Origin of the sequence: Micromonospora olivasterospora, assembly GCF_007830265.1 — a bacterium.
GTDB lineage: Bacteria > Actinomycetota > Actinomycetes > Mycobacteriales > Micromonosporaceae > Micromonospora > Micromonospora olivasterospora.
Map to the genome: position 1 here is coordinate 2,811,970 of NZ_VLKE01000001.1, position 112,797 is coordinate 2,924,766.

The following is a 112,797-nucleotide window of genomic DNA, read 5'->3' on the forward strand; positions in this document are numbered from 1 at the left end:
CCCGGGCCTTCTCTGCTGTGTCCACGGCCACACAGGTTACCCAACCCGCCCGGGCCCCCGCGCCGGACCGGCCAGGGCCGGCGCGGGGGTGGGCTCAGAGCCGGGGGTCGACGGGCTCGGACTCGCAGGCCAGGATCGCGAAGACCAGCTCGTGGCGGCGCCAGAGCGGCGCGTCCGCCGCCAGCGCGTCCAGGGCGGCCAGCCCCAGGGCGTGCTCCCGCAGCGCCAGCCCCCGCTTGCGGCCGAGCGACCGTCGGCGCAGCGCGGCGAGCTGCTCCGGCTCGGTGTACCCCGGCCCGTAGATGATCCGCAGGTACTCCCGGCCCCGGCACTTGATCCCGGGCTGGAGCAGGGAGCCCCTCGGCGACCTGGCCGCCAGCCCGGCGTACGGCTTGACGACCATGCCCTCCCCGCCGGCGGCGGTGAGCGCCAGCCACCAGTCGGTGGCGGCGGCCTCGGCCGAGGGGTCGGCCAGGTCGACGACCTGCCGGCGGGTGGCGGTGAAGAATCCCGGGTCCGCCGCCCGCAGCCGGTCGGCCAGGTCGAGGTGCCAGCCGTGGTCCCGGTCGGCGTGACTGCCCCCCGCGCCCGCGAGCACCGCAAACGGGGCGAGGGTCACCCCGCGCAGCCCGTCGGTCGGCCCCACGTACGCCCGGTACGCCGCCGAGTACGCCTCGACGTCCGCGCGCCGCCCGGCCATCCGCTCCCGCAGGCCGGCCACCGGCAGGCCCCGGCCCGCCGCCGCGTCGAGCGTGGCGAGCGCCGCCGGCAGGGCGGCCCGCCCCGCCGCGCCGACGCTCGCGTACTGCTCGCGGATCAGCCCGCCCGCCTTCGCCGACCAGGGCAGCAGCTCGCAGTCGAGCAGCAGCCAGTCGGTGTCCAGCTCGGCCCACAGCCCTGCCGCGGTGACCGCCGCGCGGACCCGGGCCAGCAGTTCGTCGTCCAACGGCGGGCCGAAGAACGGCCGGCCCGTGCGGGTGTGCACCGCGCCGCCGCCGAACCTCCCGCCGGCCTCGTCGCGCTCGACCAGCACCACCGCCCGCGAGCCCATGTGCTTCTCCTCGCAGACCACCCGGTCGACGCCCGCCGCCCGGTAGTCGGCGAACGCCTGCGCCGGGTGCTCCAGGAACCCGTCGACGGTCGACGTCGAGCAGGGCGCCATCGTCGGCGGCAGCCAGACCAGCCGGGCCGGGTCGACGGCGAAGCGGCTCATCACCTCCAGCGCGGCGGCCGCGTTCTCGGCCGGCACGGTCAGCTTCCCGTACGCGTGCTCGACGTGCCGGCGCCCCGTGACGTCGCCCAGGTCCAGCACCGCGTCCGGGCGGGCCGGTGCCGACGCGACGAGCGGCCGGGCCGGGGCGTACCACTCCTTGACCGCCGGAACGGACACCAGCTCCCGCTCCGGGTAGCGCAGCGCCGTCAGCCGCCCGCCGAAGACGCAGCCGGTGTCGACGCAGATCGTGTTGTTCACCCACTCCGGCTCCGGCGTGGGCGTGTGCCCGTACACGACCATCGCGGAGCCGCGGTAGTCGCGCGCCCACGGGTAGCGCACCGGCAGGCCGTACTCGTCTGTCTCGCCCGTCGTCTCCCCGTACAGCGCGAACGACCGGACCCGTCCCGACGCGCGGCCGTGGTACTCCTCCTTCAGCCCGGCGTGCGCGACGACCAGCCGGCCGCCGTCGAGGACGAAGTGGCTGACCAGGCCGTCGACGAACGCGGCCACCTCCGCCACGAACTCCGCCGGCTCCGCCTCCAGCTGGGCCATCGTCTCGGCCAGGCCGTGGGTGAGCCGCACGTCCCGGCCCCGCAGCCTGCGCAGCAGCTTCTGCTCGTGGTTGCCCGGCACGCAGATCGCGTGGCCGGCCGCCACCATGCCCATCACCAGGCGGAGCACCCCGGGCGAGTCCGGGCCGCGGTCCACCAGGTCACCCACGAAGACGGCGGTACGACCAGCCGGGTGCACCGCGTCCACCGGGCGGCCCGCGTCGTCGCGGCGCAGCGACCAGCCCAGCCGCAGCAGCAGCGCCTCCAGTTCCTCGCGGCAGCCGTGCACGTCCCCGACGACGTCGAACGGCCCGGTCAGCTCGCGTCGGTCGTTGAACAGCCGCTCGTACCGGACCTCGGCGGCGTCGATCTCCTCGACGCCGCGCAGCACGTGCACCTTGCGGAAGCCCTCCCGGGCCAGCAGCCCGTACGACCGCCGCAGGTCCCGCTGCATCCGGGCGAGCACCTGCCGGCCGTGGGTGCGGTCGGCCCGGCCCTGCGTCCGCTCCCAGGCCAGCGCCTCCGGCACGTCGAGCACGATCGCCACCGGCAGGACGTCGTGCTCCCGGGCCACCCGCACCAGCCCGGCCCGGGCGTGCGGCTGGAGGTTGGTGGCGTCCACGACGGTGAGCCGGCCCCGCCGCAGCCGCAGCCCGGCGACGTGGTGCAGCGCGTCGAAGGCGTCCGAGGAGGCCGACTGGTCGTTCTCGTCGTCGGAGACCATCGCCCGGAAGACGTCGGAGGAGAGCACCTGGCTCGGCGCGAAGTGCCGCCGGGCGAAGGTGGACTTGCCGCAGCCGGAGACCCCGACCAGCGCCACCAGGGCCAGCTCGGGGATGTCGAGGGTGGTCATCGAATCGGCTCCTCCTTCCGGATCGTCGTTGTCTCCGTGCTGGTCAGCACCGCCAGCTGGGTCGGGCTGCCCACCTCGGGGTCGTCGTCGCCGACGCCCCGGATCTCCGCCGTGTAGCCGTACGCCGCGCCGACCCGGTCGACCCAGGCGGCGAACTCGGCCCGGGTCCACTCGAAGCGGTGGTCGGCGTGCCGGAACCGGCCCGCCCCCAGCCCCTCGTAGCGGACGTTGAACTCGGCGTTCGGCGTGGTCACGACCACCGTGGCCGGTCTGGCGTGGCCGAACACGGCGTCCTCCAGCGCCGGCAGGCGGGGCGGGTCGACGTGCTCGATCACCTCCATCAGCACGGCCGCGTCGTACCCGCGCAGGCGGTCGTCCCGGTAGGTCAGCGCCGACTGCCACAGCCGGATCCGGTCCCGCTGCCGCTGCGGCAGCCGGTCCAGCCGCAACCGGTGGGCCGCGATGGCGAGGGCACGGGTGGAGACGTCGGTGCCGACGATCTCGGCGTACCGGCGGTCGCCGACCAGGGCGGAGAGCAGCGCCCCGCCGCCGCAGCCGAGGTCCAGCACCCGGGTCGCCCCGCTGGCAGCCAGCGCGGCGAGCGCCGCCTCCCGGCGGCGTACCGCGAGCGACGGACGGTGCGGGGTGGCCTCGTCCTCCTCGCCGGCCACGCTGTCGGCGGGCGGCTCGTCGGCCAGCCGCTGCTCGGCGAGGCGGGCCAGGGCCTCGCCGGCCAGGGCGCGCCGGTGGGCCAGGTAGCGGCGGGTGATGGTGCCCCGCTCCGGGTGGTCGGCGAGCCAGCCCGCGCCCGCCCGGAGCAGCTTGTCGATCTCGTCGGGCGCCACCCAGTAGTGCTTCGCGTCGTCGAGCACCGGCAGCAGCACGTACAGGTGGTTGAGGGCGTCGGAGAGCCGCAGCGTGCCGGTCAGCGTCAGGTCGACGTACCGGCTGTCGCCCCACTCCGGGTGCGCCTCGTCCAGCGTGATCGGGGTGGCCGTCACCGTCCAGCCCAGCGGGGCGAACACCCGCGCGGCCAGGTCGGCGCCGCCCCGGCAACGCAGCACCGGCACCCGCACCTCCAGCGGGATCGGGCGGGCCGCCAGCTCGGGACGGTCGCGGGACTCCCCGCGCAGGGCCGAGCGGAACACCCTGCCCAGCGCCGAGGAGAGCAGGCTCGACGCGGCGTACGGGCGGTCGTTGACGTACTGGCCGAGGGTGAAGGCGTCCGGGGTGCTCGCCTGCGCCTTCGCGCCTCCCCGCCCGCGCCCGCCGGCCAGCCGCAGGGGATCGACCTCCACCAGGAGGGCCGCCGTGCAGCGATGCTCGTTCGCCTCGGGGTAGAGCACGTGGGCGGCGCCGGCGGGCAGGTCGAAGCTCTGCACCCGGTCGGGATGCTTGACCAACAGGTAGCCGAGGTCGGTCGCCGGGTGGTGCGTGGTGGTGAGGGTGAGCAGCACGTCTCGATGGTGTCAGGTTTGTCGATCTTATGTCCTCCAGTTCCGCTCCCGTCCGGGTGCCGCGCTGCTCGGTGGGATGCCGGATACGGCGGTGCCCCGCCGACCGGGATGGTCGGCGGGGCACCTGTGTCGTTGCTGGTTGCCTCGGCTCCTGTCAGGCGACGAAGCGGGTCCGGCGGCGCTTGGCCACCAGGTAGCCGCCGACGCCGGCCACGAGCAGCAGGGCGCCGATGCCGGCGACCAGGCCGATGGAGGTGCCGGTGATCGGCAGGGTCCCGCCGTCGTCGTCACCGTCTCCGCCGCCCTGGCCGCCGTCGCCGGCGGCCGCGTTGACCAGGATCTTCGCGGTGTCGTTGGCCGGCTTGAGGTCCTTGTAGAAGCCGCCGTCGCACTCGCACGGCACGTTGACCTTGACGAGGCCGGTGGCGTTGGCGATCACCTTGTCGATGCGCAGGCGGAACTCGCCGGTCAACTCCTCGCCGGCCGGGGCGATCGGGCCCGGGTAGCACCGGTACTCGCGCCCACCCGGCTTACCGGGCTCGTCCCAGTCGTTGGCGTTGCCCTTGCGGGGAGCGCACTCGAAGGGAACCTCGACGGCCGTGGTGCCGGTCGGCACCGTGACGTCCACGTAGGTGACATCCATGTCGGTACGGAGGTAGTCGAGGGTGGCCGGGCCGTTGTTGCGGAAGCCGACGGTGGCGGCGACGACGTCGCCCGCCTTGCCGGTGAGCTTGGCGCCGATCGCCTCGAGGTCCGCACCGTTGTCGCCCGAGACCGTGATCTGCCACTCGGTGAAGTTGTTGGTCGGGTCGGTGTCCGTCTGCGCGGCCCGGGTCACCTTCGTCGGGGCGTCGCGCAGGGTCAGCTTGGGCCCGCTGCCGCGCTTGGCCGCCCGGGCGCCGGCCTCCTCGCGCACGTCGAACAGGTCCTCGAAGTCGCCGTACGTCAGGAAGCGGGCGTTGCCGTACTCGTGCCCGGGGGCGTACGTGTCCTTGCCGAGCTGGAAGTTCAGCGTCGCGGTGCGCCCCTCGCCGGCCGGGATCTCTTCGTCCAACAGGCAGGCGATGAGGTGGTCCTCGACGTAGAAGCAGTTGCTGAACCGATCCTTGGTGCGGATCGAGTAGTCGAGGTCGAACCAGGCGACCACGTCCTTGACGGGCTTCTCGCCGACGTTCACCACGGTCAGCGGCGCCTCGAACGCCCCGCCGGGCTTGACGGTGAACTCCGTGTTCGGCCCGCCCGCCAGGTCGACGCCCTCGCCGATCCGGATCCGTGAGGTGTAGCTGCCCCGCCCCTTGCCGGCGACCTGGAGGCTGATCTTGAGGTCACCGGAGTCGTCGACCGCCGCCTTGTCCGTGGGGACGATGGTCACGTCCTCGGTCCAGGTGCCGTTGAGGTCGTCGACCGAGACGGGAAAGTGCTCCTTGCAGAGCAGCACGCCCTCTTCCGGGGTGGTGCAGTCGCCGTGCTGCGCGGCAATGGTGACCTTGCCAACGAGCGAGCGGTAGTCGTACCGCACGGCGACGTCGTGCAGCACGGTCGGACGGTCGCTGAACAGGTGCAGCGCGTCGGACTTGCCCGGCGAGCCCGGAGCCAGGGTCATGTTCTGGAAGTAGAGCTCGACCTGGGCCGCGGGTGCGGCCACGGCGGGGGTGGCGGAGGCGGCGACGAACGCGCCTGCGACGCCGAGCCCGGCCAGCCAGCGCCGGGTGGAGTGCTTGAGCATGAGGGGAATCCTCCCGTGGGGGATCAGGGTGGAGCCCGTGGATCTTAAGGATCTTTTAAGTCCGCAGGTCAACCCGATCCGTCGATCCCATCGGGAATGGGCCGAACGGTTGATCACATCTGGCGTAAGGTTCGACCGCCCTGTCCACCCGGAGTGATCCCGGCGCCACTGTCCATCGCCCCATCGGCACGTCGTTCACCACAGCCGGAGTGCGGCCACGTTCGTCGCAACGATCCGCCCGTCCGATTCCGTCATCACAGGCAGGACAGCGGGAGGTGCAGTGACCTGCGAGGAGTTCGCCGACTCGCGGCTGGCCGCGCTGCGCCAGGACCGGCTCGCCGAGTGGACCGCCGCCCACCCCGAGCACGTCACCGTCCCGCGTCAGCGGTAGTCGTCCTCGTCGGCCGCCACCACCCGGGCCTGCTCCATGGCGTCCCAGTCGGCGACCTCCAGGCCCCGGCTCGGCTCGGGCTCGCCGTCGGCCGGGTCGGCCGACATGGCCTGCTCGACGGCGTCGGCCGGGGGCGCCTCCGGGTCCCGCTCCTCGGGAGCGAGGTGGTCGCTCGGGGCGAAGTCCTCTTCGGGCTGAGCCATCGTCCCTCCCGGTGGATCGGCGGAAACCTACCCACACCGTACGGGGTGCGCGGGGTCCACGCTCGTCGGCGGCGGAAGCCCAGTCGCCCGAATCGCCCCTCCGGACCCGATCCGCGGTGCCAGGATGGGTGCCGTGGGCTTCCTGATCCGGCTGGCGATCACCGCGGTCGCGCTGTGGATCGCCACGTTGGTGGTGCCCGGCGTCCACGTGACCGCCCGGACCGGGGGCGACACGGCGCTGACCCTCGTCGTGGTGGCACTGATCTTCGGCGTGGTCAACGCCGTGCTCAAGCCCGTGATCAGGGTGGTGGGCTGCGCCTTCTACCTGCTGACCCTGGGGTTGTTCGCCCTGGTGGTCAACGCGCTGCTGTTCCTGCTCACCGGCTGGATCGCCCGCGAGCTGGACCTACCGTTCCGGGTGGACGGTTTCTGGGCCGCCTTCTGGGGCGCCGTCGTGGTGGCGGTGGTGAGCTGGCTGATCAGCGTGGTGATCCCGGACGGCCGGAGGGAGCGGTGAGCTCCGCGACCGGCGCGTCCGCCGCGCGGGGCGTACGGGAAGGGTCGGTTGTGCCGGCGGGCGGCTGCTACGGGATACTGCCGGCGGAGGACAGCGCGGTCCGGCGCACCACGGAAGACAGCGGCCAGTACGGCCGAGAGCGGTAAGTAAGGAGCGTTCGACAATGCCCATCGCTTCCCCCGAGGCTTACGCCGAGATGCTGGACCGGGCCAAGGCCGGCCGGTTCGCGTACCCCGCGATCAACGTGACCTCCTCCCAGACCCTCAATGCGGCGCTGAAGGGCTTCGCCGACGCGGAGAGCGACGGCATCATCCAGGTCTCCACCGGCGGCGCCGAGTACCTGTCCGGCCCGTCGGTCAAGGACATGGTCACCGGCTCGGTGGCGTTCGCCGCGTACGCCCACGAGGTCGCCAAGAACTACCCGGTCAACATCGCCCTGCACACCGACCACTGCCCGAAGGACAAGCTGGACAAGTTCGTCCGGCCGCTGATGGGGATCTCGCAGGAGCGCGTCAAGCGCGGCGAGGAGCCGCTGTTCCAGTCGCACATGTGGGACGGCTCCGCGGTGCCGGTGGCGGAGAACCTGGAGATCGCCGAGCAGCTCCTCGGCGAGGCCGCCAAGGGCAAGATCGTCCTCGAGATCGAGGTCGGTGTCGTCGGCGGTGAGGAGGACGGCGTCGAGAACGCCATCAACGAGAAGCTCTACACCACCGTCGAGGACGGCCTCGCCATGGTGGAGGCGCTCGGCCTGGGCGAGAAGGGCCGCTACATGGCGGCGCTGACCTTTGGCAACGTGCACGGCGTCTACAAGCCGGGCAACGTCAAGCTCCGCCCCCAGGTGCTCCACGACATCCAGGTGGCGGTCGGCGCCAAGTACGGCAAGGAGAAGCCGCTCAGCCTGGTCTTCCACGGCGGCTCCGGCTCGCTGCTCTCCGAGATCCGGGAGGCGCTGGACTACGGCGTGGTGAAGATGAACATCGACACCGACACCCAGTACTGCTTCACCCGCCCCGTCGCGGACCACATGTTCCGCAACTATGACGGCGTGCTCAAGGTCGACGGCGAGGTCGGCAACAAGAAGATGTACGACCCGCGCGTCTGGGGCAAGGCCGCCGAGGCCGGCATGGCCGCCCGCATCGTGGAGGCCTGCGAGGCGCTGCGCTCCACGGGCACCAAGATGAAGTAGGGACGTCCGCGACGGCGGCCGGCACCCGGGGCGGGTGCCGGCCGCTTTCCGTAGCGGGCTCAGCCGGCCGTCAGCAGCCGGATCGCCTCGTTCACGTCGTCGGTGAGGTGCACGCTGCCGGACAGGTCGCCGAACGGCGAGGCGGCCAGCAGCGGGCGCAGCAGCGACTCGACCGGCAGCTCCCGCGTCCAGTACGCCCGGTCCAGGAAGACGTACGCGCCGCTCGCCCCGTCCGTGCCGTAGTACGTCTTCGTGGCCGCCTGGAACACCTCCTGCACCGTGCCCGCCCGGCCGGGCGCGAAGACGATCCCGCCCCGGGCCAGCCGCAGGATGGTGTCCTCGCGGATCGCGTTCGAGAAGTACTTGGCGATCCGCCCGGCGAACAGGTTCGCCGGCTCGTGGCCGTACAGCCAGGTGGGGATCGCGAGCCCGCCGGTGCGCGCCCAGTCCAGGTCCTCGCCGCGCTGGCGGGGCACCGTCGACGGCGGAGCCCACCGGGCCCGGACCTCCAGCGCGGCAGCCGTGTAGCGCTCGTGGTCGGTGAAGTCCGGCGCGGTCGCCAGCAGGTCGATCGCCGCCGTGAGCTCCTCCGCCGGCCGGGTCGACAGGTACGCCCCGAGGTTCGCCGCCTCCATCACGCCAGGCCCGCCGCCGGTCACCACCAGCCGATCGGCCCGGGCCAGCTCCCAACCCAGCACCGCGGCCATCCGGTACGGCACGCTGCCGCGCGGCACCGCGTGCCCGCCCATCACGCCCACCACCGACTGCGGCCCGCGCGCGGCGAGCCAGGCGCGGGTGGCGTCGACGAGCGCGTTGTCGACACCGTGGTCGTGCAGCCGCTGGCCGAGCGCCTCCCGGACGTCCGGCAGCGCCCCGCCGTGCGCCCGGAAATGGTCGTAGACCCGGGTGTCGTACATGGCGGCGAAGCCGCCCTCGGCGAAGCCGGCGGCCAGGTCGTCCGGGGTGTAGAGGTGCGACGGCTGGGTCGGGTAGGGCAGCCCGGAGAACGGCGGCACCACGTTCGCGCCGCGCCGGACCAGGTCCGCGCCGATCTCCCGGGAGGCGAACCGGCAGCCGACGAAGAGGGTGCCGGTCACCTCCGTCCGGGTCAGGTCGGGGACCGGGTCGAGGTCGAGGCGCAGGCCCTGGACGGTCAGCCCGGCCAGGGTGCCGGTCGTCAACCGCCGGTCGAACGCGTCGCGGGTCTCGACCTCGAGGGTGCTGGTGTCGTGCGGCTCGATGACGTCCGCAGGAGGTGGGGTCGGCACCACGCCATCCTGCCCGCCCGGGGCAACCCGCCAAACCGCCTCCGGGCCCCCCGGCGATCGGAGCCGGACCGACAGGAGCCCGGCGGCCAGGCCGCCGGGCTCCTGCGTAACCGGGTCCTGGGGAGGCTCCGGACCAATAGTTGTAGTGGAAACCACCGCCGGGCGGCATGGGCCGCAGGTCCGGCGGCTGGAGCCGCAGGCGTGACCAACGCCTCAGCCGTTCAGCCAGGCGGGTCCGCCGACCCCCTCGCGCGCCGGATCTGGAAGCGGGTTGAATGGGACGATGCAGAACCTGTTGCCCGAGCCGCCGGCCACCCATCTGCCGGATCACGCCGATGCCGACGCCGCGCTCGCCGCCGCCGAGGCCGGCGGCGATCAGGCGTACGAGGCGGTCGCCGCCCGCTTCCCGACCTACAGCGCGGCCTGGGGTGCGCTCGCGAGTCGGGCCCTGGCCGCCGGCCAGGTCGTCCCGGCGTACGCGTACGCCCGGACCGGGTACCACCGCGGCCTCGACCAGCTGCGCCGCACCGGCTGGAAGGGGCACGGCCCGGTGCCCTGGTCCCACGCGCCCAACCAGGGCTTCCTCCGCTGCCTGTACGTGCTCTCCCGGGCCGCGGGCGAGATCGGCGAGGCGGACGAGGCCGCCCGCTGCGCCCAGTTCCTGCGGGACTGCGACCCGGCCGCCGCCGACGCGCTGGCCAGCAACTGACCTTCCCTGCTGACCGGCCACGGCCGGCCCGACAAGCTCGTCGGGCCGGCCGTGACGCTGCTCAGAGGCCCTCGGCCACCGCTGCCGCGATCTTCAGCCAGGCGTCCCTGGTGGCCGAGGAGAGCTGCCCGTACCGGATCGGCTCGCCCGTGTCGATCAACCGCTCGTACGGCGCCAGCAGCACCGCCCGGGTCCGGGCGGCGAAGTGGTTCTGGATGGCCGGCAGGTCGATCTCCTTACGCGACGGTGGCATGGACACCACCGTCACCGCCTGCCGGACCAGCCGCTGCCGGCCGCTCTGCTCCAGGTGGTCCAGCATCCGGGCGGCGGTCTCCGCCGAGTCGTTCCGGGCCGACATGGTGACCACCAACTGGTCGGTGGCGTCCATCGCGGCCTGCCAGTTCTGCGCCCGGACGTTGTTGCCCGTGTCCACGAAGATCAGTTTGTAGAACCGGCTGACCACCTCCCGGAGCTCGGCGAACGCCGAGGCCGTGAGCATTTCCCCGCCCGTCGCCGACTCGTCCGAGGCGAGCACGTCGAACATCCCCTCGCCCTGCGAGCGGACATACTGCGACAGGTCGCCGACCCGCCCGTGCGCGCCCTGAAACTGGCCCAGGTCGCGCAGCAGGTCGCGCACCGTACGGGAGTGGAAGTCCTGCTGGGCACGCATCCCGAGGGTGCCCTGGGTCTCGTTGTTGTCCCAGGCGAGCACGTAGCCGCCGCGCTTCTGGCCGAACGTCATGGCCAGCAGCAGGATCGCCACCGTCTTGCCGGCGCCGCCCTTCGGGTTGACCACGGTCACCTGGCGCAGTCCGCCGAAGTTGCGGCGCACCATCTCGATGTCGCGGCGCATCTCCTGCTCGTGCCGCCCCGGCGGGAGCCGGACCAGACCCGTCCGGTTCACCACCGCCCGTACCCCCGTCGTGGCCAGCGGCTCGGCCGGCCGCGCCTGCCGGCGCCGGGCGAAGTCCTCCGCGGTCGGCGGGGCCTGCGCGCCCGGGGCCCAGGCCGGGTCCGGGTAGCCCGGCGGCACCCGGGTCACCCCGTCCGCCTCCTGGTACGGCGGCTGCGGCGCCGGCGGCTGGCCCTGCTGCGGCCAGGCCGGCGGGTACCAGCCCGGCGTCGCGGGCTGGGCTGCCTCGCTCTCGCCGGGTTGGGCCGGGCCGGGACGCCACCCGACCGGCGGGCCGCCCGTGTACCCGGGCGCGTACGGGTCGACCGGCGCCCCCGCGGCGTGCGGGTGCGGGGCCGGCGGCCCGGGCGGGTTCATCACCGGCGGGAACGGTCCGGGCGGAGGCGGCGAGGCCTGCTGCCCGAGGGCCTCGACCGGCTGCCTACGCGCCTCGGCCGGCGGAACGGCTGCCTCGACGGCTGCCTCGGTCGGCGGGACGGCTGCCTTGACGGCTGCCTCGGCCGGCGGGACGGCTGCCTCGGTCGGCCGGCTGGCCTGCGGCGGCGGCTCCGCCGCCCACAACGCCTCCGGCCCGCCGTCCCCGGACGGGCCCGCCTCCGGGCTGGCGGCCGGGGACGGGCTGACCGGCTCCGCGCCGCGGTTCGCAAACGGCCTCGCCTCGGGCCCGCGGTTCGCCGACGGGCTGACCGGCTCCGGGCCGCCGTTCGCGGTCCGCTGCGGCGGCAGCGCCCACGGCGACTCGCCGGGCCCCGCCCGCCGCCGTCCGTCCCGCCCGTCCCTGCCGGCGGGTGCGCGTCGGCCGGAGGGTCCGCCACGGCCCGGTCCGGCTCGGCCGGCCCGTGCACCGCCACGCGGACCGGCTCTGCCTCCGCGACCTGCCCGTGCGCTCCCGCACGGTCCGCCTCGGCCGGCGCGTCCTCCACCGCCCGGCGCCCCTCGACGGTCGTCCGGCCGGCGTCGGCCAGCGCCCGTCCGCCGTCGGCGGCGCCGCCCACCGGTCCGCCGTTGGCGGCGCCGCTCGCCGGTCCGCCGGCCGCGGACGCCTCGGCGGGCGGTACGGCGGCGACCGGCCCGTCCATCGTGAAGGGAAGGTTCAGATCCACCGGCGCCGGTTGGGCGACGCCCTGCGCCGCAACGCCGGGCTGGTGCGGCCGGTGCGGCGCGTACCCACTGCGCGGGTCGAGCGACGGGTACATCTGCGCGCCCAGGCTCGGGTAAGCGCTCTGCGGGTCGATCGCGCCCGCGTACGCGTTCGGCGGCTCGGCGTACCCGTTCCCGGCGGCGTGCGGCGGCGGGACGGTGGCCGGCGGGCGACCCGTCTCCGCCCAGGGCGGCGGGGCGGGGTCGGCCGGCCCGGGATCGGTCGGGTCCGGTCGCCACAGCGGTTCGATGTCCCGCTCCGGCGCCGGCTGCTGGCCGGGTACGTGGACCCGGTCGACGTTCTCGTCCACGGCGGTTCCTTCCCATTCCTCCTGCCGAGGATAGGCCCCCGCGGCCGAACCGCCCGGCTGTCGACGTCGATCTTCGCCGGCCCAGTCAGCGCGTCTCCTTCGCCGCGCCCGCCCGGCTGCCCGCGGGGTCAGGCCGTCCAGACCGCCCAGGCGCCCGGTTCGACCCACCAGGACCGCTTGCGGCTCAGCTCACCCTCAACCCCGTCGTCGAGGTACGGCACCCGCTCGTCGCGCGGGATGACCGCGACCGCGCGTCCCCGGGCCCGGCGCACCTCGAAACGCACCCGCTTCCTGCCGAGCACGGAGCGGGTGACGACGGGCAGAGCCACCGCGACCTCCACCACACCGTCGGCCGGGTCGGCGGCGGCGAGCAGCGGCAGCCCGTCGAGCTGGGCGTACCCGCCCGCGTTACCGACCGCGCAGGCCAGTAGCGGGTCGTCGCCGTCCGAGAGCACCGCGTCGTCGACCTCCACCCGCCCCCGCCAGTGCAGCGGCCGGCCGGCCTCGTCGGTCGCGCCGAGCAGCGCGCCGTCCAGGGTCACCGAGCCGCCGTCGTTGCGCAGCAGGTCGAGCCGGCGCGGGGTGCCGTCGAGCACCGCGGCGGCCACCGTCGCCGGGTCGCGCGGCAACCCGAGCTGCGCGGCCAGGTCCCGCTGCCCGCCGCCCCGGGCGGGGTCGAGCGGGAGTACGCCCACGGGCGGCAGGTCCGGCACCGTACGGTTGCCCGGCAGGTCGTCGGGTCGGCGGCTGGGCGGCGGAGCGTACCGGCGGACGAGCCGGCGCAGGACGGCGCGCAACTGGGCGTCGCTGGCCGTGGCGACGACCAGCCGGGTCTTGGAGTCCGGATCGGGCCAGGTGAGGCCGTCGGGGCGGGGCGGGGCGTCGAGCCGGGCCAGCACCTCGTCGATCTCGGCGTCGGAGCGGGCGGTGACCGTCTCGACCCGGGCGCCCCGGGCGGTGAGCGCGTCCGCGCAGGCCAGCACCGGTACCCGGGGGGTCTCGCAGCGCTCCTCCGCCGTCCCGGCGCCGGTGGTCTTCCCGGGGTCCTCCGGCGCGCCGCCGCAGCAGGCTCCGCCGCTGCCGCAGCCCCCACCGGGAGCGTCGCGCTCCGAGCCGAGGGTGAGCAGCACCACGTCGTACACGAAGCCTCCTGCCTCCCGGCACGACCCCTGCCGGCCGCGCCGTCACTACTTGTTAGCCTGACACCCCGGGCTCGCTGACCGGTCGCCACCTGGCACCCGAGCCTTCGGGAGGCGGTGGAGATGCCAGCGATCGTGCTCCTCGGCGCCCAGTGGGGCGATGAGGGCAAGGGCAAGGTTACCGACCTGCTCGGCGAGCGGGTCGACTACGTCGTGCGCTACTCCGGCGGTAACAACGCCGGCCACACGGTGATCACACCGGACGGGCAGAAGTACGCCCTGCACCTCATGCCATCGGGCGCGCTCTCGCCCAGCGCGATGATCGTCATCGGCAACGGCGTGGTGGTCGACCCGAAGGTGCTGCTGACCGAGATCGACGGGCTCGCCGAGCGCGGGGTCGACGTGTCCCGCCTGCGGATCTCCGGGGACGCGCACCTGATCATGCCGCACCACCGGGCGCTGGACCGGGTGGTCGAGCGCTACCTCGGCTCGTCCCGGATCGGCACCACCGGCCGGGGCATCGGCCCCGCGTACGGGGACAAGGTCGCCCGGATGGGCATCCGGCTGCAGGACCTGCTCGACCCGGGCATCCTGCGCAAGAAGCTGGAACTCGCGCTGCGCGAGAAGAACCAGATCCTGTTCAAGGTCTACAACCGCAAGGCGATCGACGTCGACGCGACCGTCGAGGAGTACCTGGGGTACGCGGAGCGGCTCCGGCCGTACATCGCGGAGACCCGGGTCATGCTCTGGGACGCCCTGGACCGCGGCGAGACGGTGCTGCTGGAGGGCGCCCAGGCCACCATGCTCGACATGGACCACGGCACCTACCCCTTCGTCACGTCGTCGAACCCGACGGCCGGCGGGGCGTGCGTGGGCGCCGGCATCCCGCCGACGGCGATCGGCAGGGTGATCGCGGTGAGCAAGGCGTACACGACGCGGGTCGGCTCCGGCCCGTTCCCCACCGAACTGTTCGACGACAACGGCCAGCACCTGCGCAAGGTCGGCCACGAGTACGGCACCACCACCGGCCGGGAGCGCCGGTGCGGCTGGTTCGACGCGGTCGTCGCCCGGTACGCCTGCCGCCTGAACGGGGTCACGGACCTGGTAGTCACGAAGCTGGACGTGCTGACCGGCATGCCCAAGGTGCCGATCTGCGTCGGGTACGAGATCAACGGCGAGCGCTTCGACGACATGCCGATGACGCAGACCGACTTCCACCACGCCAAGCCGATCTACGAGGAACTGGACGGCTGGTGGGAGGACATCACGCAGGCCCGTACGGAGGCGGAACTCCCCGAGAACGCGCGGCGCTACATCGCCCGGATCGAGGAGCTGTGCGGCACGAGGGTCAGCGTGGTCGGCGTCGGCCCGGGCCGCGAGGAAAACGTCACCCGCCACCCCCTCCTCCCCTAACTGCCCCCACCCCCATCCCCCATCCCCCACCCCCCACCCCGCCCGCACGCTCCCCGCCCCGCCCCCGCCTCGCCCAGCTCGCCCCGGCAGGCCGGCTCGCTCCGGCCTGCCGGCTCGCTCCGGCCTGCCGGCTCGCCCCGGTGATCAAGAGGAATGTGTCAGGAGACGGGCTGCTGATGACGCAAATCTCTTGATCGCCGAGGGTTGGTCATCGGGGGCTGGGGGAGGCGGCCGGTTTTCCACACGGTTATCCACAGGGGTCGAGTCGGGTCGGCTTGCTGGGGCAGTTTGGGGCATGTGACGTCTCTCGAACTCCTCTGGCGGATCGCCGCCAGGCAGGACGGAATGGTCACCACGGCCCAGGCGCTGGCTGCCGGGCTGACGAGGGACCAGGTCCGCCACCTGTGGCGTTCCGGCCGATGGACGCGAATCGCGCGCGGGTGCTTCGTCCCGGTCGGGACCAGCACCGAGGGGGCCCTCGGCGACGGGCTGGGCCTCACCCCGGCCGGCATGCGGAGGGCCCGGATCCGAGCCGCCGTCGCGTGCCTTCGCCGTTCTCGACACGGCGCTTGAGCTGCACCGCGTCAACGGGCTGCCCCGGAGTCCGACGATTCATGTCTCCGTGCCGGTGACCCGCCCACGGCCGCAGCGACTCGGCGATCCTTCGATCGTCGTCCACCAGTTGACGACGACGCCCGGCGAGATCGTGGACGTGGCCGGCGTCCCTGCCACGTCGCTGCTGCGTACGGTGACCGACGTGATCCTTCGCCAGGGCCGGTATCCGGCCGTGGCGGTGCTCGACTCAGCGCTGAACCGCGGGCTCCTGACCGACGAGGACGTGGCGGCGCTCCCGGCGCTGATCCGCGGTCGGCGGGGCGCGGTGGCCGCGCGTACGTACCTCGCCGAGGTGGACGGTCGGGCGCAGTCGCCGCTGGAGACACGGGCGCGCCTGCGGTGCGTCGACGGTGGCGTCCCGCCGGACGAGCTTCAGTTGGAGGTCCGCGACGAGGAGGGGCGCCTGCTGGGCATCGGCGACCTGGGCTGGCGCGCGGCGAGGCTGATCGCCGAGGCCGACGGCAGTGATCCGCACGCCGCGCCGGATGCCCTCTTCGCCGACCGCCGTCGCCAGAACCGACTGGTCAACGCGGGTTGGCGGATTCTCCGCTTCACCTGGGCCGACACCCTCTGCCCGGACTACATCCCCCGGACCGTCCGCCACGCCATGTCCACCTACCCGTGACGCCCCCACCCTCCAACCCGGCGGCGGACGGCGTGGGCGCGGCGGTGAACCGCGTCGATCAAGAGGTTTGCGTCGGATTCGGAGCTCCACGCCGACGCAAACCTCTTGATCGACGGCGCGGTGCCGGCCCGCCGGCCCGCTGGCCCGCCGGCCCGCCGGCCCGCTGGCCCGCGGGGGGCGCTGGCGTGGGGGTGGCGGGTGGGGTGGGTAGAGTTGGGCAGCGTGCGGGTACTTCTTCTGGGTGGTGGGGGGCGCGAGCATGCGCTTGCCCTCGGGTTGGCCGCTGATTCCGGCGTCGAGGCGCTGATCGCCGCGCCCGGAAACCCCGGCATCGCCGGCGTGGCCGAGTTGCGGCAGGTCGATCCCGCCGACCCGGCCGCCGTCGCCGCGCTGGCCGTGGAGACCGCCGCCGACCTGGTCGTGGTCGGCCCGGAGGCGCCGCTGGTGGCCGGGGTCGCCGACGCCGTACGGGCCAAGGGGATCGCGGTGTTCGGGCCGTCTGCCGAGGCGGCCCGGCTGGAGGGCTCGAAGGCGTTCGCCAAGGACGTGATGACCGCCGCGGGCGTGCCGACCGCCCGCGCGTACACCTGCGCAGACGAGGCGGCCACCGCCGCCGCGCTGGACGAGTTCGGGCCGCCGTACGTGGTGAAGAACGACGGGCTGGCCGCCGGCAAGGGGGTCGTCGTCACCGACGACCGGGCGGCCGCCGAGCGGCACGCCCGCGAGTGCGGTCGGGTGGTGATCGAGGAGTACCTGGCCGGACCGGAGGTCTCCCTCTTCGTCGTGACCGACGGCGAGGCGGCGGTGCCGCTGCTGCCGGCGCAGGACTTCAAGCGGGTCGGTGACGGCGACTCCGGCCCGAACACCGGCGGGATGGGGGCGTACGCGCCGCTGCCCTGGGCCCCGCCCGGCCTGGTCGACGAGGTGATGCGGGACGTCGTCCACCCGACCCTGGCCGAGATGCGCCGCCGAGGCACCCCGTTCGCCGGGCTGCTCTACGTCGGGCTGGCGATCACGGCCGCCGGCCCCCGGGTGATCGAGTTCAACGCCCGCTTCGGCGACCCGGAGACCCAGGTCGTCCTCGCGCTGCTGGAGACACCGCTCGCCGGCCTGCTGCACGCCGCGGCGACGGGCACCCTCGCGGGGCACCCGCCGCTGCGCTGGCGCGACGGCGCGGCGGTGACCGTGGTGCTGGCCGCCGAGAACTACCCGGCCGCCCCGCGCACCGGGGACGTGATCACCGGCGCCGACCGCGCGGGCGTCATCCACGCCGGCACCATCCGAAGGGCGGCCGACGGCGCGCTGCTCTCCGCCGGCGGCCGGGTTCTCTGCGCCACGGCCACCGGCCCCACCCTGGCGGCCGCGCGCGACGCCGCGTACGCGCTGGTGGGCGGCATCGACCTGGCCGGCTCGCACCATCGCACGGACATCGCCGCCGCGGCGGTCGAGGGGCGGATCACGCTCCCGGTGAGCTGACCGCGCCGCCATCAGCGGGACCCCCGAGGAGCCGGGCCGGTCGGGAACGGTCGAGGGTCAGCCGTAGTAGCGGCGCAGCTCGCGGGTCAGCACCTTGCCGGTGGCGTTGCGGGGCAGGTACTTGACGAAGATCACGTCCCGGGGCACCGAGAACCGGGCCAGGTAGTGCCGGACGTATTCCCGGACCGCCTCCGGGTCGAGCGTCTCGCCGGGACGCAGGGCGAGGAACGCGGCGAGCCGCTGGCCGTACTCCGCGTCCGGTACGCCGATCACGGCCGCCTCCCGGACCTGGGGCAGCCGGGCGATCAGGTCCTCCACCTCGGACGGGAAGACGTTCTCCCCGCCCGAGACGATCATGTCGTCGGCCCGGCCGTCGACGAAGAGCAGGCCGTCCGGGTCGAGCCGGCCGACGTCGCCGGTGTCCAGCAGCCCGTCGCGGGACTCGCGCCCGGCACCCGGCGCCCCGCTCGTCGACGACGGCGATGCGGCCCGGGTCCAGGGCGGCGGCCTGGCGCAGCTCGCCGGCGAGGCTCCAGCCCCACCGGCGCAGCGCGTTGAGCTGGGAGACGACCCGGACCGGGCGGCCCGGGGCGAGCAGCCCGCGCCGGGTCAGTGTGGCGACGGTGAACGGCAGCTCCAGCCGGGCCTCCTTCGATGCTGAACGGAGGGCCCCCGGTCGGGGACTTTTTCGCCGGGCGTTCCTTCGATCATGCGTCGTGGGCGCGGGTGCCGCTCGGTGGGCGGCGCGGCCGGTGCCGGGCGGTGGCGCGGTCAGCGGACATGGACGCCGGAGATGGCCCGCGAGATGACCAGCCGCTGGATCTCGGATGTGCCCTCGAAGATGGTGTAGATCTTGGCGTCCCGGTACCAGCGTTCGACCGGGTGGTCCCGCAGGAAGCCGGCCCCGCCGAGCAGCTGCACCGCCTTCCCGGTGACCGACACGGCAACCTCGCCGGCCTTCAGCTTGGACATCGAGCCCTCGCCCGCGGTGAACGGGCGGTTGTTGCGGCCCATCCAGGATGCCCGCCAGACCAGCAGCCGGGCGGCGTCGATCTCCGTCTTCATGTCGGCCAGCGCGAACGCGACCGCCTGGTTCTCGATGATCGGCCGGCCGAACTGGACCCGGTCCTTCGCGTAGTCCAGCGCGTACTCGTAGGCGGCCCGGGCCACGCCGAGCGCCTGCGCGCCGACGGTGGGCCGGGACAGCTCGAAGGTGCGCATCGCGGCCTGCCCGGCGGACCGCTGCCCGGAACGGGCCCGGTCGAGGCGTTCCAGCAGGGCGTCCCGCCCGCCGAGCAGGCAGCGCCCCGGCACCCGCACGTCGTCGAGGAAGACGTCCGCCGTGTGCGAGGCCCGCAGGCCCAGCTTGCGCAGCTTCCGGGTCGCGCTCAACCCGGGGGTCCCCGGGGGTACGACGAACGCGGCCTGCCCGCGTGAGCCCAGCTCGGGGTCGACCGAGGCGGTGACCACGTGCACCCCGGCGATGCCGCCGTTGGTGGCGTACGCCTTCTGCCCGTTCAGCACCCACTCGTCGGTGGCCTCGTCGTAGACGGCCCGGGTACGCATTGCGCCGACGTCCGAGCCGGCCTCCGGCTCGGTGGTGCAGAACGCGGCGACGGCCGGCTCGTCGGCCGAGCCGAAGCACTGCGGGACCCACTCGACGAGTTGGTCGGGGGTGCCCGCGCCGTAGATGGCGGCCACCGCGAGCGAGGTGCCGAAGATGCTCAGGCCGATGCCCGCGTCACCCCAGAAGAGCTCCTCGTTGGCGATCGGCAGGGACAGCCCGGTGGGGTCGGCCCAGCAGGTGGCGAGGAACTCGAAGCCGTACAGGCCGACCTTCGCCGCCTCCTGGATGACGGGCCAGGGAGTCTCCTCCCGCGCGTCCCATTCGGCCGCGGCGGGGCGCACGACCTCGGTGGCGAAGCCGTGCACCCAGTCCCGCAGGTCCCGCTGTTCCCCGTTCAGGTCGAGCGAGAACTCGGCCATGTCAGGCCTTGGGGATGTCGAACAGGTTGGCGATGTTGGCGGCGAGGCCCAGGTCGCCCTTTGCCTTCAGCTTGCCGGTCATGAACATCATGACCGGGTTGCCGCCGCCGGAGACGACCTTCAGGAACTCGACCGGGCCCATGGTGAGGCTCAGCTTCGGGTCGTGCTGCGGGGTCTCGTTGACCGCGCACGCGCCGTCGGCGATGACGACCTCGTACGTGTCGGTGCCGCCGTCCGGGCGGCCGGTGATGTTCCAGTGGATCACGGCGTTGGTGGAGCCCGCCCGGTCGGCGCGGAACAGCGACGGCATCCGGCCGAAGACCTCGTCCAGGATCTTGCCGCGCAGGTCGCCGGACATCACCTCGGCGACCTTGTCGTCGGGGGTGGACTTGACCAGCTGCGCGAACTCCTTCGGGCCCACGTTGGCGAAGTCGGCCGGGTCGAAGTCAGTCATGGGGTTACCTTCCGGGCGAGACAGTGGTTACTCTCGCGTAACCTTACGCACGGGTAGGTATGCTTGCAAGGTGTCCGGCACACCCACCTTCAAGCGCCTTCCCCGGGCCGTACGCGAGCAGCAGATGCTCGACGCGGCCGTCCGGGTCTTCTCCCGACGTGGCTTCCACGCGGCCAGCATGGACGAGATCGCCGAGGACGCCGGCATCTCCAAGCCGATGGTGTACGCGTACCTGGGCACCAAGGAGGAACTGTTCGTCGCCTGCCTGCACCGGGAGGGCACCCGGATGACGGAGGCCATCGCCGGGGCGGCCGCCCCCGACCTGGCCGCCGACGAGCGGCTCTGGCGCGGGCTCCGCGCGTTCTTCGGCTTCGTCGGCGCGCACCGGGACGGCTGGGCCGTGCTCTACCGGCAGGCCCGGGGCTCGCAACCGTTCGCCGCCGAACTGGCCGCCATGCGGGCCCGCCTCGTCGAGGTGGTGGCGGGGATGCTCGACCACGCGCTGCGCGCCAGGGGGCGCGAGGTCGGCGAGAGCGACCTGGAGGTCGTCGCGTACGCCCTGGTCGGCGCGAGCGAGTCGCTGGCCGACTGGCTCGCCGACCACCCGGACGCCGACCCGGAGAGGACCGCCACCCGGATGATGAACGTCGCCTGGCTCGGCGCCGACCAGCTGCTGCGTGGCATCACCTGGCGCCCGCCCCAGGGGTGAGGGCCGTCCGGTTCCTCACCGCCTTCCCCTCGGCCGTGGGCGAGTGGGAGGTGAGCTCGACCGGGGTGCCGAGCGCGTCCTCCACGGCGGCCGGCCAGTCGGCCGGCGCGTCGTCGTAGACGGGGCGGGCGCGCAGCAGGCGGGCGGTGAGCGCGGCCTGCCGGTCCAGGTCGCCGGGCGGGCCGGGCTCCAGCCGGTCGATCGTGTCGTAGCGGCGGCACAGCCGCAGCCGGGGACGCCGACGAGGCCGATCGTCCGCGGATCGCGCCGGGCCGGCGAGGTCGAGGTGGGTCAGCGCCAGGCCGTCGACCCCGCCGGCCACGTCGAGGGCGTACCGGTGGGCGACCGCGTCGAAGTGACCGAACCGGAACCGGCCCTGCCATGGGTTGGTCGGGTTGCGCGGGTCGGTCAGCGGCAGCGTCGGATCCTCGGTGACCAGCGGCCCCGGGCCGTGCCGGGTGGTCACGACCCGCAGTACGCCCAGCCGCCGCGCCTCGCCCGCCAGGCCCGCCTCGGCGAGCAGGCCGTCGGCGTTGGCGAAGGTGGTGGTGCTCCACGTGGTGTACGGGTGGAAGCCGTGCCACTCGTCGAGCAGCACGCCCTGCGCGCCCTCGAAGACGCAGGTCCCGGCGCGCAGCACCCCGGCCAGGTGCGCCCGGTCGACGATCGCGACCCGCCTGGCGAACCCGGTGAACGCGGGCAGGCAGTCCTCCACCGGGGGCGCGTCCAGCGGGCCGAGTTCGGCGGTCAACCGGTCCCGCAGCGCGGCGAGCCGGCGGCGCAGCAGCGCGGGGCTGCGGCAGTCGGCCACCCGGGGCGCCTCGTCGGGGTGGGCGAGGCCGTACGCGACCGCCTCGCCCACCCCCAGCCCGCAGGAGCCGTGCCGGTCGGCTCCCCGGGCGATCTCCCGGGCCCGGTTGGCGGCCCGGTGGTACGGCGTCGCCAGCAGCGCCTCCCCGTCGACCGTGAGCCGGTCGAGCGCGTCGGGCACCCCCACCGCGGCGAGGTGGTCGGCCTCGGCGGCCAGCGCCAGCGGGTCCACCACCACGTGCCGCGACAGGTGGGTACGCACCCCGGGGCGGAACGTCCCCGCCCCGAACTGCGCGAACGTGTGGTGCCGCCCGTCGGGCAGGACGACGTTGTGTGCCGCCTGCGCGCCCCCGTTGAAGCGGACCACCGTGTGGACGGGCCGGGTCGCGCAGAGCCAGTCCACGACGGTGCCCTTGCCGGCGTCGCCGTAGCCGAGGTCGACCACCATGGTGTGGTTCACAGCCGGCTGACCCCGCCCCGCTTGGTGCCCGGCGCGGGCAGCGGCGAGACCTCGGTGCGCCGGCCGCCGCCCAGCCGGGCCAGCGCCTTCGACACCGTGCCCGTGGCCGCCGAGCCGGCCCGCCGCAGGTCGCGCAGCCCCTCGTCCAGGTCGATGGCCTGCTCGCCGAGGCCGATCGTGAGCGCGATGGTCTCGCAGACCGCGTCCAGGTCGTCCAGCTCGACGGCGTTCTGCCCGAGCAGGCCGCGCCAGAAGTCGAGCACCTTCCGGTTGCCCGCGTACGCGCTGCCGGCCGGGAGCAGGTAGTACGTGTCCCAGCGGCGGGTCACCTCGTCCACGACCTGCCGCAGCGGCACGTCCTCGCGCAGGTCGTCGCCGATCAGGCGGGCCACCTCGCGGGCCTTTGCCCGGGGGTAGGCCAGCTCGTCGCCGATGACGAACAGGTAGCCGCGCCGGCCCCGCTTCTCCCAGCAGTCGATCGCCGTGTGCCGGGCCATGAAGTACAGCGCCAACTCGTACGACTCCGTCATCTGGCCCCCACCGCCGCCCTCCAGGACGATCCGGCCGAGGTCGTCGTCCATGCGGTTGTCCGACTCGAACTGCCCGACCTGCAGAGGCACCCGATCGCAGGTGGCGTCGCCGATCGCCCCGAACATGATCTGCGGGTCGCGGGCGTAGCCCTGCCGCAGCAGCAGCCCGAGCAGCTGCGGCAGCTTGGTCTGGAGCACGCGCGGCACGTTCCCCATCGAGCCGGTGACGTCGAAGAGCACCGTGATCGCCAGCGACTGCGGGTGCTCGGCCGAGTCGCGGCTCTCGCGTACGGCGCCGCGCGGGTCGAGCGCGGCGTGCACGGTGCGGGCGCCGCTGTCGCTGTAGGAGAAGGCGCTGGCGCCGGTGGCCCGGCGGTAGCGGTCGGCGGCGTCGTACACGTCGGTGGACCAGATTCCGCTGCCCATGGCAGCCTCCTTAGGGGTTGAGGGTGAGGGGTCGGAAGGTGCGCGGCCCGTACAGCCGCTCCAGCACCTCGTCGAGTTCGCCGAGCAGCCGCCAGGCGTCGTCGGGTCGGGCCCTGAGGGTCGGTCGCGCGCAGCCGGCGGCGAAGGCGCGCAGCTCGCGCGGGGCGCGGTCGGCCATCAGCCAGGTCATGCAGCGGGCGGCCATCGTGAGGTCGGTGCCGGGGCCGCAGGGCCGCCGTGCGGGGACCTCCGGCGGGTACCAGTCCTCGTGGCCGGGGACCAGCGCCGGCACGGTGCCCCCGTCGACCGCCGAGAGGCACCAGTCGACCAGCACCACGCCGTGCGCGTCCGGCTCGATCAGGACGTGCCGGGGCAGCACCGCGCCGTGCACGACGCCGGCCCGGTGGGCCAGGCCGAGCGCCACCAGCAGCCGCCGCCACATCCAGGCCGCGTCGCGGGCGTCCAGCCCGTCCGGGTACGCCCGGCGCACCTCGTCCAGGCTGTGCAAGTTCGACGCGGCAGCCAGCACGTTGATCCGCCGCTCGGCACCCGTCGCGGCGTCCCGGTGCCGGAACGAGTCCACCAGCCGGGGCACGTACGGCAGGTGCCGCGGGTCGCCCCGCTCCTCGATGGTGCGCAGGGCGTGCGCCTCACGGGCCATCAGGTCGTTGTCGGCCGGATCGCGGGGCAGCTTGAGCAGCCGGTCCGCGCCCACGTCGTACAGGTCGGCCAGGTCGCCGACGTGGGCGAGCGGGCCGAGGCGGTAGCCGCCGAGGACGACGTCGCGGCCGGCCCGCCAGCGGGTGGTGACCCGGACGAACGCGTCGGTGGCGTCGGCGCGTACCCGATCGTCGACCGCGCCCAGCCGGTCGGGGTGCAGCGCCGCGACCAGCTCGCGGTAGCGGCGGGCCGGCGCGTCGGTGCCGAACAGGTCGGCGTCGGTGCGGGCCGCCGCGACCAGGCGGATGGCCTCGTCGGTCCTCACCGCACCGTCTCCTCCCGGGCGGGGCGCAGCAGCGCCGGGTGCAGCAGCCGGGCGTCGCCGGCCCGGTAGAGCTTCGCCCGGGGGCCGCCGCGCGCCCCGCCGCGCTCGGTGCTGGCGCCGGTGCTCTCCACGAAGCCCGGGACCGAGAGCACCTTGCGGTGGAAGTTGCCGGCGTGCAGCGGGTGCCCCCAGACCGTCTCGTAGACCTCGCGCAGCTCGGTGACGGTGAACTCGGCGTCGAGGAAGCGGGTGGCCAGCGGCGTGTACTCCAGTTTGGAGCGGGCCCGCTCCAGCCCGTCGTCGATGATCCGGCCGTGGTCGAAGGCGAGCTGGCGGCTGCTCAGCGCGGTCACCGGCAGCCACGCGGCCTCGTCGGCGTCGCTGCCGGCGGCCGGGTCGGGCAGGTCGGGGGCGAACGCCAGGTGGGCGATCGAGACGATCCGCATCCGCGGATCCCGGTCGGGTGCGCCGTAGCTGGCGAGCTGTTCCAGGTGTACGCGGCGCAGCCCCTCGCCGCCGAGCCCGGTCTCCTCGGCCAGCTCGCGGCGGGCCGCGGCGGCCAGGTCCTCGTCGGGCCGGACGAAGCCGCCGGGCAGCGCCCAGTGCCCCGCGTACGGGGGCGCGCCCCGGCGGACGAGCAGCAGGTGCAGCGCACCCTCGCGGATGGTCAGCGCGACCACGTCCACGGTGACGGCGACGGCCGGGTAGTCCCGCGGCTCGTACGCGGCCAGGAAGTCCTGCTCGTTCACGGTGTCGCCCTCACTCCGATGTAACTCTCAGCTTGAGAAGAACTCGATCTGAGAATAACTTAGCGCACGAAAGGGTGGACGCCAACCCCTGGCTCGTCTCAGCGCACGGCGCCCGCCAGGTGGGGGCGGCCCGACCGCGCGTCGTGCAGGGCGAACTCCCAGGACCCGCCCGTCCGCGCGGCGCTGAACGCCACCGTGGACGGCAGCCGCACCGGCAGCTTGAACGCCACGTCCACCGTGCACGCGTCCGGCAGCCGGTTCTCCAGCGCGGCCAGGCAGCGGGCCTTGCTCCACATCCCGTGCGCGATCGGGCGCGGGAAGCCGAACAGCCGTGCGCCCAGCCGGGACGTGTGGATCGGGTTGTGGTCGCCGGAGACCCGCGCGTAGTCCGTGCCGACCCGGGGCGTCGCCCGCCACAGCGCGGACGCGGCCGGCGCCGGGGACCGTTCGCCCCGGTCGGGTCGCCCGCCGCCGGCCCCGCGCTCCTTCCTGAGGCACGTCGAGACGCCTCGCCAGACCTCCTCGCCGCCGGCCGACGCGACCAGCACCACGTCGACCTGCCGGCCCCGGTCGTGCGGGCGCAGGTTCTCCGCGTACGCGCGAAAGTCCAGCGTCTCGCCGGCGTCCACCGGCCGGCGCACGGTGATCCGGTTGGCCACGTGCACCAGGCCGACCAGCGGCATCGGGAAATCCGGGGCCGCCATCAGGCGCAGCATCAGCGGAAAGCCCATGACGTACGGATATGTCGCCGGCAACCGGTCGGTGATCCGGAAGCCGCAGACCCGGTCGTAGTCGGCCAGGTGCGCCCGGTCGACGGTCGCCCCGGCTACGGCCAGCTCGACCTCGGGCAGCGCGGCGGCGCGCCGGCGGCCGGCCCCGGGCAGCGCTCCCAGCACGGCCCGGCGGTAGAGCGGGCCGGCCGAGGGCAGCCGCGGCAGTTCCACCACCTCCCGGCCGGCCGGCGTGCCCGCCCCCGGCGCCTCGGCGCGGCTCGACAGGTCCCGCGTCGCGTCCGCGGCGTACGCCGACAGGTCCCGCGTCGCGTCCGCGGCGTACGCCGACAGGTCCCGCGTCGCGTCCTGGGCGTACCTGGACAGGTCCTGGTTGCCGGCGGCGGCCAGGTCGTACGGGTCCGGACCGGTGGCCCGGACGGCGGCCAGGTCCCGCTCCGGGATGATCTGGGTCGGCCCGTCGATCAGCTCGTGCACCGACAGGTCGTCGTCGTCTTTCCTGGCCATCATGCCCCCAGCAGACTCTGGCCGCACACGCGGACGATGTTGCCGCTGACCGCGGCGCTGGCTGGCCAGGCGAGCCAGCCGATGGTCTCGCCGACATCCACCGGCAGGCCGCCCTGCGCCACGCTGTTCATCCGGCGGCCCGCCTCGCGCAGCATCAGTGGCATGCGGGCGGTCAGCCGGGTCTCGATGAATCCCGGCGCGACCGCGTTGACGCTGATCCCGCGCTCGCGCAGCACCGGGGCCAGCGACTGCACCAGGCCGATCACGCCCGCCTTGGACGTGGCGTAGTTGGTCTGCCCCCGGTTGCCGGCGATCCCCGCGATCGAGGAGACCGAGACGATCCGCCCGCCGGACGGAATCAGCCCGCGCTCCAGCAGCACGTCGTTGATCCGCTCCTGACTGGACAGGTTGACGTCGAGGACGGAATCCCACCGGTCGGCGTCCATTCGGCCGAGGGTCCTGTCCCGGGTGATGCCGGCGTTGTGCACGACCGCGTCGACCCGGCCGTGCCGGCCCGCCAGGTGGTCGGCGAGCCGCGTCGGGGCGTCCGGGGCGGTCAGGTCGAGCTGCACGGCCGTCCCGGCGATCTCGTTCGCCACGGCGGCCAGCGCGTCCCCGGCGGCGGGGACGTCCAGCGCCACCACCCGGGCGCCGTCGCGGGCGAGCACCCGGGCCAGCGCCGCGCCGATGCCCCGGGCCGCCCCGGTGACCAGGACGACCTGCCCGTCCAGCGGGCGGTCCCAGTCGGCCGGCGGCTCGGCCGCGCCGGCGCCGACGCGGATCACCTGGCCGGAGACGTACGCGGAGCGGCCGGAGAGCAGGAAGCGCAGGGTGGCCTCCAGGCTCGTCGTCGTGCCGGCGTCGGCGTTCGGCGTGACGTGGACGAGTTGGGCGGTGACGCCCCGGCCGAACTCCTTGCCGATGCTGCGGGTCAGCCCCTCACACGCCCGCTGGGCGGTGGCCTCGCGGGGCGTGCCGCACTCCTCGGGCGGGGTGCCCAGCACGATCACCCGGCCGCTGGGCAGCACCGAGCGGGCCTGCGGGTGGAAGAAGTCGTAGAGCTGGCGCAGGCCGGTGGAGTCGGTGATGCCGGTGGCGTCGTACACCAGGGCGGCGTACCGGGCGGTGGCGTCGGTGGCGGCCGCCGGGTCGCGCAGCTCGACCCCGGCGAACGTGAGGATCTTGGTGACCGGCGCCGCGAGCCGGCCGTCGCCGGCCGCGCCGAGCAGCACCGGCCCGGTGACCAGCGGGTCGCCCGGGCTGTGCCGGCGCAGACGGGGTGGGTCGGGCAGCCCGAGGCGCTTGACCAGCGCGCGGCCGGCCCCCGATCGGACGAAGCTCGCGTACCTGTCGGTCATAGGCGTAGCCTACTGGCCAGTAGGTTGTGGGCAAGTCCTGAAATTTGGAGGCGGGATCGTGCAGAGCATCCGGCGGGTGGCGGTCATCGGCGGCAACCGCATCCCCTTCGCCCGGTCCAACTCCCGGTACGCCAGCGCGTCCAACGCGGACATGCTCGGCGCGGCGCTGGAGGGGCTCGTCGCCCGGTTCGGGCTGGCCGGGCAGCGGGTCGGCGAGGTGGTCGCCGGCGCGGTGCTCAAGCACTCCCGCGACTTCAACCTGACCCGCGAGGTCGTGCTCGGCTCGAAGCTCGACCCGCGCACCCCGGCGTACGACATCCAGCAGGCGTGCGGCACGGGCCTTGAGGCGGCGATCGTGGTCGCCAACAAGATCGCCCTCGGCCAACTGGAGGTGGGCATCGCGGGCGGCGTCGACACCACCTCCGACGCGCCGCTGGCGATCAACGAGGACATGCGCCGCACCCTGCTCCGGATCAACTCCGCCCGCACGTTGGGCGGGCGGCTGAAGGCCGCGACGAAGCTGCGCCCGTCGCAGCCGTTCCGGCCGGAGATCCCGCGCAACGCGGAGCCGCGTACCGGGCTGTCGATGGGCGAGCATGCCGCCCGCACGGCCCTGCGCTGGAACGTCGACCGGCAGAGCCAGGACGAGTTGGCGCTGCGCTCCCACCAGCGGCTCGCCGCCGCGTACGAGCGCGGCTTCTTCGACGATCTGCTGACGCCGTACCTGGGGCTGACCCGGGACCAGAACCTCCGTCCGGACACCAGCCTGGACAAGCTGGCCTCGCTGAAGCCGGTCTTCGGCCACCGGGGTCCCGACGCCGAGCGCGCCACCATGACCGCCGGCAACTCCTCGCCGCTCACCGACGGGGCGTCGACCGTGCTGCTCGCCTCCGAGGAGTGGGCGGCCGAGCACAGCCTGCCCGTGCTGGCCTTCCTCACCTGGTGCGAGACCGCGGCCGTCGACTTCGTGCACGGCGACGACGGTCTTCTCATGGCCCCCGCGTACGCCGTGCCCCGGATGCTGGCCCGGGCCGGGCTGACGCTGCAGGACTTCGACTTCTACGAGATCCACGAGGCGTTCGCCTCCCAGGTGCTGGCCACCCTGGCCGCCTGGGAGTCGCCGGAGTTCGGCAAGGACCGGCTCGGCCTGGACGGCCCGCTCGGTGCGATCGACCGGGACCGGCTCAACGTGAACGGCTCGTCGCTGGCCGCCGGGCACCCGTTCGCCGCGACCGGCGGGCGGATCGTGGCGACCCTGGCCAAGCTGCTCGCCGAGAGGGGGAGCGGGCGCGGCCTGATCTCCATCTGCGCGGCCGGCGGCCAGGGCGTGACCGCGATCCTCGAGCGCTGAGGCTCTGGCAACCGGACGCTCCGCCGTTCCGGTAACAAATCGGACAATCACTCACATTGGGGGGCCGGTCAGTTCCGGATAGGGTCCAGCCTGCGCGGCGCGCTCGGGGCCGCCGCGCGGCGGCCCCGAGCGCCCCCGGGTCAGGCGGTGGAGCCGCCGTCGACGGCGAACGACGCGCCGCTGATGTGCCGCCCGCCCTCGCCCACCAGGTGGCTGATCGTCGCCGCGACGTCGTCCGGCGTGCCGTACCGGCCGAGCGCGATGTGCGCCCGCTGCGCGTCGGCGTACGCGCCGTCCGCCGGGTTCATGTCGGTGTCGGTGGAGCCGGGGAGCACCACGTTGACGGTGATCCCGCGTGGGCCGAGCTCGCGGGCGAGTGCCCTGGTCAGGCCGTTGACCGCGATCTTGGTCATGGCGTAGACGCTCACCCCCGGGTCCGGGACGCGGCTGGCGAAGCTGCTGCCGATGTTGACGATCCGGCCGCCGTCGCGCATGTGGCGTACCGCCGCCTGGGTCGCCAGGAACACCCCGCGTACGTGTACGGCGATGGCCCGGTCGAGGTCGTCGAGGCTGACGGTCTCGATCGGCCCGGCCGAGAACACCCCGGCGTTGTTGACCAGGATGTCCAGCCGCCCCAGCTCGGCGACCGTCCGGTCCACCGCCTCGACCACCGCCGTCGCGTCGGCGCTGTCGGCCTGGACCGCCAGGCCGGTGCGGCCGTACGACTCGATGTCGGCGACGACGGACTTCGCACTGTGCTCGGCCTCGCGGTAGGTGATCGCGACGTGCGCACCGTCCTCGGCCAGCCGGCGGGCGACGGCGGCACCGATACCGCGGCTACCGCCGGTCACCAGGGCGACCTTGCCGGTAAGTCTGGACACTCTTCTTCCATTCCCATCAGTCGACGCAGTAAGAAAGATCACCCTATCCAGCAGCGTTGCCGGCCGTTTCTACCGTGGACGCCAGCCCGCGCGGGCCCCACCGGCGGCGGCACCCGCGAGCAAGTGGCGATGTCTCGTCAAGCCCTGCTCCGTACCACCGTCGTCGCCCTGGCCGTCGTGCTGGTGGCCAGCCGCTGCGGCGGGTCCGGCGGCAAGAAGTCCAGGAAGTCCGGCGCGAAGACCTCGGCGGCCGAGGGCTCCGACTACGTCGGGAAGTCGACCGTCGGCGGCACGACCGGCTCCGGCCGGGCCGCCATGTCGCCGACATGGCGGTAACCACGCGGGGTGGATACCGCCATGGCGCCGACATGGAGTGGATCAACCCAGGGCTGGTGGGGCCGTGACCGGCGCGTACGGGAGAATGAGCTGCGTGACGACGATCCCGAACGTGCTCGCCCACCGCTACGCCTCACCCGAGCTGGCCGCCCTCTGGTCGCCAGAGGAGAAGGTACGGATGGAGCGGCGACTCTGGCTCGCCGTCCTCCGCGCCCAGCGGGACCTGGGCGTCGCGGTGCCGGACGGCGTGGTCGAGGCGTACGAGCGGGTGCTCGACGATGTCGACCTGGCCTCGATCGCCGAGCGTGAGCGGGTCACCCGGCACGACGTGAAGGCCCGAATCGAGGAGTTCAGCGCGCTCGCCGGGCACGAGCACGTGCACAAGGGGATGACCTCCCGCGACCTCACCGAGAACGTCGAGCAGCTCCAGGTGCGCCGGTCGCTGGAGCTGATCCGGGACCGGGTCGTCGCCGCGCTGGCCCGGCTGGCCTGGCTCGCGCACGAGCACTCCGGCCTGGTGCTGACGGGCCGCTCGCACAACGTCGCCGCGCAGGCCACCACGCTGGGCAAGCGCTTCGCCTCCGCCGCCGAGGAGCTGCTGATCGCGTACGAGCGGCTGGAGGACCTGATCGACTGGTACCCGCTGCGCGGGATCAAGGGCCCGGTGGGTACGGCGGCCGACCAGCTCGACCTGTTCGACGGCGACGCCGGCAGGGTCGCCGAGCTGGAGCGCCGGGTGGCCGAGCACCTCGGCTTCCGCCGGGTGCTGGACAGCGTCGGCCAGGTCTACCCGCGCTCGATCGACCTGGCGGTGCTCTCCGCGCTGGCCCAGGTCGCCGCCGCGCCGTCGTCGCTGGCCACCACGATCCGGCTGATGGTCGGCCAGGAGCTGGTCACCGAGGGGTTCAAGCCCGGCCAGGTGGGCTCCAGCGCGATGCCGCACAAGATGAACACCCGGTCCAGCGAGCGGGTGAACGGCTTCGCGGTGATCATCCGAGGCTACCTGTCGATGGTCGGCGAGCTGGCCGGCGACCAGTGGAACGAGGGGGACGTCTCCTGCTCGGTGGTCCGCCGGGTCGCACTGCCGGACGCGTTCTTCGCCGCCGACGGGCTGTTCCAGACGTTCCTCACGGTGCTGGACGAGTTCGGGGCGTACCCGGCGGTGATCAACCGGGAGCTGGAGCGCTTCCTGCCCTTCCTCGCCACCACGAAGATCCTGGTCGCGGCCGTGCGCCGGGGCGTCGGCCGGGAGGTCGCGCACGAGGCGATCAAGGAGCACGCGGTCGCGGTGGCGCTGGCCATGCGCGAGCGCGGCACCGCCGAGAACGACCTCTTCGACCGCCTCGCCGCCGACTCCCGGCTGGGCCTGACCAGGGCGGAGATCGAGGACTTGGTCGCCGACCGGAGCGCGTTCGCCGGCGCGGCGGCAGCCCAGGTCGACGCGGTCACGAAACGCATCACGGACGTGGTCACCCGCCACCCGGAGGCGGCCACCTACTCCCCACCCCCCATCCTCTGATTGCCCCACCCGGCCCCGCCGGCCCCACCGGCCCGGCGGGTTTCGCCTCGGCGATCAAGAGCTTTGCGTCATCGGTGAGATCAATTCCGACGCATTCCTCTTGATCGCCGGGGTGGACCGGGGTGGGCCCCGGAGGGGCCGGGCGGCGGGGCGGGTGGCGGGTGTCACGAGTCGCGGGTGGGGGTCTCCGCGGCGCTGCTGAGGTCCGGCGCGCTCGCCGGTTCCGCGATGCCGCCCGGGGACTCCGCGATGCTCGGCTCCTGGGCCGTGTCGGCCGCGATGACCGGCTGGTCCGGGGGCATGACGTCGGGCGTCTTGGGCGCCACGATGACCGCCGTGCCGTAGGCGCAGATCTCCATCCACATCTCGCCGCAGTCGCGGCTGTCGAAGCGCATCCCCACCACGGCGTTCGCGCCGAGGCGGCGGGCCTCCTCGCCGAGCCGGGCCACCGAGTCCGTACGCCAGCGGGTCAGGTTGTCCGGCGCCATCGGGTCGTACGCGCCGCCGCGCAGGTTCTTCACGCCCTCGCGGTACGGGTTGCGCGTCCTCGCCATCGAGGACACCACTTCGCCGAGAATCTGGCGGATCTCGTAGCCAGGCAGTTGATCCGTCGTCACGACCAGCACGTTTCCGATGCTGTCGCACCTTCGGGCGGCGGTTCGGCAGCCGTCGCCAGCTGAGCGGATGCTGAGAAACGAGTCGGCGCGGACGGCCGGCGCTCCACCGACCATCCGCGCCGTACACGGCGTCAACCGGACCAGATCACCCAGACGTGGAGCCGGAGGAACGGATCGTCAGACACCGGCCACCGAGGTGATCCAGGCCCGGTTGAACGCGACACTGCCGTAGTTCTGGATGCTCACGCCGTCGGCGGTCGAGGCGACCCCGACCTGGAGCCCGTTGTAGAACTGCGGGCCGCCCGAGTCGCCGCGCCACGCGTTGCCGCTGATCCGGCTGCTCCGGATGGCCTGGCCGCCGTACGCGTCGGTGGCGCTGTTGCTGGTCACCTGGACGGTGGCGGTCTTGAGCTGGCTGGACGCGGAGCAGCCGCTGTAGCAGGTCATGCCCCAGCCGTAGATCGAGTTGGTGGAGCCGATCGGCGGGTTGGTGCTGGCCAGCGAGACGGTGGAGGTGGTCACCGGGCTGGAGAGCCGCATCAGCGCGAGGTCGTAGCGGGGTGTAGGTGGCGCTGACGGTACGGGTGGTGCCGCCCGAGGCGTAGTAGACGCTGCCGATCCGGACGGACATGCTGCCGTTGATGCAGTGCCGGGCGGTGAGCACCCACGACGAGGCGATCACGCTGCCGGAGCAGGTGAACGAGCCGTTGCTGAAGACGGCGGCGGCCCAGGGCGCGGACGAGACGGTGCCGCCGCCGATGATGGGCTGGGGGCCGGCCGGGGCGGCGACGGCGCCGCTGGCGGCGCCCAGTACGCCGACGAGCGCGGCGCCGAGCACGGCGAGCAGGGAACGGATACGCATCGGGACGTACTCCTTGCCTCACGGACCCGGGGGTCGCCGGGTCGGTCGAACCGGCGGGGGCTGCGGTGACCCGCCGGCGCCTTTTGATCGAGTTGCGTCGATGTAGACTAGGGACCGGCGATCTCCGTGGCAAGGATCCGATAGAGGCGAGGCAATGTAACGATTCTGCGTCGCCGGGGGCGACGAACGCCCTGCTCCGGGAGGTTCCGTACGCTTCGGTGCCCCGTGTGGCCCCCTGTTCCGCCGGTAGTGTCGATCACCACCCGAACTGGCCCCGGCCGATGCGGCTGAGGCTGTATCTGCCAGGTAGGCTGGCTGCGCTCGCCCGTTGTGGGTCGGCACCCAACTGCGTACACAGTCAGGAGTGCCCCGTGCCTCGCGTCGTCGTCGACGTCATGCTCAAGCCCGAGATCCTCGATCCGCAGGGCCAGGCCGTCGCAAACGCGCTGCCCCGGCTCGGCGTCAACGACGTCGCCTCCGTCCGGATCGGCAGGCGGATCGAGATCGAATTCACCGGTGAACCGGACCTGGACCGGGCCCGGGAGATCGCCGACAAACTGCTCGCCAACCCGGTCATCGAGGACTTCACGGTCCGTGTGGTCGAGGCCGACGACACCGCGGACGCCCGCTCGTGACCGCGCGGGTCGGTGTGGTGACGTTCCCCGGCTCGCTCGACGACGGCGACGCGGCCCGGGCCGTCCGGATCGCCGGCGCCGAGCCGGTCCGGCTCTGGCACGGCGACCCGGACCTGCACGGGGTGGACGCCGTCGTCCTGCCCGGTGGCTTCTCCTACGGTGACTACCTGCGCTGCGGCGCCATCGCCCGGTTCGCCCCGGTGATGGAGACCCTGGTGGACGCCGCCCGGGGTGGGCTGCCCGTGCTCGGCATCTGCAACGGCTTCCAGATCCTCTGCGAGGCCCACCTGCTGCCCGGCGCGCTCACCCGCAACCAGCACCTGCATTTCCGCAACCGCGACCAGGTCCTGCGGATCGAAACCGTCGCCACGGCATGGACGAACGCCTTCCAGCCGGGCCAGGAGGTGCTGATCCCGGTCAAGAACGGCGAGGGCTGCTACGTCGCCGACGCCGCGACGCTCGACCAGCTCGAGGCCGAGGGCCGGGTCGTCGCGCGCTACGTCGGCGGCAACCCGAACGGGTCGCAGCGCGACATCGCCGCCATCACCAACTCCGCCGGCAACGTCGTCGGCATCATGCCGCACCCCGAGCACGCCGTGGAGGCGCTCACCGGCCCCTCCCTGGACGGCCTCGGCTTCTTCACCTCGGTGCTCAAGCACCTGGTGGGGGCCCCGGCGTGACCGTGCCCGGCATCATCGGTCGGCTCCACCGCCCCGGCGGCGGGGAGCGCAGCGAGGAGAGTCCATGACCACCCATCCGGATCCGGCGGTACGGGCGAACCCGCACGCGGCGGCGCCCGTCGTGGCCGCCGTGGTGCCGCAGGCCGGCCCGGTCGACCCGGCCCGGCCCGTCGACCCGGTCGCGTACGCCCAGCCGGCCCCGGCCGGCGACTGGGCGCACTCCCTGGACACCGTGCCGCACGCCGCGGACACCCCCGGCGAGCTTCAGCCGTACGCCGAGCTGGGCCTGCGCGACGACGAGTACGACCGCATCCGGGACATCCTCGGCCGCCGTCCCACCCAGGCCGAGCTGGCCATGTACTCGATCATGTGGAGCGAGCACTGCTCCTACAAGTCGAGCAAGGTGCACCTGCGCCAGTTCGGCGAGAAGGCCCCGCCGAGCGACCGACTGCTCGCCGGCATCGGCGAGAACGCCGGCGTGGTCCGGGTCTCCGACGAGCTGGCGGTGACCTTCAAGGTCGAGTCGCACAACCACCCGAGCTTCGTCGAGCCGTACCAGGGCGCGGCGACCGGCGTCGGCGGCATCGTCCGGGACATCCTCGCCATGGGCGCCCGCCCGGTCGCGGTGATGGACCCGCTGCGCTTCGGCGCCGCCGACCACCCCGACACCGCCCGGGTGCTGCCCGGCGTGGTGGCCGGCGTCGGCGGCTACGGCAACTGCCTCGGCCTGCCGAACATCGGCGGCGAGGTCGTCTTCGACCCCTGCTACCAGGGAAACCCGCTGGTCAACGCGCTCTGCCTCGGCGTGCTGCCGGTCGACCGGCTGCAGAAGAAGGAGGCCGCCGGCCCCGGCAACGTCGTGGTGCTGATGGGCGCCAAGACCGGCCGCGACGGCATCGGCGGCGTGTCGGTGCTGGCCAGCGCCACCTTCGACGACGAGAGCCAGCAGCGCCGCCCCTCGGTGCAGGTCGGCGACCCGTTCATGGAGAAGCTGCTCATCGAGGCGTGCCTGGAGCTGTACGACGCCGAGTTGGTCGTCGGCATCCAGGACCTCGGCGGCGCCGGCCTGACCTGCGCGCTGACCGAGACCGCGGCGGCGGCCGGCACCGGCATGCGGGTCTGGCTGGAGCAGGTGCCGCTGCGCGAGCCCTCGATGGAGCCGCACGAGATCCTGGCCAGCGAGTCACAGGAGCGGATGCTGCTGGTCGTCGCCCCGGACAAGCTGGACGCGGTGCTCAAGACCGCCGAGAAGTGGGGCGTCTGGGCCACGGCCATCGGCGAGGTGACCCCGCCGGCCGCCGACGGGCAGCCGGGCCGGCTGGTCATCACCTGGCGCGATCAGCTCGTGGTGGACGTGCCGCCGGGCTCCCTGGTCGACGACGGGCCGGTGTACGCCCGCCCGATGCGCGAGCCGGCCGACCTGATCCTGCTCCAGGCCGACCGGGCGGAGACGCTGCCCCGGCCGAGCAACCCGGAGGCGCTGCGCGAGACCGTGCTGCGCATGATCGCGTCGCCGAACCTGGCCGACAAGACCTGGGTCACCGAGCAGTACGACCGGTACGTGCTGGGCAACACCGTGCTCGCCCAGCCGGAGGACTCCGGCGTGATCCGGATCGACGAGCGGACCGGACTCGGCGTCGCCCTCTCCGTCGACGGCAACGGCCGGTACGCGCGCCTCGACCCGTACCAGGGGACGAAGCTCGCGCTGGCCGAGGCGTACCGGAACGTGGCGGTGACCGGGGCGAAGCCCATCGCCGTCACCAACTGCCTCAACTTCGGCTCCCCCGAGGACCCGGGCGTGATGTGGCAGTTCGCCGAGGCCGTACGCGGCCTGGCGGACGGCTGCCTGGAGCTGGGCATCCCGGTGACCGGCGGCAACGTCAGCTTCTACAACCAGACCGGCCCGGCGGCGATCCACCCGACCCCGGTGGTCGGCGTGCTCGGCGTGCTGGACAACGTCGCCGACCGGGTGCCGATGGGCTTCGTCCCGCGCCCGGCGGGCGACCACGACCAGCTCTTCCTGCTCGGCGAGACGAACGTGGAGCTCTCCGGCTCGGAGTGGGCCTGGGTGACCCACCAGCACCTCGGCGGCATCCCGCCGCAGGTCGACCTCGCCCGGGAACGACAGCTCGCCGACCTGCTGGCGGAGGCCGCCCGGGTCGGTCACCTCAGCTCCGCGCACGACCTGTCCGACGGCGGTCTGGCGCAGAGCCTGGTCGAGTCCTGCCTGCGGCGCGGCGTCGGCGCGCGGATCGCGCTGCCGGAGCAGTTCGCGGGCGGCTCGCTGCCGTTCGTCTTCCTGTTCAGCGAGTCCGCCGGGCGGGCCCTGGTCTCGGTGCCGCGCGGCCACGAGAGGGCGTTCACCGCCCTCTGCGCCGAGCGAGGCGTGCCGTGGGAGCCGATCGGCGTGACCGACCCGTCCGGCGGCGCGCTGGAGCTGGTCGGCCAGTTCCGGATCGGTCTGGACGAGCTGCGCGCCGCGCACACCGCCACGCTGCCCCGGCTCTTCGGCGGGGCGGAGGCGGTCGAGGCGGCCCACCCCACCCAGGCCGCCCCGACCCCGCGGGGCCCGGCCCAGGCCACGGCGGCCGTCACCGCTCCGGCCGACGAAGGGCCGCCGGCTCCGGCTGCGGTCGAGCCGCCGGCCGGTACGGCGGACGCGGAGGCCGGGGCCGACCGGGAGCCGATCGCTCCCGCTGGTGCGGAGTCGTCGGCTCTCAGCGGGCCGGCGACGGCCACGGAGCCCGGGTCCACCGTTCCGGTTGAGCCGGAGGCCTCGGCCTCGGCGCCGGGGGACGAGACCGGGCCGGGCGAGGCCGTGACCGGGCGCGACGACGAGGCGGGCCGGGCCGAGGCGACCGACCGCGACCCCGGCGACCTGGGCCAGCGCGCGGCGACCGACGAGCGCTGAGGCGTTGGCCGTCGCCGTCTTCGCCCAACCCGGCTCCGGCGCCCGCTTCGACTGGGGGCTGACCGGGGCGGCGGAGCTCGGCCGCGTCTGCGCCGTTCTGGTGGTGGTGGACGTGCTCTCGTTCACCACCGCCGTGGAGGTCGCGGTCTCCCGGGGGATGCGCGTCCACCCCTTCCCGTGGGGGAAGCAGGCGGCCGAGTACGCCCGCCGGGCCGGCGCGGTCGCCGCCGTGGGCCGCCGGCAGATGACCTCGGAGCATCCGTGGTCGCTGTCCCCGGCGGCGCTGCGCACCGCGCCCGTCGTCGCCGATCTCGTGCTGCCGTCGCCCAACGGCTCGGCCATCAGCGCCGCGGCGAGCGCCACCGGGCTGCCGGTGGTCGCGGCGTGCCTGCGCAACGCGGGCGCCGCCGGGCGCTGGCTACGCGACCAGGGGTACGGCTCGACGGACGCGCCGGTCGGAGTGATCGCCGCCGGCGAGCGCTGGCCGGACGGCTCGCTGCGCCCCTCCGTCGAGGACCAGCTCGGGGCCGCCTGTGTGCTCGACGCGCTGTCCGGCGTACCGGGCGGGCTGTCGGTCGAGGCGGCGATGGCGCTGGCCGCGCTGGCCAGCACGCCGGACGTGCCGGCCGCCGTGCGGGGCTGCGTCTCCGGCCGGGAGCTGGTCGAGGGTGGTTTCCCCGACGACGTGGAGGTCGCTGTCGAGGTCGGCGTCTCCGAGGTGGTCCCGGTGCTGCGGCAGGGCGTCTTCTCCGCCGCGTGAACTGTCGGCAGCGCCGCCCGGCCCGGGGCTTGATCGACTCCATTACGCCGACATGGGGGTATCCGGGCTGCCGGGATACCCCCATGTCGGCGGAACCGTTCCTTTCCTGCGGGCACGTGCCCGCAGGCGTCAGTCGTCCAGCCAGTCCAGCCGGCGACCGCCACGGTCCTGCTGCGGCGGGCCGTCGGGCCGGCCCCGGCTTCCCTGGGTCGCCTCGCCGTAGTAGCCGCCGCCCTGCTGGCCGTACCCGTCCTGCTGGTCGTAGCCGCGGTCGTCGTAGCTACCGCGCTGCCGCGGGGGCTCCTGGCCGTAGCCGCCCTGCTGGCTGTAATCGCCCTGCTGACCGTAGCCGCCCTGCTGGCTGTAATCGCCCTGCTGACCGTAGCCGCCCTGCTGGCCGTGATCGCCCTGCTGACCGTAGCCGCCCTGCTGGCCGTGATCGCCCTGCTGGCTGTAGCCGCGGTCGTGGCCCTGCCGGCCGCCGGAGTCGTAGCCGCCGCGCGGGCCGTCGTCGTAGCCGCCCTGCTGGCCGTACCCGGCGCCGTAGCCGCCGGCGGTGTCGCCGCCCCGGCCGTACTGCTGGGTCTCGCCGTAGGCGTGCTCCTGCCCCGGCTGGTAGGTGCTGGTCGGGTACGGGTCGGCCGCTGGAGTGTACGAGCCGGTCGACTCGCCGGTGTAGCGGCCGGTCGGCTCGTCGTAGCGCTGGCCGTAACCGCCACCCTGGCCACCCTGGCCACCCTGGCCGCCGTAGCCGCCCGCGGCCGCACCGGCCGGCGCGCCGTAGTCCCGGCCGCCGTAGCCGCCGCCGGACGCCGGGGCGTCGCCGCCGTAGCCGCCGCCCGAGGCCGGCGCGTCACCGTATCCGCCGGCGGACGGGGACCCGCCGTAGCCTCCACCGGAGGACGGGGCATTTCCGTATCCGCCGCCGGAGGACGGGGCATTGCCGTAGGCGCCGGCCGAGCCGTAGCCGCCCCGGCCCTGCGGCTCGTCGCCGTAGCCGCCGCCCGCCCAGCCCTGCTGGCCGCCGGGGCCGTACGGTGGCGCCGGCGCGCCGTACGGGTCGGGTGGCACGTCGTCGACGACCGGCTGGTGCATCATCGTCGGCGCGTCGGCGAGCGAGGCGCCGGCGATCATGGTCCGGTCCGGCGCCGCGCCGGGCCGGTTGACCACCCGGGTCTGGTCGTCCGCCCCGCGGAAGGCCCCCCGAGCGGCCGGCACGGCACCCGCCGCGGCGGCGCCGGTCGGCGCGTCGTCGCTGTCGTCGCCGTTCTCGCGGCGCTTCATCCAGAGCAGCACGATCGTGCCGACGCCGACCGCCACGAACAGGCCGCCGAGCAGGATCAGCAGCCAGTTGCCGAAGCCGGAGCCCTCCTCGGCGGCGGCGTTCTGCGCGGCACCCGGATCGGCCTCCGCCGTCGGCTCGGTGGCCTCCTCGGTGGGCTCGTCGGTCGCCAGCGGCTCCTCCGTCGCCTCGGGGGTCGCGCTCGGTGTCACCTCGACCCTGATCGCGAGGCTGATCCGCTGGCCGGTCACGGTCTGCCCGGCGTTGGCGCTGAAGCTCTTGGTGGCGCGGATCTCGCCCTGTACGGCGCCGAGGGTGAGCCGGCCCGGGGCGATCGGGTTGGCGGTGCTGCCGGTGAACCGGAAGTTGCCGCTGCCGTCGCTCGTGGTGTCGAACCGTCGGCCGGTGCTGTCCTGGAGCATCACGACGGCGTTCGACACGGGATCGCCGTTCGCGGCGGCGACCACCTTGCCGGAGACAGACTTGACCGTCTGCGCCTGCGTCGGCTCGGGCTCGGGCTTGGCCACCAGGTTGACGCTCGTCGACCCCTGCTTGGAGTCCTTGAGCGGGCCACCGCCGGAGTCGACGGCCTTGACCGTGATCCGGGCGGACCCGCTCGACGCGTCGTCCGCCAGCTTGAACGTGGCGGTGTAGGTGCCGCTCCTGTTCACGCTGCCCTGGTCGCAGCCGTCGATGCAGGTGAGCTTCCCGCTGTTGGAACTGACGCTGACGTCGGCGGGGCCGCCGTCAGCGTCGAAGTCGAGGGTGTAGGTCACCTTCGTGGTCCCACCCGCCTCGACCGAGCTGGGGGAGGCCGAGACGTTGGTGACGCTCGGGGCGGCGAATGCGGGTGTGGCGGGGACGGCGAGCAGGGCGCCGGTTACCAGCGCTACGACCACACCGGCCCGCTGCTTCCAGGCACGTCGGTGTGTTGACACGTCCACCGCCTTCCGGTCTGACCTCCCCTGACCGGCGGGTGCCGGGCCGGGGATCATCACGGTACGAAATACGCCGTCGGCAACTATGCCTTGTCCGGCTCCGTCGGCGCGACCCAGGGCCAGCGTCGAAAGCGCCATACCCGGGTCGTATTGTCCCGTCGTGTCCTCTCCGCACATAAAGTCCGCGGCGGTCGCCGCGGCGTTCGCCGCCCTCGACGAGGGTCGTACCCCCGAACGGCCGGTGTTCCGGGAGGCGGTCCGTGTCCTGTTGACGGCCCTCGCGGAGCGTGCCCCCGGCCGATCGGTCGAGGTGCGTGTCCCACCATACGGCGCGGTGCAGTGCATATCCGGCCCTCGACACACCCGCGGCACCCCGCCGAACGTGGTGGAGACGGATCCGGTCACCTGGCTGGAGATCGCGACGGGCCGCCGAGGCTGGGCCGAGGTGGTCGCCGAGGGCCGCGTTCGGGTCAGTGGCGCCCGGGCTGACCTTTCCGCTCACCTTCCGCTCCACCTGGGCGAATAGTCCTGGGAGACAAGTCACACAGAGCGGCCGAATCGTGACTTTCTGTATTGACGCAGGTTCGCGTACACTGTCAGGCGACGACAGGGTCCCGGCCGAGAAGTGCGGACCCACCCCCGTGATCCCGCCAGAACCAGTCCCGACCAGCAGAGGGAGCGGCAGGTGCCCCGAGGCGACGGCCGGCTGAGCCACGACCTTGACCCCCAACGACCCGGCCCGCAGGACGCGTGTGGCGTCTTCGGCGTCTGGGCGCCGGGGGAGGAGGTCGCCAACCTGACCTACTTCGGGCTCTACGCCCTCCAGCACCGTGGCCAGGAGGCCGCCGGGATCGCGGTCAGCGACGGCTCCGGCGTGGTGGTCTACAAGGATCTGGGCCTGGTCGCCCAGGTCTTCGACGAGCCCACCCTGGCCAGCCTGCGCGGGCACGTCGCCATCGGGCACGCCCGCTACTCGACCACCGGCGCCTCGACCTGGGAGAACGCCCAGCCGACCATCAGGTCCACCAGCGCCGGCACGACCATCGCGCTGGCCCACAACGGCAACCTGGTCAACACGGCCGACCTCCAGCGCGAGGTGAGCGAGCGCGGACTGGTGGCCGACGGCGCGACCAACGACACCTCCCTGGTGACCATGCTGCTGGCCAGCCGGCCCGACCTCTCGGTCGAGGCCGCCGCGCTGGAGGTGCTGCCCCAGCTGCGCGGCGCGTTCAGCTTCGTCTTCATGGACGAGTCGACCCTCTACGCGGCCCGCGACCCGCACGGCGTACGCCCGCTGGTGCTCGGCCGCCTGGAGCGCGGCTGGGTGGTGGCCAGCGAGACGGCCGCGCTCGACATCGTCGGCGCGAGCGTGGTCCGCGAGGTCGAGCCGGGCGAGCTGATCGCCATTGACGAGGACGGCCTGCGTTCCGCCCGGTTCGCCGCGCCGGAGCCGAAGGGCTGCCTCTTCGAGTACGTCTACATCGCCCGCCCGGACGCCACCATCGCCGGCCGCAACGTGTACGCGGCACGGGTGCAGATCGGTCGCCAGCTCGCCAAGGAGCACCCCGTGGAGGCCGACCTGGTCATCCCGGTGCCGGAGTCGGGTACGCCGGCCGCGATCGGGTACGCCGAGGAGTCCGGCATCACCTACGGCGCCGGCCTGGTGAAGAACCCGTACGTCGGCCGGACCTTCATCCAGCCGTCGCAGACCCTGCGCCAGCTCGGCATCCGGCTCAAGCTCAACCCGCTGCGGGCGAACGTCCGCGGCAAGCGGCTGGTCGTGGTCGACGACTCGATCGTGCGCGGCAACACCCAGCGTGCCATCGTCCGGATGCTGCGCGAGGCGGGTGCGCTGGAGGTGCACGTCCGGATCTCCTCCCCGCCGGTCAGCTGGCCGTGCTTCTACGGCATCGACTTCGCCACCCGCGCGGAACTGCTGGCCAACGGGCTCGACAACGACGGCATCCGCCGGTCGATCGGGGCCGACACGCTGGGCTACGTCTCGCTCTCCGGCCTGATCGCCGCGACCGAGCAGCCGAAGACCCGCCTCTGCCGGGCGTGCTTCGATGGGGAATACCCGATCCCGCTGCCGGACGGGAACCTGATCGGCAAGCACGTGCTCGAAGGAGTGGGACGCCGGATCGCCAACGCGGCGCCGGAGGATCCCGACCGCAATGTCCCACCGCTCGTCGCCACCTCGGGCGGCGCGACCGTACACCGCCCATAGCACCGCCCGACGCGGTTACGGCCGGCCACCACCGGCGCCCGCGAGAACCACAAAGGGGAGAACCGTGACGCACGTGTCCGAGCGCAGCGGCACCGGAAGCAGCCCGACCGGCACCGGCGGCGACCGCCAGCCCTGGACGGCCGGGTCCGGCCGCCCCGCGCGCAAACGCTCGGTCTCGTACGCCGAGGCCGGCGTCTCGATCGAGGCGGGCGACCGCGCGGTCGAGCTGCTGAAGTCCAAGGTGCGGCAGACCAGGCGGCCGGAGGTCCTGGGCGACCTCGGCGGGTTCGCGGGCCTGTTCCGGCTCGACACCGCGAAGTACCGCAACCCGATCCTGGCGTCCTCGACGGACGGGGTCGGCACCAAGCTGGTGATCGCCCAGCAGCTCGACATCCACGACACGATCGGCATCGACCTGGTCGCCATGGTCGTCGACGACCTGGTCGCCTGCGGTGCCGAGCCGCTGTTCCTGCTCGACTACATCGCCTGCGGCGAGGTCGTTCCCGACAAGGTCGCCGAGATCGGCGCCGGCATCGCCGACGGCTGCCGGTACGCCGGCTGCGCGTTGCTCGGTGGCGAGACGGCCGAGCACCCGGGCGTGCTGCGCCCGGACGAGTACGACGTCTCGGCCACCGGCGTCGGCGTGGTGGAGGAGAGCGAGATCCTGGGCCCGGAGCGGGTCGAGGTCGGCGACGTGGTGATCGCCATGCGCTCTTCCGGCCTGCACTCCAACGGCTACTCGCTGGTCCGGCACGTGCTGCTCGGCGCGGGCCGGATGCGGCTGGACGTGGTGATCGAGGACTTCGGCCGGCAGCGCACCCTCGGCGAGGAGCTGCTGACGCCGACGAAGATCTACGCGCAGGACTGCCTCAAGCTGATCGCCGAGGCGGAGGTGCGGGCGATCGCCCACGTCACCGGCGGCGGCATCCCGGGCAACCTGGTCCGGGTCCTGCCGGAGCACGTCGACGCCGTGGTCAACCGGTCCACCTGGAAGCCCCAGCCGGTCTTCGACCTGATCCAGTCCAAGGGCCGGATCGAGGACGCGGAGATGGAGTCCACGTTCAACATGGGCGTCGGCATGTTCGCCGTCGTCTCGGCCGAGGACGCCGACCGGGCCCTGGCCACGCTGACCGGGCGGGGCGTCGACGCCTGGCAGGCCGGCGAGATCATCGAGGGCACCGGCAAGGTGCAGATGGTCGGGCAGCACACCCGGGGATGATCACGCTGCGCTGATCATCCGGGCACCTGATCGGGGGTTCACCCGAGTGGCCATCGCCGCCTAGCCTGAAGGGCGCCTTCAGGCCAGGAAGGAGGGCGATGGCTGCTCGGGAACGGTCGGTCGGCGGGATGCGCGGCATCGCGGCGGTCCCGTCGTACGTCGTCATGCAGCCAACCACGCTGTGTAACCTCGACTGCGCGTACTGCTATCTGCCGCTGCGGGCCGTCGACCGGCGGATGCCCGTGGCGGTGGCCGAGGCGGTGGCCGCCTCGGTGAACCCGTGGGCGGCGGCCGGGCGGTTCTCGGTGGTCTGGCACGGCGGGGAGCCCCTGGCAGCCGGCCGGGAGCACCTGGCGGCCCTGCTCGCCCCGTTCCATCCCGGGGTCGAGCACCACGTGCAGACCAACGCCACCCTGGTCGACGACGCCTGGTGCGAGTTCTTCGCGACGCACCGGATGCGGGTCAGCGTCAGCGTGGACGGCCCGCGCAGGCGCAACGACGAGCGGGTCACGCGGGCGGGCCGGCCGGCGTACGACCGGATCGTGCGCGGCGTGGCCGCGCTGCGCCGGCACGGGCTGCCGTTCTCGGCGCTGGCCGTGGTGAACGACCCGACGCCGGGGCGGGCCACCGAACTGTACGACTACTTCCTCGGCCTCGGCTGCGACGTGCTGGGCGTCAACATCGAGGAGACGGAGGGCGTCAACACCCGCGGCAACGCCCACGAGGCGGCGGCGGTGCGGGCGTTCTGGGCCGAGCTGGTGGCCGCCTGGCGGCGGGCGCCCCGCATCCACCTGCGCGAGGTGGAGTGGTCGCTGCGGTACGTCGGGGCGGTCCTCGACGGCACGGCGGACGACCTGTTGCCCCGGCGGCTCGATCCGATCCCCACGGTCGGCCACGACGGGTCGGTGACCGTGCTCTCGCCCGAACTGGCCGGCTTCACCGACCCCCAGTACGGGGACTTCAGCAGCGGTAACGTCCTGACCACCCCGCTGGCGGAGATCCTCGCCGGTGCGGCGGGGACGCCCTGGGTGGGCGAGTTCCTGGCGGGCGTCGAGGCGTGCCGGGCGTCCTGCCCGTACTTCGGCTTCTGCGGGGGCGGTCACGCCGCCAACCGTTACTTCGAGCTGGGGCGTTTCGACAGTACGGAGACCGACCACTGCCGCAACAGCAAGATCCGCCTACTGGAGGGAGTGTTGGACCATGCCCGAGACCACCGGACACCGGCCGTCTGAGCGCGCCGGGGCAGCCGTCGTCGACCGGGTTGCCGAGCGGGTGCGGGAGGGCGCCGCGGGGCTCACCGCGCTGCTCCGCGAGGCGGAGGACGCGCGCCGGCTGCGGGCGGAGGTGGCGGTAGGCGAGGGCACCAGTGCGGTCTGCGCCTGGAACCACTTCGAGAACATCCCGACGTTCTACAACTGGAACAACCGCCCCCGTTGAGAAGTGCCCGCGATCAAGGGCCTGCCGGTGCGCCCGGAGGCTCCGGCACGGCAGGCCCCTGATCGTCGGTGGACACGCCGCCTCGCGATGGGCACATGCGTGAGCACGCGGGGCTCACCGCGTGCTCAGATGTGACCGGGGGTCAGCGGGTCGGGCGGACCCAGGGATCCGGGTCCTCGTCCGCATGATCATCGTCATCGTCGTCGACATACTCTTTGTAGTCGTCGTCGAAGTCGTGGTCCGACTTGCCAGCACCCGCCAGTTCGCGCTGCAAGGCGGTGAGGTCGGTGTTCGGGGAGTGGTACTTCAACTCCCGGGCCACCTTTGTCTGCTTGGCCTTAGCACGGCCGCGCCCCATGGCTCGACCCCCTCGCACAGAATGCGGGGCAGCCCGAAGGCGGGCCCCGATGACGTCAGGCATCTCTCGTGGCTCTTACGGTACATGGGGATGCCACCGTTCGGCACCTCGGGTTACCGTCAGCCGGCACCGCGCGTCGCGGTGATCCGACCGTCACCAAGTGTACTCGGGTAAGGGGCGTACGCCGACTCGCTCGTGACGCCGGGCAAATCGGCAGGAATCTCCCCAATTTCCAGCTTAACGCGGGCGTGCCATCCGGTTTCACCGGCTCGCCGTTCCGGGGGGCGGGAACGCTCCCGCCCCCGGACGTGAGGCTCACCGCAGATGGATCGTGCGCAGCCGGCCGACCTCGGCCATCCGGCGCTCGGCGAGCCGGTCCGCGGCCGCCGCCGGCGGCACACCCTCCTCGTCGGCCAGCCGCAGGATGTCCCGGGTGGTGTCATAGATCTTCGTGGCGCGCAGCTTCGCCCGCTCGAAGTTGAAGCCATCGATCTCGTCGGCGACCTGGATCACGCCGCCGGCGTTAACCAGATAGTCGGGGACGTAGAGGATGCCCCGGTCGGCGAGGACCTTCTCGATGCCCGGGTGGGCGAGCTGGTTGTTGGCCGCCCCGGCGATCACCTTGGCCCGCAGCGCCGCCACCGTGTCGTCGTCGAGGGCGCCGCCCAGCGCGCAGGGAGCGTACACGTCGATGTCGGAGGCGACCAGGGCGGCGGTGTCGTCGACCAGCTCGACCTGCGGGTGGGTGGCGCGCACCCAGGCGAGGGCCTTCGGGCTGACGTCGGTCGCCACGACCTCGGCGCCGTCGTCGATCAGGTGACTGGTCAGGTGCTTGCCGACCTTGCCCAGGCCGGCCACACCGACCCTGCGGCCCTTCAGGCTCGGCGCGCCCCACACGCGCTCCGCGGCGGCCCGCATGCCCTGGAAGACGCCCCAGGCGGTGAGGATCGACGAGTCACCCGCGCCCCCGTGCTCCACACTGCGACCGGTGACGAACCGGGTCTCCCGCGCGATCACGTCCATGTCCGCCACGTACGTGCCGACGTCGCAGGCGGTGTAGTAGCGGCCGTTCAGCGACTCGACGAAGCGGCCGTACGCGCGCAGCAGGGGCTCGCTCTTGATCTGTTCCGGGTCGCCCCAGATGACCGCCTTGCCGCCGCCGTGGTCGAGCCCGGCCAGGGCGTTCTTGTAGGCCATGCCGCGGGACAGGTCCAGCACGTCGGCGAGCGCCGCCTCCTCGCTGGCGTACGGATAGAAGCGGGTGCCGCCGAGGGCGGGGCCCAGCGCGGTGGAGTAGATCCCGATGATCGCCTTGAGTCCGGTTTGCTTGTCCTGGCAGAACACGACCTGTTCGTGACCGGTGGACAACGGGTCGTCGGTGCTGGCGAATACGCCCATGGCTGGCTCCTGTATCGGTGGGCATCCTTGTGGGACGCGGCCCTGGTGGCGCGCCGGCGGGATGTTGCCGGTGCTGCCGAGCCTAGTATCGGCCGACACCGTACTGCCGCTGGCGGGTGCGGGCACAAGGGCTACCCGGGGTGCCTGAGCAGGCATGCCAGCCGTGTTCCGGGGGCGCTGCGGGCGTCCGGGTTCCGTCTCGTGGGAGGATCGCGCCGTGCCGTCGCTCTTCGCTTCGTATCTGCGCATGTACGAGCCGCTGACCGCCTTCGACCGGGAACGCCAGTCGTTCTGGCGGCGCTACGCCCAGGAGGGCCGAGCCGTCGCCCCCTCCGAGGGGCCGGTGCGGCAGCGTACGGTCGTTATCGAGGCGCTCGGCGCGGGTTGGACCCGGCTGCCCGACCTGCCCGACGAGGCGTACGTCCTGGAGACCGACGACACCCTGCTGGTCTGCCCGTGGAACCTGCGGGTCCGGGTGGCGGAGGCGGCGCTCAGCGCCCGGGACGGCGTGCCGCCGGTGCTGGCCGACGCGTTCGTGCCCCCGGTGCTGGCCGGGCAGGCCAAGGCGGTCGTGGAGGACTGGCGCAGCGGGGCGCGGGTGCTCGAACACGGCGTCCCCCGGGTGCACGAGCAGATCGCGACGTGGGGCGTGCCGCTGCGCTGGTTCGTGCTGTTCGAGCCGGCGGAGCGGCACTTCGTCACCGAGCCGGGCCGGCGGGCCCTGCGTTACCGGACGGAGATCTCGCGGGCCCGTCGCCGCTCCTCCCGCGCGCTGTCGGTGCTGCGCAAGACCGTCGGCGAGGCGCCGATCACCGAGGCGGTCGAGGAGGCCGCCCGATGGCTGGAGGAGTTCCACCCCCGCTCTGTCGTGGAGTTGGACTACGGCGGGCTGGTCCAGTTGCTCTCCGACGAGACGCTGGAGGCCGACGACTCCCCGGCGCTCGTGGCACGAGGTCTGGCCGGGCTCTCCAACGGGGAGACCGAGGCGGCCTCGGCGGCGTACGACAAGCTCGTGGCACGGTGGCGGGCCGTTCAGCTGCTGGAGCGTTGGAACTAGCCCTGACCTGGGTACGGAGTTCCCAAGGGGTTGAAAACCACCCATGGGAAGGCTCCCAACCCGAGGGGTGCTCGTAGTTTACGCATCACGAACCGTGATCATGAGTCCTGATAAGACACTTTCTGAGGCGTATTAGTCGTATAAATCGGGCATGGTTCATCCGTCCGTCTAGGGACCTTCGGCCGTTCGGCCCATGTCGGACATCGGGGACTAGCCGGACCATGGGAGACGCGTCGGCCGGCGGGACCCCGGCCGATGTCTATACCTGTGGAGGAGTGACCGATATGGCATCGCGAACGCACGAACCGGAGCCGCTGCTCACACCGGCCGAGGTGGCGTCGATGTTCCGTGTCGACCCGAAGACGGTGACCCGGTGGGCCAAGGCCGGCAAGCTCAGCGCCATCCGCACCCTGGGGGGCCACCGTCGTTACCGCGAGTCGGAGGTTCGGGCCCTGCTGCAGGGGCAGATCCCGCAGCAGCGCCAGGGAGACTGACCGACGAGAGAAGCTCCGAGACGTTCAGAGGTCAGGGGCGGCGAGCGTATCGCGACAGCGAGGCTCTGCCGCCCCTGACGCTGTCTGGGACGACCCGCGCACGGCTCACTCGGTCAGGGTGACCCGGACGCCCACCGTGCCGCGCTCACCCCGCCGCAGCCGGCTAGCCAGCAGGCTCAGCCGGCCGAGCATCCGGTATTTCTGCTTCATCAGCTCGCGCACCCGCCGGGTGCCGGCCAGGTCGTAGAGTGTCGCGTGGCCGGGCACCCCCTCGCCGTGCGGCCGGCCCCGGACGTCGCACGGGGCCACCGTCACCTCTCCGCTGCGGCGGATCCGCTTCACCTTGCCCGAGTCAGCGGCCGTCCAGACGGCCAGCGCGTCCCCGTCGCGGACCGCCCAGACCGGCGTCGGCACCGCCCGGCCGTCCCGGCGGAACGTGGTGAGCAGCAGGTACTTCTCGGCGGCGAGCCGATCCAACGTGCTCATTCGGCCAGGATACGACGGGGCGGGCCGGCGGGTGAGCCCGTCGGGGCCCTCCTTCCACGTCAGACCTGGACGGTCGGGGGCAGCTGCTCGGGCGGGAGGCCGCCGTCGCCGTCGACCACCTCGTCCGGGGTGCCGTCCTCGTCGAGGTCGACCATGGTGACGTCCACCTTGCCGTCGTGGTCGGTGTCGAACTGGAACAGGTCGGCCCGGCCGTCGCCGTCGGTGTCGACCACCCAGACGTCCGTCCGGCCGTCGTTGTTGGTGTCCGCGCGGAGCAGGTCGATCCGCTCGTCGCCGCGGGTCTCCACGGTCTCCGCGTTGTCCACATTCTGCGGTGCCTGGCTCATGTTCGGTCCTTCCCTTGGTTGTCGCCCGTCCTACCCGCGTCGGCGCGCCCCCACGCATCCTGCCGCCGACCGTGCTGCATAGGGTCGCACCCATGAGCCAGCGGAGCGGGCGGCCCGGCACGGCGGAGACCCCGCGAAGCCGCCGTACGCAGCGAGGAGACGTCATGAACGGTCGTTTTGTCGTCGTCGGGGCCGGCACGATGGGCCTCGGCATCGCCTACGTGGCGGCGGGCGCGGGCTACCGCGTCGAACTGGTCGAGGTGGACCCGGGCAGGGCCACCGCCGCCGGCGAGCGCCTCGACGAGCTGTGGGAGCGGGCGGTGGGGCGGGGGAAGCTCACCGCCGACGAGGCGGCGGCGAACCGGGACCGGCTGACGCTGCGGTCCGCCCTCGCCGAGGTCGCGCCGGAGCCCGAGGTGGTCGTCGAAGCGGTCCCCGAGCGGCTGGACCTCAAGCGCGCCGTCCTGCGCGACGCCGCCGCGTTGCGCCCCGCGCTGCTGGGCAGCAACACCTCCAGCATCCCGATCGCCGACCTGGCCGCCGGACTGGACCGCCCGGAGCGCTTCCTCGGGCTGCACTTCTTCAACCCCGTCTGGGCCATGGCGCTGCTCGAGGTCGTGGTCGGCCCGGCCACCGCCCAGGAGACCACGGCGGCGGCCGTCGCGCTGGCCGGCCGGCTCGGCAAGGCCCCCGTCGTCGTACGCGACATGCCCGGCTTCGCCACCTCCCGGCTCGGGGTCACCCTCGGCCTGGAAGCGATCCGCATGGTCGCCGACGGGGTGGCCAGCCCGGCCGACATCGACAAGGCGATGGTGCTGGGCTACCGGCACCCGGTGGGCCCGCTGGAGCTGACCGACCTGGTCGGCCTGGACGTCCGGCTCGACATCGCCCGTACCCTCCAGGCGGCGTACGGGGACCGGTTCGCGCCGCCGCCGCTGCTGGAGGAGATGGTCGCGGCCGGCAGGCTGGGCAAGAAGTCCGGACAGGGCTTCTACACCTGGGAAGGGGGCGTGAGGAAATGAGCGGCCTGCGGCTGGAGGAACACCCGGACCGGCTGGTGGTGACGTTGGACCGGCCGGAGAAGCGTAACGCGATCGACGCCGACCTGATCGGCGAGCTGCACGCGGTCTGCGCCGAGCTGGAGGCCCGCCCCCGGCTGCTGCTGCTCACCGGGGGCGCGGAGGGCATCTTCGCCGGCGGGGCGGACATCGGTCAGCTCCGCGAGCGGGGCCGGCTGGACGCGCTCGCCGCGATCAACTCCGCCGCGTTCGCCCGCATCCGGGCGCTGCCGATGCCGACCGTCGCCGCCGTGGACGGGCCGGCGCTGGGCGGCGGCGCCGAGCTGGCGTACGCGTGCGACCTGCGGGTGTGCACGGCCCGCGCGGTCTTCGGCCAGCCCGAGGTGCGGCTGGGCATCCTGGCCGGGGCGGGCGCGACCCACCGGCTCCCAGCGCTCGTGGGCGAGGCCCGCGCCAAGGAGCTGCTGTTCACCGGCCGGCGCGTGGACGCCGAGGAGGCGCTGCGGATCGGACTGGTCAACCGGGTGGTCGCCGAGCCCGCCGAGCTGCTGCCCGCGGCGCACGGCCTGCTGGACGAGATGGCGACGGCGTCCGCTCTCGCGCTTCGCCTCACCAAGCTGGCCGTGGACGCGCCACCGGCCGCCCATCCGCAGCTCGACCTCGTCAGCCAGGCGGTGCTGTTCGAGGACGAGGAGAAGCGGCGGCGGATGACCGAGTTCCTGGAACGCCGCCGCCCCCGCTGACAGCCCGCGCCCCGGCGACGGACCCGCGACGGCCGCCCCCGGAGGACTTCCGGGGGCGGCCGTTCGTCGTCGTCAGTGCCGGAACTGCACGCCCGAGTCGGCGAGCGCCCGGATCACCTGTGCGGACTCGCCGAAGCCGATGACCAGCACGGCGTCCGCGCCGTACTCCTTGATCTCGCGGGCACCGGCGGAGAAGTCCAGCGGCGGGGCCTGGGCGTCGGCCGGCGGCTCGTACGTCAGCAGCTTCACCCGGTCGTCGCCCATCCCGGCCCGCTCCAGCTCGGCGCGGACGGCCTCCCGGAAGCCCTCGCCGTAGGAGTCCTTCCGGGCCACCAGCACGATCCTGTGCGGCCCGTCGCGCAGGATCACGTCCGCCAGCGCCCGGCCCTGCAGGCTGTCCGGGGGCGCCGTACGGAAGTAGAGGCCCTTGTCCTCGATCGAGGTCAGCCCGGCGTCGGTGTTGGACGGTGAGAACAGCACCCGGCCGGCGGCCACCACGTCCGGCAGCACCGCCCGAGAGATGCCCGAGGCGCCGGCGCCGATGATGACGTGCACGCCCTCCTTGATGTGCGAGGCCACCGTGGCCCTCGCGACATCCGGGTTGGTGCCGTCGTCGCCGGCGATCCAGGTCACCGGCTCGCCGAGCACGCCGCCGGCGGCGTTGACCTCCCTGACCGCCAGGGTGGCCCCGGCCGCGAGTGGCGGGTACGCCATGGCCAGGTCACCGCTGCGCGGCAGCAGGCCGCCGAGGACCAGCGGCGCGTCGGGGGCCTTGCTGTCGCCGCGCTGCGGGCGCGCCCGGGGCGGCTTCCTGGTGCTCGCCGCCGACTCGTCACCGGCGCCGACGAACTCGGTCTTGCCCTCGTCGAGCTTCTGGTACCCGAAGGTCAGCGTGGCGTAGCTGGCCGTCGCCGGCTCGCCGGCGTCGGTGAAGCCCGCCCGGTTGAGCGACACGCCCCGATACTCGATGTCCTGACCTTTGCGGGCGAGTTCGAGGCAGGCCACCGCCTCCTCGCAGCGTTGCCCGCCGTTGGTGACCCCGACGATCTGCTTGGCGATCGCGGCCGGCTCCGTGGTGCCCGCCAGTTGCGCGGCCAACGCGCTGATCAGCACCGCGTCGTACGACTCCGCCGCGTAGAGGAAGTCGTTCAGCTTCGGGTCGACGGCCCGCAGCCTGTTCTTGAAGGCGTCCGGCAACGGCGTGGACGGGGTCGTGCCCTTCATGCCGTCGATCAGATCGGCGCGCTCCTTCATCCCTTCGGCGTACGAGTTCTGCATGTTGCCGTCGGTGCCGTAGAGGCGGACCTGTGGGGTGGTGGTCCTCTCCTCGGCCTTGTCGGTGCCGCAGCCGGCACCGGCCAGGAGCAACGCCCCGCAGGCCACCAGAGCGGCGGCGCGCGGACCGTGTGATGGGAGCATGGTCGTCCTTCCTCGGGCGAAGGTCCGCTGCGCACATTAGCGTGCCGGACCCGCCGGTGGGACCGTGGAGGACGGTGATTCTCCTGCTCGGCGCGTGCGGACACGGACGGGCCACGACCAAACTGTCCGGTGGTCACCGCTTGACCACTCGTCGTACTCTTCGCCAGGTGACTGACGTACCGCAGCAGATGCTGGACGACGCAACCGCCGTGCTTCACTCGGCACTGTCCGGGGACGGCGCCGCGGTGGTGGGTACCTTCGACGCGGTCGTCGACCGGTCGGGCCTGGCCGGGGCGTACGGGGTGGCCTGGTGCCTGGCGGCCACGATGGTCGGGGACGTACCCCGGTCGGGTGGCGCGGCCCTGGAGTTCCCCGGCATCGACAACGCTGGGTACGACACCCGCTGGGTGGCCCGCTTCGTCAGTGCGTACGCGAACGCGGACGCCGACACCGGGGAGGCCCTGTTCGGGGCGGCGGTCGCCGACGGTCTGCTGCCCGACTGCCTGCTCACGCTCGCCGGCTCCACCGTGGCCACCCTGCGCAGCCGGGTCCGCTGACGCCCCGGCGCCGTCGCCCACGGCCCGCGCCGGGTGTCCGCGACGGTTCCCGGCCAGCGCCGGTGTGATAGCTGTGGTGGCATGTCGGAGGCCATGCTCGCCAAGGTGCGCAAGCTGCTGGCGAAGGCCGAGGACCCGGCCTGCACGCCGCAGGAGTCCGCGGCCTTCACGGCGAAGGCCACCGAGCTGATCGCCCGCTACGGCGTGGACCGGGCGCTGCTGGCCGCCCGCGACCCCGCCAGCGATCCGGTCGGCGACCGGGTGGTAGAGGTCGTCGCCCCGTACGCCCGCGACAAGGCCGGGCTGCTCGCGGCCGTCGCCGACCCACTGCGCTGCCGTTGCGTGCGCCGCCGCCACGGCAGCGGGTTCGCGATGCACCTGTTCGGCTTCACCAGCGACCTGGAGCGGGTCGACGTGCTCTTCACCTCGCTGCTGGTGCAGGCCGCGCACGGGCTGGCCGCGACGGCCGTCCCGCCGGGCGAGCACCCGGCGGCGTTCCGGCGTTCCTGGCTCGCGGGTTTCGCCCAGGTCGTCGGCGCGCGGCTGCGCGACGCCGAGGCCAGCGCCGTCGCCGACGTCGGTGGGCCGTCGGTCGCGCTGGTGCTGGCAGACCGCTCGGACCGGGTCCAGCGCCGGGTCGCCGAGGTGTACCCGCGGCTGCGCTCCGCCGCCCCGCGCCGGCTCGCCGGCACCGGGTTCCGCTCCGGCGCCGCCGCCGGTCACCGGGCGGAACTGGGCGGGCGGGGAGCCGTCGGCGACGTTCGGCCGGCCGGGGGGATCGGCCGCTGATCGCCTACCCGGGCCGTCCCACCGGTTGCCGGCGGCGCGGGAGCTGGACGTCGGGGGCGGCCGTGATCGTCAGGACAGCGGCGGGTGGTTGCGGGCGACGGCGGTGACGAAGCGGGACAACAGCTCGTGCCAGCCCGCGGTGAGCGCCTGCCGGTACCCCTCGGCCGCCTCGCCGTGCCGGTCGAAGTGCCGATGCTCGACCTCCACCCGCACCCGATCCGCATCCGGCAGGAACAGCACCTCCACCTCGCTCGCCTGCGCCGGGTCGGGCACCGGCACCCGGTCGGGGCCGATCTGCCAGGTGAACACGAGCCGGCGCGGCGGATCCCAGGTGAGCACGCGGCCCCAGTCGTTGCGGAAGCCGTACGGGCCGATCTCGTAGAGCATGCCGCCGGCGTGGGGCTCGATCCCCAGCTCGGCCAGCGCCACGGGCCCGGACCAGGTGTATTCGGCGACCCACCAGTCGGTCAATGCGCCGGTGAACACCGCGAAGGCGTGCTCGGCTGAGGCGGGGACGAGGAGCGTGCTGCGGAGCGAGAACTGCGCGACATCCTGCCGGACGTCTGTCGGCCCGGTCATCTCCTGTCCCATAGGGCCGGACCCTACCGGCTCGGAAGCGCGGGCGCACCGGTGTGAGTGCCCGCTTCCGGACACCCGTACGACCGGATGCCGGACAGCGGCGTTTGTCCTCCGGACGCGCTTGCGGCCCCGACACCGCCGTGGTCAGGTTGCCGTCGCGTTCGTGGAGATACGCCGCGTTTGGCTTGTCGCGCCGCGCCCACCGACGCGGCGGTCGGCATGCCGCTAAGGCGACCGTCGCTCATGTGCTGTCGGGAGGTTCACAGCCGGCGGCCATCCGGGAGCGGCCGGTGTTGTGGACGCGGACGGACAGGACGCGGGGCCTGTCGCGCATCGCTGCTCTTCCTGTCAGCCGATGGTGGGGCTACGGCGTTCGATGAGGGTGACGTCGCGCCAGGTGCCGTGGTGGCGGCCGATCCGCCGCCGGATGCCGGCGGTGCGGAAACCGCAGGCGGCGTGCAACGGGGCGACCGGCGGCGAGGTCGCCTTCGCAGTCGCGATGGAGGCGCGGCACGCGGAGCGGACGCACGCCGGCCCGGCGCAGCGCTGCACCGCGTGCCGGCTCGACGTGGCCAACGAGCTGGCGTCGTTCTCGGGCCGCCGCTGCGACGAGTGAACCCTCGGCACTCGGCGGGGATCAATCCGCCGCGCGTCATGGTTCACCATGGGTGGCGACGACCGAGAGGGTCGGGCGGGGCCTGGCCAGGCGAGTGCTCCCGCCGCCGCCCGCGCCGGAGGGGCTGGCGGATGCCGAGGTGGGGCATCCGCCGGACTCGCGTTGCGACCTGGGTGTTCCTTGCGGTTACCGCCGCCTCGACCGCGCTGCACTGGTACCCGGTGTACGCGGCGGGGCTGCTCAGGGTTGTGGTCGCCAACGGGCGCAACGACTGGTACCGCGGCTGGGTCAAGGGCTATGAAGCTCGCCGCACGCAGCACCTGCGGGAGCTGAACGAGTAGCCGAGGGCGCATCGCCCAATCGGCCTTTATTGTTGGGTCTGGTCGCGCACGAACACGCCCTTGCCCTGCTGTCCTTCCACTAGTCCGCGCTCGGACAGGATACGCAGGGCGGTCTGCACGGTGGTGACGCTGACCTCGTACCTTTTGGCCAGCTCAGCGTAGGTGGGCAGGCGGTCGCCGCCCTTCAGCTCTCCGACCTCGATCAGCCCGGCGATGTCATTCACGACGCGCACGTAGTCAGGGACTCTGGCCATGGGGAACTCCTTGCTCGGCTCCCAGATCGTGGCATGTGAAGTGACACTCTTTGGCCACAACCTTGACTTAGGTTTCCAAGGCACCTAGCTTGCACGCGGGGGCCCTGCTCGGCATTCGCTGGCCATCCCCGGCGCAGCGACCGGTCTGCCGTTCCGGTCGCTGCGTCCAAACGGCTGCAACAAGAAATGGAGATCATCCTGATGTCTGGTGGATCGCTGCCCAAGACTGGAGCCGGAGCGGTGACGCTCGGCGGCGGGGTGCTGGGCCTGGAGGGAAGCATCACGATGCCGCGGGAGGTGGCCATCGTGGGCGTCGCCATCGGCGTCATCCTACTCGGGTCGCTTCTCGTTCGCCTCGGCTGGCGGCGCGGACGCCCTGCGGGCCAGTGACGGCCCGGATCGTCCGGGGGCGGCACCTCTTCGTGGCGGCGGTCGTTCTGGCCGCCGCTGCGGCGTGGATGGGCCACCACGTGCTGGCCGCTCTCGGCACTCTAGAAGGCGGCGGCAGCGGCCTGACCCTGGCCTACGCGGTGATGTTCCTGTTCCTGGTTATTCAGTTCGGCGCCGCGTACCTGGAGCGGCCGGCGAAGGTCACCGACAGGGTGCAGAAGCAGCTCGACCAGCTGTGCGTCGTCGCCCTGGTCCCCGCGTACAACGAAGACGCGAAGGCGCTGCAAGAGTGCCTCATGTCGATGATCTTCCAGACCCGCAAGCCTGACACGATCTACGTCGTCGACGACGGATCCAAACACACCGATGGCTACCGGAAGGTTCAGCGCTGGTTCCTCGAAGTGGCGCCGATGCACGGCATCCGCCCTGTCTGGCACATCCAGTCCAACGCCGGCAAGCGTCATGCCCAAGCCAAGGCGGTCATGGACACCCCCGAGGCGGACGTCTACTGGACCGTCGACTCCGACACCGTCTCCGACCCCAGCGCCCTCGCCGAGCTGCTCAAGCCCTTCGGCAACCCGGAAGTCCAGTCCGTCGCCGGGATCGTCATGGCAGCCAACGTCCGCGTCAAGCAGGACTGGGGCAAGCATAGGACCAACTTCCTCACCCGCTTCACCGACCTTTGGTTCGTCGCCGGCCAACTCACCGACCGCTCCTCGCTGTCGGTGCTCGGCAGTGTCTGGGTCAACTCCGGGCCCATCGCGGCATACCGCGCCGACCTCATCCGCAACAACCTGCACTCCTATTTGGCCGAGACGTTTTTCGGCCGACCGGTCCCGTTCAGCGACGACTCGATGCTGACCCTGTTCGCCATGCTCCGCGGCAGAACCGTCCAGCAACCCACCGCGTTCGCCTACTCCCTGATGCCGGACCGGATCGGCCACTTCAACCGCATGTTCCTGCGCTGGATGCGCGGCTCCTTCATCCGGAGCTGGTGGCGGGTGCGCTACCTGCCGATCCGCAGCTTCGCTTGGTGGGCGCACATCCTGCGCTGGACCCAGAGTGTCGCCGCGACCGTCCTGTTCGTCGCCGTCATGCTCGTCTCCCCGGTGATCGACTTCCGGATCGAGGCACTGCCCTGGATGCTGGGCGTACCGATCGTCGTCGGCTACGCCCAGACCCTGCGGTACATGACCATTCGGCGCTCGGACCAGCCTCTGCTCTACCAATGGGGAACGTGGGCGCTCTCGCCCGTCGCCGTCTTCTTCGCCCTCGTGTGGCTGCGCGCCATCCGCTGGTACGGCGTGGCCACCTGCTGGAAGACCGGCAGCTGGGGCACCCGCCAGACCGTCGAGGTCGCCATGAACTGACCGTCGTCGCTCGGCGGTCAAGCGGCCCGCCCGATCCGACTGGATCAGGCGGGCCGCGTCATGTCTGGCCGCGATCCACGTTGCCGAATCTTGGCCACCGCCGTACCTTCCCGGCCGTGAAGACCACCGCCTGACGGGCGCTCCCCTGCTGAGCCGGGAGAAGGGCACGCCCCCGACTCCACTCGTACCGGCATTTCACCCACTCGACCAGGAGGCGCCGCCCGAGATGGCCTGCAACGTGGGCGCCATGCTCCGCATCTACGAGGAGCCCGGCCGGACGATCGGCCTGCGGATCACGGCCGTGCTGAAGGGCAGGTCGTCACCATGGCCCGTACCGATGTCCACCGACCCTTCTGGGTCCAGGAGCGCGACCCGTACTGCCGCCGCGAGTTCCGGGTGCGCCACAACCACTGGTTCCTCGACGAGTGGGACCCCGAGCTGAAGCGCTACCTCGTCAAGCTCTCGATCCCCTGCGATCTGCACGAGCGCGACGGCAAGCCGCGCAAGGTCTGGACCCGCTGCGGGCCAACCTTCACCGGCACCCGCGGCTGCTGCGGTCTCTGCGCCAGCCAGCCCGGCCGGAAGCGCCGGCGGCGGCAGGAGCACCACGGCTGGCGGGCGATGCGCCACCAGCTGCTCGCCGCCCACCGCGGCGGCCACCGCGACCTCGACGTCCCTCCGATCAACGGGAAGGCCTGGCGGTAGATGACCGACGATCAGCGGCGGCACATGCTGCTGCGGTTGTGCGAGGACGACGGCGTGGTCCGCGCCGGCGGCATGCACCACGGCACGGACTACCCGTGCACCGGCAGCGCCCACTTCGCCGGCGCGCACCTGTTCTGCACCAACCCGATGCACAACAGCTACGGCCTCAGCCGCGCGGACCTGCTGGCCAAACCGGGGTGGCCGTGCAGCGCTGTGCAACGACGGTGAGCCGCACCGCTGGCAGCCGGTGTCCTTCGTCTTCGAGTCCCAGCTGCTTGACGACGGCGGCGCGTCATCATCCGCCAGCCCAACACCCGGGGTGGCCGGGTGTACCTGGTGTGCATGGGCTGCCACACCCACACGTACATGCAGACCGAGTTCGTCGGCTACTGGCTGGCCGGCCCCAACGATCCGGAAGGGGCGTGATGGCCGACAGGCACGTGATCATCCACCTCATCGAACACGACGACGGCGGCCTCACCAGCAAGCGGTGGCCCATGGACGCCGAGCAGGCGAACCTGGCCGTCGCCGCGCTCGGCGACCCGGCGTCGACCGGCTACCTGGCCGGCGAGGACCGCGACCGCCTGGCGCCGTTGGTCTCCCGCGCGTCGATCGTCGATCAGCACGAGCGAGGCGAGGCCGCGTGAAGCAGAAGCTCAAGACCGGCGACGAGTACGACGCCGTCCTCGACCGCCGGACCTACAAGTACCTGCGGCGCGCCGGCGTCGCCTCGCGAATCAAGCGGGGGCTGGTGAGCCCACACGGTCGGTAGCGGGGGAACCTGTCGATGAATGGGCCGGAGAAAGACTTAGGGCGGTGACCGCGTTTCCGCTGGTCACCGCCCTAATAGCCCGGCGAAAGGCTATGTGGCCAGGGGCGGGGTCGAACCGCCGACCTTCCGATTTTCAGTCGGACGCTCGTACCAACTGAGCTACCTGGCCGTGCTGCTCGGCTCATGGTACCCAGGTGACGGCCTCACCGCCCGAAGGGCACCTGCTCCGATACGCAGAACGCCGCGCAACATGCGCGCGGCGTCAGCGCTTGCGGTCCTGACGGGACTTGAACCCGCGACCTCCGCCTTGACAGGGCGGCGAGCACTCCGACTGCTCCACAGGACCTAGCTGGTGTTTACCGGTGTTGCTCCGGCTTGCGCCGGTCGTGCCCCCAACGGGATTCGAACCCGTGCTACCGCCTTGAAAGGGCGGCGTCCTGGGCCGCTAGACGATGAGGGCGGCCCCGCTATCATTGCACACTCACAAATCTAGCGGACTTGCTCCCATCCGGCCCCGCCGGAGGCTTGGAAAGCATACGTGACGGCCGGCCCCCGGACCAAATCGGTATGCCCCTGGGGCCGGCCGCGCGCGAAACCGCAGGCCAGGGCCGGTCTAGCGGAGCCGGACGAGCCCGTAGCGTCGCTTCAGCTCCCCGATCAGGTTCGCGCAGGCGGCGACCGTGGCCGCCCGGTCGCCGCCACCGTCGTGCAACAGGACGATCGAACCGGGCCGGGTCGCCTTGACCACCCGCTGCCGGATCGTGGGGGCGGTGGGCTTGGCCCAGTCCTGCGGGTCGACGGCCCAGTGCAGCGGGCGCATCCCGAGCTGCCGGGCAACCGCCACGACCTCGGGGGTCCACCGCCCACCCGGCTGCCGGTAGAACGGCACCTTGGCGCCCGGCACCGCCGCCTGGATGGCCCGGTTGGTGCGTACCAGGTCGGCCTTGATCTCGCCGACGGGCCGCCGGCCGAGGTTCAGGTCGTGCTGCCAGCTGTGGTTGCAGAGCTGGTGGCCCTCCCGGACGATCCGGGCGACGAGCTGGGGGTAGCGCCGGGCCCGGGTGCCGATGACGCAGAAGGTGGCCTGCGCCTTGGCCGCCTTCAACTGGTCGAGGATCTTCGGCGTCCAGACCGGGTCCGGCCCGTCGTCGAAGGTCAGCGCGACCGCGTGGCTGCCGGTGGTGCGCCGCAGCCCGGCCGGGAGCGTGGTGGGAAGCGGCCGGAGCCGGGGCGGGGCGGTCCGGGTCGGCTTCGGCTTCGGCTTCGGCGAGGTGGTGGGCTTCGGAGTCGCCGGCGGCGTCGGCGTCGGCATCGGCTTCGCCGATCCGGTCGAGGCGGGGGCGGCCTCCGGGCGCGGGGCGTTCGCGCGCTCGGCGCAGCCGGCGAGGAAGAGGACCAGGCTGAGGCCGAACGCCAGTACGGCGCGTGCGCTCATCGTCGCTCCGAGGGGTGGGGTCCGTGGGCGACTCGACGCTAGTGGAAGCTTCGCGAAATGGGCAGACCCGTCAGGCCCCTACCGGGTCGTCCAGCTAGTCGCACACGGCCAGGGTCAGCGCGAGCGCCTCGGCGAGATCAGCCGGCCGGAGCACGCCGGCCGGCAGCGCGTCCGCCTGCCAGCCCGGCCCGGCGGCCAGCACCAGCAGCGGCCGGCGGGGGCCGGAAAGCAGCGCGGCGAGCTGGGCCGGGCTGGCGGTGTCCCGGGTGTGCGACCAGAGCACCACGGCGGCCGGTCCGGTGCGGTTCACCGCCTCGACCAGCGCCGCCGCCGGCACCCGGGCACCCAGCGTCCGGTACGCGACGCCGGCCTCCGTCAGGGCGGCGGCCAGCGCCTCCAGCGGCAGGGTGTGCTGCTCCTCGTCCGCGCAGGAGAGTAGGATCCGCGCGGGCCCGGCGGCCGTCCTGCCCCGCGCCACGGCGGCGAACGCCTCCGAGACGCACCGGGACACCAGGTGCTCCACCTCGATCAGGCCGGCGGTGGCGGCGTGCCGGTCGCCGATGCCGGCGAGCACCGGCCGCAGCAGCCGGTCCCAGGTGGCGACGACCCCCTCGGCGGCCAGATGACGCCCGATCGCCTCCGCGATCGCGACCGAGTCCAGGCGTACCGCGGCCCGGGCGAGCCCGCGCGCCGCCGGGCCGGCGCGGCCGACCGGGACGCCCCGCCCGCCGCGGGCCGACCGCCCCTCGCCGACCCGCCCCTGCGCCGCTTCGCCCACAGCCGGCACGTGGTTCGGGTCGCCGTGCGGCGGCCGTTCGTACGGGCTCGCTGTGGGCGTCTGCGCGGCCGGGGCCCGGCGGGCCCACCGGGCCGCCTCGACGGGGGGCACGCCCTCCGCGGTGAGCCTGCGCATGACCTCCAGGCGCGCGAGGTCCGCCGGCGTGTACCGCCGGTGCTGCCCCGGCACGTGCTGGCTGGGCCCGAGCCCGTAGCGCTGGTGCCAGCTGCGCAGCGTGGTGACCGCGACACCCAGCCGGCGGGCCACCGCCCCCGCGCTCAGCGCCTCATCGGCCACCCGGCCGCTCCGACGCGTCGCCGGTGGGGGCGTCGGACCGGGTCACGCTGGTGCCGGGGGCGCCCTCCGCGGGCGGGGACGGGTGCAGCAGGCGGTGCAGCACCCCGCCCAGCCACGGTGCGTACGCGTCGGGGTCGGTGTCCAGGGCGCCCGCCAGCTCCACCGGGTCGACCCAGCGCAGCTCGGCGACCTCGTCCGGGTCGGGGCGCAGCGGCGTGTCGGCCGGTACGTCCGCCCGCAGGACGTGGTCGTACTCGAACTCCACCCGGAGGGTGGCGGGGTCGTCGGCGCGGTAGACGTACACCCCGACGGGGGTGAGGTCGACGGGCCCGGCGCCCAGTTCCTCGGCCAGCCGCCGGTTGGCGGCCTCCGCCAACGGCTCCCCGGGGCCGGGGTGGCCGCAGCACGAGTTGGCCCAGCGCAGCGGGAATCGGGTCTTGACGGCGGCCCGGCGCTGGAGCAGCACCCGGCCGGCCGGGTCGACCAGCAGGACCGAGAAGGCGCGGTGCAGCTGGCCGGGCGGCTGGTGGGCGGCGGCCACGGTCGCCTCACCGTGCGCCCGACCGGCGTCGTCGACCAGCTCGACGAGGTGCGCCTCGCGTGCCCCGATCATCGCGCACCGCCGGTGACCCGGGCGGCGGCCAGCTTGCCGGAGATGAGCACCATCGGCACGCCGACGCCGGGCTGCGTGCCGGAGCCGACGAAGACGACGTTGGGCAGGGACCGGTGCAGGTTCGACGGGCGGAACGGGCCGGTCTGGAAGAGGCTGTGCGCGGACGCGAACGGGGTGCCGGCGGCCATGCCCTGCTCGGCCCAGTCCGCCGGGGTGACCGTGCGCAGCACCTCGACGCCGGCGCCGAAGCCGACGTACCCGCGTTCCTCCAGCGTCGCGACGAGCTGGTCGGCGTAGCGGCCGCTCAGGTCGCCGCGCCAGTCGAGCGGGGCCCGGTCGAGGTTGGGCGCCGGGGCGAGCACGTAGTAGGTGTGCCGGCCGGTCGGGGCGACCGACGGGTCGGTCCGACTGGGGTTGGTCACCAGCAACGACGGGTCGGTCATCAGCTTCCCCCGACGGATCACCTCGTCGAACGTGCCCTTCCAGGACCGCCCGAAGTGGATGTTGTGGTGCGCGATCTTCTCATAGCCCTGCCGTGATCCGACGTGCAGCACCACGCAGGACGGCGAGTAGGTGAGCCGGCGTCGCCGGGCCGGCGGGAGCAGGTCCCGGTAGGCGACCGGCAGGTCGGGGTTGAGCACCACCACGTCGGCCGGGACGAACTCGCCGTCCGCCGTGGTGACGCCGCTCGCCCGGCCGCCGGCGGTCTCGACCCGGGTCACCGTGGTCCCGTACCGGATCTGCACCCCGTGCTTCTCGGCCGCGCCGGCCAGCGCCCGGGAGACCGCGTGGACGCCGCCGCGCGGGAAGTACACCCCGGCCACCGAGTCGAGGTACGCGATGACCGCGTAGATGGCCAGCGCGTCGTGCGGCGCGAGCCCGGCGTACATCGCCTGGAAGGAGAAGATCCGCTGGGTGCGCGGGTCCCGGAAGAACTGCTCGATCTTCGTCTGGAGCCGGCGGAACGCGCCGTTGGCCAGCAGCCGCAGCAGGTTGCCGGTGAGCAGGTCGGTCGGCGCGTCGAGGTTGCGCTCGATGAAGTCGGCCCGCTCCAGCCGCCACAGCTCCCGGGCGTAGTCGACGAAGCGCAGGTAGCCGTCGGCCTCCCGGGGACCGCAGAGCGCGGCGATCCCGGCCGCCATGCGGGTCGTGTCGGTGACGACGTCCAGCGTGGAGCCGTCGGCGTAGTACGCCCGGTACGCCGGGTCGAGCGGCGTCAGGTCGAGCCAGTCGCCCAGCTCCTCGCCGACCGCGCCGAGCGCCTCGGCGATCAGGTCCGGCATGGTGAGGACGGTGGGTCCGGTGTCGAACTCGTACCCGTCGACGTCGAGCCGGCCGGCCCGGCCGCCCGGCACCGGCTCGCGCTCCAGCACCGTCACCTGCCGGCCGCCGCCGGCCAGATGGAGCGCGCAGGCCAGCCCGCCGAGCCCGGCGCCGACGACGACCACCCGGTCCGTCGGTCCCGTCACGGTTCGCACGTGGTCACCTCCTTCGGAACGTCGGCCGCCGGCGCTCCACCATTCCAGCGGCAGGCCGCCCAGTCGCGCCCGACAAACCGCGTCGCCGCCCGCCCGGCGAGCGTACCGTAGGGTTACGAGTTGCGTCGATTGATGCGTCGCTTTGCCGAGGAGGGCCGTGGACACCGACCTCGCCGCCGCCTACGACCGCTGCCGCGAGCTGCACAGGCGTCACGGCCGCACCTACTATCTCGCCACCGGCCTGCTCCCCGCCTGGAAACGCCGGCACGTGCACGCCCTCTACGGCTTCACCCGGTACGCGGACGAGATCGTCGACCGCATTGAGGACACGTCGCCGGACGAGCGGGCGGCCCGACTCGACGACTGGTCGGCACGCTTCCTGGCCGGGCTCGGCGGCGCACCCGTCGACGACCCGCTGCTGCCCGCCGTCCTGCACACCATCGCCGTGTTCGACCTGGACCGGGCCGACTTCGCGGCGTTCCTGCGCAGCATGGCGATGGACCTGACGGTCACCTCGTACCGGACGTACGACGACCTGCTCGACTACATGGAGGGCTCCGCCGCCGTCGTCGGCACGATGATGCTGCCGATCCTGGGCAGCTCCGACCCGGCCGCCGCCCGGGAGCCCGCCCGCCAGCTCGGCCTCGCCTTCCAGCTCACCAACTTCATTCGGGACGTGGCCGAGGACCTGGGCCGCGACCGGACGTACCTGCCGGACGAGGACCTCGCCGCGTTCGGCGTCACCCGGGAGGACCTGCTCGCCGCCGTCGCCGGGCGCCGGAGCACCCCGCGGATCCGGGACCTGATCGCGTACGAGGTGACCCGTGCGCAGGCCCACTACGCCGCCGCCGCGCCGGGCATCCCCCTGCTGGCACCCGGCTCGCAGGCGTGCATGCGGACCGCGTACGCGCTCTACGGCGGCATCCTCGACGAGGTGGCCGCCCAGGGCTACGACGTCTTCGCGCGCCGGGCCCGCGTATCCGGGCGACGGCGGCTGGCCGTGGCGGGGCGCGCGCTGCTCGCCCCGGCCGGCACCCCGGTCACGCTCCCCGGCCCGAGGCCCAAGGAAGGGCTCCCTGTCCACGCATTCGGTCGCGCAGGGGCCCCGTCCTAACCACCGCCGCCCCCGGTCATAGGCACGAGTGCAGCGCCTCGACCAGTTCGTCCACCCGGTCGTGGTCGGCCAGCCGGGCCGTGGCGTACGCGAACGTGTAGCCGCGCGCCGGGTCCGCCCAGGCGCTGCTGCCGCCGATCCCGCCCATGCCCCAGCTGCCGTCCGGCTCCCACTGCATGCCCAGCGTCCAGCACGCCCGGCGGTCCAGCACCACGTCCGGCCCGTCGTACTGGACCCGGGTCGCCTCGGCGACCAGCTCGGGGCTGAACAGGCGTACCCCGTCGAGCGTGCCGCCGGCGAGCAGGCCGGCGTAGAGGCGGGCCAGCCCGGCGGCCGTCGCGTGCAGGTTGACCGCCGGCACCTCCGCGCCCCGCCACACCGGGCCGTTCAGCACCGCCGGGTCGAGGCCGCCGGCCGGGTTGCCCAGGGCCCGCGCCCGCGGCGAGCCCGGCTCGCCCAGCGTCCGGGCCGGCCAGCCCGGATCGCCGTACGACAGGTCGGCGCACCGCCGCCGGTCCGCCGGCCCGAGGCCGAAGCCCAGGTCGAGCCGCCACGGCCCGGCGATCTCGTCCGCCAGGAACCGGCCCACCGACCGGCCGTCCACCCGCCGGACCAGCTCGCCGACCAGGTGCCCGTACGTCCAGGCGTGCTCGCCCGCGACGGAGCCCGGCTCCCACTCGGGCTCGGCGGCGGCCAGGTCGGCGCAGAGCAGCGCCCAGTCGGCGACCGCCTCGGCCGGACGGGGCACCGGGAACGCCGGCAGCCCCGCCGTGTGGCTCAGCACCTGCCGCACGGTGGCCCGGGCGCGGAACGCCGGCCAGTGCGCGGCCACCGGGTCGTCCAGGCCGAGCCGGCCCCGGTCGACGAGCGCCAGCAGGCACAGCGCCGCCACCGGCTTGCCGACCGAGTACACGTTGACCAGGGTGTCCGGCCGCCACTCCCGCCCGCCGCCGGCGGCCCCGCCGACGACGTTCACGACCGGCCGCCCGTCGTACCAGACGGCGAGGGAGGCCCCCGCCTCCCGGCCGGTGGCGAGCAGGTCGTGGAAGCAGTCCAGGACCGGGGCGAAGCGTGCGTGCATCCGGCCACGGTAGGGCCTGCCCGCCGGGGCGGGCGCGGCAATTCCGGCCCGGCGGGGGTGGCCGCGGCCCGCCCGGTACGGAATGCTGGCGTGGTGGTGCAGCCGGAACTGGTGGACGTGGTCGTGGTCGGGCTCGGCGTCGGCGGCGAGGAGGTGGCCGGGCGGCTCGCCGAGGCCGGCCTGCGGGTCGTCGGGATCGAGCGGGGCCTGGTCGGCGGGGAGTGCCCGTACTGGGGCTGCGTCCCGAGCAAGATGATGATCCGGGCCGCGAACGCCCTCGCCGAGGCCCGCCGGGTCGACGGGCTCGCCGGCACGGCCCAGGTCCAGCCGGACTGGGCGCCGGTGGCGAAGCGGATCCGCGAGGAGGCCACCGACACCTGGGACGACACGGTCGCGGTGCGGCGGTTCACCGACAAGGGCGGCCGGTTCGTCCGGGGCGACGGCCGGCTCGACGGCCCGGGCCGGGTACGCGTCGGCGACCAGGTCTTCCAGGCGCGGTACGGGATCGTGCTCGGCACGGGCACCCGTCCCGTCGTCCCGCCGATCGACGGGCTGGCCGACACCCCGTACTGGACCAACCACCAGGCGATCGAGGTCGAGGAGCTGCCGGGGTCGCTGCTGGTCCTCGGCGGCGGCGCGATCGGGCTGGAGCTGGCGCAGGTCTTCGCCCGGTTCGGGGTCGCGGTGACCGTCGTCGAGGCGATGGACCGGGTGCTCGCCGTCGAGGAGCCCGAGGCGTCCGAGGTGGCCGCGGCCGCGCTGCGCGCCGACGGGGTGCGTGTCGAGACCGGCCTGCGGGCCGAACGGGTCAGCCACGACGGGCGGGTGTTCACCCTGCACGGCGCGGGCGGCGTCACGTTCACGGCCGACGAGCTGCTGGTGGCGACCGGCCGGCGGGCCGACCTCGACGAGCTGGGCCTGGAGACGGTGGGCCTCGACCCGTCCCGGCGCCACCTGGCGGTCGGCGACCGGATGCGTGCCGCCGAGGGGATCTGGGCGGTCGGCGACCTGACCGGCGAGGGCCCGTTCACCCACGTCGCCATGTACCAGGCCGCCGTCGTGATCGCGGACGTGCTCGACCACGCCCGGCAGGCCCAGCCCGGGCCGGACGCCGGCAGCGCCCTGAGCGGGGTGGCGGGCCCGGCCGGGGTGCCCCGCTCCGACTACCGCGCGCTGCCCCGGGTCACCTTCACCGACCCGGAGGTCGGCGCGGTCGGGCTGACCGAGCGGCAGGCGCGGGAGCGCGGGATCAACGTGCAGGTGGGCGTCAGCCAGCTCGGCTCGTCGACCCGGGGCTGGATCCACCGGGCGGACGGGCTCATCAAGCTGGTGGCCGACGCCGACCGGGGCGTGCTGGTCGGGGCGACGTCTGTCGGGCCGGCCGGCGGCGAGGTCCTGTCGGCGCTGGTGGTGGCGGTCCACGCAGCCGTGCCGATCGGCCAGCTGCGTCAGATGATCTACGCGTACCCGACGTTCCACCGCGCCATCGAGGACGCCCTCCGCAACCTCCGGTAGCGCCGCTATGCCGGGGTGCCGTGCCGGCCCGCGCCGGCCGCGAAGCGGGCCGCGCCCGCCGCCGCATCGGCGGCCAGCGACTCGACGCCGTACGCGAGCTCGACCGCCAGCGCCTGCGCCTCGGGCAGGCCGGCGCAGGCCAGCACCGCCGCCCGGTCGTTGCGCAGGCACGTCTGCGGGTGGCGGGCGATTTCGGCGGCGAGTCGCTCGGCCTCCGCCCGGGCCTCGCCCGGCGCGACCAGCCGGTTCACCAATCCCATCCGGTACGCCTCGTCCGCCGGCACCGGCCGCCCGGTGAGGATCAGGTCCAGCGCCCGGCTCTCCCCGATCAGCCTCGGCAGCCGGACCGTGCCGCCGTCGATCAGCGGCACCCCCAGCGCCGGCAGAACACCCCGAGCACCGCGTCGGACTCGGCGATCCGCAGGTCGCACCAGAGCGCCAGCTCCAGCCCGCCGGCCACGGCGTACCCGGAGATCGCGGCGAGCACCGGCTTGGACAGGCGCATCCGGGTCGGACCCATGGGGCCGTCGCCGTCCGGCTCGACGCGGTTGCCGCTCGGGGTGCCGATCGCCTTCAGGTCCGCGCCGGGGCAGAACGTGCCGCCGGCGCCGCAGAGCACCGCGACCGCCGCCGCCGGGTCGGCCTCGAACGCGCGGAACGCGTCGGCCAGCGCCCGCGCGGTCGGGCCGTCGACGGCGTTGCGGGCCGCCGGCCGGTCCAGGATCACCGTGGTCACCGCGCCCGCGTCTACGGGCATGCCGGTCCTGCTGCGGGCTCGACCCGTACCCCCATCGGGACAGCATGCCGCCCCGGGGCGCCGGCGCGCCAGGGCGGCGCATGCGTGGGCCTCAGCCCTCGTCGCGGCGGGCCAGCTCGCCGCGTCGGCCCCGAGCGCGGTGGCGGTCCCGGCGCTCGTCGCGGCGGGCCAGCGTGGCGCCTCGGCCCCGAGCGCGGTGGCGGTCCGGCGTTCGTCGCGGCGGGCCAGCGTGGCGCCGAGGGCGGCGGCGACCACGCAGCCGACGCCGGCCAGCTGCGGCCAGGCCAGCAGGAGCGACCGCATCTCCACTACGATCGGCGGCGGCACGATCATGTGAGGTGCCCCACGCGAGTGGGGAGAATCGGGAAGCCGGTGCGAATCCGGCACGGGCCCGCCGCGGTGACCGGGGAGCCACCGTCCACGCGCGCAGAGCGCAGCCACTGGCCGCACGGCTGGGAAGGCGGGCGGCCAGGCGTCGATCCGGGAGTCCGAAGACCGGCCTCGCGTCGACCGCCCGCCCGTACGGGTGGGCCGAGCGCAGCGGGAGCCTGCCGTGGAACTGTACGACGCCATCCACCGTCGCCGTGACGTCCGAGCCCAGTTCACCGGGGATCCGGTGCCCGAGGAGACCCTGCGTCGCGTCCTCGCTGCGGCGCACGCCGCGCCGAGCGTCGGCTATTCGCAGCCGTGGGACTTCATCCTGGTCCGGGACGCCGACACCCGCCGCCGCTTCCACCAGCACGTCCAGGCCGAGCGGGACACCTTCGCCGCCACCCTGGACGGCCCGGCCGCCGAGCGGTTCGCCCGGATCAAGATTGACGGGGTGCTGGAGTCGACGCTGTCGATCGTGGTCACCTACGACGCGGCCCGGGGCGGCCCGGCGGTGCTCGGCCGGCATGCCATCGCCGACGCCGGCCTCTACTCGGTGTGCCTGGCCATCCAGAACCTCTGGCTCGCCGCCACGGCCGAGGGGCTCGGCGTCGGCTGGGTCTCCTTCTACCGGGAGCCGTTCCTCGCCGAGCTGCTGGGCGTACCGGACGGCATCCGGCCGGTCGCGTGGCTCTGCGTCGGGCCGGTCACCCACCTGGAGGCCGTACCGGACCTGGCCCGGCACGGCTGGCGCCACGCGCGCCCGCTCGCCGAGGCCGTCCACCACGATCGCTGGCCGGGCTGATCCGCTGGCCCCCATGGCGGCGGTATGGCGGTATCCGCGCCGGGAGGATGCCCCCGTGTCGGTGACATGCTGGTGTCCGTTCCCGGCGCGGCCGGCGCGAATTGTCGCCGTCGCCCGGTTTGCGGCCGCTTCCGCCGGGAAGTCGGACGGCATGCGGGCACTCTTGACGAAACTCGAACAGAACTCGGCGCTGGACCGGGCCGGCGACCGGTTGCAGCGCGGTGTCCAGGCCACCCTCCGGCCGCAGCGGGTCCGCGACCTGCTGCACGGAGTGTTCCTCGGGCACCCGTTGCATCCGGCGATGGTGCAGGTGCCGGTGGGTGCGTGGATCAGCGCGGCCGTGCTCGACCTGATGCCGGGGCAGCGCCGGGCCGCCACCGCACTGGTCGGGCTGGGCACGGTCAGCGCCCTCCCGGCGGCGGTCGCCGGGCTGAACGACTGGGCGGCCCTCGCCCGCGACCAGCGGCGGGTCGGCCTGGTCCACGCCGCCGCGAACACCGTCGCCCTCGCCCTGTACGCGGGCTCGCTGGCGGCGCGGCGGCAGGGCCGGCACGGGGCGGGGCGGATGCTGGCGTACCTCGGGCTGACGGCGGCGAGCACCGGCGCGTACATCGGCGGGCACCTGGCGTACAAGCAGGCGGCGCAGGTCAACCAGAGCGTCTCCGAACTGCACCGGATCAGCGACGGCTGGAAGGCGGTGGCGGACATGGCCGCGCTGCCGCAGCGGAAGCTGATCACGCGCGAGGTGGACGACGTCTCGGTGATCCTCTACCGGCACGGCGACGACGTCACCGTGATGCTGGAACGCTGCCCGCACCAGAGCGGCCCGCTCGGCCAGGGCGAGGTCACCCAGGTCGACGGGCACGACTGCGTGGTCTGCCCGTGGCACGGCAGCACGTTCCGGCTCAACGGCGGCGAGGTCGTGCACGGCCCGGCCGCGAACGACCAGCAGATCCTGTCGAGCCGGGTGATCGACGGGGTGCTCCAGGTCCGACTGCCCTGACTGCGCCGCCCGCACCCCGGCGTCGGCTCCGGGACGGGGCGTGGGTGGTGGCGGCAGGTGCGGGGCAGCGGTGTGCGGGTCAGTCCCGGCGGTGCCGGCCGGTGACGAAGGCCCGCGCGCCGGCGGTGGCGCGCGCGGTGGTGGTCCGGGCGGCGGAAGCGGCTCGGGCGGTGCTGGCTTGGGCGGTGCTGGCTTGGGCGGCGGCGGGCCGGCGGCGCAGTCCGAGAACCGCGCCGATCTGCGCACCGACGATGCTGGCGACGGCGAGCACCGCCGACACCGCGAGCGGCCGGTTCACCCGGTCCTCCGCGCCGGCCCGGGACGCCCCGGCGGCCATCGCCGGCTGCCCGCCGGCCGGCGGCTGGCCCACCTGCTGCGTCGACTGGGACGACCCGGCCGCCGGCTGACTGGCCGACGGCCCCGGCGAGGGGCGGGTGGCCCGAGGCGACGAGGGCGTGCCGGGAGCGCCGGACCCAGCCGGGTCGGCCGGGGACGCCGGAGCCTCGGACGGCGCGGCCGGGGACGCCGGCGGGCGACCGGGTCGCCGGGGGCGGGGGCCGCCGGCCGGGCCACGAGCCGGCCGGTGGCGTGCGGACGCGCCCCGCCGTCCTGGCTGCCGTCGGGGAGCCGGATCAGCTGTCCCGGGCGGATCCGGTCGGGGTCGCGCAGCCGGTTCAGCTTCGCCACGTCCCGGTAGCGGTCGAAGTCGTCGAGATAGCGCTCGGCGACCTTGCCGAGGTAGTCGCCCCTGGCCACCCGGTAGACCGTCGGCCCGGCCTGGTCCGGCGCCCCGACGGCCGTGGCGGCCGTCGCCGCTGCTGCCTGGGCGGCCGCCGGAGGCGTCGCGGCGGCCGGAAGGGCAGCCGCCAACCCGTGGGCCGCCGCCGGGTACGCCGCCGCTGCCGCCGGGGCAGCTGCCGCGTACGGGCCGGTCAGGGCGGTGGCGGCGCTCGCGGCCGGGCTCGCCGCGATGATCAGCGCGACCGACCCGACCAGGGCGGCGGCGGCCCGCTGCTGACGGCTCATGCCGGGCAGCCGGGGAGCCGGCCGGCGCACCGACTGCGCGCCGAGTTCCACGAGCACGGAGAGGGCGAAGGTGGCCCACCCGAACCAGCCGACCAGGGCGAGCGCGCGCAGGAGGAGCCGCCCGTCGTCGCGGCTGGTGAGCGTGGTGCCGATCTCGGCGAGGGTGGGTAGGTGGTCGGGCAGCGGGTTGCCGGCGAACGCGATCAGCGCCACCGGCGCCCCGACCAGCACCGCGACCAGCACGACCAGCGCGCCGAATCCGGTGAGGACCTGCCCGGCCCGCCGTGCGGCGGAGCGACCCCGTGCGGCCATGGCGTGCCTTCCCTTCCTACGGGCCCTCGGTGAGCGCCCGCGCGGTGGCCTCACCGGAGACGGTGACGGTGTTGCCGAAGCCGAAGAGGCCGAGCATGTACCGGTCGTAGGTGACCGTGACGTGGACGCGGATGTGCTTCTCCCCGTCCACGACCGGGAATTCGACGGAGTGGTTGGTCACCCCGGCCGCGGCGAGGTAGCTGCCCACCGTCGCCCGGGCCGCCGCCTCGTCGATCTCCTTGGGGCCACCCTCGATGGCCCGCGCCCGGTCGATGGACTGCCCGCCCGTCCGGGCCGCCTCGGCGGCGAGGTTGTCAGCCCGCTGCGCCGACCGCAGTTGACCGGCGCCGTCGAACGCCAGGCCGATGATCGCGAGCACGCCGATCATGGCGGCGGCCAGGAACAGGCTGACCCGGCCGTCGTCGCCGCGCAGCCACCGCGCCCGGCGGGATCGGGGGTGGGCGGGGGCCGGGTCACGACCGGCTCCGGTAACGGTCCAGCGGGGAGGTGAACGTGGCGGAGACCGTCCGGCTGCCGGGCATGCCGGGCAGCAGCGACAGGTGGATGTCCGCGAAGGAGACCGTGCAGCTCACCTGTACGGTCACGGCGGCGGGCTGCCCGGGGTCCGTGGCGTACGCCTGCTCGAAGGTGGCCGGCGTGCCGTTCACGTTGCCGGTGAGAGCCAGCGCGGGCTGCCCGACACAGTTCGCCCGCTGCCAGTCCAGCTGGGAGCCGGCTGCGGCCCGGGCCGCATCGCGGGCGGCCTCGGCGTCCCGGGAGATGGACGCGGCCCGGGCCGCGTCGTGCGCCGCCGACTGGACCGCCTCCTGCGCGATCGCGGTACGCCCGGCGACCCCGGCCAGCACCATCAGGGCGATGAAGGCCGGGGCGAGGACGGCCACCTCGACGGCCACCGAGCCGCGCTCGGATCGATGGCCGCCGGGCACCGGCCGCCGCCACCTCTCCGAGCGTTCGCGCAGTTGGCGAACCCGCCGCACGACGCTCATCCCGTCCACCGTTCGGCCGTGCCGTGGGCGGTCTGCCGTACCGCGAAGTCGACGCCCGGGACGACCGACAGGGACCGGCCGGTCACCGTGCAGGTCACCTCGGTGGTGTCGGTCACGCACGCCGGGCCGGGCTGCTCCCAGCCGACCAGCCAGTCACCGGCGGTGGTGAGGAACGCGACGGCCCGCGCCTCCCCGGCGCCCGGCGGGGCCAGGTGGACGCGCTGCGCGTTGACCGCGGACTGCGCGGCGTTCAGCGCGGTGGCCCGGGCGACGAACCAGGCGGCGACCTGGATCGAGCCGAAGAGCAGCACCAGGATCGCCGGCATGACCACGGCCAGTTCCACCGGATTGGCGCCCCGGTCGGTTCCGTACCGGGTGAGCCGCCGCCCGGCGGCGGTGCGGCCCCGGCGGATGCTGAGCAGAGCGCGGCGCAGGGGCCGCCCGACCCGCGCGGGCCGGGCCGGTCGGCGGGTGCCGGCCGGCTCCGCTCCGCGAGCGCGGGTCGAGCCATGCGGGTCAGCTCCCGGCGCCGGGGGCGGTGTTGTTCGGGATGGCGTTCATCCAGTCGTTGGCCTTGGTCAGGGCCAGCGCGGTGACGGCCATCGCGACGGCGACCAGGCCGAAGATGATCACGGCGGTCGGCACGGGACTGTCGCCGCGCTCGCCGTCACGGCGCAGCTCGGCCAGCCGTGTCCGCAGCGCGACGTGCAGGTAGGCGATAAAACTCATGACGGTGCTCCTTCTCGGGGTGGGTTCACAGCCGGGCGACGAACGGGTAGACCATGAAGCCGAGCAGGACGAAGACCAGCAGCGACCCGGGGATGTCCAGCCGACTGGTCACCGCCTCGGCGCGGGCGAGGTTGTCGGTGCGGATCTGGTCGCGCAGCGAGTCGGCCCGGCTGCGCAGCGTCTCGTGCACCTGCGCCCCCTCCCTGCCGGACGAGCGCATGATCGCCCCCACGTCGCCCAGTTCCGGGATGCCGATCTTCTCGGCCAGCTCGCGCAGCTCGTCCCAGGGCGAGTGCATCTGCATCTGGGCGATCCGCAGCGACTCCCGGATCCGGTCGAACACCCAGCCGTCGCAGATCGCCGCCGCCCGTTCGAGGGCCTGCACCGGGCCGTGCGCAGCGGAGAGCTGCAACGCGACCAGGTCCAGGTAGGTGCAGACCGCCTGGCGGAACTCGTCCCGGGCGGCGGCCGCGCGCACCAGCACGGCGCGGTGCGCCAGCAGGGCGGCGACCAGTGCCATCCCCAGGCTCCCCAGCACCGGTACGACCACCGGGACCGACCCCCCGCCGAGGAACAGCAGGGTCGCCGCGAGGGTCGGCGCGACCAGCCCGACGAGCGCGGACAGCAGCACGGACAGGGCGTACTGCTCGGGGGTCTGGTCGATCAGCGCGAGCTGCCGGTGCGGCGGGCGCAGCCAGCGGGCGAACCCGCCGATCCAGTCGAGGCTCCGCCCGGCCGGGGCGACCCGGGCGGCGCCCGGCGGCTGGTGCAGCCGGCGCAGGGCGGGGCCGAGCGCGGGGGTGGCCGGCAGCGCCTCGCGGACCACCAGGAACACCCCGAGCCCCACCGCCGCGCCGCCGCCGACGGCAAGGGTGAGCTGCCAGTTGAGGATCATCGGCGCCCCCTTTCGTTCGCGACTGCGGGGCTCCGCTTCGCTGCACTCCTCGCGCTCACGGTGCCTTCTTTGTTCGCGACTGCGGGGCTCCGCTTCGCTGCACTCCTCGCGCTCACGGTGCCTTCTTTGTTCGCGACTGCGGGGCTCCGCTTCGCTGCACTCCTCGCGCTCACGGTGCCTTCTTTGTTCGCGACTGCGGGGCTCCGCTTCGCTGCACTCCTCGCGCTCACGGTGCCTTCTTTGTTCGCGACTGCGGGGCTCCGCTTCGCTGCACTCCTCGCGCTCACGCGATCGCCTCCGCCGGGTCGGGGGCGGGCAGGAACCGCGCCGGCCTGGGCGGCTGGCTCATCGACCGCACCCAGGCCAGCAGGCCGACGAACGCCGCGCCGAGCACCGCCATCACGAGCTGCCCGACCGGCGTGCCGTACGGGCGGACGTACTCGGTGTTGACCAGCCCGTACGCCAGGGTCAGCAGGGTCATGCCGGTGAGGAAGCGGACGGCGAACCGCGGCTGGGTGCGCTTGGCCTCGATCTCCCGCCGGGTGGCGACCTCGGCCGCGGCGGCGCTCGCGATCGAGCCGAGTACGTCGCCGAGTCGTTCGCCCCGGTCGCTCAGGTGCAGGATCAGCGCCGCCACCACCTGGTCGCAGACCGGGTCGGCGATGTCGTCCGCGAACGCGAGCAGGGCGGACCGGGCCAGCCAGCCGGCCTGGAGCCGGGCGGCGAGCAGCCGTACCTCCTCCTCGATCTCCTCCGGGACGGTGGCGATGGTGCCGATGATGGCCTGCTGGAGGCCCTGGCCGGTGGCCGAGACGTCCTTGAGCCGGCGGGTCCACTCGCCGACCGCCTCGATCCGGGCGATGGCCCGCTGTTCCGTCCGGCCGACGGAGAACAGCCACGGCGTGCCAGGCACCGCCACGCCGACCAGCAGCCCGACCACCGGCAGCCCGGTGAGCAGGAAGGTCAGCGCGCCGGCCAGCACCGCGCCGCCGAGCAGCAGTTGGTGGTGGCGTTGCTCGCGGGGGGTGGCGCCGGGGCCGAGCCAGAGCCGGCGCAGCCCGCGCCCGGCGCCCGGGGCCGGGCCGGACGGCCGGGTGGTGCCGACGAGCGCCACCACGGCGAGCACCAGACCGGCGACGCAGGCGGCGCCGGAGACCATCGCGATCAGCTCGACGTTCGCGCTCACCGGGCCACCGCCGGTGTGAGGCGGCTGTGCCGGGGACGCTGCCAGGCGCCCGCGCCGGCCTCGATCCACCGGCCCAGCAGGCGGGCGTCGTAGCCCACCCGGAGCAGTTGGTCGCGGACGCGTTCGGGCAGGTGGCGGGGGATCGCCCGGCCGTCCGGGCCGGGACCGAAGACGGTGGTGGTGACGATCCGGTTGCCCTCGCCGACTCCGATCACCTCCTCGACGTGGGAGACGAACCGGTGCTTGCGCCCGCCGATCGCGGTCTCGTCCTCGACGGAGACGTAGACGATCAGGTCGAGGGCGTTGCCGGCCATCCGGCGCGCCTGGTCGACCGTCATCTCCCGGCCGTGGGCGAGCGCCAGCTCGACGATCCGCTCGCCGACCCCGGCGGGGGTGCGGGCGTGGATCGTGCACATCGAGCCCCGGCTGGTGGTCATCGCCTGGAGCATCGGGACGATCTCCCGGGACCGCACCTCGCCGACGACGATCCGCAGCACCCCCATCCGTAGCGCGACGGGGATCAGGTCGGCGATCGTCACCTCACCGGCCGGCCGGCCGTCCAGCCCGCGTTCGCCGTGCCCCTCGCGCGCCTCGAAGCTCATCACCGCCCGGTGCCGGGAACCGCGCCGGGCCGGCAGCAGCTCCCGGCTCTCCTCCAGCAGCACGTACGGCTCGTCGGCCGGGATCTCGTCCATCAGGGCCCGGACCACCGTGGTCTTGCCCGCCCCGGCCAGCCCGGCGACCATGATGTTGAGCCCGGCCCGCATGGAGGCCCGGAGGAAGTCCCGCAGCAGCGGGTCGATCATCTCGTCCAGGTCGCCCCGGCCGCCAGCCAGGTCGTCGAGGCTCACCTCGAGGGTGTTGTGCTTGCGGATCACCGCGTACGGGCGGTGGCTGACCAGGAACACCGCGGCCAGCCGGCTGCCGTCCGGCAGTTGCAGGTCCAGCGTCGGCTTGGACGTGGACAGCGAGCGCTCGGTCGCCCCGGCCCGGCGGGCCGCCGCCTGCAGGATCTCCACCAGTTCGTCGTCGCTGTCGGCGATCGGTTCGGCCCAGTCGACTCCGCCGCCGTGCCGGGTGATGCGCACCTGGTCGCAGCCGAGGATGTGCACCTCCTCGATGGTGCCGTCGACCAGCAGCGTCTGGAGCCGGCCGAGGCCGGCCAGCTCGGCGGTCACCTGGTCGAGCAGCAGCCGCTCCTCCCCGGCGGGCATCGGCGTGCCGGCCCGGCGGACCGCGTCGGCGTACTCGGCGACCACCGCGACGGCGAGCCGGGCCCGCTCGACCTCCTCGGCGTCGGCGTCGAACTCCCGGCCGCGCTGCCACAGGGTGAGCCGCTCGCTCAGCTCCCGGCGCAGCTCCCGCACCACCGCGAAGTCGACCCGCGGCCGGGCCGCCGGGGGCGCCGCGGGCGGCGCGGAGACGGAAGATGGCGCGGGCTGGTGCCGCCCGTTCGGCGGTGGCAGCGGCGGCGCGGTCGAGGTCGCGCCGGGCTGCTGGGGGCCGCGGGGGTCGTGCGAGACGGGCTCAAAGCGCATGCGGCACCCCCTGCGCCGCCGGCCAGGCCAGCCGGGCCCGGCGCCGGTCGAGCAGCGCGCGGATCGGCACCTCCAGGGCGCCGGCGGCGCGCATCAGCGGCCGTCCGGCCCGCACGGTCCCGCCGAGGGTGAGCACCTCGGCCGTACGCGGGTCGTCCGGCAGTCGCGCGATCACCGGCAGCCCCAGCGCCTTGCTGATCTCGCCGCTGGCGTGCCCGTCGCCGACCGGCAGCAGCCGCAGGGTGCCCGGCGGGACGCGGTGCTCGGTGAAGTCCCGCTGGATCGTCCGGACCATCGCCCGGGTGGCGGAGAGGTCGGGCAGCTTCGCCCGGGTGACCAGGAGCACCACGGCGGCGGCACGCAGGATCGGCCACGGCGGGCCGGTGACCTGGAGCCGGCCGCAGTCCACCAACACGTCGTACGGCGGCTCGCCGCGCTCCAGCCCGAGGAAGTAGTCGGTGAACCGCTGCCAGAGCGGGGTGACGCTGCCGGCCTGGGCCGGGTCGACGACCCCGGGCAGCAGCAGCCGTTCCCGGCGGGGCGCGTCCAGGTCGACGAGCTGCGACCAGAACGCGCTCTCCAGGCTGCCGTCGCGCAGCTCGCCGACGGCCAGCTCGCCGATGCCCCGGGGGCCGTCGAGCGCGCCGCCGAGGTAGCCGGCGAGGACCGAGCCGCCGGACGGGTCGCACTCGGCGAGCACCAGCCGCCGGTGCCAGGTCAGGGCGCAGGCCAGCGCGGCGGTGGTGACGCCGGGCGAGCCCTTGGCCGAGACCAGCGCGATGACCGCCATGCTCAGGCCGCCTTGGTCAGCACGACCGCCACCCGGTCCTGGGCGGCCAGCGCCACCACGGCCGGCACGTCCCGGGCGGCGAGCGCCACGTACAGCACCACCTTGCTGGTCTCCGGGGTGGCGGTGTCGATCACGGTGCCCTCGAACCGGGTGCCGCCCGCCGACTGGCCCGTGGCCCCGCGGTCGGGGGTGCTGACCAGCAGCACCCGGTCGCCGGGGTGCAGCCGCTTCGCCGGCACCTGGCCGTGGCCGAGGTCGAGCGCGATCTGCTGCTGGCCGGGGCCGAGCAGCGGGTCGTCGGTGAGCTGGCCGAGGGTGAGCAGGGTGCCCGGGGCCAGCGCCACGGCGGCCCGCTTGCCCACCACGTCGCGCAGCCTGCCGGCCGGCACCGGCCGCAGCCCCTGACCGCCGGCCACCTGCACCGTGATCAGGTCGTCCGCGCTGAGCGTCCGGCCCACCTCGACCGGGCGGGCCACCGCGAGGTAGCTCCCGGTGGCCCGGACGGAGGTGACCGCGAACGCCGCGCCGAGTCCGCCGAGGGCGATCAGCAGGACGGCGAGGCCGAGCAGGCCGGGGCGGACCCGGCGCTGCCGGACCACCCTGGGCGGGGCGACCGGCGCGTCCACCGGGCCCGTACCGTTGCGCGTCGCGAGACTCACCGGGTCACCACCTGAAGTTCGTCGATCTGGATCTGTGCCGTGCCGCTGGTCCGGGTCTGGGTGATCTCGCCGCTCTGGCCGCCGCCTTCCCACGTCACGGTCCAGAACGTGGTGGCGCTGACGTCGTACGTGTCGGCCCGCGGGTAGCCGTCGTAGCCGCAGTCCGGGGAGGGCTGGCCGGCATGCGCGCCGTTCACCTCGTACGGGGTGCCGGGGCCGTGGCATTCCACCTTCTCGCCGTTGTCCATGTCCCAGACGATCCGGTCGACCTTCGCGGTGATGCTCACCGTCAGGCCGCGGTCGGAGGCGGACGCGTCCAGCGGGCCGAAGTAGTGCACGCCCGGGCTGGCCCACATCCACACGGGCAGGCCGACCAGGCCGGGGCCCTTGCTCTTGCGCGGGGCGACGCTCAGCCGGGGCGGCAGCAGCGAGATCGAGGCGAGCGCGCGCCGGGCCAACTCCTCCGGGTCGGGCGGGGTGCCGTACCCGGGCGGCGGGGCGTCGCGCAGCTCCGCGTGCCAGTTGCCCAGCTCGCCGCCGTTGCAGGTGACCTCGTACCACTGCTTGCCCTCGGGCGTGTCGGGCGGCTGCTGGGCGAACAGCTTGTAGTAGCAGCCGCTGCCGTTGTCGAACCAGCCGAGGAGGTCGTCGTAGCAGGGGATGACGCGGCCGTTCCACTGGCACTTGCCGCCGCCGTCGGAGCCGCCGCCGTCCCCGGGGTCCCCGCCGTCGCCGGGCCTGGCCGGGGTGCCCGGGTCGTCGTCCCAGACGTTGCAGTCGTGCTGGCCGACCGGGCACTCGATGCCACCGGCCCGGGCCGCCCGCGCGGTCGTGGCCGCGGCGGCGGGCGGCGCGGCCGCCGCGGCGAGCAGCAGGGCCAGGCCGATCCCGGCGAGCCGCCGTGCCGCGCGGAGCCGCGCGTCGCCGGCCGTCCGGGCAGCCGCGAGCCGGCCGGGCCGGCGGGACGCCCCGGCCGCGCGGGACCGGGCGGCCGGCGAGCCGACGCCGGTCCCCGGCGCGGTGCCCGGGACGTCCCCTCCTCCCCAGGTCAGCACGGCTGGTCCTCGTGGGCGACGCCGGCGCTGATCAGCCAGCGGCCGTCCGGGTACCGGGTGGCGGTCGCCGTCGCCAGGTGCCGGCCCCCGCCGGAGCCGGGAACGACCCGTTTCGTCTTCGCGTAGACCAGGCGGTAGCCGGTGGCGTCCAGGCAGTCCTGGATCTCGACGGTCGCCGGGACGGTGTCCAGGCTGACGGCGGTGACGGTCGGGTCGGAGACGAGCGTTCCGGTACGCATCGCGCCGTGCTCCTTCGCTTCGCGAATTGACAGACGAACCCGGGTCAGCAACGGATCGGCCAGGAATCTGGCCAGTTCCGGATCGTGCGGATCGGCGCGCCGGCTGGCCGTACGGGATGCCGCGAGATATCCGGAATAGGCGGCGAGCGCCGCTTCGCGGGCCGCCCGTTCGTCCGCCGCGGAGTGCGTCGGGGTGGCCGTCTCCGCCACCGGGAGCGGCTCGGCGGTCGCCTCGGGTGCCGTGCCGCAGGCGGCGACCGGGCCGGCGGCCAGGGCCGCGACCAGGAAAATCGTCCACCGGCCGGGATGCCGTGCTCGCAACGCCGCGCCTCCTTGCTGGCGACCCGGGGCCGGCCCACCCGCTGCCTCCGGGTGTGCGGCAGCGCGACCGGATGTCAGTCGCCCGGCCTTTCCGCGCCGCCACTGCATTTACCTGCGCTGATCTTTTTGGGATTCGTGAATCGGTATCCTCGTTCGGCCTCCGACGCCTTGTCCGGGGTTGCGTCGTACCCAAGGGGCGAGCATAGGCTGACGCTCAGCGATGCAACAGAGGTAATTTGCGCGAACACGCTGAGTGATGATCGGTGGTGGTGGCGGATGGCGCGACTCGGCACCGGTCGGGCGCGGTCATGGCGGTTTCCGGGCCGGGTGGCGATGGCCGTCGCGCCCGCTCCGGGTGTCCGGCAGAGGCGTCCATTCCGGGTGAAAGGTCGACCCGCCGGGGGTGATCGGCCCGCCCTGTCCCGATCGGTGGGGCGCGCCGGCCAGTTCGCGTACCGGCCCGCCTCGTCGGGCGCAAGGGCCTCCGGCGAGGCGGCGGCGGGCGGGTTTCCGCGCCATCCGCTACACGAAGGTCAGCGCAAAACTACCCAGCGTGATGTCCGCGAGGTGTCCCGGTCGGGAGGCAGCCGTGGCCGTTGACCGCCTGCGGCCGCCCCCGGCCGCCCCCGATCCTGTTCCGATCGCGCCGGCCACCGCGCTGTCGCCCCGACCCTGGGTACGTCTGTCGGCCGCCCTGGCGCTCGTCCCCGTCCTCCGGCTGGCGGTCGCCCGGTACGCCGTACCGCCCGGGGAGCCGGACCGGGCCGGCTGCGCGCGGTGTGGCACGGCGCTCGGGCTGGACCGGCCCTGGCCGGCGCTGGGCCCGGCCGCGCGCTGTCCCGGCTGCCGCGCCCGGGTCGGCGCCCCGCCCTACGCGGTCGAGTTGGCCGTGCTCGCGGGGCTGGCGGCGCTCGCGCTGGCCGGCGGCGCGCCAGCCGAGCGGGCGGCCCTGGCCTGGTGGCTCGGCTGGGCTGTCCCCCTCGTCTTCGTCGACGCGGCCGTGCACCGGCTGCCGGACAGGCTCACCTGGCCGGCGGCCCTCGGCGTCCAGGCCCTGCTCGGGGTGGCCGCCCTGGTCTCCGGGGAGGCCGGCCCGTGGCTGCGCGCGGCGCTGGCCGGCGTCGGGCTGGCGCTCTGCTTCGCCGCCACGACCCTCCTGCTCGGCCGGCGGGGCTTCGGCCTGGGCGACGCCAAGCTGGCGCTCGGGGTGGGCGCGCTGCTGGGCTGGCACGGCTGGCCGGTGCTGGTGCTCGGGCTGGTGCTGACCTTCACGCTCTCCGCGCTGACCAGCCTGGCGTTGCTGCTGGCCCGCCGGGTCCGCTGGTCGAGCCACCTGCCGTTCGGCCCGTTCCTGGCGCTCGGCACCCTCGCGGCGCTGCTGCTGGCGACCTGACCCGCCGCTCGCGCGGCGTCAGGAAGGGGCCCGTCCCTTCAGCGCCACCGGGCCGGCGGCGCGGCGTTCCCGGCGGCGCAGCAGTTCGGCGACGGGCCGGGCCAGCAGCGGTGTGCCGACCGTGCCGACCAGCGCGCCGAGGAGGAGGCCGGCGGCCACGTCGTGCGGGTAGTGCACGCCGACGAAGGTGCGGGAGAAGGCGGCGAGCACGGCCAGCGGGACGGCGTACCAGGCGAGCCGGCGCGAGAGCAGCAGGATCGCCGCCGCCAGCGCGCCGGCGATCGTCGAGTGGTTGCTCGGGAACGACCAGTCGCCCACCGGTGGGCAGTGCCCGGCGATGATCACCAGATCGGCCGGCGTACGGCAGGGACGGTCCTCGTCCACCACCGACTTGAGCAGCTCGCTGCCGCCGTACGCGAGGACCACCGCGACCGGCGCGGCCAGGGCGAGCGCGAGCCTGCTCGGGCCGGCTCCGAGCCTCGGCACCGCCGCCGCCACGAGGAGGACGCCGAGCATGATGATCGACCACTCGGTGAAGTGCATGGCGAACCACCGCACCGGCTCGGGCGTGCCGTCCGCGAAGTCGACGATCTCGCGGTACAGACTGGTGCTTACCTCCGGAATATCTGACAAACCAATGTCAATCACGACTCATCCTATCAAGAGTTCACACGCCGTTTATCTGACCGCAGGCTAGGAAACTGACCGGACCACCGCAGTGGACGAAGGTCGGGTGCGGGCTACGACCCAGCTTCCCGGCCAGCGCCGACCTGGCCCCGCTGGTGGCCATCGGCGCCGGGTGACCGGCCTTCGCCCTCGTCGACGCGGGGCCGGGAGGCGTGGCGGGGCGATCGCCCACCGGCCGTCCGCCGCGGTGATGATCGACCGTCGACCCGGGGAGGCGCCGTGCACAGCCATTCGACCGCCGACCGGACGGCCGGCGGGGCGGGCGACGACGGCTGGCGCATCCGCCGGACCGGGGCCGACCTGGACCGGCTCGGCGAGACCGAATCGGTCTTCGCGCTCGGCAACGGCTGGGTGGGCTGGCGCGGCAACCTCGACGAGGGCACCCCGTACGGAATGCCGGGAAGCTACCTCAACGGCTTCCACGAGCAGCGCGAGCTGACCTATCCCGAGGACGGGTACGCCTTCCCGCAGCGCGCCGACACCGTGGTCAGCGCGCAGAACGCCGCGCTCGTCCGGCTCTGGGTGACGGGCCCGGTCGACGTCCGCGGTTCGGGCGGCGCTTCGGACGGGGAACCGCTGGACCTGCGCACCGGCACGCTGCACGAGCACGAGCGGGTGCTCGACCTGCGGGCCGGCGTGGTGGAACGACGTACCGACTGGAGCTCGCCCGCCGGCCACCGGGTCCGGGTCTCCAGCACCCGGCTCGTGTCGCTGCCCCGGCGCCCCGTCGCCGCCGTCCGGTACGTCGTCGAGGCGGTGGACACCCCGGTCGACGTCCGGGTCTGTGCCGACCTGCTAGCGAACGAGCGGGTGCCCGAACGCTCCGACGATCCCCGCGCCGCCTCGGTGATCCACGACCCGCTGACCGCCGAGGCCCGCCGCGCCGACGGCCTGGACGGCGTGCTGGTGCACCGGACCGACCGCAGCGGGCAGCGGGTCGCCACCGCCGTCGCCCACCAGGTCTCCGCGCCCGCCGGGTTCGCCACCGAGGCGGACTTCGTCCCCGACCGGTTCCGGCTCGCGGTGACCGGCCGGCTGCGCCCCGGCGACCGGCTGGAGCTGACCAGGTACGCCGCGTACGAGTGCGCCCCCGTCGGCGGCGTGTCCGCGGCCGAACTGGCCGACCTCGTCGCCGCCGAGGCGCACGCGGCCCGGGCCGAGGGCTTCCCCGGGCTGCTCGCCGCACAACGGGCCGCCCTCGACGCCGCATGGGCCACCGCCGACGTGGTGCTCGACGGTGACCCGGAGCTCCAGCAGGCGGTCCGGTTCGCCGTCTTCCACCTGCTCCAGGCCGGTCGCCCGGACGGGGACCGGACGATCCCGGCGAAGGGGCTGACCGGCAACGGTTACGACGGGCACGTCCTCTGGGACACCGAGGGCTACGTGCTGCCGGTGCTGACGTACCTGGCCCCGGAGGTGGCCCGTTCCGCCCTGCGCTGGCGGCACGCCCACCTGCCCGAGGCCCGCGAGCGCGCCGCCGAGCTGCGGCTGGCCGGGGCTGCCTTCCCCTGGCGCACGATCGGCGGCCGGGAGTGCTCCGGCTACTGGCCGGCCGGCAGCGCCGGGCTGCACGTCAACGCCGACATCGCCGACGCCGTGCTGCACTACGTCGCCGCCACCGGCGACCGGGAGTTCCTGGCCGGGCCGGGCGTCGACCTGCTGGTGGAGACCGCCCGGCTCTGGCACCGGTTCGGCCACTGGTCCGACGACGGCGCGTTCCACCTGCACGGCGTCACCGGCCCGGACGAGTACACCGCCCTCGTCGACGACAACCTCTTCACCAACCTGATGGCCCGGCGCAACCTGCGGGGCGCGGCCGACGCCGCCGAGCGGCATCCCGAGGCGGCGGCCCGGCTCGGCGTCGACGCGGCCGAGATCGCCGGCTGGCGGGCCGCCGGCGACGCCATGTTCGTCCCGTACGACCGCAAGCGCGGCGTGCACCAGCAGGCCGCCGGGTTCACCGAGCAGCCCGAGTGGGACTTCGCGAACACCAGCTCCGACGAGTACCCGCTGCTGCTGCACTACCCGTACCTGGAGCTCTACCGGCGGCAGGTGATCAAGCAGGCCGACCTGGTGCTGGCCATGCTGCGCTGCGCGGGGGAGTTCACCGCCGCCGAGAAGGCGCGCAACTTCGCCTACTACGCGGCCCGTACCGTCCGCGACTCCTCCCTCTCGGCGGCGCCGCAGGCCGTGCTGGCCGCCGAGGTCGGCCACCTCGACCTGGCGTACGACCTGTTCGCCGAGACGGCGTTGCAGGACCTCGCCGACCTGGGCGACAAGAGCGCCGACGGGCTGCACCTGGCCTCGCTGGCCGGGGCGTGGCTCGTCGTGGCGCAGGGCTTCGGCGGGCTGCGCGACGACGCGGGCGTGCTCTCCTTCGACCCGCGGCTGCCCCGCCGGCTCCGGCGGGTGGCGTTCAGCCTGCGCTGGCGCGGCCACCGGCTCCGCGTCACCCTCACCCCCGAGGGGGCGCGCTACGAGCTGCCCGACGCCGGCCCGGGGGACGCGGTCGAGCTGTGGCACCACGGCGAGCGGCTCCAGGTGACCGGGGACGCCGCGGTGACCCGTCCGCTGCCGCCGCTGCCCGACCCGGGCCCCGAGCCGCCGTCCCCGCCCGGCCGCCGCCCCGCCCGGCGGTGAGCTTCAGGCCGTGGCGGCGGGGCGGGAACGGGCCGGCTGGTCGGTGGCCCCGGACATCCGCTCGACGACGGCCTCCAGCTCCTCGAACGCGTACGCCCAGTTGTGGCACTTGAAGCTGCGCAGCCCCGCTATCGGGGTGCGGCAGTCGACGCAGTACACCCCGGCGATGGCCGCCGGGACCTCGGTGTTGACGTACCGGCGGTCGCCCAGGATCACCCGGGCGATCATCGCCGGCTCGTGTACGCCGTGCAGCGCCGACGAGACGATGTCGAGCCAGGTCACCCGGCGGGCGCACTTCGGGCAGTCCGGCTCGTCGCCGCTGACCCACAGCGGCGCGCCGATGCTGCGCGGCGGCATCCCGAGCAGCTTCTCCAGCCGCCGGACGTCGTGCTCCGGCGTGACCCAGCGGTGCCGACCGGGCAACGAGGCCGGTGAGTCGTACACGGCGCGGAACAGAACGGGATCGACCTCCACGGTCTGTTGTTGACGGGTCATCGCGTACCTCCTCGACCTGGGGGCCCCCGGACCGCGCCGGCGGCGTCGGCCCCGTCCACCCGCCGGCCCGGCGCCGGCACCCATCCGTCGGCGGAGCCCCACCATTGCCCGGCGGGACGGCCGACCCAACCGGATCAACGACACGACGGCCGGTGCGTCGTCACCCTGAGTGTCGGATGTTGGTCCTGACGCCACGCTTCGCGGCACCGGCCCGGCCGTGCTGCGTGCCGCCGCCTCGCGGCGGCACGCAGCGGCTCCGCTCCGCCCCGAACTACTGGCGGGGAGCCGGCGTCGGGAATCCCCAAAATCCCGGTCGATGTTCCGCTGGCGGCGCGGTTGGTCGCCGGTCGTGGCGTGACCGAATCCGTCGATCATTCGGGAAATGCGGACGTCGGGTGGCCGGACAACGGAGTCCGAGCCCCCACTCGCCACCCTTGACCCATTGACGATCAGTCCTGCCCGGATCCATATAGTATCGATAGTCCCCACACTCCGAAAGACCATGGATATTGGACGCAGTCGTTTGAGCCGCGACGATGGGAGCCGTCCCGACGAGCAGCAGGGTCGGCCCGACCAACCCGGATCCGGGCGGGTCAGTGCGGCCGGCGACCGGTCGGTCGCGGGCGGAGCCATCAGGAACAACGTCATCGCGACTGGCGACCGGGCCACGATAAACATCAATCGCTATCCGGCGAATCTGCCTCAGGTCGAGGAGGTCGGCCGGCGAAAGGTGTGGATGGCGCCCCGACGTCCCGCGCCGGTGTTCGTCGGCCGGAACCGCGCCCTCGCCCAACTGGAACTGGTCATGCGATGGCGGCGGGGTCGTCGGGCAGAGCGTCGCCGGGCTGGGCGGGGTCGGCAAGCCTTCCGCGCCGCCCACCCTGACGACCTCAGCCACGAACTCCTCGACGAGCTCCCCGGCCGTCCAGCGTGATTCAGCGCGCGCGGCGGTAGTGCATGGCCACCGCGCCGTTGCGGAGCGGCTCCGCTGAGAGCAGTTCGAGCTGGCGCGTGCCGGGCAGCCCGCCCTGGTACAGCGTCGGGCCGTGGCCGGCGATCCTGGGTTGGACGAGCAGCTGGTACTCGTCGATCAGGTCCAGCCGGTCGAGCTCGGTCGCGAGCTTGCCGCTTCCGAGGAGGACCCCGGCCGGGGCCGCGTCCTTGAGCTTCTGCACGCCCTCGCGCAGATCGCCGGCGATGTGGTGGCTGTTGGTCCACGGGAAGTCGTTGCGCGTCGACGACACCACGTACTTGGGTTTGGCCTCCAGCTTGACCGCCCACTCGCGCATGGCCGGCGGCGCCTCCTGGTCGCCGCGCGCGACGGCTGGCCAGTAGCTCTCCATCATCTCGTAGGTGACGCGACCCCACAGCATTGCCCCGCACTCGTCCAAAAGACGGGTGAAACGGGCGTGCGTCTCATCGTCGGCGATCCCCTCCTGATGGTCGACGCAACCGTCCAGGGTGAGGTTGAGGCTGAAGGTGAGGAGACCCATAGCCGGCGAGTCTAGCGCCACGAGAGCCCACGCCCTCGCCAGGGAATGCGGCGACATGCGTCGCCTCGCGACACCGGGACGCACCCCCGACCAGCAGCTACGCGTGATGTCGCCAGGCGTCATTCCAGAGTTGGGTGCTCGATGGGTGCTCGGACACTAGCTAGGGCCAAAAATCCAACAAATGCCCCAACGGAAGGAGGCCAAAATAGTGATGCGGGGCTATTTCCCCAGTTGAAAGGGTGGGCCGGACGTACCACCATGCGAACCAACCGGCGACCATCACCGGTAACCCGCTCCCACTACGTCTGCGCAGGTCACGCCGCTGGTAGACAGGGCTCTCTTGCCGAGGCCGGTCGACGGGCTCGACACAACAGCCGACTATTCGTGTGCGACCGGTTGCCGCCTGTGCAGTGCAGCCCGGTCGGCCGCGGCCCGGCCCGAGGCCCAGCCCTCCCGGTTGTTGATGGCCGTCGCGTGCTCTGTCAGGTCGGGGAACTGCCTCTCGAAGGCATCACGCACCGCGCCGTCACGCGCAGCGAGTACAGGCAGCAGCTGGGCGGCGCCCGCCGACGCGGTCATCTCCCGGTCCACCCCCTCGGTGGCGGCGCTGAGCCGTTCACCGATCCGCGACGCGTACGCCGTAAGGAATGACTGTCGGAACGATCGGGTCGTGTTGCGTCCGTACTTGTCAATGCTCGGCTTGGCCTGCGTCATCGCCCTCGTCGCCTGCACGAGCAGCGAGGTGAACAGCAGTTCGGTCGACTCCAGATCGGCCGGAAAGCCGACGATGGTGGTGAAGCCGAACCGCTTCATCCACACCGCCCGACAACTGTTGGCCTCCGCGACGACCTGCAGCAGCAGCGTCTTCGGCGCCTCGTACGGATTGTCGATGCTCACCCGCCGGGTCACTGGTTGGTCGCGTTCGCCCGACGCAGCGACGAGCAGGGCGTGATCGATGCGATGACGGGCCATCAACTCCTGTGCCTTCGCCGTGAAGGCGTCGGCCTCCTCCGGGAAATCGGTGGACTCCGCCTTGGCCAGCAACGCCCGGACCCGATCGATCATCCGCTGATCGAGGTCGTCAGGCGGTACCACTGCGGCGGACATGGCAGTGCCCGGCATCGGGCCGACCTGCTCGATCGCCGGCAGCGTCGCGAGAAGATGAAGTACCTCGACCATGATGGCGATCACCCCGACGCGGTCGAGGGCCTGCCGTTCGCCCCAGGCGGTCACATAGTGGTCGTCGTGCGCCCACCACACCTGCGCGTCGAGGGCAGCCAACTGCGACTGCCACCGCCGATCGACCGTCGCCGTGGAATAGCTGCGCATCTGCGCCGCGATGGCGTCGACCATGAGCCGGCCGTGCCGCGTGGTGTACTCGCGGCGGGCCACCCGTGCCAGCTCGGCCGGCTGCCAGCCGCGCCGCCACGCGTGCTCCACCTCGCGAAGCAGGAAGGCCAACAAGGCCCGGTTGACGACCTGGATGCCGGTAGCACCGCCGGGGCCAGTGGTCAGCAGGGCGCGGCAGCGGTCGAGCTCGGCGGTCTCGTCGCGGTGCTGGGCGTGGACCGCCTGGTCGATGATCTGTTCGGCGATCCGACGCTGGGACGGAACATGTGGCACGCCGAACAGGCTCAGCGGGTCGTCGGGGCCGGACTTCCCGGCGGCCCTTCGACGCTGAGCCGCCTCCGCGGCCTTCCGCTTGGCCTTGTGCCGTTCCCGACTGTTCTTGCCCACTGGCCTCTGCCCGGCTCGACGATACGAAACCCACAGAGGCTACCAACCGGGCCGACGGGGCAGCCCACGGCGCGACGACGAGAGCAGCAGGTCGGGCCAATGAGTGGGTACGAGACGCCGTCTCGGTGGAGATCGCCTCGTCAGTCCGGGCTATCGGACTGGTAGGGCATAGCCCAGCGCCTGTAGCGCCCGGCGGAAGGCCGGTTCGTGTTCCGCCGTGACGGCGAGGTGCCGTTCGCCGATCGGGGTGCAGAGCGGCCGGAGCCGACGGTCGTGGTGGATCAGTGCGGCCAGTGCCGGGTCGGCGCATTCGATGAGGCGCACCTGACCCAAGTCACGTAGCCGCCGGACGCGAGCCGTCACGTCGTCGAGCAACACCAACAGGGTGGCGGGCAACTCCGACTGCTCCATACGATCAACCAGGAAGTCGCGGAACTGTTCGGCGGTGCGACCGGCGGCGACGGCGGCGAGTACGGTGTCCGGGGTGAGCGCCCAGACCCGCTCGGTGGTCCGTTTCGCATAGGCGTCGAGGACGAGGCGGTCGGCCGGGCTCAGCTCGCCAATGGCGACCACATCCAGGTTGGACAAGACCTTCAGGCTACGAATGGGTGCTGCGTCGACCGGCGTCCGGTACGACGCGGTCAGGTCGAGAGCGTACGCCCCGAGCCCGGTCAGTCGCAGCGCCCGCAGTCCGTCGTAGCGGCTCAGGTAATCGAGATCGTCGGCACCCCAGTTGCCGTGGTAGTCATCGCGAGCACCGGCCGGCCCGTCATAGGCGATGTCGACAAGGCCCAACGTGGCCGCGTACTCGAAAATGACCGCGAGGGTGTACCGACCCTCCAGGATCTCCCACTCACCGAATCCGGCATAGCCGAGACTGCCGTACTGAGCGTCGACCAGGTACAACTTCCACAGCGCCCGATCGCTACGCGCGACCGTCGGCGACAGGCCCGCAGCACGCATCGAGGCGAACAGGTCATCCACCTCGACCCAGACACCGGGGCGGCAGGTGGCCAGCGCCGCCGACACCCGCTGCCGCCGGGTCTTCGCCGAGGTCAGCACGTTGGTGGCGCGCTGGCCCTTGATGTGCTCAACCCGGCTCAACTCGTCAAGCACCGCCTTGTCGACCCAGGAACGCCACAGGCCCCTGATGACCTCCGCAGCCGGTTTCCCGAGTGCCGACCGGCCCCGGGTAGTCAGCTGAAGTTTCCCGCCCACCACATCGGCCAGGCCGCCGGCCTGCACGAGCAGCGGCCACGCGTACGCAGCGATCGCCTCGTCCGGGTAGAAGTCGCCGCCCGACAGCGCATCGGCGATCATAACGACACTGGCCGCAGCCGGACGTCGGGTCTTGTCACTGCAGCGCAACCGCCCCGAGTCACACAGTCGCAGCACGGCGTGCACATCAGCCAACGCATGACGCTCGGTCGGGCGCAGCTCGCCCGCCTCCGGACAGTGGTCGATCAGTGCGACCGCAGGTTCAGACACGCGGCAATCCTAGTCACCGCCTGCGACAGACAGGCCATCGGCTGATAACGGCGACGGACGGTTCGCGCATAAGATCATCTGTGGACCGGAGGCGCCACCATGCGAACCACACCGCCACCATCGCCGGCGACCCACTGCCACTGAATCCGCCCAACTCGCCTCGCTGAGGGCCCACAGCCAAGGAGTGTCATGCCGTCGCGGCCACAGCGGCGGCATCGCCGGACCCGACCTGGAAGGTGTCCTACGAACGGTAGGCGTCACGCCGGTGGCGGATCGAGTGGATCTCCACGACTCGTTTCGCCTCGTTGATCCGATAGACGATCCGGTACGTGCCGCGCCGGGCGGAATGGAAGCCGTCGAAGGGTTCGTCGAGAGGCTTGCCCACTCGATACGGGTTGATCGCGATCGCCCGCTGGATGGTTTCCGTCGCCGCAACCGCCACCTCCAACGGCAGGTCCTCGTGCAGATTGCGGCGAGCCTGCCGGGAGAACATCACCGTGTATGGGCTGAGGGGTTCGTTGGTGCGGTCGTCCACCCGCTTGCCCCCCGGAGGCATCAGGCTGCCCTGCTTCGACGCCGCTCCAGCTCGGCACGAACCTCGTCCACCGAGAACGTGTCGCCGGCTGCGAAATCCTCCCGCGACTGGCGCAGGTCTGCGAGGGTCTCGTCGTCGGACAGCAGGTCGAGCGTTTCCCGCATCGACTCGTACTCGGCCACCGAGATCAGCATCACGTCGGCCCGGCCGTTACGGGTGATCGTGAAGTGGTCATGCTCCCGGGCGACCCGGTCGGCGAGTTCGGCGATCCGGGCCTTGGCTTCCGTGATCGGAATAGTCTCCATGCCAACCACTTTAGCGACCGGTCGTGATTATGGTCAATCCGAATCCCTATCGCGACCCGGCTCCTGCCCGCTCGTTGAGCGTCCGGGCCAGCAATCGATGCCTCGGAGGACCATGGATGTCCGGCCCCGCCCCGCCACCCCATGTCGCCCAGGCTCCCCGACTCTGGCACCGCCGCGGCCGAGCGTCGGTGCCCGAGCAACGTCGGTTGATTGAGCTCCGGTACCTGCACGACGCTGGACCTGACCGGCATCGGACCGTCCGGCGCGGCCCGCCTGCTCGGCGACATCGCAGACATCGCCCGGTTCACCAGCCGCGCCCACTTCGCCTCGTGGAACGGCACCGCACCGATCGACGCCTCCTCCGGCGAGCAGAACCGCCACCGACTCTCCAGAGCCGGGAACCGGCGCATCAACCGGGCCCTACACATCATGGCCATCGTCCAGCTACGCCGTGACACCGAAGGACGCCGCTACTACCGGCGCAGACTGGCCGCGGGCAAAACCCCGATGGAGGCCCTACGGGCACTGAAACGGCGCCTGTCCGACATCGTCTACCGGCAGATGGTGGCCGACGCGAAGCTGATCAGGACGGGCCCGGAAGGACACGCGGGGGCGACTCTGCAATCCAGCGCGGCCGACCCAAACCCCAAGATCGACACTTCGGAAAAGCCACTTCCCGGACCCGCCGCACCCCAGCCTAGGCCCAAGGCCGGGTAGTTAGGGCGTTGCGGCTGCTGTCAAGCGGGGTTTGCGGGGTTTGCGGGGTGGGGATGGTGTGGGTGGTGGGAGTGGTTCGGTGGTGTCGTCGTGGATGGTGATGGCGAGGTTGGTGATCTTCTGGTTGGTGGTGGGTCTGCCGGGTGGGTGTTTGGCGTAGCGGGACAGTGGTGATTTGACGCGGCGGGTGCTGGTGCGTGCTCGGCGTGGTGGGAGGAGTTCAGCGAGGACGGCGCGGCCGATAGCGCCGGTGAGGTCGGTGTTCTCGGGCAGGACGTCGGCGGCGTTGGTGAGTTGTTCCCGGGCGGTGTGCAGGGCGATGGTGAAGCTGGCCCGGTCGGGGTCGGTCCCGGGCCGGGTTTCGGTGGCGTGGACCATCGCGGTGCGCAGCGCCTGGTAGACGGTCAGCAGTGCCCACAGTTCCTGCTGGATGCCGGTCGGGTCGCCGGAGCGCAGGATTCGTCCGTGCAGGATGGTGTGGCGCAGGGCGTAGTACGCCGATTCGTGTTCCCAGCGCTGGTGATAGAGCTCGACCAGGCGGTGTGCCGGGTGCCGGCGGGGGTCGCGCAGGGAGGTGACGAGGCGGTAGACGCCGGTGTAGGTGGTGGCGTCGGCGCAGGTGACGGTGACGGTGGCGTCGATGACCCGGACGGGGACGTGGTTGAGGACGCTCAGGTATGAGCCGTCGTCGAGGCGGGCCAGGACCGGCAGGCGGCGGTTGCCGCGCAGCCGGCCCAGGAATTGGGCGCCGGTGCCGGCGACCGCGGTCAGGAACATGTTGGAGTCGAAGCCCTTGTCCCACAGCACGAGCATGCCGGCATCCAGCAGATGCAGCAGTTTGCTGGCGTAGCTGGTCTCGCCCTCGGCGGTCGGTCCGAACACCGCACCGAGCATGCCGCGGGTGCCGGTCTCGACCAGCGTCATCAACTCCACCGCCGGGTAGCCGTTTCCGGTGCGTTTGCCGAGCCAGGCACGGTTGCGGGCGGTGTCGGCGGTGCGTTGGGAGGTACAACCGTCGAAGGACACCGTGCGATAGCGGCCGAACCGCACCCCGGGAGTGTGTGGCTGCGCGAGAGGCCCGGCGAGGACCTCGAAGAGGGCCTTCACCGGAGCGGGACCGACGCGGCGGCGCAGGTCACGTAGCCCTTTACCCGATGGGACGACCACGACCAGCCCCACCAGCCCGGCGATCATCTTGGCCCAGACCCGCCGGTAGCCGACCTCCGGGAACAGGCACATCGCCAGCACGAAGTACACCCCGACCCGGGACGGCAGGTTCCGTAGTCTTGCCTGCACCGTACCGGTCTCGGCCAGCACCGCATCGACGAGTTCAAAGGGCACGATCGAGGTGAGTTCCCCGAGATGGCCCGGGGCGAACACTCCCGCCGCGACCCGGACAGTGCGGGTGATGGCGGCCACAGTGCGGGACAGGGCAGAATGATCCGGCAACGGAACTCCCGGGCAGAAACGGTGGATCTTGGTCGACCGCCAGTTCTACCGGAGTTCCGTTGCTTTTACCGCCCCCGGGCCCATCGGCTTGACAGCCACGCCCGCCGCCTAAGGGGCTGCAGATCATCAACACGCGGCTTTGGGCTCTGGCGGGGTGGTGATGCCTTCTGTGGTGGCGAGGGTGTAGAGGTCGTTTAGGGTGGCGAGTCGCTGTGGGCCGGGTTGGATGCTGTGTCCCGCCTGTTGCAGGAGTTGCCGGGTCTCGCGTATCCGCCTGTTGATTGTTTCGGGTCGGACGCTGAACAGGGCGGCGACGGCGACCTGGGACAGGGCGAGTCGGTGGTGCAGGATGGCGGCGATGAGCCGGTCGGCGAGGGTGAGGACGGGGCGGCGGCCGGTGCCGGGCGCGGTCAGTCGGGGACGGTGACCGCGTCGCTTGTTCAGGCGTGTTTCCCGCTGCTGGTCGTGCAGTGTCATCAGGGTGGTGATCAGTGCGTCCCACTCGTCGGGGGGTAGTCCGGTCAGGGCCGGATGCGCTAGCCAGGCCAGGTCGGGGCTGGGCTGGTCGAACGGGTCGGGGGCGTTGTTGACCTGTTCGTATTCCTCGGGGTGCAGGGTGTAGTTCCACTCACCGTGCCAGTCGTGGCGGCTCAGCGGTAGCGCGTCGTGTTGTCGGTCGCTGAGGCGTACGCCGGTGTCGTAGGTGTTGGTGTCGAGGGCGGCGTGTACGCGTAGGCCGGTGCGGGTCGTGGTGGCGGCGATGCTCTGCACGATCACGTCATGGCTGGTCAGCGGCCGGCCCCGCCAGTTCATGGTGATGTGGGAGAACAGCCGGTGTTCGACCTTGTTCCACTTTGAGGTGCCGGGTGGGAAGTGGCACACGGTGATGTCCAGCCCTGTCTGCACGGCGAGGGCGGCCAGTTCCGCTTTCCAGGCGCGGGTGCGGTAGCCGTTGGAGCCACCCGCGTCCGCGGTGATCAGCAGCCGCCTGGCGTGCGGATAGTCGCTGGAGCCGATGCTGTTCCACCAACGGCGGATCGACTCCACGGCGAACGCGGCGGTGTCGTGGTCGGTGCCGACGTTGACCCAGCCGGTGTTGGCGGCCAGGTCGTAGATGCCGTAAGGCACCGCCTTGCCCAGCTCGCTGTCGGGGAAGTCGTGAGTGCGGGTAGCGACCGGTTCACCGGCCGGCCGCCACTGGCGGCCGGCGTTGGCGAACGGGCCGACCAGTTCCTTCTTCTTGGTGTCCACGCTGACGACCGGGTCACCGGTGTCCTGATGGTCTCTGACCTGGTCGTTGATGTAGCGGAACTGCGCGTCGCGGTCCGGATGCTGCTTACCCTCGATGGTCTTGGCGTTGGCCTGCAGGCTGAACCCGTCGGACCGCAGCAGGTCGGCCACGGTGTCGGCGCCCACCGGGTGGCCCTGACGGGTCAACTCCGCGGCGAGGGTGCGGGTCGACTTGGTCGTCCACCGCAGAGGCGACATCGGATCGCCCCGCTCGTCCGGCTCGACCAGAGCCAGCAACGCCGGGCGCAACCGCGGATCCGTCTCGGACAGGCTTCTGCGGCCTCCGCCCAGGCGGCGTGCCCTACCCAAAGGGGGATCGCCCGCGTCCAAGTCGGACACGCCGCGAGAGACCGTGTTCTCGGCGACCCCGGCAGCCCGGGCCACCGCCCGGATCCCGCCGTGCCCCAACGCCCGCGCCTCAGCGCCCATCAGCAGGCGACGCTGCCGCTCATCCAGATGCGGAAAGATCGCTTCGAACTTCGCCGCCAGCATTTGTTCGGTTTCCACCGTCACGGCCATACCACATCCAACACGGCCGGACAGGAAAACCTCTACTTATTTCTCGGCAGACCCTAACTACCCGGCCTTGAGCCTAGGCCGTGTCTCGTCGATCTTGGGTGAGGTCACGTAGCCAGATCTTCATCGTGGCGATGTCGACGGTGGCCTGGTACATGTAGTCGCGCTTGTCGTACCTGGTCGCGACCGCCCGGAACTGCTTGAGCTTGTTGAACGCCCGCTCAGCGGTGTTGCGCTGCTTGTAGCGCTCCCGGTCGAAGTTCGGTGGCCGGCCGCCGCGAGATCCCTTCTCGCGACGGTTGGCCGCCTGATCGGCCTTGATCGGGATCGTGGCCTTGATGCCGCGACGGCGTAAGTGAGAACGGATAGCCTTCGAGCTGTACGCCTTGTCAGCCAGGACATGCCCGGGACGGGTACGCGGCCGGCCGACCCGGCGGGGAATCCGGATAGCGGCCATGACCTGCGTGAAGCCGGTGCAGTCGGCCCGCTGCCCGCACGTGGTGTGCCGCGCGATCGGACGGCAACGCCGGTCAGCGGCCAGGTGCAGCTTGGTGGTCAACCCGCCACGGGACCGGCCGAGGGCTTCCCTTCCGCCCTTTTCGTCCCTGGCGGCTTCCCCCTTTCGGGTGATCCGCCGCCGGGGCGTGCCGAGCACCCGCCGCGTGCTGGTGCGCCCGGATCGAGGAGGTGTCCACCCCGACCGTCCACTCGTCGCCTTCCTCGGCGTCGCAGTCGATCCGCAACGCCGCGCAGATCCGCGACCAGGTCCCGTCCATCGCCCACCTGCGTTTGCGCTGGTAGACCGTCTTCCACGGACCGAAACGCTCCGGCAGGTCACGCCACGGAATCCCGGTACGTTCCCGGTACAAGATCCCCGAGACCGTCGTCCGATGGTCACGCCATCGGCCCCCACGCGGCGGATCCGCTGGCAGCAACGGCGCCAGAAGCGCCCACTCGTCATCGGTCAACTCATGCCGTCGAGACACGCCAATCTATCTACCAAAACCCGCCCCGAAGATCCACGAGACACGCCCTAGAACCAAGGCCGGGTAGTTAGGCGGCGGGCGTGGCTGTCAAGCCGATGGGCCCGGGGGCGGTAAAAGCAACGGAACTCCGGTAGAACTGGCGGTCGACCAAGATCCACCGTTTCTGCCCGGGAGTTCCGTTGCCGGATCATTCTGCCCTGTCCCGCACTGTGGCCGCCATCACCCGCACTGTCCGGGTCGCGGCGGGAGTGTTCGCCCCGGGCCATCTCGGGGAACTCACCTCGATCGTGCCCTTTGAACTCGTCGATGCGGTGCTGGCCGAGACCGGTACGGTGCAGGCAAGACTACGGAACCTGCCGTCCCGGGTCGGGGTGTACTTCGTGCTGGCGATGTGCCTGTTCCCGGAGGTCGGCTACCGGCGGGTCTGGGCCAAGATGATCGCCGGGCTGGTGGGGCTGGTCGTGGTCGTCCCATCGGGTAAAGGGCTACGTGACCTGCGCCGCCGCGTCGGTCCCGCTCCGGTGAAGGCCCTCTTCGAGGTCCTCGCCGGGCCTCTCGCGCAGCCACACACTCCCGGGGTGCGGTTCGGCCGCTATCGCACGGTGTCCTTCGACGGTTGTACCTCCCAACGCACCGCCGACACCGCCCGCAACCGTGCCTGGCTCGGCAAACGCACCGGAAACGGCTACCCGGCGGTGGAGTTGATGACGCTGGTCGAGACCGGCACCCGCGGCATGCTCGGTGCGGTGTTCGGACCGACCGCCGAGGGCGAGACCAGCTACGCCAGCAAACTGCTGCATCTGCTGGATGCCGGCATGCTCGTGCTGTGGGACAAGGGCTTCGACTCCAACATGTTCCTGACCGCGGTCGCCGGCACCGGCGCCCAATTCCTGGGCCGGCTGCGCGGCAACCGCCGCCTGCCGGTCCTGGCCCGCCTCGACGACGGCTCATACCTGAGCGTCCTCAACCACGTCCCCGTCCGGGTCATCGACGCCACCGTCACCGTCACCTGCGCCGACGCCACCACCTACACCGGCGTCTACCGCCTCGTCACCTCCCTGCGCGACCCCCGCCGGCACCCGGCACACCGCCTGGTCGAGCTCTATCACCAGCGCTGGGAACACGAATCGGCGTACTACGCCCTGCGCCACACCATCCTGCACGGACGAATCCTGCGCTCCGGCGACCCGACCGGCATCCAGCAGGAACTGTGGGCACTGCTGACCGTCTACCAGGCGCTGCGCACCGCGATGGTCCACGCCACCGAAACCCGGCCCGGGACCGACCCCGACCGGGCCAGCTTCACCATCGCCCTGCACACCGCCCGGGAACAACTCACCAACGCCGCCGACGTCCTGCCCGAGAACACCGACCTCACCGGCGCTATCGGCCGCGCCGTCCTCGCTGAACTCCTCCCACCACGCCGAGCACGCACCAGCACCCGCCGCGTCAAATCACCACTGTCCCGCTACGCCAAACACCCACCCGGCAGACCCACCACCAACCAGAAGATCACCAACCTCGCCATCACCATCCACGACGACACCACCGAACCACTCCCACCACCCACACCATCCCCACCCCGCAAACCCCGCAAACCCCGCTTGACAGCAGCCGCAACGCCCTAACTACCCGGCCTTGGCCCTAGAACAACCCCCGCCGCCGCCTCTTGACACAGAGGGGTGCCTACCTGCTCAAGGCCCCGGGTGTGTCCGTGGAACGGATTGGTCCTTGCTTATGCGCAGGATCAGGGTCACCGCGTCCTCCGAGTGGGCTGTTGGTGTCAGAACCTCCTGCAAGAGCAGGCCACGCATCGCGGCAATGGTGACGGTGGCCAAAGCCAGCGCTTCCTTGGCGTCGAGCCCTTCGCGTTCCGCCAGCGAGGCCAGCATCTTGGTCAGGTCATCGAGCGAGTCGATGAACTCACGAAAGTCCTCCGGGCTGTGCGCGGCCAGTCCTACGACGTGGAAGAAGCCACGGACACGCGACAGCTGCTCCGGCCGAGTGTAGGCCCGCCAGATCGCCACGACGAGGTCGTCGAAGCTGCCTTGCTGGGCGGCCTCGAAAAGCGCCTCGTTGTCACGAGATCGCTGTGCCTTGAGCATGGCCGCCAAGACACCCGAGAGCGACCCGAAGTGGTACCGCAGGAGGGCGTGGCTGGTCTGGGTCCTGGCGGCGATCTCACGGAGCGACACCGCCGGTGAGGGAAGCGCCTCCTCGTAGGCGTCGAGAAGCCGGGCCAAGAGACGCTCGCGTGCGTCGCCTTTGCGTTCCGTGCTTGACAGGATCACTCCCACAGTTTATCCATTGGAAAAGAACGACTGCGGTGTCGTGGTGCTTCACACATGGTCTCAGTCGGCTCGCAACGACGGAGGGGACGACTGGTGGGAAGTTTTCAGGTAGTCGGCGCGGCGGTCGTCGACGGGTCGGGTCGCGACCCCGTCAACGTCGACGTCAGCATCGAAGACGGGCATATCGCCCGGCTTGGTGCCTCCAGCGCACACGGCGAGCGCCTCGATGCCGAGGGGCTGACGATGACGCCTGGCCTGATCGACGCTCACGTTCACCTGGGCTTGTCGAGCCTGATCCGGCCGCAGTTCTCGTTTCAGATCAGTGCCGCTGAGATCGCGGCGGACATCTTCGCCACGGCTGGCGCGACACTCGATGCCGGCTTCACGACCGTTCGAGACACCGGCGGGATCGACGGCGGCGTCGTCACCACGATCGCGAAGGGCAAGGTCAGGGGACCGCGCGTGTTGTCATGTGGACCTGTTCAGTGCCAGACAGGCGGGCACGGCTACTACGGAGCCGACTGGGAACCCACCGAGCTGTGGAGCAGCCATCACGTTCCGGGTTTGTGCGCCCTGTCCATGATGTCGGGCAACGCCGACGAGCTGCGAGGCAACGTGCGCGAGGCCTTCCGTCGCGGAGCCTCCTTCCTGAAGCTATGCGTGACAGGCGGAGTGGTCGGCGCTCGCGACCGGCTGACCGACACCCAGTTCACTGTGGAAGAGATCGCCGTCGCTGTTCAAGAAGCCGCGGCACGTGGCACCTACGTGACTGTTCACGCCCACAACAACGAAGGCGTTCGGAACGCCGTCGAGGCCGGGGTACGTTGTGTCGAGCACGGCACCGACCTAGATGCGTCCACGGCCACCCTGATGGCCACTCGCGAGGTCGCCCTCGTGCCCACGTTCGCCATCGTCGAGCAACTGCTGCACGACACCGCTGGAGCGGGCCTCGACGAATCGACCCGCGATCGTGTGATGGGTGTTCGTGAGCGGATGACCGAGGCGCTCGCTGTCGCCAAGGAGGCCGGAGTACGGATCGGGCTGGGTTCCGATCTCATCGGTCCGGCTCAGAACCGTCGAGGCGAGGAGCTCAGATTGCGCGCGGAACTTGAGACACCGATGGAAGCTCTCGTGGCGGCCACGAAGACCAATGCCGAGATCCTCGGCCTGTCCAGCGAGGTGGGGGGCATCGCTCCCGGCATGCAAGCAGACCTTGTGCTCTGGAAGGGCGACCCGCTTGAAGATCCGACGCTTTTCGCCGACCCGTCCAACGCCATCGTCGTCGTCCAGGCCGGACGCGTTGTGAAGGACCTGCGATGAGCGCCATGTGGCAGGGCTGCCTCGCCGACACAGACTATTTCGAGACGCGTTCCAGCGGAGGGCACGACTACGGCGTCTGGGTCACCACGCCACCGGGCTACGACCCCGCCACGACGCGAGCGCCTGTCGTGTACGTGCTCGACGGCAACTGGGCCGTGGGCATGACGGCTCCGCTCATCGTCACCCAGCGGGACCCCATGCAGCGGATCCAGCCCTACATCCAAGTCAGCGTCGGCTACGCGGGCGAGAAAGCCCGGCACTGGGAACGGCTGCGCAACAGAGACCTCGTGCCACCCGGCGAGCCCATCGCCAAGGAATTCGTCGATGCCGTGGAAATGGCACTCCAAATGGGCGCGATGACACGCGAGGAAGCCGATGCCTATCTCGCCGAGCTACGCGCCTCCCGCGCCGACGCGTTCCTGAGCTTCCTTACTGCGGAACTGCACCCACGGATCGAACACGACTACGGCACAGCCATGAGCGGTCACGGCCTCTTCGGCTACTCCTACGGCGGACTCTTCAGTCTCTATGCCTGGCTCACCGGCAATACGCTCTTCGAGAGCATCGGAGCAGGCAGTCCCGGCGTTGCCAGTGAAGACAGTCAGGTCTTCGCCCAGCTCGAAAAGATGGGCGACAACCTGCCTACCGCCAAGCTTCACCTGACCGTAAACGACCGAGAGCTTCTCGGAGACCTGGCCGTCTACCAGACCCTCGCGAAGAACACGGCCACCGTCCTGCACCGCCTGACCGCCCGCGGCGGAGCCGTCACCAGCGCGGTCCTGCGCGAAACGCACGTGACCGGCCTGCAGGCCTCGTTCCTCAGCTACCTCAGGACCTGCCGTGCGCTATGAGAGAGGACGACATGCGAGTACCGATATGGTCGTGATCGGGGCAGGTGTGATCGGTTCGTCGATCGCCCTTGAGCTTGCGCGGGCTGGGCACCGCGTTATCGTGCTCGATCGGACCCCGGGGGCCGGACAGGGGTCGACCTCGGCATCGAGTGCGATCGTCCGATTCAACTTCTCCACCACCGCCGGGGTGGCGATGGCGTGGGAGGCGCATTTCGGCTGGCTCGACTGGGCCGGCCACCTCGAGCACGATGTCGGCGACCTCGCGATATTCCGCAAGAGTGGGCTGGTCATGCTGGACGTCGAGGCGGCTCCGCGTACGTCGTGGCTTCCGTTATTCGATGAGGTCGGTGTTCCCTACGAGGAATGGGACAGCGCGACATTGGCCGAGCGCGTTCCAGGCATCGACGCCGGCCGCTATTGGCCGCCGAAGCGGCTCGACGACGACGAATTCTGGAAGGACGCGAAACACTCGCTCGGTGGCGTGTACACCCCGGACGCCGGTTACGTCTCAGACCCGAGCCTCGCCGCCGTAAACCTCGCCTCCGCGGCCTCGGCGTGCGGGGCGGAGTTCCGCTTCCGCAGCACGGTGTCAGCGGTGGATATGGCCGGCGGGCGCGTGACATCGGTGCGACTGTCGGACGGCACCCGGATTCCCTGTGCCGTCGTGGTCAACGCGGCCGGACCGTGGTCGGGCGCGTTGAATCGGTTGGCCGGCGTGGGTTCCGACTTCACGGTCGGAGTGCGCCCGATGAGGCAAGAAGTAGCGCACGTGCCGATCCTGGAGGGCTATGAGGGGCCCGTGGTGGCCGACATGGATCTGGGCACCTATTTCCGCAGTGAAGTAGGAGGGAACCTGCTCGTAGGCGGAACGGAACCGGAGTGTGATCCGATGCAGTGGACCGACGACCCGGACACCGTCGACATCCACCCGACGGCCGCAGTCTTCGAGGTTCAGGTGACGCGGGCCGCGCGGCGGTTGGCCGGTCTGCCGGTGCCCAACCGGGCGCGCGGCGTGGTGGGCGTTTACGACGTCGCCGACGATTGGACTCCGATCTACGACCGCACCGAACTCGAGGGCTACTACGTCGCGATCGGAACGAGCGGCAACCAGTTCAAGAACGCGCCGGTCGTGGGGCAGTTGATGACGGAGTTGATCAACCAGGTGGAGAACGGCGTCGACCACGACGCGTCGCCTGTCCGGTTCCGGGCCCCGCGCACCGGCCTGGAGATCGACCTAGGTGCGTTCTCTCGTAAGCGCAACCGAAACACCGCGAACTCGGGCACGGTGATGGGCTGAGCCGGAACTCAGACGAGGCGTTGCGTCCGGGTGACCTTGATGCCCAGATGCAACGCCAGCCGCTGTTCTCCGTCGGCAAGTTGTCGAGCAGCCGTGACGCCGCGCCATGCAGCACTGTCGGCAGCTCCGGGCAGCCAGCCCGGTCACCGAGGAGGTGCGCTTCGTCAAAGACACACAGGGCCAGTTCCGAGCCCAGCCCCAGACCGATCCCTTCCGAGTCCCGGCAGTCGGTCAGCGTCCATATGTTGCAGCCCCAGTCGACGAGCCAGATCAACCCGTGAGGTGCGAAACCCTCGGGGTCGGCGGTGAAGGCCTGGTGGACGTCGAGGATGTCTTCCCAATCGCCGATCCACTCGCCTCCGGGAACGCCGAGAGCGCCGACGGAGGGTCCGAAGCCGCCGTTGGCCACTTCCAGGTACAGGCGGCGCAGCAGCGTGGGGAGCGGATAGCCGACCACCTTTGCGGCGTCGCTGACAGCCTTCGTCAACGCGGGCGGCGGTAGGTCGGCTGCGCGATCACGTACCGCTGCGATGATCTCTTCTTCGGTCACTGCTACTCCGCTCGGCTCTCGGACCGACCACGTGACAGCAAGTTTTCCCGCTTACTCGAAGATCGTGTCGCCAACGCCGTAGTTGTCCCACCACGACGGTCGGTGCTTATGTACTGTCCCGGCGACTCGTGTGAGCAGTAGCCAGTTGCCGTTCAGTACCAGCGCCGCGTCTTCCGCCTGGCTGGCGAGTACGCGGCCTACAGCCGACACCATGGTGGGGATCGCGGCCTCGGGCTGGTCGTTCTTGCTCATGTGGAAGACGACGTTGACGTACGCGTCTGGCTCCCACTCCCACTGGGTCCCGTCGTCGTCCTCGGCGTCGAAGTAGCCGTGGCTGCCCCCGGAGACAGTGACGGTGTACCCGAGCTCATCCTCGAGGCCGCCGCTGAGCAACCGAGGGTAGCCGGGCAGGGCAGACTCTTCGACGCCTTCCGGGGCGACGACCGAGGCGACCTGCTCCAGCGGGATGTCACCCGCCAGCGTCAGTCGGTATTCGATACCCACGTGCTGCCTGCCTTCTCAGTCTCGCCGGACGATCTGAATGATCGCACCGCTTCGGGTCACCGCCGCCAGTTCCTTGAGGTGCTCGATCGGCCAGTCGTCGAACTGCTTCTGCAGGGCGGCGAGGTCACCGCGCCAGTCCTGCAGGTTCAACACCACGCGTTGGGTCTGTTGGCTCGAAAGGAGGCGACTGGAGGCGATCGGCTGCGTTTGTTGATTCCGAGGCGCGGTGGACCGAGTTTTTCAGGCTCTTGTGATGTTCTCGTGGGTGGGTTGACGCCCTGATCGACAGGGCACGCCGTGTCCCGTCTAGGTTTCTGGCTTGTCGAAGGTCAGAAACTGAAGATTGGGAAACGGCGTGCGTTTGACCAGGGTATTGACTCTGCTGCCGAATTCGGTTCAGGCGGCGAGGGCGAGGTCGAGGCGTTGGAGGTTGCTGGTCCGGCCTGGTTGGAGGGGGTGTCCGGTTGACCAGGCGTGGAGCCGGATGAGGTTGAGGGCGGTCGCGGAGAACACGTGTTGGAGGTGGGTTTTCGCGGTGCCGCGGTAGCGGGCGTGGCGGATGCCGGTGATTGCGAGGGCCTGGCTGATTGTGCTTTCGATTCCGGCGCGCAGCTTGTACTTGTCTGGCCAGTCTTCGGTGGTCTGCCGGGCGCGGGCCTGGGCCAGGGCGTGGTGCAGGTCGCGGGGGTAGAACGTGAGCTGTCGGCCGCCGCGTTTCGCGGTGGTGCACTGTGCCTGTGCGGGGCAGGGCCGGCAGGTGGTGCCGGCGAACTTCACCACGATGACTTCGGTGCCGCGTTGGGTGGCCGGGCTCCAGCAGGAACTGGTGCGCCCTTGCGGGCAGGTGACCTGCCGGGTGTCGAAGTCGATGGTGAAGGCGGTCTTGTCGTATCCGGTGCCGGCGCGGGCCTGGGCTGACTGGTCGAGCAGGGCGGGGGTCACGAGGGTGACTCCGTAGGTGGTCGCGGCGGTGGCGATGACCTCGGCCGAGGGGTAGCCGGAGTCGAGGTAATGCTCGGCGGGCAGCAGTTCACGTTCGTGTAGCTGCTGGTGGATGCCGGTGGTGGCCTTCACATCGGGGACGGTGGCCGCGGTGGTGGCCACGTTCGTGATCAGGTTCGGGGTCCGTGGCTTGCGGTCAGCGGGCTCGGCTCGTTCGTCCTGGCCGGCGGGTGTGTAGGAACCCCGGTCATCATCGCAGGTCTCCGTCAGGTGAACCTTGAATCCGTTCCAGAACAGGTCCTCACCCTTGGCGGCCCACCGGGTATCCGTGTCGTAGGGGGAGGTGATCCGTGATCTGGCGGGCGGGAGACCGTCTGTGTCTGCCTCCCGCCGCCGGATCACCTCCCGCCCTCGCGTGTCGATGGTGATGTAGTAGTTCTGCACCAGCACGATGCGCAGCGTCTGCACGGCGGGCAGTTCACGCAGCCAGGCCGGGGCGCTGGGGGCGAATACCGCGCGGAGCAGGGCTACCGCGTCGGCGCCGTAGACCTGCGCGAGGCGGTCCCGCTTGGCCGCCGAGGCGGGTAGCCGCCAGGAATCCACGCGGGGTCCGTACCGGTGCGCCCACTCGCCGACGTCGATCACCGTAGCGAGCCAGGACCCGGCGGCCACCGTCAACGCTTCCAGGCAGGCACGTACCGACTCGCCGGCCAGTTCCAGACGGTTGAGGTCGCGGACCGCGCTGATCACGTGGGTGGAATCGGTGCGCTGCTTACCGCCGGCACTGACCAGGCCCTTGTCGGCCAGCACCGCGAGCATCCTGATGAAGACCTGTTCCTCCAGGCCGTGTTCGACCAGCCGGGCCCGGAACTTGCTCAACACGCTGGCATCGAACCCGGGATCGGTCAGTTCCAGCGCGAGGGCGTACTTCCAGTCGATGGCCCGGGCCACCATCTGCGCGGCTTGCCGGTCGGTCAGGTTCTCCGCGTACTGCAGGGCGGTCACTAACGCCAGCACACCCGGGGACTCGGCTGGGGCGCCCCGAACGCCGAACGCGGCAGCGAACTGTTCATCGGCGAACACCTGACCCAGCTCGTCACGGGCAAACATCGCCACGCTGCCCTGCGGGAACGCCGCCCGGGCCACCAGCACCGTCTGCTCCGGAATCTCCACCCGCGACCGCGGCTGCATCGACACCCGTACACCCCCATCCCGCGGCCGCCAACGAGGAGAACACGACCGCGAACAGAGATCATCACCCCAGAACCAGCCAGCCAGAACGATCCCGACGGCGTGTCACGAATTCGGCAGCAGAGTCGAAACGCCGTGCGGGCTGGTGCGGCAGGGAGCTTGTCGGGCTGGCGATGGCCCACTGCGATGCGGTCGCTCCCGCCGTTGGGGCGCTTGTGAGTGCCACATGACGCCGACGTCGCCGAGCCTGGCAGGTCGTGCGCCCGCCGATGGGACGCACGCCAAATCGATCAGGTCCGACGCCAGGGAGACGGCCGCAGCCAAAGTGCGCCGGTGACGTTTCGTAGTGTTCAGGCGGTGGTGGCGACGGTTGTCGGTGGGAGGGGGAGCGGTGGCGCGTACCTGGCTGTCCGTACGGGTCGAGCTGGTCTCCGGTCGGGGCGTCGACCTGTGGCCTCGGCCGGGCAGGGTCTTCGCGGCGAGCCGGTCGCATACCTTCGCCCAGCTCGCTGACGCGATCGACCTAGCGTTCGCCCGCTGGGACCTGGCCCACATGCACATGTTCACGCTGGCCGACCACACCCAGGTCACGTCGCTTGAGCTGTGGGACGGCGATGCCCCCGAGGGCAGCGTCGACAGCGACCGAGCCAAGCTGAGTCATCTGGGTGGCGGCGAGCAGTTCGCGTACGTGTTCGACTTCGGTGACGACTGGGCGCACCTGTGCACCGTCGGCGAGTCCCGCATCGATCCGCTGGAGACGCTCGGCGGCATGCCCAGCGAGCCGATGCCGTACTTCGGGTGGGGTGACCTGCCCGATCAGTACGGACGGCGGTGGTACGGCGACGACGGCGAGGCGGCGCCGCCGGAACGGCCGCGGCGACCGCTTGCTGAGCTTCCACCGCTGCTGCCGGGGTGGGGACCCCGCCAGCGCGGACAGTAGCGATCCCGAAGTCACCGGGACGGCACGCACCGTGGCGGGTTCACCTGTCAGCGCGCGAGCAAGTCGGGCGACGGGCTCGTGATCGACGAGATGCGCGGCGGGAAGAGGGAAAGGGCAGCCTGTTCGCCGGCCAGGCTCTGATCGCATGCCCCGGCCTGGGCGCCCGGCGACAGGTCACATCTACTGGACGGCGTGAGGACTGCGCTGCCTGCCCGCGCCGCAGCTCGGCTCGGACGGACGTGGACGGCGGCAGGGCAGGACCACCGATGGCGGAACGGGACCGTTCGAGGTGCGCTGGACGACTGCGGGGACTGCGGCCGTGGGGCGGGAACCCTCGCTTGGAGGCGTGGAGCGGTGCCGCACCGTGCCGACGTGACGGTGGGTCGAGACTGACCCGCTGTTCCGGGTGCTGGCCCGCTCGGCGCGCCAGCGACCGATCTTGACCCGCCCACGGGCGTCTCGTCGCCGGTCGCGGTTCACCGCCCGACCGCGGTGCCGCTCCGTCCGGTAGCGCCGCAGCCGTCAGTGCTGAGCAGGCGGGGCCCCAGTGATGCTCGGGAACGATGCTGTCCGCGTCGAGGAGGTCGGGTGCCTCGCTTTCTGCGCATCGTCTACGTCGCGGGTGCGGTTGGCGCTGGACACGCGGCGGGCCGTCGCAACGGTAGAAGCTGATGTGCTCAGTTCATCGTGACCGGCCGGGATCACCAAGTCCACGATCAGGGCTCCAGGCCCGGCCGAGCAGCGTGGTGGCGGGGCGGCAACCGGCCGACCGGCCGCGAGGGCGGGTGGGCAAGGCGACGCGGGCGACGCCGAGCTGCGGGCTGGCGTGGAGTTGTTGCTGGTCATCTGAGAGTGGGTGGTCTTCGACGATCGCTCTGGTGCGACAGGAAGTCAACGGCTTGCGTCGGTCACCTTCAGGCGGCGTCTGGCGACGTCGTTGTCGTCCTGGCGGTCGCGCCTGTTGCCGCCTGTCAGATCCGGCCGGTCCGCTGGGATGTTCAGCCTGATCATGGGTCACCAGGAGGAGGCTGTCTCGACCCGCCGCCGTGGAACGCCGGCAGCCTCCTCTGGGGGAGCAGCGGAAGGGAACTCCCTCCTACGGAGGGAGTCTGGAAATGTCACCGCCGGTGACGAGCGACGGTCACCGGCGGTGTGCTGCACTGACAGCCGCATGCGGCCGTCACGCCGGGTGCGATGGTCGTGAGCAGTGGTGAAGGCGCGGTGAAGTCCCAGGGGAAGACGTTATGGAAGACCCAGAACGAGCTCGCCAGACGGCCGCTCACCGACGATCTCTCCACACCTCACCTGCCGGCCGTAGAGCGCCGCCCTTGTGCAGACGGTCGTAGACCAGCCCGACGCCGACCTCCCGGGCCCAGTCGACCCGCTGGGTACGGGTCCGGCCTTGTGGCCGCCGCGTGGAAACTCCCCGCGCCCTCAAACCGGCTCCTGTCAGCTCTGGCGAACGCCCCGGGCGTCTAACAACGATCTGACATGGCTCCGACAAGGCGCCGCCAGGTTGTCCTTTCTCAGTTGACCTGCTGGGAGGCACGGCCACCGGCTTTCAGGCGTCTCCGTCCCCGCACCGCGGTGTCCGGCGGTAGCGTCAGGGTCCAGCCGTGATGATCTGACATTCGGCACCGCCCGTCGAGCCGGTGAGGCCGGCGTGCGAGGCGGCGAGCCTCCGACCAGGGCTGTCAGATCAGCCCCTCCGCTGTCAGAGGTCTGTCAGATCCGGGGGGCGTTCGCCAGAGCTGACAGAGCCCGGTTTGAGGGTGTCGGCGCACCACGCCCCACCGAAGCGACCACAGACCCCGGTGCCGCGGCCACCGGCGATCAACGTACCGCGCCCCTACCGCGCTCCCGTGTGTAAAACCGTCGTTTGTGTGCTCTGGCGAACGCCTGCGGAACTCACAACCACTCACAGTGCTTCGCGGTGCCGGGCGGGCCAGCGGCCAGGCGGATCGTTGATCGGCGTTCTGAGCAGGGCTGTGAGAACGAGCGGCGCCCGCGCCGGGGTGCCCAACAAGGGGTATCCGGGAACGTACACGTCGGCGCTCACAGCGACCCACAGCGGCTCACGGACGCTCACACGGTTCTGCTCGGGTGGGTGGCGAAGAGGCTGGCGTACCTCGGAGATGGCGGCGGCGCCCGGGGCATACATCGGATCTCGATCATGGCGGCTCTGCCGCGCTCACCGGAGCATGGTGTCGGCGTCTTGCCCGCGCGTCGAACGCCGTTCCTCGGCGGAGGCAGGATACGCCCACCCCGAGACGCAACCGGACGCGTGCGTCACGCCACCCCCGATGTCAACGATGTCTGCCGATGGACACGGCGTGATCGCACGGCGGACGCCGGCAAAGGCCAAAGGTGGCCGCGACGGGCGCGGGTCACCCGCCGCGTGTCCGGACATGTACGTGACCGCGCGACCATCGAACTGCCATCGTCGATTGACGCGGACGTGCGCGGACATGGCGCCAAAGTGGCATGCCGCCCATGTCCGCGACGCGGCTCGCCAGCGGCCACGGCGTTGGTCGACGCGCACGGAGCGGTGCCGAGGCTTGACCGTGTCATCGACGTAGGCCGTTGACAAATGTCCGGCAGGGTCGCTGAACAGGGATTGGACACGCTCGCGGACACGGGCCACGCGTGCCCGACGACGTGCGGTGGCCACACGCCCGCCTTCGCGCCGACGGCGGCCATACCCGAGCGGCACCGACCACGCCCACGCGGACAGGCGTGTCAACGACCGGTGGCCATGGCGTCCCTCTGCGCCGCCGACGTGTCCGAGGGGCACCGTGTCCATCCACCGACATGAGTGCCAGGCGGGCCGTCACGTCATAGGCCGAGTGACATGTCCGGGCCGCGATGACATCTCCGTAACCACGGCGTCGGACGGCGCGGACCATACTCCACCCTCCTTGTCATCGGCGGAAGCCACTGTCACGGCGACCGGTGCCGGCGCCGGCGGTCTGGCGCCAGGCGCGGGCGCGTACCCCAGCGACGCGGCCCAACAGGCAGCTCTGTGAGCGGCTGTGAGTCGCTGTGAGTGGGGCAGGCGTTCGCCAGCGCACACAAACGCGGGTTTAAGGGTGTCAGCGCACGGCTTACGCGACGCGGGAGCCGACGACCGATCAGCGCGCGAGCATCCGCCGCATCACCACACCCCGTCGACCCCACCAGGTCGACCCGACCCCGACCGATCCGGTCGCTGGCGGTCTGTCGACAACGTCAGCGTACGGCGCGCCGCCGATGCCTCGGCCGGCCTTCGCTGCGGTGTCGCTACCAGGTCGGCCTGCCGCCTCACCGTCTCCGCCCACATCCAGCCGGGCGACACTTCCACTTTTTGATCACCGGAAGGACCACTGCGATGACCACCCCTGAACACCACTCCGACCCCGTACCTCCTGCCCGCCCGTCCGAGAACCACTCAGACGCGTGGACCGCCGAGCGGATCCGCGCCCTGGGTGCGGTCACCGACCTGGCCACCGCGGCCCGGATCTTCGGGCTGTCCCGGTCCGTCGCCTACGACCTGGCCAAGCGCGGCCAGTTCCCGGTCGCGGTGCTGCGTTTCGGCAGCCGCTACCGGGTGCCGGTCGCGGCCATCCTCCACGCCCTGCACCTGCCGGCCGCCGACGAACCCGAGCCGGCCAGCCCGCCGCCGGACGGCGACTTGATCCCGGGCGGAAGGCACGCGTGGATCACCCCGCACCGAATCCGCAGCCCCCGGCTGCCGCACACCCCGACTGAAGGGAACACCTGATCATGGCGGAAGGATCCGTCTTCAAACGCTGCTCCTGCCGCGACGGCAACGGCCGCAAGCTCGGCAACCGCTGCCCGCAACTGCGGCGGGCGGGCGGGGCGTGGAGTCCCACCCACGGCCGGTGGGCCTACCAACTCGAACTGCCCACCCACCCCGGCCAACCACGCCGGCAACTGCGTCGCAGCACCTTCGGCACCCGCGACGCCGCCGTCACCGACCGCGACCACGCGAAAGTCCTTCTCGCCCTCGCCCTCGCCGGCGGCGACGCGGCTGTCGCGGCCGAGATCGCCGACCTGCTCCTCGCCGTCACCTCCGGCGCCCCGCTACCGGACCGCGACACCATCGCCCGACGGGTCCGGGCCGGGCTGCCCGCCACCGCCGCGACGACCGTCGGCGAGTACCTGACCTCGTGGCTGGCGTCCCGGCGCGGCATCGAACCCGCCACCGTCCTCGCCTACGGCTCACACATCCGCACCCACCTGGTCCCGCACCTCGGCGACATCCCCCTCGTCAAGTTACGGGTCGAGCACATCGAGGCGATGTTCACCGCCATCGCCGACCGGAACACCGCCATCGAGATCGCCCGGCAAAGCGACAAGCCGTGGATCCGCGCCACCGTGCGCGGCATACGCCCCACAAGGCCGTCCACCATGCACCGCATCCGCGCCACCCTGCGCAAGGCACTCAACGACGCCATCCGCCGAAGCAACAACCGGCTGATCGACTTCAACCCCGCAGCCCACGTCGAACTGCCCTCCAGCGCCCGCCCCAAGGCCCGGGTGTGGACCGCCAAGGCCGTACAGAAGTGGCACGACACCGGCGAGCGGCCCAGCCCGGTCATGGTGTGGACCCCGCAGCAGGCCGGGGAGTTCCTCGACTACGCCGAGGACCACGACATCGCCCTCTACCCGCTGTTCGTGCTCATCCTCCACCGCGGCCTACGCCGCGGCGAGGCCATCGGACTCACCGACACCGCCGTCGACCTCGACAACGCGCTGGTCAGCGTCACCCAGCAGCTGACCACCCACGGCTACACACCGGTGGTCAAGAAGGTCAAGTCCGAGTCCGGCAACCGGGTGCTGGCCATTGACAGCTTCACCCACGCGGCGCTGCGCGCCCATCACGCCCGCCGCGCCGGATGGAAACTGGCCTGCGGCACCGCGTGGCCCGACACCGGGTTCTTCTTCGTCCAACCCGACGGGCAGCCCTGGCACCCCCAGGCCGTCACCGACCGGTTCGAAGCCCTCGTCCGCGACGCCGGGCTACCCCCGATCCGGCTGCACGACCTACGGCACTGCGCCGCCACCTACCTCAAGGCGGCTGGCGCCGACCTCAAGGACATCCAGGAACTGCTCGGCCACTCCTCCCTCGCGATGACCGACACCTACACCTCCGTCATCGCCGAACTCGACGTCGAACGCGCCAAAGCCGAAGCCGCCGCCAAGCTCGTCCCCCGCCGACGCCGACGAGCCGCGTAACGCACGCACCGTCGGTGGTACACGACGCCGGATGCGGTCGGCACGCCAGAATGTCCGACCGCATCCGGCCCACCACCACACGCACCCCAGACACCCGCAACTCCGCCGGCCGAGACGCCCTCGTCGCCCCTCGCCCTACGCTCCCAACACCGACGCCACAGCTGGCTTGGCGCAGGTAGACGGGAGCCCAGGCTCTCGCCGCGGAATGCGGCGACATGCATCGCCTCGCGGCACCGGATCACACCCCCGACCGGCGACGTCGCGCGGCGTCGCATGGCGTCATTCCAGAGCTGGGTGCTCGGTGGGTGCTCGCACGCTAAGCCGAAAAATCCGACAAATGCCCCGACCGAGGGAAGCGGAAAATAGTTATGGTGGACTATTTTCCCAGTTCAAAGGTGGGCCGCCTGGGACTCGAACCCAGAACCTAAGGATTAAAAGTCCTCAGCTCTGCCATTGAGCTAACGGCCCGCTGCGTCACCAGGTTACCCGATCACGGGCACCTGGCTTGATATCCGCCTGGGTGGGCATGAGCGGGTGGTTCTGGTCTGTGTCGCTGCGAGGCAGGCTACTGCTCGTTCAGGGTGGTGCGCTACTGGTCGGGACGGGCTGGCCCGAGAGGGCACCACGTTCGTCTCACGCCGGCCCTGGTCGGAGGTCTCAGCCGCCGTAGTAGGCGGCCTGAACTGGCGTCAGCTGCGCTGGTGCGGGGTCAGATGAGGCCGGTGCGGAGCGCGTATGCCACGGCGTGGCAGCGGTTGCGTAGGTGGAACCGGTTGGTGACGTCGTACAGGATGTTCTTGATCGTGCGTGGGGAGTAGCAGAGTTTCGCCGCGATCTCGGCGGTGTCGTAGCCGTCGGCGACCAGGCGCAGCACTGCCGCCTCCGGGCCTGTCAGGCGCAGGATGGTCATTCCACGTGGCCCGAGGGTGTCCCGTTGCAGCGCCCCGACCTGCTGCAGGAGCCGGCCGAGCAGGTCGGCGGGGATGCTGCCCTCGCCGGCTGCGGCGGCGCGGATCGCCGTGACGAGGCGTTCTGGGCTGGCCTCGGCTCGGCGGACGAGCCCGAGGACCCCGTGTTCCACCGCGGCGGCCAGCCCGGCGTCATCGATGTGGGTTACCACCAGCACCAGGCCGGGAGCTTTCCGGATGCGCAGCGCCCGTAGTGCCCGCAGGGTCGGCTCGTCGACGCTGTCGGCGATGACGAGTGTGGCCTGGGCCTGGTCGCCTTCGGTGTCGTCGAGCAGCAGCACCTCCGGACGGGGCCGTAACTGGCCGATCACCCCCATGCGGGAGATGACGTCGGCGGAGATGAGGGTGACGGGTAGCCGGCGCATGGGCTCGTGTGGCCTGGCTTCCGGCTGCGGCTGTTTGGGGAGGACGGTGACTCTGCTGCCGAATTCGGTTCAGGCGGCGAGGGCGAGGTCGAGGCGTTGGAGGTTGCTGGTCCGGCCTGGTTGGAGGGGGTGTCCGGTTGACCAGGCGTGGAGCCGGATGAGGTTGAGGGCGGTCGCGGAGAACACGTGTTGGAGGTGGGTTTTCGCGGTGCCGCGGTAGCGGGCGTGGCGGATGCCGGTGATTGCGAGGGCCTGGCTGATTGTGCTTTCGATTCCGGCGCGCAGCTTGTACTTGTCTGGCCAGTCTTCGGTGGTCTGCCGGGCGCGGGCCTGGGCCAGGGCGTGGTGCAGGTCGCGGGGGTAGAACGTGAGCTGTCGGCCGCCGCGTTTCGCGGTGGTGCACTGTGCCTGTGCGGGGCAGGGCCGGCAGGTGGTGCCGGCGAACTTCACCACGATGACTTCGGTGCCGCGTTGGGTGGCCGGGCTCCAGCAGGAACTGGTGCGCCCTTGCGGGCAGGTGACCTGCCGGGTGTCGAAGTCGATGGTGAAGGCGGTCTTGTCGTATCCGGTGCCGGCGCGGGCCTGGGCTGACTGGTCGAGCAGGGCGGGGGTCACGAGGGTGACTCCGTAGGTGGTCGCGGCGGTGGCGATGACCTCGGCCGAGGGGTAGCCGGAGTCGAGGTAATGCTCGGCGGGCAGCAGTTCACGTTCGTGTAGCTGCTGGTGGATGCCGGTGGTGGCCTTCACATCGGGGACGGTGGCCGCGGTGGTGGCCACGTTCGTGATCAGGTTCGGGGTCCGTGGCTTGCGGTCAGCGGGCTCGGCTCGTTCGTCCTGGCCGGCGGGT

107 protein-coding genes, 4 tRNA genes, 5 pseudogenes and 1 riboswitch (2 of these 117 cut by a window edge) are annotated in these 112,797 nt (G+C 72.6%); of the genes and pseudogenes, 48 read left to right on the plus strand and 68 right to left on the minus strand.

Going from position 1 to position 112,797, the window contains the following annotated elements; all coding sequences use genetic code 11:
• The 5 genes from JD77_RS12840 to JD77_RS12860 all read right to left on the minus strand — a co-directional run.
• Window positions 1-31, minus strand: the beginning of a protein-coding gene (locus JD77_RS12840) for a DedA family protein (protein WP_145774609.1). The gene continues 857 nt to the left of window position 1, outside the view; the window shows 31 of its 888 coding nt (coding positions 1-31); it begins with the start codon at window positions 29-31; its stop codon lies off the left edge, out of view.
• A gap of 63 nt (window positions 32-94) precedes the next feature.
• Complete coding sequence (locus tag JD77_RS12845) at window positions 95-2,617, minus strand: polynucleotide kinase-phosphatase (RefSeq protein WP_145774610.1); 2,523 nt, start codon at window positions 2,615-2,617, stop codon at window positions 95-97.
• On the minus strand, window positions 2,614-4,074 hold the full coding sequence (locus tag JD77_RS12850) for a 3' terminal RNA ribose 2'-O-methyltransferase Hen1 (RefSeq protein WP_145774611.1): 1,461 nt from the start codon (window positions 4,072-4,074) through the stop codon (window positions 2,614-2,616). The genes JD77_RS12845 and JD77_RS12850 overlap by 4 nt, the downstream gene beginning before the upstream one ends.
• 154 nt (window positions 4,075-4,228) lie before the next feature.
• Window positions 4,229-5,800: an LPXTG cell wall anchor domain-containing protein gene (locus JD77_RS12855; protein ID WP_145774612.1), complete on the minus strand. Its 1,572-nt coding sequence runs from the start codon at window positions 5,798-5,800 to the stop codon at window positions 4,229-4,231.
• A 381-nt stretch (window positions 5,801-6,181) separates the two neighbouring features.
• The gene (locus JD77_RS12860) at window positions 6,182-6,394 is read right to left on the minus strand and encodes a hypothetical protein (protein WP_145774613.1); all 213 of its coding nucleotides are present in this window, start codon (window positions 6,392-6,394) and stop codon (window positions 6,182-6,184) included.
• 124 nt (window positions 6,395-6,518) lie between these two features.
• Between JD77_RS12860 and JD77_RS12865 the strand changes: the two genes are divergently transcribed.
• On the plus strand, window positions 6,519-6,911 hold the full coding sequence (locus tag JD77_RS12865) for a phage holin family protein (protein ID WP_211372547.1): 393 nt from the start codon (window positions 6,519-6,521) through the stop codon (window positions 6,909-6,911).
• 163 nt (window positions 6,912-7,074) lie between these two features.
• Window positions 7,075-8,097: a class II fructose-bisphosphate aldolase gene (gene fbaA / locus JD77_RS12870; RefSeq protein ID WP_145774614.1), complete on the plus strand. Its 1,023-nt coding sequence runs from the start codon at window positions 7,075-7,077 to the stop codon at window positions 8,095-8,097.
• 59 nt (window positions 8,098-8,156) lie between these two features.
• Here fbaA and JD77_RS12875 read toward each other — a convergent pair whose 3' ends face one another.
• On the minus strand, window positions 8,157-9,365 hold the full coding sequence (locus tag JD77_RS12875) for an SLOG cluster 4 domain-containing protein (protein WP_211372548.1): 1,209 nt from the start codon (window positions 9,363-9,365) through the stop codon (window positions 8,157-8,159).
• Between the two features lie 283 nt (window positions 9,366-9,648).
• Here JD77_RS12875 and JD77_RS12880 point away from each other — a divergent pair, with 283 nt between their 5' ends.
• Window positions 9,649-10,074 (plus strand): DUF3151 domain-containing protein, encoded by a 426-nt coding sequence (locus JD77_RS12880; RefSeq protein WP_145774615.1) that lies wholly within the window; start codon window positions 9,649-9,651, stop codon window positions 10,072-10,074.
• A gap of 61 nt (window positions 10,075-10,135) precedes the next feature.
• Here the strand turns inward: JD77_RS12880 and JD77_RS12885 are convergent.
• Window positions 10,136-11,209, minus strand: a pseudogene (locus JD77_RS12885) (MinD/ParA family ATP-binding protein); the annotation flags it as partial.
• A gap of 1,357 nt (window positions 11,210-12,566) precedes the next feature.
• Window positions 12,567-13,580 carry a diacylglycerol kinase family protein gene (locus JD77_RS12890; protein ID WP_145774616.1) on the minus strand — a complete coding sequence of 338 codons (1,014 nt, stop codon included), beginning with the start codon at window positions 13,578-13,580 and terminating at the stop codon, window positions 12,567-12,569.
• 120 nt (window positions 13,581-13,700) lie between these two features.
• Here JD77_RS12890 and JD77_RS12895 point away from each other — a divergent pair, with 120 nt between their 5' ends.
• The 4 genes from JD77_RS12895 to purD all read left to right on the plus strand — a co-directional run bounded on the left by JD77_RS12895 (window position 13,701) and on the right by purD (window position 17,706).
• Complete coding sequence (locus JD77_RS12895; protein WP_145774617.1) at window positions 13,701-14,990, plus strand: adenylosuccinate synthase; 1,290 nt, start codon at window positions 13,701-13,703, stop codon at window positions 14,988-14,990.
• Window positions 14,991-15,335: 345 nt separating this feature from the next.
• Entirely contained in the window at window positions 15,336-15,563 is a 228-nt protein-coding gene (locus JD77_RS33575; RefSeq protein ID WP_246141271.1) for a type IV toxin-antitoxin system AbiEi family antitoxin domain-containing protein, read from the plus strand.
• Window positions 15,564-15,672: 109 nt separating this feature from the next.
• Window positions 15,673-16,230, plus strand: a complete 558-nt coding sequence (locus tag JD77_RS33580; protein ID WP_246140649.1) for an endonuclease domain-containing protein — start codon at window positions 15,673-15,675, stop codon at window positions 16,228-16,230.
• A 222-nt stretch (window positions 16,231-16,452) separates the two neighbouring features.
• Entirely contained in the window at window positions 16,453-17,706 is a 1,254-nt protein-coding gene (gene purD, locus JD77_RS12905) for a phosphoribosylamine--glycine ligase (RefSeq protein WP_145774618.1), read from the plus strand.
• 57 nt (window positions 17,707-17,763) lie between these two features.
• Here the strand turns inward: purD and JD77_RS12910 are convergent.
• The 3 genes and pseudogenes from JD77_RS12910 to JD77_RS12920 all read right to left on the minus strand — a co-directional run.
• Window positions 17,764-18,162: pseudogene (locus JD77_RS12910) on the minus strand (AMP-binding enzyme); the annotation flags it as partial.
• 315 nt (window positions 18,163-18,477) lie between these two features.
• Complete coding sequence (locus JD77_RS12915) at window positions 18,478-19,692, minus strand: acyl-CoA dehydrogenase family protein (RefSeq protein WP_145774619.1); 1,215 nt, start codon at window positions 19,690-19,692, stop codon at window positions 18,478-18,480.
• A 1-nt stretch (window position 19,693) separates the two neighbouring features.
• Window positions 19,694-20,146 (minus strand): SCP2 sterol-binding domain-containing protein, encoded by a 453-nt coding sequence (locus tag JD77_RS12920; RefSeq protein WP_145774620.1) that lies wholly within the window; start codon window positions 20,144-20,146, stop codon window positions 19,694-19,696.
• A 70-nt stretch (window positions 20,147-20,216) separates the two neighbouring features.
• Between JD77_RS12920 and JD77_RS12925 the strand changes: the two genes are divergently transcribed.
• A complete protein-coding gene (locus JD77_RS12925) occupies window positions 20,217-20,855 on the plus strand; it encodes a TetR/AcrR family transcriptional regulator (RefSeq protein WP_145774621.1) in 639 nt (212 codons plus the stop codon).
• Here JD77_RS12925 and JD77_RS12930 read toward each other — a convergent pair.
• From JD77_RS12930 to JD77_RS12955, 6 genes are all read right to left on the minus strand, one after another.
• A complete protein-coding gene (locus JD77_RS12930; protein ID WP_145774622.1) occupies window positions 20,830-22,125 on the minus strand; it encodes an adenylosuccinate synthetase in 1,296 nt (431 codons plus the stop codon). The genes JD77_RS12925 and JD77_RS12930 overlap by 26 nt on opposite strands.
• Complete coding sequence (locus tag JD77_RS12935; protein WP_145774623.1) at window positions 22,122-23,081, minus strand: hypothetical protein; 960 nt, start codon at window positions 23,079-23,081, stop codon at window positions 22,122-22,124. Before JD77_RS12935 ends, JD77_RS12930 begins: the two co-directional genes overlap by 4 nt.
• Before the next feature lie 10 nt (window positions 23,082-23,091).
• Window positions 23,092-24,066 carry a protein kinase family protein gene (locus tag JD77_RS12940; protein ID WP_145774624.1) on the minus strand — a complete coding sequence of 325 codons (975 nt, stop codon included), beginning with the start codon at window positions 24,064-24,066 and terminating at the stop codon, window positions 23,092-23,094.
• On the minus strand, window positions 24,063-24,815 hold the full coding sequence (locus JD77_RS12945; RefSeq protein WP_145774625.1) for an NUDIX hydrolase: 753 nt from the start codon (window positions 24,813-24,815) through the stop codon (window positions 24,063-24,065). The genes JD77_RS12940 and JD77_RS12945 overlap by 4 nt, the downstream gene beginning before the upstream one ends.
• Before the next feature lie 98 nt (window positions 24,816-24,913).
• Window positions 24,914-25,813: a MaoC/PaaZ C-terminal domain-containing protein gene (locus JD77_RS12950; RefSeq protein ID WP_387225813.1), complete on the minus strand. Its 900-nt coding sequence runs from the start codon at window positions 25,811-25,813 to the stop codon at window positions 24,914-24,916.
• Between the two features lie 239 nt (window positions 25,814-26,052).
• Window positions 26,053-27,411, minus strand: coding sequence for a 3-oxoacyl-ACP reductase (locus JD77_RS12955; RefSeq protein ID WP_145774626.1), 1,359 nt, complete (start codon window positions 27,409-27,411; stop codon window positions 26,053-26,055).
• Window positions 27,412-27,469: 58 nt separating this feature from the next.
• On the opposite strand from JD77_RS12955, the gene JD77_RS12960 reads away from it, so the two are divergent.
• Window positions 27,470-28,762 carry an acetyl-CoA C-acetyltransferase gene (locus tag JD77_RS12960; RefSeq protein WP_145774627.1) on the plus strand — a complete coding sequence of 431 codons (1,293 nt, stop codon included), beginning with the start codon at window positions 27,470-27,472 and terminating at the stop codon, window positions 28,760-28,762.
• A gap of 140 nt (window positions 28,763-28,902) precedes the next feature.
• Here JD77_RS12960 and JD77_RS12965 read toward each other — a convergent pair whose 3' ends face one another.
• On the minus strand, window positions 28,903-29,643 hold the full coding sequence (locus JD77_RS12965) for an SDR family NAD(P)-dependent oxidoreductase (RefSeq protein ID WP_145774628.1): 741 nt from the start codon (window positions 29,641-29,643) through the stop codon (window positions 28,903-28,905).
• 129 nt (window positions 29,644-29,772) lie between these two features.
• Between JD77_RS12965 and JD77_RS12970 the strand changes: the two genes are divergently transcribed.
• On the plus strand, window positions 29,773-29,979 hold the full coding sequence (locus tag JD77_RS12970; RefSeq protein ID WP_145774629.1) for a hypothetical protein: 207 nt from the start codon (window positions 29,773-29,775) through the stop codon (window positions 29,977-29,979).
• A gap of 94 nt (window positions 29,980-30,073) precedes the next feature.
• The gene (gene purB, locus JD77_RS12975; protein ID WP_145774630.1) at window positions 30,074-31,498 is read left to right on the plus strand and encodes an adenylosuccinate lyase; all 1,425 of its coding nucleotides are present in this window, start codon (window positions 30,074-30,076) and stop codon (window positions 31,496-31,498) included.
• Window positions 31,499-31,662: 164 nt separating this feature from the next.
• On the opposite strand, the gene JD77_RS12980 is transcribed toward purB, so the two are convergent.
• Complete coding sequence (locus JD77_RS12980; RefSeq protein WP_145774631.1) at window positions 31,663-32,229, minus strand: YbjQ family protein; 567 nt, start codon at window positions 32,227-32,229, stop codon at window positions 31,663-31,665.
• Window positions 32,230-32,292: 63 nt separating this feature from the next.
• Window positions 32,293-32,977 (minus strand): annotated as a pseudogene (locus JD77_RS12985) (S1 family peptidase).
• A 371-nt stretch (window positions 32,978-33,348) separates the two neighbouring features.
• Here JD77_RS12985 and purS point away from each other — a divergent pair.
• The 4 genes from purS to JD77_RS13005 all read left to right on the plus strand — a co-directional run bounded on the left by purS (window position 33,349) and on the right by JD77_RS13005 (window position 37,963).
• Window positions 33,349-33,612, plus strand: coding sequence for a phosphoribosylformylglycinamidine synthase subunit PurS (purS, locus tag JD77_RS12990; RefSeq protein WP_145774632.1), 264 nt, complete (start codon window positions 33,349-33,351; stop codon window positions 33,610-33,612).
• A complete protein-coding gene (gene purQ, locus JD77_RS12995; protein ID WP_145774633.1) occupies window positions 33,609-34,292 on the plus strand; it encodes a phosphoribosylformylglycinamidine synthase subunit PurQ in 684 nt (227 codons plus the stop codon). Before purS ends, purQ begins: the two co-directional genes overlap by 4 nt.
• Window positions 34,293-34,356: 64 nt before the next feature.
• A complete protein-coding gene (purL, locus tag JD77_RS13000; protein ID WP_145774634.1) occupies window positions 34,357-37,203 on the plus strand; it encodes a phosphoribosylformylglycinamidine synthase subunit PurL in 2,847 nt (948 codons plus the stop codon).
• A 4-nt stretch (window positions 37,204-37,207) separates the two neighbouring features.
• Window positions 37,208-37,963 carry a 2-phosphosulfolactate phosphatase gene (locus JD77_RS13005; RefSeq protein ID WP_145774635.1) on the plus strand — a complete coding sequence of 252 codons (756 nt, stop codon included), beginning with the start codon at window positions 37,208-37,210 and terminating at the stop codon, window positions 37,961-37,963.
• 129 nt (window positions 37,964-38,092) lie between these two features.
• Here the strand turns inward: JD77_RS13005 and JD77_RS13010 are convergent, their stop codons facing one another.
• A complete protein-coding gene (locus JD77_RS13010) occupies window positions 38,093-40,240 on the minus strand; it encodes a carboxypeptidase-like regulatory domain-containing protein (RefSeq protein WP_145774636.1) in 2,148 nt (715 codons plus the stop codon).
• Window positions 40,241-40,343: 103 nt separating this feature from the next.
• On the opposite strand from JD77_RS13010, the gene JD77_RS13015 reads away from it, so the two are divergent.
• The 5 genes from JD77_RS13015 (at window position 40,344) to amcA (ending at window position 45,066) form a co-directional block, all read left to right on the plus strand.
• Window positions 40,344-40,709 carry a sterol carrier family protein gene (locus JD77_RS13015; protein ID WP_145774637.1) on the plus strand — a complete coding sequence of 122 codons (366 nt, stop codon included), beginning with the start codon at window positions 40,344-40,346 and terminating at the stop codon, window positions 40,707-40,709.
• 159 nt (window positions 40,710-40,868) lie between these two features.
• Window positions 40,869-42,410 (plus strand): amidophosphoribosyltransferase, encoded by a 1,542-nt coding sequence (purF, locus tag JD77_RS13020; protein WP_145774638.1) that lies wholly within the window; start codon window positions 40,869-40,871, stop codon window positions 42,408-42,410.
• A 64-nt stretch (window positions 42,411-42,474) separates the two neighbouring features.
• Window positions 42,475-43,629, plus strand: a complete 1,155-nt coding sequence (gene purM, locus JD77_RS13025; protein WP_145774639.1) for a phosphoribosylformylglycinamidine cyclo-ligase — start codon at window positions 42,475-42,477, stop codon at window positions 43,627-43,629.
• A 128-nt stretch (window positions 43,630-43,757) separates the two neighbouring features.
• Window positions 43,758-44,861, plus strand: coding sequence for a cyclophane-forming radical SAM peptide maturase AmcB (gene amcB, locus JD77_RS13030; protein ID WP_342799683.1), 1,104 nt, complete (start codon window positions 43,758-43,760; stop codon window positions 44,859-44,861).
• Window positions 44,830-45,066: a multiple cyclophane-containing RiPP AmcA gene (gene amcA / locus JD77_RS13035; protein WP_145774641.1), complete on the plus strand. Its 237-nt coding sequence runs from the start codon at window positions 44,830-44,832 to the stop codon at window positions 45,064-45,066. The genes amcB and amcA overlap by 32 nt, the downstream gene beginning before the upstream one ends.
• A 142-nt stretch (window positions 45,067-45,208) precedes the next feature.
• Here the strand turns inward: amcA and JD77_RS13040 are convergent, their stop codons facing one another.
• Both JD77_RS13040 and JD77_RS13045 read right to left on the minus strand, forming a co-directional pair.
• Window positions 45,209-45,424, minus strand: coding sequence for a DUF3073 domain-containing protein (locus tag JD77_RS13040; RefSeq protein WP_145774642.1), 216 nt, complete (start codon window positions 45,422-45,424; stop codon window positions 45,209-45,211).
• A gap of 315 nt (window positions 45,425-45,739) precedes the next feature.
• Window positions 45,740-46,822, minus strand: a complete 1,083-nt coding sequence (locus tag JD77_RS13045; RefSeq protein WP_145774643.1) for a Glu/Leu/Phe/Val family dehydrogenase — start codon at window positions 46,820-46,822, stop codon at window positions 45,740-45,742.
• Window positions 46,823-47,039: 217 nt separating this feature from the next.
• On the opposite strand from JD77_RS13045, the gene JD77_RS13050 reads away from it, so the two are divergent.
• Both JD77_RS13050 and JD77_RS13055 read left to right on the plus strand, forming a co-directional pair.
• Entirely contained in the window at window positions 47,040-47,879 is an 840-nt protein-coding gene (locus JD77_RS13050) for a DUF8083 family protein (protein WP_145774644.1), read from the plus strand.
• A 284-nt stretch (window positions 47,880-48,163) separates the two neighbouring features.
• Window positions 48,164-48,373 (plus strand): BldC family transcriptional regulator, encoded by a 210-nt coding sequence (locus JD77_RS13055; RefSeq protein WP_007073996.1) that lies wholly within the window; start codon window positions 48,164-48,166, stop codon window positions 48,371-48,373.
• A 105-nt stretch (window positions 48,374-48,478) separates the two neighbouring features.
• On the opposite strand, the gene JD77_RS13060 is transcribed toward JD77_RS13055, so the two are convergent.
• Both JD77_RS13060 and JD77_RS13065 read right to left on the minus strand, forming a co-directional pair.
• Window positions 48,479-48,859 carry a PPOX class F420-dependent oxidoreductase gene (locus JD77_RS13060; protein WP_145774645.1) on the minus strand — a complete coding sequence of 127 codons (381 nt, stop codon included), beginning with the start codon at window positions 48,857-48,859 and terminating at the stop codon, window positions 48,479-48,481.
• A 59-nt stretch (window positions 48,860-48,918) separates the two neighbouring features.
• Complete coding sequence (locus tag JD77_RS13065; protein WP_145774646.1) at window positions 48,919-49,206, minus strand: hypothetical protein; 288 nt, start codon at window positions 49,204-49,206, stop codon at window positions 48,919-48,921.
• A 164-nt stretch (window positions 49,207-49,370) separates the two neighbouring features.
• Here JD77_RS13065 and JD77_RS13070 point away from each other — a divergent pair, with 164 nt between their 5' ends.
• Window positions 49,371-50,228 (plus strand): 3-hydroxyacyl-CoA dehydrogenase family protein, encoded by an 858-nt coding sequence (locus tag JD77_RS13070; protein ID WP_145774647.1) that lies wholly within the window; start codon window positions 49,371-49,373, stop codon window positions 50,226-50,228.
• Window positions 50,225-50,968: an enoyl-CoA hydratase/isomerase family protein gene (locus JD77_RS13075; protein WP_145774648.1), complete on the plus strand. Its 744-nt coding sequence runs from the start codon at window positions 50,225-50,227 to the stop codon at window positions 50,966-50,968. The genes JD77_RS13070 and JD77_RS13075 overlap by 4 nt, the downstream gene beginning before the upstream one ends.
• A 72-nt stretch (window positions 50,969-51,040) precedes the next feature.
• On the opposite strand, the gene JD77_RS13080 is transcribed toward JD77_RS13075, so the two are convergent.
• A complete protein-coding gene (locus JD77_RS13080; protein ID WP_145774649.1) occupies window positions 51,041-52,387 on the minus strand; it encodes an ABC transporter substrate-binding protein in 1,347 nt (448 codons plus the stop codon).
• A gap of 167 nt (window positions 52,388-52,554) precedes the next feature.
• Here JD77_RS13080 and JD77_RS13085 point away from each other — a divergent pair, with 167 nt between their 5' ends.
• Complete coding sequence (locus JD77_RS13085; protein WP_145774650.1) at window positions 52,555-52,944, plus strand: hypothetical protein; 390 nt, start codon at window positions 52,555-52,557, stop codon at window positions 52,942-52,944.
• 81 nt (window positions 52,945-53,025) lie between these two features.
• Window positions 53,026-53,733 (plus strand): DUF2786 domain-containing protein, encoded by a 708-nt coding sequence (locus JD77_RS13090; RefSeq protein WP_145774651.1) that lies wholly within the window; start codon window positions 53,026-53,028, stop codon window positions 53,731-53,733.
• 69 nt (window positions 53,734-53,802) lie between these two features.
• On the opposite strand, the gene JD77_RS13095 is transcribed toward JD77_RS13090, so the two are convergent.
• The gene (locus JD77_RS13095; protein ID WP_145774652.1) at window positions 53,803-54,324 is read right to left on the minus strand and encodes an SRPBCC family protein; all 522 of its coding nucleotides are present in this window, start codon (window positions 54,322-54,324) and stop codon (window positions 53,803-53,805) included.
• Between the two features lie 364 nt (window positions 54,325-54,688).
• Between JD77_RS13095 and JD77_RS35465 the strand changes: the two genes are divergently transcribed.
• Together JD77_RS35465 and JD77_RS32055 are read left to right on the plus strand one after the other, a co-directional pair.
• Window positions 54,689-54,928 (plus strand): hypothetical protein, encoded by a 240-nt coding sequence (locus tag JD77_RS35465; protein ID WP_211372549.1) that lies wholly within the window; start codon window positions 54,689-54,691, stop codon window positions 54,926-54,928.
• 173 nt (window positions 54,929-55,101) lie between these two features.
• Window positions 55,102-55,269 carry a hypothetical protein gene (locus tag JD77_RS32055; RefSeq protein WP_170286438.1) on the plus strand — a complete coding sequence of 56 codons (168 nt, stop codon included), beginning with the start codon at window positions 55,102-55,104 and terminating at the stop codon, window positions 55,267-55,269.
• 26 nt (window positions 55,270-55,295) lie between these two features.
• Here JD77_RS32055 and JD77_RS13105 read toward each other — a convergent pair whose 3' ends face one another.
• Window positions 55,296-55,523: a winged helix-turn-helix domain-containing protein gene (locus JD77_RS13105; protein WP_145774653.1), complete on the minus strand. Its 228-nt coding sequence runs from the start codon at window positions 55,521-55,523 to the stop codon at window positions 55,296-55,298.
• 186 nt (window positions 55,524-55,709) lie between these two features.
• Here JD77_RS13105 and JD77_RS13110 point away from each other — a divergent pair, with 186 nt between their 5' ends.
• The 6 genes from JD77_RS13110 to JD77_RS34730 all read left to right on the plus strand — a co-directional run bounded on the left by JD77_RS13110 (window position 55,710) and on the right by JD77_RS34730 (window position 58,760).
• Complete coding sequence (locus JD77_RS13110; protein WP_145774654.1) at window positions 55,710-55,913, plus strand: hypothetical protein; 204 nt, start codon at window positions 55,710-55,712, stop codon at window positions 55,911-55,913.
• Between the two features lie 80 nt (window positions 55,914-55,993).
• The gene (locus JD77_RS13115) at window positions 55,994-57,283 is read left to right on the plus strand and encodes a glycosyltransferase (RefSeq protein WP_170286439.1); all 1,290 of its coding nucleotides are present in this window, start codon (window positions 55,994-55,996) and stop codon (window positions 57,281-57,283) included.
• Between the two features lie 324 nt (window positions 57,284-57,607).
• A complete protein-coding gene (locus JD77_RS13120) occupies window positions 57,608-57,988 on the plus strand; it encodes a hypothetical protein (protein WP_145774656.1) in 381 nt (126 codons plus the stop codon).
• Complete coding sequence (locus JD77_RS13125; RefSeq protein ID WP_145774657.1) at window positions 57,989-58,216, plus strand: hypothetical protein; 228 nt, start codon at window positions 57,989-57,991, stop codon at window positions 58,214-58,216.
• Between the two features lie 197 nt (window positions 58,217-58,413).
• Window positions 58,414-58,635, plus strand: coding sequence for a hypothetical protein (locus JD77_RS13130; protein WP_145774658.1), 222 nt, complete (start codon window positions 58,414-58,416; stop codon window positions 58,633-58,635).
• On the plus strand, window positions 58,632-58,760 hold the full coding sequence (locus JD77_RS34730) for a hypothetical protein (protein ID WP_281292101.1): 129 nt from the start codon (window positions 58,632-58,634) through the stop codon (window positions 58,758-58,760). Before JD77_RS13130 ends, JD77_RS34730 begins: the two co-directional genes overlap by 4 nt.
• A 95-nt stretch (window positions 58,761-58,855) precedes the next feature.
• Here the strand turns inward: JD77_RS34730 and JD77_RS13135 are convergent.
• The 7 genes from JD77_RS13135 to crtI form a co-directional block, all read right to left on the minus strand.
• Window positions 58,856-58,929 (minus strand) — tRNA-Phe (locus JD77_RS13135).
• 103 nt (window positions 58,930-59,032) lie between these two features.
• Window positions 59,033-59,106: transfer RNA gene (locus JD77_RS13140), tRNA-Asp, on the minus strand.
• Between the two features lie 41 nt (window positions 59,107-59,147).
• Window positions 59,148-59,220, minus strand: a tRNA-Glu gene (locus JD77_RS13145).
• Between the two features lie 153 nt (window positions 59,221-59,373).
• The gene (locus JD77_RS13150) at window positions 59,374-60,195 is read right to left on the minus strand and encodes a polysaccharide deacetylase family protein (protein ID WP_145774659.1); all 822 of its coding nucleotides are present in this window, start codon (window positions 60,193-60,195) and stop codon (window positions 59,374-59,376) included.
• Window positions 60,196-60,289: 94 nt separating this feature from the next.
• A complete protein-coding gene (locus tag JD77_RS13155) occupies window positions 60,290-61,270 on the minus strand; it encodes a MerR family transcriptional regulator (protein WP_145774660.1) in 981 nt (326 codons plus the stop codon).
• Entirely contained in the window at window positions 61,260-61,880 is a 621-nt protein-coding gene (gene idi / locus JD77_RS13160; RefSeq protein ID WP_145777563.1) for an isopentenyl-diphosphate Delta-isomerase, read from the minus strand. Before idi ends, JD77_RS13155 begins: the two co-directional genes overlap by 11 nt.
• Entirely contained in the window at window positions 61,880-63,361 is a 1,482-nt protein-coding gene (gene crtI / locus JD77_RS13165; RefSeq protein ID WP_145774661.1) for a phytoene desaturase family protein, read from the minus strand. Before crtI ends, idi begins: the two co-directional genes overlap by 1 nt.
• A gap of 157 nt (window positions 63,362-63,518) precedes the next feature.
• Between crtI and JD77_RS13170 the strand changes: the two genes are divergently transcribed.
• The gene (locus JD77_RS13170) at window positions 63,519-64,475 is read left to right on the plus strand and encodes a phytoene/squalene synthase family protein (protein WP_145774662.1); all 957 of its coding nucleotides are present in this window, start codon (window positions 63,519-63,521) and stop codon (window positions 64,473-64,475) included.
• A gap of 16 nt (window positions 64,476-64,491) precedes the next feature.
• Here JD77_RS13170 and JD77_RS13175 read toward each other — a convergent pair whose 3' ends face one another.
• A complete protein-coding gene (locus JD77_RS13175; RefSeq protein WP_145774663.1) occupies window positions 64,492-65,556 on the minus strand; it encodes a serine hydrolase domain-containing protein in 1,065 nt (354 codons plus the stop codon).
• 96 nt (window positions 65,557-65,652) lie between these two features.
• Between JD77_RS13175 and JD77_RS13180 the strand changes: the two genes are divergently transcribed.
• Window positions 65,653-67,071, plus strand: a complete 1,419-nt coding sequence (locus JD77_RS13180; protein WP_145777564.1) for a dihydrolipoyl dehydrogenase family protein — start codon at window positions 65,653-65,655, stop codon at window positions 67,069-67,071.
• A 5-nt stretch (window positions 67,072-67,076) separates the two neighbouring features.
• On the opposite strand, the pseudogene JD77_RS13185 reads toward JD77_RS13180, so the two are convergent.
• Window positions 67,077-67,828 (minus strand): annotated as a pseudogene (locus JD77_RS13185) (crotonase/enoyl-CoA hydratase family protein).
• A 319-nt stretch (window positions 67,829-68,147) separates the two neighbouring features.
• Window positions 68,148-68,346, plus strand: a riboswitch (cobalamin riboswitch).
• A 35-nt stretch (window positions 68,347-68,381) separates the two neighbouring features.
• On the opposite strand from JD77_RS13185, the gene bluB reads away from it, so the two are divergent.
• Both bluB and JD77_RS13195 read left to right on the plus strand, forming a co-directional pair.
• Complete coding sequence (bluB, locus tag JD77_RS13190) at window positions 68,382-69,002, plus strand: 5,6-dimethylbenzimidazole synthase (protein ID WP_145774664.1); 621 nt, start codon at window positions 68,382-68,384, stop codon at window positions 69,000-69,002.
• 151 nt (window positions 69,003-69,153) lie between these two features.
• The gene (locus tag JD77_RS13195) at window positions 69,154-70,005 is read left to right on the plus strand and encodes a Rieske (2Fe-2S) protein (RefSeq protein ID WP_145774665.1); all 852 of its coding nucleotides are present in this window, start codon (window positions 69,154-69,156) and stop codon (window positions 70,003-70,005) included.
• A gap of 79 nt (window positions 70,006-70,084) precedes the next feature.
• On the opposite strand, the gene JD77_RS35470 is transcribed toward JD77_RS13195, so the two are convergent.
• From JD77_RS35470 to JD77_RS13255, 13 genes are all read right to left on the minus strand, one after another.
• Entirely contained in the window at window positions 70,085-70,303 is a 219-nt protein-coding gene (locus tag JD77_RS35470; RefSeq protein WP_425463563.1) for a hypothetical protein, read from the minus strand.
• The gene (locus JD77_RS13200) at window positions 70,300-71,343 is read right to left on the minus strand and encodes a LysM peptidoglycan-binding domain-containing protein (protein ID WP_425463564.1); all 1,044 of its coding nucleotides are present in this window, start codon (window positions 71,341-71,343) and stop codon (window positions 70,300-70,302) included. The genes JD77_RS35470 and JD77_RS13200 overlap by 4 nt, the downstream gene beginning before the upstream one ends.
• Window positions 71,344-71,359: 16 nt before the next feature.
• Window positions 71,360-71,776: a pilus assembly protein TadG-related protein gene (locus tag JD77_RS13205; RefSeq protein ID WP_281292178.1), complete on the minus strand. Its 417-nt coding sequence runs from the start codon at window positions 71,774-71,776 to the stop codon at window positions 71,360-71,362.
• A 40-nt stretch (window positions 71,777-71,816) separates the two neighbouring features.
• Window positions 71,817-72,290 (minus strand): TadE/TadG family type IV pilus assembly protein, encoded by a 474-nt coding sequence (locus JD77_RS13210; protein ID WP_387225808.1) that lies wholly within the window; start codon window positions 72,288-72,290, stop codon window positions 71,817-71,819.
• A gap of 56 nt (window positions 72,291-72,346) precedes the next feature.
• On the minus strand, window positions 72,347-72,772 hold the full coding sequence (locus JD77_RS13215) for a TadE/TadG family type IV pilus assembly protein (RefSeq protein WP_425463593.1): 426 nt from the start codon (window positions 72,770-72,772) through the stop codon (window positions 72,347-72,349).
• 94 nt (window positions 72,773-72,866) lie between these two features.
• Window positions 72,867-73,079: a hypothetical protein gene (locus tag JD77_RS13220; RefSeq protein ID WP_145774669.1), complete on the minus strand. Its 213-nt coding sequence runs from the start codon at window positions 73,077-73,079 to the stop codon at window positions 72,867-72,869.
• A 25-nt stretch (window positions 73,080-73,104) separates the two neighbouring features.
• A complete protein-coding gene (locus JD77_RS13225; protein ID WP_170286637.1) occupies window positions 73,105-73,971 on the minus strand; it encodes a type II secretion system F family protein in 867 nt (288 codons plus the stop codon).
• 286 nt (window positions 73,972-74,257) lie between these two features.
• Complete coding sequence (locus tag JD77_RS13230; protein ID WP_387225805.1) at window positions 74,258-75,205, minus strand: type II secretion system F family protein; 948 nt, start codon at window positions 75,203-75,205, stop codon at window positions 74,258-74,260.
• Window positions 75,157-76,698 (minus strand): TadA family conjugal transfer-associated ATPase, encoded by a 1,542-nt coding sequence (locus tag JD77_RS13235; protein ID WP_145774671.1) that lies wholly within the window; start codon window positions 76,696-76,698, stop codon window positions 75,157-75,159. The genes JD77_RS13230 and JD77_RS13235 overlap by 49 nt, the downstream gene beginning before the upstream one ends.
• Window positions 76,688-77,488 carry a CpaE/TadZ family protein gene (locus tag JD77_RS13240; protein ID WP_145774672.1) on the minus strand — a complete coding sequence of 267 codons (801 nt, stop codon included), beginning with the start codon at window positions 77,486-77,488 and terminating at the stop codon, window positions 76,688-76,690. Before JD77_RS13240 ends, JD77_RS13235 begins: the two co-directional genes overlap by 11 nt.
• A gap of 2 nt (window positions 77,489-77,490) precedes the next feature.
• Entirely contained in the window at window positions 77,491-78,147 is a 657-nt protein-coding gene (locus JD77_RS13245) for an SAF domain-containing protein (protein WP_145774673.1), read from the minus strand.
• A complete protein-coding gene (locus tag JD77_RS13250; protein WP_145777566.1) occupies window positions 78,144-79,034 on the minus strand; it encodes a hypothetical protein in 891 nt (296 codons plus the stop codon). The genes JD77_RS13245 and JD77_RS13250 overlap by 4 nt, the downstream gene beginning before the upstream one ends.
• 161 nt (window positions 79,035-79,195) lie before the next feature.
• Window positions 79,196-79,762 carry a hypothetical protein gene (locus tag JD77_RS13255; RefSeq protein ID WP_145774674.1) on the minus strand — a complete coding sequence of 189 codons (567 nt, stop codon included), beginning with the start codon at window positions 79,760-79,762 and terminating at the stop codon, window positions 79,196-79,198.
• A 640-nt stretch (window positions 79,763-80,402) separates the two neighbouring features.
• Between JD77_RS13255 and JD77_RS13260 the strand changes: the two genes are divergently transcribed.
• Entirely contained in the window at window positions 80,403-81,155 is a 753-nt protein-coding gene (locus JD77_RS13260; RefSeq protein ID WP_246141276.1) for a prepilin peptidase, read from the plus strand.
• Window positions 81,156-81,173: 18 nt separating this feature from the next.
• Here the strand turns inward: JD77_RS13260 and JD77_RS13265 are convergent, their stop codons facing one another.
• Window positions 81,174-81,803, minus strand: coding sequence for a phosphatase PAP2 family protein (locus tag JD77_RS13265; protein WP_145774675.1), 630 nt, complete (start codon window positions 81,801-81,803; stop codon window positions 81,174-81,176).
• Window positions 81,804-82,061: 258 nt separating this feature from the next.
• On the opposite strand from JD77_RS13265, the gene JD77_RS13270 reads away from it, so the two are divergent.
• Window positions 82,062-84,482, plus strand: coding sequence for a glycoside hydrolase family 65 protein (locus tag JD77_RS13270; protein WP_145774676.1), 2,421 nt, complete (start codon window positions 82,062-82,064; stop codon window positions 84,480-84,482).
• Between the two features lie 3 nt (window positions 84,483-84,485).
• Here JD77_RS13270 and JD77_RS13275 read toward each other — a convergent pair whose 3' ends face one another.
• From JD77_RS13275 to JD77_RS13300, 6 genes are all read right to left on the minus strand, one after another.
• Window positions 84,486-84,977 (minus strand): hypothetical protein, encoded by a 492-nt coding sequence (locus tag JD77_RS13275; protein WP_145774677.1) that lies wholly within the window; start codon window positions 84,975-84,977, stop codon window positions 84,486-84,488.
• Between the two features lie 935 nt (window positions 84,978-85,912).
• Window positions 85,913-86,470 (minus strand): dihydrofolate reductase family protein, encoded by a 558-nt coding sequence (locus JD77_RS13280; RefSeq protein WP_145774678.1) that lies wholly within the window; start codon window positions 86,468-86,470, stop codon window positions 85,913-85,915.
• Window positions 86,471-86,848: 378 nt separating this feature from the next.
• Window positions 86,849-88,207 carry a DUF2786 domain-containing protein gene (locus JD77_RS13285; RefSeq protein WP_145774679.1) on the minus strand — a complete coding sequence of 453 codons (1,359 nt, stop codon included), beginning with the start codon at window positions 88,205-88,207 and terminating at the stop codon, window positions 86,849-86,851.
• Between the two features lie 150 nt (window positions 88,208-88,357).
• Window positions 88,358-89,611 (minus strand): helicase-associated domain-containing protein, encoded by a 1,254-nt coding sequence (locus JD77_RS13290; RefSeq protein ID WP_211372550.1) that lies wholly within the window; start codon window positions 89,609-89,611, stop codon window positions 88,358-88,360.
• Between the two features lie 325 nt (window positions 89,612-89,936).
• A complete protein-coding gene (locus JD77_RS13295) occupies window positions 89,937-90,230 on the minus strand; it encodes a type II toxin-antitoxin system RelE family toxin (RefSeq protein ID WP_145774680.1) in 294 nt (97 codons plus the stop codon).
• A gap of 20 nt (window positions 90,231-90,250) precedes the next feature.
• Window positions 90,251-90,535 carry a type II toxin-antitoxin system Phd/YefM family antitoxin gene (locus JD77_RS13300; protein WP_077938803.1) on the minus strand — a complete coding sequence of 95 codons (285 nt, stop codon included), beginning with the start codon at window positions 90,533-90,535 and terminating at the stop codon, window positions 90,251-90,253.
• A 210-nt stretch (window positions 90,536-90,745) separates the two neighbouring features.
• On the opposite strand from JD77_RS13300, the gene JD77_RS13305 reads away from it, so the two are divergent.
• Window positions 90,746-91,252: a transposase gene (locus JD77_RS13305; RefSeq protein WP_246140651.1), complete on the plus strand. Its 507-nt coding sequence runs from the start codon at window positions 90,746-90,748 to the stop codon at window positions 91,250-91,252.
• Here JD77_RS13305 and JD77_RS13310 read toward each other — a convergent pair whose 3' ends face one another.
• The 4 genes from JD77_RS13310 to JD77_RS35480 all read right to left on the minus strand — a co-directional run bounded on the left by JD77_RS13310 (window position 91,253) and on the right by JD77_RS35480 (window position 95,493).
• The gene (locus tag JD77_RS13310) at window positions 91,253-92,701 is read right to left on the minus strand and encodes an IS4 family transposase (protein WP_170286341.1); all 1,449 of its coding nucleotides are present in this window, start codon (window positions 92,699-92,701) and stop codon (window positions 91,253-91,255) included.
• 126 nt (window positions 92,702-92,827) lie between these two features.
• Window positions 92,828-94,510: an ISAzo13 family transposase gene (locus JD77_RS13315; RefSeq protein ID WP_145774681.1), complete on the minus strand. Its 1,683-nt coding sequence runs from the start codon at window positions 94,508-94,510 to the stop codon at window positions 92,828-92,830.
• Between the two features lie 73 nt (window positions 94,511-94,583).
• Complete coding sequence (locus JD77_RS35475; RefSeq protein ID WP_425463565.1) at window positions 94,584-95,066, minus strand: IS5 family transposase; 483 nt, start codon at window positions 95,064-95,066, stop codon at window positions 94,584-94,586.
• Window positions 95,038-95,493: an IS5 family transposase gene (locus JD77_RS35480; RefSeq protein ID WP_425463566.1), complete on the minus strand. Its 456-nt coding sequence runs from the start codon at window positions 95,491-95,493 to the stop codon at window positions 95,038-95,040. Before JD77_RS35480 ends, JD77_RS35475 begins: the two co-directional genes overlap by 29 nt.
• 179 nt (window positions 95,494-95,672) lie before the next feature.
• Between JD77_RS35480 and JD77_RS13325 the strand changes: the two genes are divergently transcribed.
• Window positions 95,673-97,121 carry an IS4 family transposase gene (locus tag JD77_RS13325; RefSeq protein ID WP_170286341.1) on the plus strand — a complete coding sequence of 483 codons (1,449 nt, stop codon included), beginning with the start codon at window positions 95,673-95,675 and terminating at the stop codon, window positions 97,119-97,121.
• A gap of 66 nt (window positions 97,122-97,187) precedes the next feature.
• Here JD77_RS13325 and JD77_RS13330 read toward each other — a convergent pair whose 3' ends face one another.
• The gene (locus JD77_RS13330; RefSeq protein WP_246140652.1) at window positions 97,188-97,790 is read right to left on the minus strand and encodes a TetR/AcrR family transcriptional regulator; all 603 of its coding nucleotides are present in this window, start codon (window positions 97,788-97,790) and stop codon (window positions 97,188-97,190) included.
• 87 nt (window positions 97,791-97,877) lie between these two features.
• Between JD77_RS13330 and JD77_RS13335 the strand changes: the two genes are divergently transcribed.
• From JD77_RS13335 to JD77_RS13345, 3 genes are read left to right on the plus strand one after another with little or no spacing between them, the layout of a single operon-like run.
• The gene (locus tag JD77_RS13335) at window positions 97,878-99,104 is read left to right on the plus strand and encodes a metal-dependent hydrolase family protein (RefSeq protein ID WP_145774682.1); all 1,227 of its coding nucleotides are present in this window, start codon (window positions 97,878-97,880) and stop codon (window positions 99,102-99,104) included.
• Entirely contained in the window at window positions 99,101-99,955 is an 855-nt protein-coding gene (locus JD77_RS13340) for an alpha/beta hydrolase (RefSeq protein WP_145774683.1), read from the plus strand. Before JD77_RS13335 ends, JD77_RS13340 begins: the two co-directional genes overlap by 4 nt.
• Window positions 99,956-99,986: 31 nt before the next feature.
• On the plus strand, window positions 99,987-101,252 hold the full coding sequence (locus JD77_RS13345; RefSeq protein ID WP_211372552.1) for an NAD(P)/FAD-dependent oxidoreductase: 1,266 nt from the start codon (window positions 99,987-99,989) through the stop codon (window positions 101,250-101,252).
• A gap of 601 nt (window positions 101,253-101,853) precedes the next feature.
• On the opposite strand, the gene JD77_RS13350 is transcribed toward JD77_RS13345, so the two are convergent.
• The 3 genes and pseudogenes from JD77_RS13350 to JD77_RS13355 all read right to left on the minus strand — a co-directional run bounded on the left by JD77_RS13350 (window position 101,854) and on the right by JD77_RS13355 (window position 104,439).
• The gene (locus JD77_RS13350; RefSeq protein ID WP_145774685.1) at window positions 101,854-102,306 is read right to left on the minus strand and encodes a SitI3 family protein; all 453 of its coding nucleotides are present in this window, start codon (window positions 102,304-102,306) and stop codon (window positions 101,854-101,856) included.
• A gap of 15 nt (window positions 102,307-102,321) precedes the next feature.
• A pseudogene (locus JD77_RS32060) lies at window positions 102,322-102,480 on the minus strand (CdiA C-terminal domain-containing protein); the annotation flags it as partial.
• A 222-nt stretch (window positions 102,481-102,702) separates the two neighbouring features.
• Entirely contained in the window at window positions 102,703-104,439 is a 1,737-nt protein-coding gene (locus JD77_RS13355) for an IS1182 family transposase (protein WP_145777570.1), read from the minus strand.
• Window positions 104,440-104,830: 391 nt separating this feature from the next.
• Between JD77_RS13355 and JD77_RS13360 the strand changes: the two genes are divergently transcribed.
• From JD77_RS13360 to JD77_RS13370, 3 genes are all read left to right on the plus strand, one after another.
• Window positions 104,831-105,379: an IS1096 element passenger TnpR family protein gene (locus JD77_RS13360; RefSeq protein ID WP_145774686.1), complete on the plus strand. Its 549-nt coding sequence runs from the start codon at window positions 104,831-104,833 to the stop codon at window positions 105,377-105,379.
• Between the two features lie 3,367 nt (window positions 105,380-108,746).
• Window positions 108,747-109,139 (plus strand): helix-turn-helix domain-containing protein, encoded by a 393-nt coding sequence (locus tag JD77_RS13365; protein WP_145774687.1) that lies wholly within the window; start codon window positions 108,747-108,749, stop codon window positions 109,137-109,139.
• A gap of 2 nt (window positions 109,140-109,141) precedes the next feature.
• Entirely contained in the window at window positions 109,142-110,617 is a 1,476-nt protein-coding gene (locus JD77_RS13370; protein ID WP_145774688.1) for a tyrosine-type recombinase/integrase, read from the plus strand.
• A 396-nt stretch (window positions 110,618-111,013) separates the two neighbouring features.
• Here JD77_RS13370 and JD77_RS13375 read toward each other — a convergent pair.
• The 3 genes from JD77_RS13375 to JD77_RS13385 all read right to left on the minus strand — a co-directional run.
• Window positions 111,014-111,085: transfer RNA gene (locus tag JD77_RS13375), tRNA-Lys, on the minus strand.
• A 241-nt stretch (window positions 111,086-111,326) separates the two neighbouring features.
• Window positions 111,327-111,950 carry a helix-turn-helix transcriptional regulator gene (locus tag JD77_RS13380; protein WP_145774689.1) on the minus strand — a complete coding sequence of 208 codons (624 nt, stop codon included), beginning with the start codon at window positions 111,948-111,950 and terminating at the stop codon, window positions 111,327-111,329.
• A 69-nt stretch (window positions 111,951-112,019) separates the two neighbouring features.
• Window positions 112,020-112,797: the 3' portion of a transposase gene (locus JD77_RS13385; protein ID WP_170286440.1), read on the minus strand. Its footprint extends 236 nt past the window's final position; the window shows 778 of its 1,014 coding nt (coding positions 237-1,014); its start codon lies off the right edge, out of view — the gene reads right to left on this strand; the stop codon is at window positions 112,020-112,022.

Excerpts from the sequence above, each read along its gene's own strand:
- JD77_RS12845 (WP_145774610.1), bottom strand. The coding sequence starts at position 2,617 with ATGACCACCCTCGACATCCCCGAGCTGGCCCTGGTGGCGCTGGTCGGG.
- JD77_RS12855 (WP_145774612.1), bottom strand. The coding sequence starts at position 5,800 with ATGCTCAAGCACTCCACCCGGCGCTGGCTGGCCGGGCTCGGCGTCGCA.
- JD77_RS12860 (WP_145774613.1), bottom strand. The coding sequence starts at position 6,394 with ATGGCTCAGCCCGAAGAGGACTTCGCCCCGAGCGACCACCTCGCTCCC.
- JD77_RS12865 (WP_211372547.1), top strand. The coding sequence starts at position 6,519 with ATGGGTGCCGTGGGCTTCCTGATCCGGCTGGCGATCACCGCGGTCGCG.
- fbaA (WP_145774614.1), top strand. The coding sequence starts at position 7,075 with ATGCCCATCGCTTCCCCCGAGGCTTACGCCGAGATGCTGGACCGGGCC.
- JD77_RS12880 (WP_145774615.1), top strand. The coding sequence starts at position 9,649 with ATGCAGAACCTGTTGCCCGAGCCGCCGGCCACCCATCTGCCGGATCAC.
- JD77_RS12895 (WP_145774617.1), top strand. The coding sequence starts at position 13,701 with ATGCCAGCGATCGTGCTCCTCGGCGCCCAGTGGGGCGATGAGGGCAAG.
- JD77_RS33575 (WP_246141271.1), top strand. The coding sequence starts at position 15,336 with ATGGTCACCACGGCCCAGGCGCTGGCTGCCGGGCTGACGAGGGACCAG.
- JD77_RS12915 (WP_145774619.1), bottom strand. The coding sequence starts at position 19,692 with ATGGCCGAGTTCTCGCTCGACCTGAACGGGGAACAGCGGGACCTGCGG.
- JD77_RS12920 (WP_145774620.1), bottom strand. The coding sequence starts at position 20,146 with ATGACTGACTTCGACCCGGCCGACTTCGCCAACGTGGGCCCGAAGGAG.
- JD77_RS12935 (WP_145774623.1), bottom strand. The coding sequence starts at position 23,081 with ATGGGCAGCGGAATCTGGTCCACCGACGTGTACGACGCCGCCGACCGC.
- JD77_RS12955 (WP_145774626.1), bottom strand. The coding sequence starts at position 27,411 with ATGACCGACAGGTACGCGAGCTTCGTCCGATCGGGGGCCGGCCGCGCG.
- JD77_RS12970 (WP_145774629.1), top strand. The coding sequence starts at position 29,773 with ATGTCTCGTCAAGCCCTGCTCCGTACCACCGTCGTCGCCCTGGCCGTC.
- JD77_RS12980 (WP_145774631.1), bottom strand. The coding sequence starts at position 32,229 with ATGGTCGGTGGAGCGCCGGCCGTCCGCGCCGACTCGTTTCTCAGCATC.
- purL (WP_145774634.1), top strand. The coding sequence starts at position 34,357 with ATGACCACCCATCCGGATCCGGCGGTACGGGCGAACCCGCACGCGGCG.
- JD77_RS13010 (WP_145774636.1), bottom strand. The coding sequence starts at position 40,240 with ATGATCCCCGGCCCGGCACCCGCCGGTCAGGGGAGGTCAGACCGGAAG.
- amcB (WP_342799683.1), top strand. The coding sequence starts at position 43,758 with ATGCGCGGCATCGCGGCGGTCCCGTCGTACGTCGTCATGCAGCCAACC.
- amcA (WP_145774641.1), top strand. The coding sequence starts at position 44,830 with ATGCCCGAGACCACCGGACACCGGCCGTCTGAGCGCGCCGGGGCAGCC.
- JD77_RS13040 (WP_145774642.1), bottom strand. The coding sequence starts at position 45,424 with ATGGGGCGCGGCCGTGCTAAGGCCAAGCAGACAAAGGTGGCCCGGGAG.
- JD77_RS13045 (WP_145774643.1), bottom strand. The coding sequence starts at position 46,822 with ATGGGCGTATTCGCCAGCACCGACGACCCGTTGTCCACCGGTCACGAA.
- JD77_RS13055 (WP_007073996.1), top strand. The coding sequence starts at position 48,164 with ATGGCATCGCGAACGCACGAACCGGAGCCGCTGCTCACACCGGCCGAG.
- JD77_RS13060 (WP_145774645.1), bottom strand. The coding sequence starts at position 48,859 with ATGAGCACGTTGGATCGGCTCGCCGCCGAGAAGTACCTGCTGCTCACC.
- JD77_RS13065 (WP_145774646.1), bottom strand. The coding sequence starts at position 49,206 with ATGAGCCAGGCACCGCAGAATGTGGACAACGCGGAGACCGTGGAGACC.
- JD77_RS13070 (WP_145774647.1), top strand. The coding sequence starts at position 49,371 with ATGAACGGTCGTTTTGTCGTCGTCGGGGCCGGCACGATGGGCCTCGGC.
- JD77_RS13075 (WP_145774648.1), top strand. The coding sequence starts at position 50,225 with ATGAGCGGCCTGCGGCTGGAGGAACACCCGGACCGGCTGGTGGTGACG.
- JD77_RS13080 (WP_145774649.1), bottom strand. The coding sequence starts at position 52,387 with ATGCTCCCATCACACGGTCCGCGCGCCGCCGCTCTGGTGGCCTGCGGG.
- JD77_RS13090 (WP_145774651.1), top strand. The coding sequence starts at position 53,026 with ATGTCGGAGGCCATGCTCGCCAAGGTGCGCAAGCTGCTGGCGAAGGCC.
- JD77_RS13095 (WP_145774652.1), bottom strand. The coding sequence starts at position 54,324 with ATGGGACAGGAGATGACCGGGCCGACAGACGTCCGGCAGGATGTCGCG.
- JD77_RS35465 (WP_211372549.1), top strand. The coding sequence starts at position 54,689 with ATGAGGGTGACGTCGCGCCAGGTGCCGTGGTGGCGGCCGATCCGCCGC.
- JD77_RS13105 (WP_145774653.1), bottom strand. The coding sequence starts at position 55,523 with ATGGCCAGAGTCCCTGACTACGTGCGCGTCGTGAATGACATCGCCGGG.
- JD77_RS13110 (WP_145774654.1), top strand. The coding sequence starts at position 55,710 with ATGGAGATCATCCTGATGTCTGGTGGATCGCTGCCCAAGACTGGAGCC.
- JD77_RS13120 (WP_145774656.1), top strand. The coding sequence starts at position 57,608 with ATGGCCCGTACCGATGTCCACCGACCCTTCTGGGTCCAGGAGCGCGAC.
- JD77_RS13125 (WP_145774657.1), top strand. The coding sequence starts at position 57,989 with ATGACCGACGATCAGCGGCGGCACATGCTGCTGCGGTTGTGCGAGGAC.
- JD77_RS13130 (WP_145774658.1), top strand. The coding sequence starts at position 58,414 with ATGGCCGACAGGCACGTGATCATCCACCTCATCGAACACGACGACGGC.
- JD77_RS13150 (WP_145774659.1), bottom strand. The coding sequence starts at position 60,195 with ATGAGCGCACGCGCCGTACTGGCGTTCGGCCTCAGCCTGGTCCTCTTC.
- JD77_RS13175 (WP_145774663.1), bottom strand. The coding sequence starts at position 65,556 with ATGCACGCACGCTTCGCCCCGGTCCTGGACTGCTTCCACGACCTGCTC.
- JD77_RS13195 (WP_145774665.1), top strand. The coding sequence starts at position 69,154 with ATGCGGGCACTCTTGACGAAACTCGAACAGAACTCGGCGCTGGACCGG.
- JD77_RS13200 (WP_425463564.1), bottom strand. The coding sequence starts at position 71,343 with ATGGCCGCACGGGGTCGCTCCGCCGCACGGCGGGCCGGGCAGGTCCTC.
- JD77_RS13220 (WP_145774669.1), bottom strand. The coding sequence starts at position 73,079 with ATGAGTTTTATCGCCTACCTGCACGTCGCGCTGCGGACACGGCTGGCC.
- JD77_RS13235 (WP_145774671.1), bottom strand. The coding sequence starts at position 76,698 with ATGCGCTTTGAGCCCGTCTCGCACGACCCCCGCGGCCCCCAGCAGCCC.
- JD77_RS13240 (WP_145774672.1), bottom strand. The coding sequence starts at position 77,488 with ATGGCGGTCATCGCGCTGGTCTCGGCCAAGGGCTCGCCCGGCGTCACC.
- JD77_RS13275 (WP_145774677.1), bottom strand. The coding sequence starts at position 84,977 with ATGACCCGTCAACAACAGACCGTGGAGGTCGATCCCGTTCTGTTCCGC.
- JD77_RS13280 (WP_145774678.1), bottom strand. The coding sequence starts at position 86,470 with ATGGGTCTCCTCACCTTCAGCCTCAACCTCACCCTGGACGGTTGCGTC.
- JD77_RS13300 (WP_077938803.1), bottom strand. The coding sequence starts at position 90,535 with ATGGAGACTATTCCGATCACGGAAGCCAAGGCCCGGATCGCCGAACTC.
- JD77_RS13315 (WP_145774681.1), bottom strand. The coding sequence starts at position 94,510 with ATGGCCGTGACGGTGGAAACCGAACAAATGCTGGCGGCGAAGTTCGAA.
- JD77_RS13340 (WP_145774683.1), top strand. The coding sequence starts at position 99,101 with ATGAGCGCCATGTGGCAGGGCTGCCTCGCCGACACAGACTATTTCGAG.
- JD77_RS13355 (WP_145777570.1), bottom strand. The coding sequence starts at position 104,439 with ATGCAGCCGCGGTCGCGGGTGGAGATTCCGGAGCAGACGGTGCTGGTG.
- JD77_RS13365 (WP_145774687.1), top strand. The coding sequence starts at position 108,747 with ATGACCACCCCTGAACACCACTCCGACCCCGTACCTCCTGCCCGCCCG.
- JD77_RS13370 (WP_145774688.1), top strand. The coding sequence starts at position 109,142 with ATGGCGGAAGGATCCGTCTTCAAACGCTGCTCCTGCCGCGACGGCAAC.
- JD77_RS13380 (WP_145774689.1), bottom strand. The coding sequence starts at position 111,950 with ATGCGCCGGCTACCCGTCACCCTCATCTCCGCCGACGTCATCTCCCGC.